The sequence below is a fragment of the Caballeronia sp. ATUFL_F1_KS39 genome, from assembly GCF_023630985.1.
GTDB classification, from domain to species: domain Bacteria; phylum Pseudomonadota; class Gammaproteobacteria; order Burkholderiales; family Burkholderiaceae; genus Caballeronia; species Caballeronia zhejiangensis.
This window is the reverse complement of sequence record NZ_JALQDZ010000039.1, coordinates 55,847-142,396: the sequence shown is the minus strand read 5'-3', so window position 1 is coordinate 142,396 and position 86,550 is coordinate 55,847. Positions and strand designations below refer to the sequence as shown.

At 64.1% G+C, this 86,550-nt stretch carries 79 protein-coding genes and 2 pseudogenes (1 of these 81 running past the window's edge); 42 read left to right on the top strand and 39 right to left on the bottom strand.

Translation table 11 applies throughout. The annotated features are described in order from the left end of the window. Positions 1 to 130 precede the first annotated feature (130 nt). Both NCR93_RS20245 and NCR93_RS20240 read right to left on the bottom strand, forming a co-directional pair. A complete protein-coding gene (locus tag NCR93_RS20245; RefSeq protein ID WP_175982373.1) occupies positions 131 to 1,108 on the bottom strand; it encodes a hypothetical protein in 978 nt (325 codons plus the stop codon). A 190-nt stretch (positions 1,109 to 1,298) separates the two neighbouring features. Next, the gene (locus tag NCR93_RS20240; RefSeq protein WP_008354188.1) at positions 1,299 to 1,982 is read right to left on the bottom strand and encodes an MgtC/SapB family protein; all 684 of its coding nucleotides are present in this window, start codon (positions 1,980 to 1,982) and stop codon (positions 1,299 to 1,301) included. A gap of 124 nt (positions 1,983 to 2,106) precedes the next feature. Here NCR93_RS20240 and NCR93_RS20235 point away from each other — a divergent pair, with 124 nt between their 5' ends. Then, positions 2,107 to 3,219: an AGE family epimerase/isomerase gene (locus tag NCR93_RS20235; protein ID WP_175982372.1), complete on the top strand. Its 1,113-nt coding sequence runs from the start codon at positions 2,107 to 2,109 to the stop codon at positions 3,217 to 3,219. Positions 3,220 to 3,225: 6 nt separating this feature from the next. Here the strand turns inward: NCR93_RS20235 and NCR93_RS20230 are convergent, their stop codons facing one another. Then, positions 3,226 to 4,767, bottom strand: coding sequence for a methyl-accepting chemotaxis protein (locus NCR93_RS20230; RefSeq protein WP_008354190.1), 1,542 nt, complete (start codon positions 4,765 to 4,767; stop codon positions 3,226 to 3,228). Between the two features lie 271 nt (positions 4,768 to 5,038). Here NCR93_RS20230 and NCR93_RS20225 point away from each other — a divergent pair, with 271 nt between their 5' ends. Beyond that, positions 5,039 to 5,479: a PaaI family thioesterase gene (locus NCR93_RS20225; protein WP_008354191.1), complete on the top strand. Its 441-nt coding sequence runs from the start codon at positions 5,039 to 5,041 to the stop codon at positions 5,477 to 5,479. 72 nt (positions 5,480 to 5,551) lie between these two features. On the opposite strand, the gene NCR93_RS20220 is transcribed toward NCR93_RS20225, so the two are convergent. The 6 genes from NCR93_RS20220 to NCR93_RS20195 are packed head-to-tail and all read right to left on the bottom strand — an operon-like array spanning position 5,552 to position 10,761. Continuing rightward, entirely contained in the window at positions 5,552 to 6,400 is an 849-nt protein-coding gene (locus tag NCR93_RS20220) for an ureidoglycolate lyase (RefSeq protein ID WP_175982371.1), read from the bottom strand. A 41-nt stretch (positions 6,401 to 6,441) separates the two neighbouring features. Continuing rightward, positions 6,442 to 7,185: an SDR family oxidoreductase gene (locus NCR93_RS20215; protein ID WP_008354193.1), complete on the bottom strand. Its 744-nt coding sequence runs from the start codon at positions 7,183 to 7,185 to the stop codon at positions 6,442 to 6,444. Between the two features lie 43 nt (positions 7,186 to 7,228). Further along, positions 7,229 to 8,074: an amidohydrolase family protein gene (locus NCR93_RS20210; RefSeq protein WP_175982390.1), complete on the bottom strand. Its 846-nt coding sequence runs from the start codon at positions 8,072 to 8,074 to the stop codon at positions 7,229 to 7,231. A gap of 8 nt (positions 8,075 to 8,082) precedes the next feature. Beyond that, positions 8,083 to 9,132, bottom strand: coding sequence for an aldo/keto reductase (locus tag NCR93_RS20205; RefSeq protein ID WP_175982370.1), 1,050 nt, complete (start codon positions 9,130 to 9,132; stop codon positions 8,083 to 8,085). A gap of 34 nt (positions 9,133 to 9,166) precedes the next feature. After that, positions 9,167 to 10,435 (bottom strand): UxaA family hydrolase, encoded by a 1,269-nt coding sequence (locus NCR93_RS20200; protein WP_175982369.1) that lies wholly within the window; start codon positions 10,433 to 10,435, stop codon positions 9,167 to 9,169. A gap of 8 nt (positions 10,436 to 10,443) precedes the next feature. Further along, a complete protein-coding gene (locus tag NCR93_RS20195) occupies positions 10,444 to 10,761 on the bottom strand; it encodes a UxaA family hydrolase (protein ID WP_175982368.1) in 318 nt (105 codons plus the stop codon). Positions 10,762 to 10,972: 211 nt separating this feature from the next. Between NCR93_RS20195 and NCR93_RS20190 the strand changes: the two genes are divergently transcribed. Both NCR93_RS20190 and NCR93_RS20185 read left to right on the top strand, forming a co-directional pair. Next, complete coding sequence (locus tag NCR93_RS20190) at positions 10,973 to 11,770, top strand: IclR family transcriptional regulator (protein WP_372492614.1); 798 nt, start codon at positions 10,973 to 10,975, stop codon at positions 11,768 to 11,770. 93 nt (positions 11,771 to 11,863) lie between these two features. Next, the gene (locus tag NCR93_RS20185) at positions 11,864 to 12,409 is read left to right on the top strand and encodes a hypothetical protein (RefSeq protein WP_008354201.1); all 546 of its coding nucleotides are present in this window, start codon (positions 11,864 to 11,866) and stop codon (positions 12,407 to 12,409) included. On the opposite strand, the gene NCR93_RS20180 is transcribed toward NCR93_RS20185, so the two are convergent. After that, positions 12,406 to 14,805 carry a GNAT family N-acetyltransferase gene (locus NCR93_RS20180; protein ID WP_239295341.1) on the bottom strand — a complete coding sequence of 800 codons (2,400 nt, stop codon included), beginning with the start codon at positions 14,803 to 14,805 and terminating at the stop codon, positions 12,406 to 12,408. The genes NCR93_RS20185 and NCR93_RS20180 overlap by 4 nt on opposite strands. 334 nt (positions 14,806 to 15,139) lie before the next feature. Between NCR93_RS20180 and parA the strand changes: the two genes are divergently transcribed. From parA to NCR93_RS20170, 3 genes and pseudogenes are all read left to right on the top strand, one after another. Further along, complete coding sequence (gene parA / locus NCR93_RS20175) at positions 15,140 to 15,802, top strand: ParA family partition ATPase (RefSeq protein WP_175982366.1); 663 nt, start codon at positions 15,140 to 15,142, stop codon at positions 15,800 to 15,802. Between the two features lie 24 nt (positions 15,803 to 15,826). After that, positions 15,827 to 15,932, top strand: a pseudogene (locus NCR93_RS32140) (ParB/RepB/Spo0J family partition protein); the annotation flags it as partial. 77 nt (positions 15,933 to 16,009) lie between these two features. Continuing rightward, positions 16,010 to 16,891: pseudogene (locus NCR93_RS20170) on the top strand (ParB/RepB/Spo0J family partition protein); the annotation flags it as partial. A 76-nt stretch (positions 16,892 to 16,967) separates the two neighbouring features. On the opposite strand, the gene NCR93_RS20165 reads toward NCR93_RS20170, so the two are convergent. Continuing rightward, positions 16,968 to 18,314: a replication initiation protein gene (locus NCR93_RS20165; protein ID WP_008354205.1), complete on the bottom strand. Its 1,347-nt coding sequence runs from the start codon at positions 18,312 to 18,314 to the stop codon at positions 16,968 to 16,970. 1,740 nt (positions 18,315 to 20,054) lie between these two features. Here NCR93_RS20165 and NCR93_RS20160 point away from each other — a divergent pair. Then, positions 20,055 to 21,254, top strand: a complete 1,200-nt coding sequence (locus NCR93_RS20160) for a DNA-binding protein (protein ID WP_175982364.1) — start codon at positions 20,055 to 20,057, stop codon at positions 21,252 to 21,254. 24 nt (positions 21,255 to 21,278) lie between these two features. Here the strand turns inward: NCR93_RS20160 and NCR93_RS20155 are convergent, their stop codons facing one another. After that, on the bottom strand, positions 21,279 to 22,307 hold the full coding sequence (locus NCR93_RS20155; RefSeq protein WP_008354208.1) for a tyrosine-type recombinase/integrase: 1,029 nt from the start codon (positions 22,305 to 22,307) through the stop codon (positions 21,279 to 21,281). A 186-nt stretch (positions 22,308 to 22,493) separates the two neighbouring features. Here NCR93_RS20155 and NCR93_RS20150 point away from each other — a divergent pair, with 186 nt between their 5' ends. Continuing rightward, positions 22,494 to 23,918 (top strand): DUF2252 domain-containing protein, encoded by a 1,425-nt coding sequence (locus NCR93_RS20150; RefSeq protein ID WP_175982363.1) that lies wholly within the window; start codon positions 22,494 to 22,496, stop codon positions 23,916 to 23,918. A gap of 65 nt (positions 23,919 to 23,983) precedes the next feature. On the opposite strand, the gene NCR93_RS20145 is transcribed toward NCR93_RS20150, so the two are convergent. Then, complete coding sequence (locus NCR93_RS20145) at positions 23,984 to 24,340, bottom strand: DUF2471 family protein (protein ID WP_175982362.1); 357 nt, start codon at positions 24,338 to 24,340, stop codon at positions 23,984 to 23,986. Between the two features lie 264 nt (positions 24,341 to 24,604). Between NCR93_RS20145 and NCR93_RS20140 the strand changes: the two genes are divergently transcribed. Continuing rightward, complete coding sequence (locus NCR93_RS20140; RefSeq protein WP_008354211.1) at positions 24,605 to 24,793, top strand: CsbD family protein; 189 nt, start codon at positions 24,605 to 24,607, stop codon at positions 24,791 to 24,793. Positions 24,794 to 24,923: 130 nt separating this feature from the next. Here the strand turns inward: NCR93_RS20140 and NCR93_RS20135 are convergent, their stop codons facing one another. Beyond that, entirely contained in the window at positions 24,924 to 25,526 is a 603-nt protein-coding gene (locus NCR93_RS20135; protein WP_175982389.1) for a helix-turn-helix domain-containing protein, read from the bottom strand. Between the two features lie 155 nt (positions 25,527 to 25,681). Between NCR93_RS20135 and NCR93_RS20130 the strand changes: the two genes are divergently transcribed. Both NCR93_RS20130 and tdh read left to right on the top strand, forming a co-directional pair. After that, positions 25,682 to 26,884, top strand: coding sequence for a glycine C-acetyltransferase (locus tag NCR93_RS20130; RefSeq protein WP_008354213.1), 1,203 nt, complete (start codon positions 25,682 to 25,684; stop codon positions 26,882 to 26,884). Positions 26,885 to 26,953: 69 nt separating this feature from the next. Then, positions 26,954 to 27,991: an L-threonine 3-dehydrogenase gene (gene tdh / locus NCR93_RS20125; RefSeq protein ID WP_008354214.1), complete on the top strand. Its 1,038-nt coding sequence runs from the start codon at positions 26,954 to 26,956 to the stop codon at positions 27,989 to 27,991. A gap of 10 nt (positions 27,992 to 28,001) precedes the next feature. Here tdh and NCR93_RS20120 read toward each other — a convergent pair whose 3' ends face one another. Further along, a complete protein-coding gene (locus tag NCR93_RS20120; RefSeq protein ID WP_034472270.1) occupies positions 28,002 to 28,640 on the bottom strand; it encodes a YceI family protein in 639 nt (212 codons plus the stop codon). A gap of 180 nt (positions 28,641 to 28,820) precedes the next feature. On the opposite strand from NCR93_RS20120, the gene NCR93_RS20115 reads away from it, so the two are divergent. Beyond that, a complete protein-coding gene (locus NCR93_RS20115) occupies positions 28,821 to 29,339 on the top strand; it encodes a hypothetical protein (protein ID WP_175982361.1) in 519 nt (172 codons plus the stop codon). A 344-nt stretch (positions 29,340 to 29,683) separates the two neighbouring features. Beyond that, positions 29,684 to 30,175 carry a phosphate-starvation-inducible PsiE family protein gene (locus NCR93_RS20110; protein ID WP_008354218.1) on the top strand — a complete coding sequence of 164 codons (492 nt, stop codon included), beginning with the start codon at positions 29,684 to 29,686 and terminating at the stop codon, positions 30,173 to 30,175. Between the two features lie 33 nt (positions 30,176 to 30,208). On the opposite strand, the gene NCR93_RS20105 is transcribed toward NCR93_RS20110, so the two are convergent. Both NCR93_RS20105 and NCR93_RS20100 read right to left on the bottom strand, forming a co-directional pair. After that, a complete protein-coding gene (locus tag NCR93_RS20105; protein WP_008354219.1) occupies positions 30,209 to 30,451 on the bottom strand; it encodes a hypothetical protein in 243 nt (80 codons plus the stop codon). Positions 30,452 to 30,665: 214 nt separating this feature from the next. Beyond that, the gene (locus NCR93_RS20100; RefSeq protein WP_033535848.1) at positions 30,666 to 31,559 is read right to left on the bottom strand and encodes a LysR substrate-binding domain-containing protein; all 894 of its coding nucleotides are present in this window, start codon (positions 31,557 to 31,559) and stop codon (positions 30,666 to 30,668) included. A 131-nt stretch (positions 31,560 to 31,690) separates the two neighbouring features. Between NCR93_RS20100 and NCR93_RS20095 the strand changes: the two genes are divergently transcribed. From NCR93_RS20095 to NCR93_RS20080, 4 genes are all read left to right on the top strand, one after another. Then, entirely contained in the window at positions 31,691 to 32,872 is a 1,182-nt protein-coding gene (locus NCR93_RS20095; protein WP_175982360.1) for a M20 aminoacylase family protein, read from the top strand. Positions 32,873 to 32,888: 16 nt separating this feature from the next. Then, on the top strand, positions 32,889 to 34,205 hold the full coding sequence (locus NCR93_RS20090) for an MFS transporter (RefSeq protein ID WP_175982359.1): 1,317 nt from the start codon (positions 32,889 to 32,891) through the stop codon (positions 34,203 to 34,205). A 142-nt stretch (positions 34,206 to 34,347) separates the two neighbouring features. Then, complete coding sequence (locus NCR93_RS20085) at positions 34,348 to 36,063, top strand: IlvD/Edd family dehydratase (RefSeq protein ID WP_008354222.1); 1,716 nt, start codon at positions 34,348 to 34,350, stop codon at positions 36,061 to 36,063. Between the two features lie 13 nt (positions 36,064 to 36,076). Continuing rightward, positions 36,077 to 36,997, top strand: coding sequence for a dihydrodipicolinate synthase family protein (locus NCR93_RS20080; RefSeq protein WP_008354223.1), 921 nt, complete (start codon positions 36,077 to 36,079; stop codon positions 36,995 to 36,997). Position 36,998: 1 nt separating this feature from the next. On the opposite strand, the gene NCR93_RS20075 is transcribed toward NCR93_RS20080, so the two are convergent. Together NCR93_RS20075 and NCR93_RS20070 are read right to left on the bottom strand one after the other, a co-directional pair. Further along, positions 36,999 to 37,985, bottom strand: coding sequence for a bifunctional helix-turn-helix transcriptional regulator/GNAT family N-acetyltransferase (locus NCR93_RS20075; protein WP_175982358.1), 987 nt, complete (start codon positions 37,983 to 37,985; stop codon positions 36,999 to 37,001). 351 nt (positions 37,986 to 38,336) lie between these two features. Then, positions 38,337 to 38,726: a hypothetical protein gene (locus tag NCR93_RS20070; RefSeq protein ID WP_175982357.1), complete on the bottom strand. Its 390-nt coding sequence runs from the start codon at positions 38,724 to 38,726 to the stop codon at positions 38,337 to 38,339. 198 nt (positions 38,727 to 38,924) lie between these two features. Here NCR93_RS20070 and NCR93_RS20065 point away from each other — a divergent pair, with 198 nt between their 5' ends. From NCR93_RS20065 to NCR93_RS20050, 4 genes are all read left to right on the top strand, one after another. Continuing rightward, a complete protein-coding gene (locus tag NCR93_RS20065) occupies positions 38,925 to 39,587 on the top strand; it encodes a response regulator (RefSeq protein WP_008354227.1) in 663 nt (220 codons plus the stop codon). After that, on the top strand, positions 39,584 to 40,963 hold the full coding sequence (locus tag NCR93_RS20060) for an ATP-binding protein (protein ID WP_008354229.1): 1,380 nt from the start codon (positions 39,584 to 39,586) through the stop codon (positions 40,961 to 40,963). Before NCR93_RS20065 ends, NCR93_RS20060 begins: the two co-directional genes overlap by 4 nt. A 78-nt stretch (positions 40,964 to 41,041) precedes the next feature. Then, positions 41,042 to 41,266: a hypothetical protein gene (locus NCR93_RS20055; protein ID WP_239295342.1), complete on the top strand. Its 225-nt coding sequence runs from the start codon at positions 41,042 to 41,044 to the stop codon at positions 41,264 to 41,266. 61 nt (positions 41,267 to 41,327) lie between these two features. Continuing rightward, positions 41,328 to 42,374 (top strand): Gfo/Idh/MocA family protein, encoded by a 1,047-nt coding sequence (locus NCR93_RS20050; protein WP_175982354.1) that lies wholly within the window; start codon positions 41,328 to 41,330, stop codon positions 42,372 to 42,374. A 21-nt stretch (positions 42,375 to 42,395) separates the two neighbouring features. Here the strand turns inward: NCR93_RS20050 and NCR93_RS20045 are convergent, their stop codons facing one another. Next, complete coding sequence (locus tag NCR93_RS20045; protein ID WP_175982353.1) at positions 42,396 to 43,250, bottom strand: class I SAM-dependent methyltransferase; 855 nt, start codon at positions 43,248 to 43,250, stop codon at positions 42,396 to 42,398. A 153-nt stretch (positions 43,251 to 43,403) separates the two neighbouring features. Here NCR93_RS20045 and NCR93_RS20040 point away from each other — a divergent pair, with 153 nt between their 5' ends. Continuing rightward, on the top strand, positions 43,404 to 44,417 hold the full coding sequence (locus NCR93_RS20040) for an AraC family transcriptional regulator (RefSeq protein WP_008354233.1): 1,014 nt from the start codon (positions 43,404 to 43,406) through the stop codon (positions 44,415 to 44,417). 36 nt (positions 44,418 to 44,453) lie between these two features. Beyond that, positions 44,454 to 45,338, top strand: coding sequence for a bifunctional helix-turn-helix transcriptional regulator/GNAT family N-acetyltransferase (locus NCR93_RS20035; protein ID WP_175982352.1), 885 nt, complete (start codon positions 44,454 to 44,456; stop codon positions 45,336 to 45,338). On the opposite strand, the gene NCR93_RS20030 is transcribed toward NCR93_RS20035, so the two are convergent. Both NCR93_RS20030 and NCR93_RS20025 read right to left on the bottom strand, forming a co-directional pair. Next, positions 45,289 to 46,248 carry a LysR family transcriptional regulator gene (locus NCR93_RS20030; RefSeq protein WP_008354235.1) on the bottom strand — a complete coding sequence of 320 codons (960 nt, stop codon included), beginning with the start codon at positions 46,246 to 46,248 and terminating at the stop codon, positions 45,289 to 45,291. The genes NCR93_RS20035 and NCR93_RS20030 overlap by 50 nt on opposite strands. A gap of 99 nt (positions 46,249 to 46,347) precedes the next feature. Beyond that, the gene (locus tag NCR93_RS20025; RefSeq protein ID WP_008354237.1) at positions 46,348 to 47,757 is read right to left on the bottom strand and encodes an MFS transporter; all 1,410 of its coding nucleotides are present in this window, start codon (positions 47,755 to 47,757) and stop codon (positions 46,348 to 46,350) included. Between the two features lie 267 nt (positions 47,758 to 48,024). On the opposite strand from NCR93_RS20025, the gene NCR93_RS20020 reads away from it, so the two are divergent. Then, positions 48,025 to 48,792 carry an IclR family transcriptional regulator domain-containing protein gene (locus tag NCR93_RS20020; RefSeq protein WP_008354238.1) on the top strand — a complete coding sequence of 256 codons (768 nt, stop codon included), beginning with the start codon at positions 48,025 to 48,027 and terminating at the stop codon, positions 48,790 to 48,792. Positions 48,793 to 49,184: 392 nt separating this feature from the next. On the opposite strand, the gene NCR93_RS20015 is transcribed toward NCR93_RS20020, so the two are convergent. Then, complete coding sequence (locus NCR93_RS20015) at positions 49,185 to 49,856, bottom strand: hypothetical protein (protein ID WP_008354239.1); 672 nt, start codon at positions 49,854 to 49,856, stop codon at positions 49,185 to 49,187. Next, positions 49,856 to 50,338, bottom strand: a complete 483-nt coding sequence (locus NCR93_RS20010) for a glycoside hydrolase family 108 protein (RefSeq protein ID WP_008354240.1) — start codon at positions 50,336 to 50,338, stop codon at positions 49,856 to 49,858. The genes NCR93_RS20015 and NCR93_RS20010 overlap by 1 nt, the downstream gene beginning before the upstream one ends. Positions 50,339 to 50,739: 401 nt before the next feature. Here NCR93_RS20010 and NCR93_RS20005 point away from each other — a divergent pair, with 401 nt between their 5' ends. From NCR93_RS20005 to NCR93_RS19995, 3 genes are read left to right on the top strand one after another with little or no spacing between them, the layout of a single operon-like run. Further along, positions 50,740 to 51,126 carry a tellurite resistance TerB family protein gene (locus tag NCR93_RS20005; protein WP_175982351.1) on the top strand — a complete coding sequence of 129 codons (387 nt, stop codon included), beginning with the start codon at positions 50,740 to 50,742 and terminating at the stop codon, positions 51,124 to 51,126. A gap of 30 nt (positions 51,127 to 51,156) precedes the next feature. After that, positions 51,157 to 51,744: a universal stress protein gene (locus NCR93_RS20000; protein WP_175982350.1), complete on the top strand. Its 588-nt coding sequence runs from the start codon at positions 51,157 to 51,159 to the stop codon at positions 51,742 to 51,744. Beyond that, positions 51,702 to 53,318 (top strand): alkaline phosphatase D family protein, encoded by a 1,617-nt coding sequence (locus NCR93_RS19995; RefSeq protein WP_175982349.1) that lies wholly within the window; start codon positions 51,702 to 51,704, stop codon positions 53,316 to 53,318. The genes NCR93_RS20000 and NCR93_RS19995 overlap by 43 nt, the downstream gene beginning before the upstream one ends. A gap of 7 nt (positions 53,319 to 53,325) precedes the next feature. Here the strand turns inward: NCR93_RS19995 and wrbA are convergent, their stop codons facing one another. Beyond that, the gene (gene wrbA / locus NCR93_RS19990; protein WP_008354244.1) at positions 53,326 to 53,928 is read right to left on the bottom strand and encodes an NAD(P)H:quinone oxidoreductase; all 603 of its coding nucleotides are present in this window, start codon (positions 53,926 to 53,928) and stop codon (positions 53,326 to 53,328) included. A 159-nt stretch (positions 53,929 to 54,087) separates the two neighbouring features. Here wrbA and NCR93_RS19985 point away from each other — a divergent pair, with 159 nt between their 5' ends. Continuing rightward, positions 54,088 to 54,726 (top strand): LysE family translocator, encoded by a 639-nt coding sequence (locus NCR93_RS19985; RefSeq protein ID WP_175982348.1) that lies wholly within the window; start codon positions 54,088 to 54,090, stop codon positions 54,724 to 54,726. A gap of 88 nt (positions 54,727 to 54,814) precedes the next feature. After that, a complete protein-coding gene (locus NCR93_RS19980; RefSeq protein ID WP_175982347.1) occupies positions 54,815 to 56,101 on the top strand; it encodes an FUSC family protein in 1,287 nt (428 codons plus the stop codon). Between the two features lies 1 nt (position 56,102). Here the strand turns inward: NCR93_RS19980 and zwf are convergent, their stop codons facing one another. From zwf to NCR93_RS19955, 5 genes are all read right to left on the bottom strand, one after another. Then, positions 56,103 to 57,578: a glucose-6-phosphate dehydrogenase gene (zwf, locus tag NCR93_RS19975; RefSeq protein WP_033535836.1), complete on the bottom strand. Its 1,476-nt coding sequence runs from the start codon at positions 57,576 to 57,578 to the stop codon at positions 56,103 to 56,105. A 174-nt stretch (positions 57,579 to 57,752) separates the two neighbouring features. Further along, on the bottom strand, positions 57,753 to 58,652 hold the full coding sequence (locus NCR93_RS19970) for a LysR family transcriptional regulator (protein ID WP_008354248.1): 900 nt from the start codon (positions 58,650 to 58,652) through the stop codon (positions 57,753 to 57,755). Between the two features lie 69 nt (positions 58,653 to 58,721). Beyond that, complete coding sequence (locus tag NCR93_RS19965) at positions 58,722 to 60,806, bottom strand: 2Fe-2S iron-sulfur cluster-binding protein (protein WP_175982346.1); 2,085 nt, start codon at positions 60,804 to 60,806, stop codon at positions 58,722 to 58,724. 61 nt (positions 60,807 to 60,867) lie between these two features. Next, positions 60,868 to 61,497: a glutathione S-transferase family protein gene (locus NCR93_RS19960; RefSeq protein ID WP_008354250.1), complete on the bottom strand. Its 630-nt coding sequence runs from the start codon at positions 61,495 to 61,497 to the stop codon at positions 60,868 to 60,870. Positions 61,498 to 61,653: 156 nt separating this feature from the next. Continuing rightward, entirely contained in the window at positions 61,654 to 61,956 is a 303-nt protein-coding gene (locus tag NCR93_RS19955) for a hypothetical protein (RefSeq protein ID WP_008354251.1), read from the bottom strand. A gap of 276 nt (positions 61,957 to 62,232) precedes the next feature. Between NCR93_RS19955 and NCR93_RS19950 the strand changes: the two genes are divergently transcribed. Next, positions 62,233 to 64,221 carry an AI-2E family transporter gene (locus NCR93_RS19950; RefSeq protein WP_175982345.1) on the top strand — a complete coding sequence of 663 codons (1,989 nt, stop codon included), beginning with the start codon at positions 62,233 to 62,235 and terminating at the stop codon, positions 64,219 to 64,221. Here the strand turns inward: NCR93_RS19950 and NCR93_RS19945 are convergent. The 4 genes from NCR93_RS19945 to NCR93_RS19930 all read right to left on the bottom strand — a co-directional run bounded on the left by NCR93_RS19945 (position 64,218) and on the right by NCR93_RS19930 (position 69,149). Then, a complete protein-coding gene (locus tag NCR93_RS19945; protein WP_008354254.1) occupies positions 64,218 to 64,451 on the bottom strand; it encodes a hypothetical protein in 234 nt (77 codons plus the stop codon). The two genes, NCR93_RS19950 and NCR93_RS19945, sit on opposite strands and share 4 nt — an antisense overlap. A 44-nt stretch (positions 64,452 to 64,495) precedes the next feature. Then, positions 64,496 to 66,055, bottom strand: coding sequence for a methyl-accepting chemotaxis protein (locus NCR93_RS19940; protein ID WP_175982344.1), 1,560 nt, complete (start codon positions 66,053 to 66,055; stop codon positions 64,496 to 64,498). Positions 66,056 to 66,208: 153 nt separating this feature from the next. Continuing rightward, complete coding sequence (locus NCR93_RS19935; protein WP_008354256.1) at positions 66,209 to 67,003, bottom strand: 3-hydroxybutyrate dehydrogenase; 795 nt, start codon at positions 67,001 to 67,003, stop codon at positions 66,209 to 66,211. Positions 67,004 to 67,748: 745 nt separating this feature from the next. Next, a complete protein-coding gene (locus tag NCR93_RS19930; protein ID WP_008354257.1) occupies positions 67,749 to 69,149 on the bottom strand; it encodes a GntP family permease in 1,401 nt (466 codons plus the stop codon). Between the two features lie 307 nt (positions 69,150 to 69,456). Between NCR93_RS19930 and NCR93_RS19925 the strand changes: the two genes are divergently transcribed. After that, positions 69,457 to 70,911, top strand: coding sequence for a sigma-54 interaction domain-containing protein (locus NCR93_RS19925; protein ID WP_008354258.1), 1,455 nt, complete (start codon positions 69,457 to 69,459; stop codon positions 70,909 to 70,911). A 93-nt stretch (positions 70,912 to 71,004) separates the two neighbouring features. Then, positions 71,005 to 71,271, top strand: coding sequence for a hypothetical protein (locus tag NCR93_RS19920; RefSeq protein WP_008354259.1), 267 nt, complete (start codon positions 71,005 to 71,007; stop codon positions 71,269 to 71,271). 4 nt (positions 71,272 to 71,275) lie between these two features. Here the strand turns inward: NCR93_RS19920 and NCR93_RS19915 are convergent, their stop codons facing one another. Together NCR93_RS19915 and NCR93_RS19910 are read right to left on the bottom strand one after the other, a co-directional pair. Next, a complete protein-coding gene (locus tag NCR93_RS19915) occupies positions 71,276 to 71,845 on the bottom strand; it encodes a lipocalin family protein (protein WP_008354260.1) in 570 nt (189 codons plus the stop codon). Between the two features lie 648 nt (positions 71,846 to 72,493). Further along, positions 72,494 to 72,733, bottom strand: coding sequence for a DUF4148 domain-containing protein (locus NCR93_RS19910; protein WP_008354261.1), 240 nt, complete (start codon positions 72,731 to 72,733; stop codon positions 72,494 to 72,496). A 499-nt stretch (positions 72,734 to 73,232) separates the two neighbouring features. Between NCR93_RS19910 and NCR93_RS19905 the strand changes: the two genes are divergently transcribed. Next, positions 73,233 to 73,784: an NADPH-dependent FMN reductase gene (locus NCR93_RS19905; protein ID WP_008354262.1), complete on the top strand. Its 552-nt coding sequence runs from the start codon at positions 73,233 to 73,235 to the stop codon at positions 73,782 to 73,784. Positions 73,785 to 73,849: 65 nt separating this feature from the next. Here the strand turns inward: NCR93_RS19905 and NCR93_RS19900 are convergent, their stop codons facing one another. Together NCR93_RS19900 and NCR93_RS19895 are read right to left on the bottom strand one after the other, a co-directional pair. After that, on the bottom strand, positions 73,850 to 75,199 hold the full coding sequence (locus NCR93_RS19900) for a hypothetical protein (protein ID WP_175982343.1): 1,350 nt from the start codon (positions 75,197 to 75,199) through the stop codon (positions 73,850 to 73,852). Between the two features lie 178 nt (positions 75,200 to 75,377). Beyond that, a complete protein-coding gene (locus tag NCR93_RS19895; protein WP_175982388.1) occupies positions 75,378 to 77,636 on the bottom strand; it encodes a hybrid sensor histidine kinase/response regulator family protein in 2,259 nt (752 codons plus the stop codon). Between the two features lie 785 nt (positions 77,637 to 78,421). Between NCR93_RS19895 and NCR93_RS19890 the strand changes: the two genes are divergently transcribed. The 8 genes from NCR93_RS19890 (at position 78,422) to NCR93_RS19855 (ending at position 85,986) form a co-directional block, all read left to right on the top strand. Further along, positions 78,422 to 78,790, top strand: a complete 369-nt coding sequence (locus tag NCR93_RS19890) for a response regulator (protein WP_008354266.1) — start codon at positions 78,422 to 78,424, stop codon at positions 78,788 to 78,790. Continuing rightward, positions 78,783 to 79,406: a chemotaxis protein CheC gene (locus NCR93_RS19885; protein WP_008354267.1), complete on the top strand. Its 624-nt coding sequence runs from the start codon at positions 78,783 to 78,785 to the stop codon at positions 79,404 to 79,406. The genes NCR93_RS19890 and NCR93_RS19885 overlap by 8 nt, the downstream gene beginning before the upstream one ends. 3 nt (positions 79,407 to 79,409) lie before the next feature. Next, positions 79,410 to 80,351: a sensor domain-containing diguanylate cyclase gene (locus NCR93_RS19880; protein ID WP_008354268.1), complete on the top strand. Its 942-nt coding sequence runs from the start codon at positions 79,410 to 79,412 to the stop codon at positions 80,349 to 80,351. 248 nt (positions 80,352 to 80,599) lie between these two features. Next, positions 80,600 to 81,448, top strand: coding sequence for a presqualene diphosphate synthase HpnD (gene hpnD / locus NCR93_RS19875; RefSeq protein WP_175982342.1), 849 nt, complete (start codon positions 80,600 to 80,602; stop codon positions 81,446 to 81,448). Further along, entirely contained in the window at positions 81,448 to 82,722 is a 1,275-nt protein-coding gene (hpnE, locus tag NCR93_RS19870; RefSeq protein ID WP_008354270.1) for a hydroxysqualene dehydroxylase HpnE, read from the top strand. The genes hpnD and hpnE overlap by 1 nt, the downstream gene beginning before the upstream one ends. Further along, a complete protein-coding gene (shc, locus tag NCR93_RS19865) occupies positions 82,722 to 84,701 on the top strand; it encodes a squalene--hopene cyclase (RefSeq protein WP_175982341.1) in 1,980 nt (659 codons plus the stop codon). Before hpnE ends, shc begins: the two co-directional genes overlap by 1 nt. Positions 84,702 to 84,727: 26 nt before the next feature. Beyond that, positions 84,728 to 85,384 carry a phosphorylase gene (locus NCR93_RS19860; RefSeq protein WP_239295351.1) on the top strand — a complete coding sequence of 219 codons (657 nt, stop codon included), beginning with the start codon at positions 84,728 to 84,730 and terminating at the stop codon, positions 85,382 to 85,384. A 128-nt stretch (positions 85,385 to 85,512) separates the two neighbouring features. After that, a complete protein-coding gene (locus NCR93_RS19855; protein WP_175982339.1) occupies positions 85,513 to 85,986 on the top strand; it encodes an acyl-CoA thioesterase in 474 nt (157 codons plus the stop codon). Positions 85,987 to 86,030: 44 nt separating this feature from the next. Here NCR93_RS19855 and NCR93_RS19850 read toward each other — a convergent pair whose 3' ends face one another. Further along, on the bottom strand, positions 86,031 to 86,550 hold the 3' portion of the coding sequence (locus NCR93_RS19850) for an MlaA family lipoprotein (RefSeq protein WP_175982338.1). 455 nt of this gene lie beyond the right edge of the window; only the last 520 of its 975 coding nucleotides appear in the window; its start codon lies beyond the right edge, outside the window; it ends in the stop codon at positions 86,031 to 86,033.

The window sequence follows — 86,550 nt, the reverse complement described above, 5'->3', positions numbered from 1 at the left end:
CGGGTTTTGCGGTTTTGTGGAACGGGGGACGTATGGGCCACGCCCGTACGCGGCCATGCCGACCCGGGGCCGCGGGGCGGCGCGACCCGCCGCCGCAGACGGGGGGGCCCCGCGAATCTGACAGCGGGAATCAGTGCGCCGAGGAAGTGGCGCGATGGTGCGCGTGACGCGTGTGCTTTTTCGGCGCGGGATCGGGCGTCGCGGCGCTGATCGGCCGAACCGGTGATGCGTCCGTCAGGTCGGGAGGACGGCGCACGCTGATATTGGCGGAATCGGTATCGAAGAGCGACGCGAGCGTCGCCTGCTGGTTGAGCATCAGTTGCTCGGTGCGGTCCTGCTGCAGCTTGCTATCGTGGTTCATGCGCAGCAGTACGGCCGTTTGCGCGATGCCCGTCGCCACCGTGACGAGCATCACGCAGACGATGATCGTCAGCATCGTCTTCATGCGGCGCGCGTGGGCGGCCGTCGAAGTGCGCTGCTCCGCGATCACCGCATAGAGCGCGTCGATGGTGTCCGCGAACGCCGTGGCGCGGGCGCGGTCGAGTTCGGGCGCGGCGGCATCGCGGATGCCGGGCTGCGCGAACGGCGCCGCTTCGTTGCGGTCGCCGCGAGCCCCGCAATCGCGGGCGATGAGCGCTGAAGCGAGCGCGGCGAGCGATGGCGCCGCATTCTCCGGCGCAACCGACGTGCTGATGCTCGCCGATCGCGTCGTCACCGCGGCCATCGCGCCGGTTTTCGCGGCTGGTTGGCTCGCGTCCGGCGGCGGCGCATCGATTTGAGGCAAATCGTCCCCGAAAAGGCCCTGCTCCGGCGCAACCGATGTCACGCCGCCACGCGCCGCCCGTTTCCCGACGACGGATTCCGGCGCGTTCCCGCCATTCGATTGCACGGCCGCGAGAAACACTTCTGGCAGTTCGAAACCTTCGAACGTGCCTTGGCGGATATCGGTGTTCATCGCCTGAAGTTGCGCGCGCTCGGCGTCTTCGGCGAACAGATCGAGCGTTTCGCCCGCACGCGCGCCTTCGCTCAGTTGTGCGAGACGCTGCGCGGAACGTGCGGCGCGAGCGAGTTTCTTTTCCGTGTCGGCGCTGGTCTGCGGCGCCCGCATCTCATGCTTTTGCGTTGCGCGCCGGCGGCGGGACGAGGCGTCGGCGTCTCTCTTTACTGCGGAATCTGACATAGGTTCGAAAGGCGGCTGCCCGAACCGGCGTGCAAGGCGCACCGGCGCATCGGCGATTATTTCGAGAGGCCGCATTGTCGCATGGCTGCGCGTGCAAACCCGCATCCCGAAGGCGATTTCAGGCGGCATCGTCCTCACGAAACTCGCGCACGACGTCGAGTTGACGCAAACGATCGCAAATCGCGCGATATTCCACCGCAGATGCACGCGACAGTTCGACTCGCACCTCGTCGAGATCGGGCGAATCATCGCTTTGCTGCACGACGAACTGCTTCACGCGCACGCTGCCGGGCCCGAGCGCCTCGTGCAGCGCATGAAAACTGAGCGCGCCGCGATCGACGAGCATCGTCAGTTGACGGCGCTGCTTCACGCTGATGAAGCGGCGTTCGAGCGGCTTGATCCCCGCCAGAATGATGAGGATGATCGCCGTCGCCGCGATCGACGCCGTATAGAGCCCGCCGCCGACCGCGAGGCCAATGGCCGCGACCGACCAGAGGCTCGCCGCGGTCGTCAGGCCGCGCACGATCTCGCCGCGCAGCAGAATCGAGCCCGCGCCGAGAAAGCCGATGCCCGACACGACCTGCGCCGCGACCCGCGACGGATCGAGCACGACGTGGTCGTACTTCAGCGCATCCTCGAAACCGTAAGCCGACACGATCATGATGAGCGCCGAGCCGACGCACACGAGCATGTGCGTGCGCAGTCCCGCCGCCCACGAAAGCCGCTCGCGCTCGAAGCCGATCACGCTGCCGAGCGCCGCGGCCATCATGAGCCGCGACACGAGTTCGATATTTCCTATCATGTTCTCGTCCTCCTCTCGGTGAGTCGCCCGCGAATGCGTCGCGCTGCGGGCCGGTTTTGCTATCCTTTCCCGTTGCGTAGGCGCCTCACGGCCGCGCATCCCCCGAAACAATAAGAGTCGTCCTATGCAGGATCAGCAACCAAACGCATCGCCGGCGATGCAATCGGCGAACCCGGAATCCGCCGCGCCATTGCGCGCGCATTACGCGAACATCGTGCTGCCCATCTGGCGCGGTCCGGGCTTCAACGCGGCGCTCGGCCTCGCCTATGAAGCCGTCGCGCCGGGGGATCACGCGCCGCTGGCGCCGAAGCGCTATCGGGCGATGGCCTGCGCGCGCCAGCTCTTCGTGTTCTCGGAAGCCGGCGATCTCGCGCACGCCGCGACGCTGTTCGAATCGCTACGTCACTATTTTCAGGACAAACGCAACGGCGGATGGTTCTACAGCGTGGACGCGAGCGGCGCGCCGCTGGAGCGTCAAAAGGATCTCTACACGCATGCGTTCGTCGTTTTCGCGTGCGCGCATTACGCGAAGAAAAGCGGTTCCGCCGATGCTTTCACGCTGCTCGATGAAACGTCGCGGCTCGTCGAGGCGCGCTTTTCGAGCGGCGGCGATCTGCTGAACGCGGTGCTTGCCGAGGATTTCGGCGCGACCATCGAGACGCCGCTGCAAAATCCGCTGATGCATCTCGCCGAAGCGTGGCTCGCGGCGCGCGAAGCGACCGGCGAGCCCGCCTACGACAAGCGTCTCGCGCAGCTCGCGAAATCCGTCGCGGATGCGTTCGTGCACGAGCCGAGCGGCTCGATCGCCGAATTGCCGATGGGCACGGCGGGCAACCGGCTGGAGCCGGGCCATCAGTTCGAGTGGTATTTTCTGGCGCTGGGCAGCGGTCACGCCGCATTCGAAGCGGCGGGGCTGAACGAACGGCTCGCGCGCGCGTTCGACTTCGCGCAGCGGCACGGCGTGGACGAGCAGACGGGCGGCGTTCATGCCGCCATCGACGAAACCGGGCGCGTGATCGACGGGACGCAGCGCATCTGGGCGCAGACGGAATATCTGCGCGCGCTGGCGACGCGCGGCGACGCCGTCGGTCCGCAAACCGAGCGGTTTCGCGCGCGCTTCCTGCACGAAACCGGCTGGGTGGAATGCCGCTCGGCGACGGGCGAGATCAGCCGCGCCGAGATGCCGTCGACGACGCCGTATCACCTCGCGACGTCGTACGCGGCCTTGCCTCTTTAAGCGAACTCAGACGAGCTGAAACACCGAAACCGCAGCCTTCAGTTGCCGCGTCTGCTCATGCAGCGACGACGCGGCAGCCGCAGCCTGCTCGACGAGCGCCGCGTTCTGCTGCGTCATCTCGTCCATCTGCGTGACCGCCTGATTCACTTGCTCGATGCCCACGCTCTGCTCGAGCGACGACGCACTGATCTCCGCCATCATCTGCGTGACGCGTGAAATCGACGCCGACACTTCGCGCATCGCCGTGCCCGCGCGCTCGACGAGCACCGAGCCGTCGCTCACTTGCGCGACCGACTCGCCAATCAGTTCCTTGATTTCCTTCGCCGATTGCGCCGAACGCTGCGCGAGACCGCGCACTTCGCCCGCGACGACCGCAAATCCACGGCCCTGCTCGCCCGCGCGCGCCGCTTCGACAGCCGCGTTCAACGCGAGGATGTTGGTCTGGAACGCGATGCCGTCGATGACCGAGATGATTTCCGCGATCTTGTCCGAGCTCGACGCAATGCCACGCATCTTCTCGACGACATCGTCGACCACGCTCGCGCCGCGCGACGTCGCGTTGAGCGCTTCGCCCGCGAGCGTGTTGGCCTCGCGCGCGTGCTCGGCGTTCTGGCGCACCGTCGCGGTCAGCTCTTCCATGCTCGATGCGGTTTCTTCGAGCGACGCCGCCTGATTCTCCGTGCGCGCGGACAAATCCGCGTTGCCACTCGCGATTTCATCGGCGCCGAGGTTGATCGAATCCGACGTTGCGCGCACCGTTTTCACCGTGTTCGCGACGCTTGCCTGCATCGTCGCGAGGCCCGCGAACAGACGGCCGATTTCGTTCGTGCCGCGATCTTCGATACGCTCGTCGAGACGGCCGTTCGCGATGCGCTCGAAATGGCGGCCCGCTTGTTCCAGCGGCTCGATCACGGCACGGCGCAGCGCGACGTGCACGAGCGCGATGCCCGCGACCAGCGTCACCAGAATCGCGATGCCGACCGCGCGGAACCACGCGTAGCGCGTGTCGATCGACGACAGATAGCCGCGGCCCGCTTCATCGCCGAAATCGACGAACTTCTGCTGTTCCGCGAGATAGCGATCCTGGAAGCCTTGCGTCGGCTGGTCGAGGAACGCCTGGAGATTGCCCGCGTCGAGATACTGCACGAGCTCGCTCAGCGCCTTCGAATACTCCGCGTATTTGGCCTGCAGCGCGCTCATGCGCGCCGTGTTTTCATCGCCGGTCTTCGGCGCGTTCAGGAACGCCGTGAACGACTTGTCCGCCGCCGCGATCTGCTCGCGCGCGTGCTGGACGATTTCCGTCGGCTCGCTTCCGCCGCGCACCATGCGCGTGCCCGCGCGCGACAGGTTGATGCGCGCATCCATCAGATGCTGGGTGGTCTTGTTGACCGCGTTGACCTGCTTGAGCGCGATGTTGGACAGACTGCCGACATCGTCATGCGTGCGCGACAGGGACCAGAAACCGAGCCCTTCGGTCACCAGTTGAAAGAGACAGAACACCACCAGAACGGCGAGCAAACCCGATGAAACCTTGATCTTTCCGAACATCACTAGCACCCACACTTTCCGAATTAAGGCCCGCCGATGCGGGGACACTGCGGGTTTACGGCAGTCGGGCGACAAAGCTTGAATCGTTTGCCGCAGCGGCTTGTCTATGCGAATGCAGGGAACGCGCCGCTTCGGCGAATCGTCATCGGAGAGCGCGCGTGCCGCCCGAAACGCACCATTGCACAATTTTTGCGTGACTTCCTTGCAGTGCGCGCGATCGCTTCCTATTGTCTTTGCAGGACGGCACCGAACCCACCCAAGGAGTGTCCGAATGGCCGAAATTGTCGATATCGCGCGCGGTGCGCTGAATGCGCAACCGTTCAGCGCCTTGCTCGGAACAAAACTGATGCAGGTCGATTCAGCGAGTCTCACGCTGTGTCTGACGATCAGGGACGAGCTAAGGCAACAACACGGCTTCGTACACGGCGGGGTGGTGAGCTATCTCGTGGACAACGCCCTGACCTTCGCGGGCGCGCTGCGGCTCGGGCCGAAGGTCGTCACCGGCGAATACAAGATCAACTATCTGCGCCCGGCCGTCTCCGGAACGCTGATGGCGCGTGCTCGCGTCGTCCATGCCGGCATGACGCAGGCAACCTGCCAGTGCGACGTGTTCGTCACCGATGGCGGCGCCGAGCGGCTCGTCGCGGTCGCGCAGGGCACGATCACGCGCATCTCCGAAGGCGTTGCGGCGGAACCCGTCTATCACGCCTGAACTTTTCCAATCCCGTCGTCCGAAACGAAAAACCTCGCCGCGGCGAGGTTTTTTGTCGTTGCTGCGGGCCGATTACTGCGCCGCGACGGTCTTCTGCGTCTGCTCGCCGAGACCCTGAATGCCGAGCTTCATCGTCTGGCCGGCCTTCAGGAAGACCGGGTTCGGCTTCACGCCCATGCCGACGCCCGGCGGCGTGCCCGTCGAGATGACATCGCCCGGCTGCAGGCTCATCACCTTCGACAGATACGCGACCAGTTGCGCGACCGTGAAGACCATGGTCTTCGTGTTGCCGTTCTGATAGCGTTTGCCGTCGACTTCGAGCCACAGATCGAGCTTCTGCGGATCGGCGACTTCGTCCTTCGTGACGAGCCACGGACCGATCGGGCCGAACGTGTCGAAGCCCTTGCCCTTGTCCCATTGCGTGCCGTGTTCGAGCTGCCATTCGCGCTCGGAAACGTCGTTGATCACGCAATAGCCCGCGACGTAATCGAGCGCGTTGGCTTCATCGACATACTTCGCTTCCTTGCCGATGACCACGCCGAGCTCGACTTCCCAATCGGTCTTCACCGAGTTGCGCGGGATTTCGACGTCGTCGTTCGGGCCGCAGATCGCGCTCGTCCATTTGTTGAAGATGACCGGCTCGGTCGGCACCGGCAGATTCGATTCGGCGGCGTGATCCGCGTAGTTCAGGCCGATGCACACGAACTTGCCGACGCGCCCCACGCACGGTCCGATGCGCGGATTGCCGTCGACGACCGGCAGCGTCGCCGGATCGGTCGCGCGCAATTTGGCCAGGCCCGCTTCGGTCAGCGTCGCGCCGGCGATGTCATCGACGACCTTCGACAAGTCGCGAATCTGGCCTTCGGCGTCCAAGAGACCCGGTTTTTCCTGACCCTTGGGGCCGTAACGAAGCAGCTTCATCTGATGTGATCCTCCTGGTTCCAAATAACGTGAGCGGTCGGTCAGTTCGACCAGCCGCCGTCGATGATGTGAATCTGTCCCGTCGTGAACGACGATTCGTCCGAGCCGAGATACAGCGCGAGCGCCGCGATTTCTTCGGCGCGGCCGACGCGTCCCATCGGCTGGCGCGCGACGAACGCGGCCTGCACCTGATCGACGCTCGCGCCCTGCGCCTTCGCCTGCTCCGCGATGCGGTCCTTGAGCGACGGCGATTCCACCGTGCCCGGACAGATCGCGTTGCAGCGAATGCCGCGCGTGACGAAATCGGCGGCGACGGATTTCGTGAGGCCGATCACCGCCGCCTTCGACGCGCCGTACACGAAGCGGTTCGGCACGCCCTTCACGCTCGATGCCGCCGACGACATGTTGATGATCGAGCCGCCGCCTTTTTCCAGCATCTTCGGCAGGAACGCGCGAATCGTCCGATACATCGCCTTCGCGTTCAGATCGAAGGCGAAGTCCCAGTCTTCCTCGCTCGCCTCCAGAATCGAGCCGGCGTGCACATAGCCCGCGCAGTTGAAGAGCACGTCGATCGCGCCGATCTCGCCGGCCAGCGCGTTGATCGCCTGCGGGTCGCGCACATCGAGCTTGCGCGCTTCGAAGGGCTTGCCTTCGAGCGATTCCGTGCGGATGTCGGTGGCGATCACGCGCGCGCCCTGTGCCGCGAACAGTTCGGCGGTCGCGAGCCCGATGCCTTGCCCCGCCGCCGTGATCAGCGCGGTCTTGCCTGCCAGTCTTTGTACCATCTACTGCTCCAGTCGGAAGTGTTTTTGAGACATGCCGGGTATATCAGCCGTTTCTGAGGCGATAGAAGGCGCGGGCGTTCGCGCCGAAAATCGCGTCCTGCTGCGCCTTTTCGAGATGTGACGTGAGATTGCGCGCCGTGTCGTGCCACGCCGCGTAGCTGCCGTTCATGTCGAGCACGGGCCAGTCGCTACCCCACATCAGCCGTGCATATCCGAAATGTTCGAGCAGATGCGCGACGTAGGGTTTCAGCGTTTCGTCGGTCCAGTTCGGGTTCGCTTCGGTCGCGAGTCCGGACAATTTGCAATGCAGCTTTTGCGGCAGTTTCGCGAGTTGCGCGATGCCATCGGCCCACGGTTGCCAGCCCACGTCGATGCCGTCGCGGATCGGCGGCTTCGCGCCATGATCGACGACGATTCTTAGTTCTGGATATCGCTCGACGAATTTCACGAGCGACGGCACATGCCGCGCGAAGATCAGCGCGTCGAAGGCGAGATCGAGATCGATCAGACGCTCGATCGCGTCCTTGCGCGGCGCGTGCTCGATCCACGTATCGTCGGGCAAGTCCTGAAGCATCGGGCGCACGGCCTTGAACTTCGGCTCGCGCGCGAGTTCGTCGATGATCGCCGCGGCATCGGCCGAATCGAGCGGCACCCAGCCGACGACGCCCGCGATCGAATCGTCGCTGCGCGCGAGATCGAGCAGATAGCGCGTTTCGTCGACCGTCGGCGCGGCCTGCACGACAACCGTTTTCTGAACGCCGGCCGCCTTGCGCAGCGGCGCGAGATCGTCGGGACCGAACACCCGATACAGTGGCTTCATGTCGGGCGTGAGCCAGCCATAGTCGCCGCGCGCGGGATCCCAATAGTGTTGATGCGCGTCGATGTTCACATTCGATGTCATCGCGGCACCGGTGCATTCGCATGAAGCAGACCTTCCGCGCGCAACGCGTCCCACAGCGCGGACGGAACCGGCGTCGCGAACGATGCAGCGTTCTCGCGCACTTCGTCCGGCGTGCGCGCGCCCATCAGAACCGTGGCCACAACTTTATGCGCATAAGGAAACTGGATGGCCGCCGTCGACAGCGCAACGCCATGCGCGCGACATACGCGTTCCAGCTTGCCGACGCGCTCGACGACGTCCTTCGGCGCATCGCCGTAATTGAACTTGAGATCGCCATGCGCGTTGGCATCGAGACCACGCGCGAGAATGCCCGAGTTGAACGCGCCACCCAGCAAAATACTCACGCCGCGCTTCTCGCATTCGGGCAATAAATCATCGAGCGTGTTTTGCTCGAGCAGTGTGTAGCGGCCGGCGAGCAGCGCACAGTCGATGTCGAATTCGGCCATCGCTTCCATCACTGCCGCGCCTTCGTTCACGCCGAGGCCGACCGCTTTCACGCCGCGCGATTGCTTCAATTCTTCGAGCGCGCGGAAGCCGCCTGCATCGGTCAGTTGCTTCCAGTAGTGCGCGTTCTTGTCGCCGTGCGTCACGCGGCCGATATCGTGGATCAGCACGATATCGATATCGGTCATGCCGAGCCGCATCTGACTGTCTTCGAATGAACGAAGAATGCCGTCGTAGGTGTAGTCGTAAATCGCCTGAAACGGCAGCGGCGCGGCCCAGCCTTCGCTGCCGTCGTCGGGCGTCGTGCGCGGCACGAAGCGGCGGCCGACTTTCGTCGACAGCACGAAATCGCCGCGCGGATAACGCCGCAATGCATCGCCGAGCCGATGCTCCGCTTTCGTGTGGCCGTAGTGCGGCGCCGTGTCGAAGAAGCGGATGCCCGTCTGCCACGCGGCATCGACGGTCGCGCGCGCCTCGTCTTCCGTCAGCTCGTGATACAGACCGCCGAGCGGCGCGGTGCCGAGCGACAACGCGGTGACTTCCAGCGACGTGCGGCCAATCCTGCGTCGACGTGAAACTGCCTCTTGCGCTTCTGCGGTCATCTGCAAACCCCGAATGATTTAGAGATGGCGAAACTCAAGCCGCCACAGTAACGCGTCGCGCGGCGCTCGGCAAACACGCGGGGCCGACCGGCTCGAAGGTTTTGTAAGTCAGGATGAACTCCTGATGCCCGAGCGCCTCCGACTTCGACGCCGCGCCCGCCGCCACCGCAACGGTCACGTCGACGATCTCGCGGCCCACCTCGTCGAGCGTCGCGCGGCCCTCGAGGATGCGGCCCGCGTCGACGTCCATGTCGCCGGACAGATTGCGATACGTCGACGGATTCGCGCAGACCTTGATGACGGGCGATATCGCCGAGCCGACGACCGAGCCGCGCCCCGTCGTGAAGAGAATGACGTGACAGCCGCACGCAATCAGCTCGCCGATCTCCGCGTTGTCGCTGATATTCGGAAAGCCGAAGCGCGGCTCGCCATCGGGCACGACATCGAGCAGATAGAGACCGCCGGTCGGCGGAATATCGCCCGGCTTGATGATGCCGACGATCGGCGACGCCCCGCTCTTCGAATATGCGCCGAGCGATTTCTCTTCCTGCGTCGTCAGTCCGCCGTCCGCGTTGCCGACCGAGAACGAGCCGTGGCCCATCGTCGTGTAATAGCGCGCGGCCTTTTGCACGCATTCGACGATGGCATCGCCCAGTTCGGCCCGCGCCGCGCGCCGCTTCATGTGGAATTCGCAGCCGACCAACTCGCCCGTTTCCTCGAAGATGCACGACGCGCCTTGATCGATGAAAGCATCGAACGCGCGCCCCACGGCCGGATTCGCCGTGATGCCGCTGGTGCCGTCCGAGCCGCCGCAGATCGTCCCGACGATCAGTTCGTCGAGCGCCATCGGCACTTTCTGTTGAGCCGCGAGCGTCGCGCGCGCCTCGCGCACCCAGTCGAGACCGTTCTGGATCGTGCTGCGCGTGCCGCCTTTTTCCTGAATCGTGAGCACGGCGGCGGGACGGCCGCTCGCGCGCACGACATCGGCGAGATAGTGCTTGTTCATGCTCTCGCAGCCGAGCGACACGAACAGCACCGCACCGACGTTCGGATGCGTGCAGATGCGCTCCAGCATCTTTTCGGCGTAGCTATTGGGATAGCAGCCCGGAAAGCCGATCAGATGCACGGGCGGTTCGACTTGCGGATCGAAGGAATCGAAATCATCGAACGATGGACGGAAGTGCGCGACGATCTCGCGCGCAACGTGATGCGCGCATTCGACGAGATACGCCACCGCGACGACATTGCGGATGCCTTTGCGGCCATCCGCCCGGAGATAGCCCTGCAGTGCGGAAGTGTCCATGGAAGTGTTCAGTGCTGCACGTAGGCGTGTGCGGCGTCGTGCGTGTAAGTGGGCAGGTAGTCGCTTTCCAGGTTGTGCGTATGCAGATGCTCGCCGCGCGCGACATCGACGCTTACGTGGCCGATGATCGCGCCATAACGCAGTACCTTTTCGTCCTTCGACAACGCGCGCCGCGCGATCTTGTGCGCAAGCTCGATGGTCGTCACGAGCGTGACAGACTCGCCTTCGATCATCAGCGTCTCGCCAGCGGGCAGGCGCGCGGCGGCGATCAGGCAGTTGTCTTCCGGACTGAGAAGAATCAGGCGCGGGTCGGTGGTTTCTTGCATCGTCGATCTCAGAAGGAGGATTGCGCCGAACGTCCAAAGCAAGTCGCCGCGGGAAAACGTGGATGCAACGATTCATCAGTGAACGTAATATTCATAGACGCACCAGTCGAAGTCAACACTGACGCAACCCGGATCGATCAGTGATTTCCCTAGCCGGCGCATGCGAATGGGATCGCGCTCCCTGACGGAAGGCTTAAACTCGCGCGAATTCATGAACCAACTCAGACAGCACATGGACGTGGAAGACAACGACGCCGATCGTTATCGCGCGCCCGCGCTCGATAAAGGGCTCGATATTCTCGAATTGCTTTCGGAACAGAAGTCGGGCCTCACGCGTGCGGAAATCACGAAGATGCTCGGGCGCAACGCGAGTGAGATGTATCGGATGCTGGAGCGGCTGGTCGCGCGGCAGTATGTCGTGCGCTCGCCCGAAGGCGATCGTTATTCGTTGAGCCTGAAGCTGTATGCGCTCGCGCATCGGCATCCGCCGATGAATCGGCTCATCGCCGAGGCGCTCCCGGCGATGCAGCGATTCGCAGATGCAGCCGAGCAATCCGTGCATCTCGTCGTCTACGATCGCGGAAATTTGCTCGTCATCGCGCAAGTGGACGGTCCCGGCACGTGGGGCATTTCAGTGCGGCTCGGCTCGCGCGTCGGGTTGATCGACACGGGCTCCGGCCGCGTCATGCTCGCGTTTCAGACCGACGAACAGCGCGAACACATGCTCGCCGAGCATACGAAGGTCAAAGGCGAACTCGCGGTCGATCGCGCCGTGCTCGACGCCGACTACCGGCAAGTTCGCGAACTCGGCTATTCGCAAAAGGATAGCCAGCAGACTTTCGGCGTGACGGACGTGACGTATCCGCTGCTCGGGCCGTCCGGCCAGGCGATCGCCGCCCTCACCTGCCCGTACCTGCGGCGCATCGACGATTACGTGGCGCCGTCGATCGAAGACGTCACGTCCTTGCTGAAAAATGCAGCCGCGTCGCTTTCGATGACGCACGACTGAATGGCGCACGCTTCGCGCGTTAGAATGGCGGCCCTCTCAAAAAGACGGCGCGCCGCGATGGCGTGCCGCCGTATCCAATCCGACGCATTCCCGATGGCGAAACTCCTTTCCGACTCCGAATTCCTCCGCTTCACCGAACTGCAGCAAAAACAGGCGAACTTCACGATCACATCCGAAGAAGCCGACGAACTGCGCGAGATTGTCGCCCGCGCGCAAAAGAAACGCGACGATCGCGCGGCCGCGATGCAGGCGATCGAAACGTATATCGCGCAGTTCGACATCACGCCCGACGAGCTTTTTTCGGCCGAGCAGATCGGCGATGCGGCACGGACATTCGGCCTGATTCCCGCCGCGAAGAAGGAGCGCACGCTGCCGCCGCAACTGACGTACAACGGCAAGCCGTATCAGTGGACGTCGCGCGCGCTGCCCGACGACATTCGCGTGCCGCTCTTCGATGCGTTCACGTCGGGGCAATCGGTGAAGCCGTTCATCGCGACGTTGAAGGACACGTCGCGCTGCGCGTTGACAATCGCGCGCCTCGAAAAGGAAACGGGCAGTTTGTACGCCGAAGCATTGCTCGACGAGCTTTCGCTGTCGCGCGCCCAGATCGACGACGCGCTCGCCAAATTCGCGGCTTAATCGCCGCGCGGCTGTGACGGCGCATCGCACAGCCGCATCCTGAAACCGACGACGCCCGGGTCGTCGGTCTTCGTCACTTCGAAGCCGGTGTTGCGTGCGAGCGCGATCATGCCGGCGTTCTCGCGCAACGCCTCGCCGACCATCCAGCGGGTGCCGCGCTGTCTCGCGTAGTCGATGATGCGCGACAGCAGCAGCGAGCCCAATCCCCTGCCCTTCATATCCGAGCGCGCGGCGACGGCGAATTCCGCGGTCTCGTTGTCAGGATCGGCGATCGCGCGCGCGACACCGAGCGTCTCGCCCGTGCCGTCACCGTTCGCTCGCGTGACGATCAGCGCCATTTCGCGGTCGTAGTCGATTTGCGTCATGCGCGCGAGTTGCGAATGATCGAAGTTACGGACAGCGCCAAAGAAGCGCAGGCGCAAATCCTCGGCGGTATTGGCCGCGACGAACGCCGCGTGCGCTTCTTCGTCTTCGGGACGAATCGGCCTCACGGTGACGCGCATGCCGCGCCAGTCGAGCGTCTCTTCGAGGCAGCGTGGATACGGCACGATCGCCAGCGGCTTGCGATGCGCGCCGAGCGTGAGTTGCGGTTCGTGAACGGCGACTGAATCGCGCGTCACGCGCAACGTGAGACGCAGCGCAACGATTTCTTCGATATAGCAAACGAGTTGCGATAACGCCGTCAGCGCATTGAGCAGCGACTCGGCGGGCAGTTCGCGCGAACGCGGCGAGCGCATGACGAGATCGCGCGAAAGCACGGGATTGAGCGGCGGCAACGCAAACTCGTGAAGTGCGTCGGCAAGGCCGAGCGCGCCTTCGGCCTTGAATTCGAATACCGGACCGAACACGCGATGGTTGAGCAGGCGCGTCTGAATTTCGACGGCATCGCTCGTAAGCGAGTCGGGCGGCCCCGGTTTCACCGAGATGCCGAAACGAGCGAATACGCGCGCCGCACGTTCGCCATTCAATTCGGCGATGCCGTTTGCGAGCGCCGTGCGAATCTCGTTGTGCGCGGCGTCGATGTCTTCGGGAATATTCGCGGGGAGGCCGTCGGGCGTTTGCATCAAGAGTTCGCGGCCCTGCCGGAAATCGACGAGCCGGGCAAAACCGCGCGCCAGCCGATGCGGCGTCGTGTGCACGGGAATGCCGTTCGCGTGCAACTCGTCGCGCGTGGCGGCATCGACACAGCCGAAAAAGCACGCGAGCAATCCGCGATATGCGTGACGTCGCTCGGCAATCAACGTGCGGGCGACTTCGGCGACGGGCGCGCTATGCGTCGGCGCATGCACGACGAACACTGTGCCGGTCTCGCGATGCGATGCGAGCGCTTCGAGCGCCGCGCCGAAATCCGCGGGCGTGGCGTCGTCGCCGAGAAGAAGAGGATTGCCCGCGCGAGCGCGAGGCAGCGCGGCGGCGACGGCGTCGCGCGCGGCGATCGGCCATTGCGCGAGGTCGTCGCCTGCTGCGCCAAAGGCGTCCTGGGCAAGTGCTGCGACGCCGCGGTCGCTTGTGATGACAGTTGCGACATCGCTTGTCGCGACGCGGCCGATGCCCAAGGTCTCAATCTCATCGAGCAGATCATCGAGCGAATCGACGCGGACGAGTCCGGCACGGCGGAAGGCCGCGCCGTAGAGGCGGTCGAAAGGGTCATCGCGACCCGTGCGCAGCACGAGCACCGGTTTGTTTCGCGCGGCGGCGCGCGCGGCGGACATGAATTTGCGCGCCGACCGAACCGTTTCGATGGCGAGCAGAATCGCACGCGTCGATGCATCGCTTGCAAGGAAATCGAGGATGTCGCCGGAATCGACGTCGGCTTCATCCCCGAGCGCGACGATTCGCGAGAAGCCGAGTCCGCGAGCACGCGCCCATCCCAGTACGCCGTTCGTCAGCGCGTTCGATCCCGACACCCACGCGACGCCGCCCGACTTGACACTGCATGCGGGGGCGCCGAGACATGCGCCGATTGCCGGCGTGACGACGCCGAGACTGGCAGGTCCGATCACGCGCACGAGAAAAGGCCGGGCGGCGGCGAGCGTACGAACGGTCCATTCGTCGGCGTCCGCTGCGGAAGACTCTCCGCGTTGCTTCGCTTCGCCGACGATCACGACGGCTTTCGTTCCGCGTCGGCCGAGGCGCTCGATGAGGTCCGGCCAAGTGTGCGGTCGCGTGCAAATCACGGCAACGTTCGGCGCTTCCGGTAACGCGTCGACGTCGCGGTACACGGTTTCGCCGGTCAGCGAGTCGTATTTTGGATTGACTGGCCAAAGAGAGCCTGTGAAGCCAGCGCATTGCACACGCGCCCAGACCATCTCGCCGATGCTGCCCGCACGCGAGGAAGCGCCCACGACAGCGATCGACTTCGGCGCGAACAGGGTGTCCAGGTTACGAACAGTCATGGAGGCTCCGGCGTAGGCGCAGTTGTGTCAGCGCCTAGGATAGGCGATTTCGTTTTGCAGGTGAGGACTGGCGTACAGGCGACCGAGGGAGTGCGACTTTATGCGCATAAAGGCGAGGCGGCGGTGCTTGTAAGACCCGCCTCGCCTAGGATGGCGGCGGCTTTATGCGCATAAAGTCGGGCACGGCCGACGCCGGCGCCGCCGGCCGGACAAGGGACCTTATGCGCATAAACCTCGGCCGAACGGCTAACGCGAGTCAGTTGTTGCGGAATATCACTGGAAAAACAACAACGACAATGTAGAATTCAACGGACTTCAAAATACGGAGTGGAACGTGGCGGCGGAAATCATAGCGATCACGCAACAAAAGGGCGGCGTCGGCAAAAGCACGATTGCGATGCATCTCGGTGCGGCCTTTCACGAAAAGAAGAAGCGTGTGCTCGTAGTCGACGCCGATGGTCAGAACACGCTGATCCATTGGTCAAGCGCCGCATCGGATGACGCAAGCGGCATCCCGTTTCCAGTCGTCAATCTCTCCGAGGCCGGCGGGCAGATTCATCGGGAAATCAAAAAGTTCGTCAACGACTACGACATCATCGTCGTGGATTGCCCGCCGTCGATCACCGAGAAGGTATCTGGCGTCGTGTTGCTGGCGGCGAGCGTCGCGGTGATTCCGACTTCGTCATCGCCGGCGGACTATTGGTCGAGCGTCGGCCTTGTCAAGCTCGTTCAGCAAGCGCAGGTGATGAACGAAGATCTGCGCGCCGTCTTTCTGCTCAACAAGACCGAAGAAAAGCGCATGCTCACGCGCGAACTCAAGGTTGCGCTCGAAGAGCTCGGCTTTCCCTTATTGAAAACGCAGATCCCAACGCGCGAGTGTTACAAGCAGGCGATGGCGCTTGGACAGACCGTGCTTCAAATGAGCGATCGCGGCTCGCGCCTCGCAGCGGCGGAAATCCGCTCGGTCGCGGACGAGATCCTCGACATGCTCTCCTGACTTTATGCGCATAAAGGACCCTGAATGAAACCGTCCCAATTTGCCAAGGGCTTCAAGGCTCGGCCCGACACGACGAGCAGCGAGAAGCGCACTGCGCTGGATCGTCTGAATGCGATCGATGGCATCGTCGACATTCAACATGTGGGGCAGGCCGCCGCGAACGGCCGATCGAGCGCCTTCGAGGCCGACGAGCCGGGCGACATCAACGCCGGACCTGAGTCCGATGAATATCGTGCGTGGCGCCGTGCAAACCGCTACACGGCCGGACAGATAATCGAGTTGCCGCTCAAGTCGATCAAGCCCAGCCCGTTCAACCCGCGCCATTTCTATCTGAAGACGTCAATCGCGGAATTGGCCGTCAATCTGGCGAAGCAGGGCCAGCAACAGGCGATTCACGTCATTCCCGATTACGAGAATCCGGGAACGTTCTTCGTCAGCGATGGCGGTCGGCGCGTGCGAGCACTGAAAGAGGCAAACAAGGAAACCGTGAAGGCAGTGGTCGTCGATCTGCCGATCGGCATTCAGAGCTACAAGCTCGGTTATGACCTGAACGTTCAGCGCGACTCGCAGACTGTTTTCGACAACGCCGTGGTCTGGCGACGCTTTCTCGACGAACAGCATTTCCAGAGCCAACGCGAACTGGCGGATCACCTCGGGCTGGACGAATCGACGATCGCCGTCGCTTTGTCGATCGCGAAGCTTCCTGAGAACGTCATGCACGAGATGGTTGCGCGGCCGGACCGATTCGGCTCGAACATGGCCTATCAGATCGTGCGCTATCACGCCGCGCGCGGCACCGACGCCACGCTGCGGCTGATCAACAAGATCACGTCGGATGACCTGAGCACGCGGCAGGTCGCCGATATCGTCAAGGGCCGCGCGAACGCTCAGGAAGCGCCGAAGACGCCTGGCCGGCAACGCTATGCGCAGCGCCTCGAAATCAAGCTGGAGGGCGTCGCAGTCGGCGATCTGAAGTCATACGGCGAAGATCGTCTCGAGTTGCGTTTGCGAGGCTTGTCGCGCGAGAAGCGCGATGAGCTACTGCATCAGATCGAACTGATGCTTCAGCCTGTCGAGACCAAGAAGTAAATGCACACGATGGCCGCCGAGATCATGGACCGGCGGCCATTTTCGAATTGGACGTTTTCGGTTGCGCGCGGAGACTTTAGCGCGATTGACTGAGCGTAAATGCCAGCAAGTCGCCATCGGTCGGCTCGCCCCACGTCTTTCGCGCCAGCCAGTCGAAGAAGGATGTTTCCGCCAGCTTCGAATCCAGTCCGCGCTTGCGCCAGTCGTCGCGCATGTGGGCACCGAGCCCCGGCAAAACGTCCTCCTCGAAGGATTGACGCGCGACCTCCCGTTCTTCCTCACCTTGCTCGTCGTACAGCACGCGCGCTTCCTTGCGGCGGTACGCCGAGAATTCGCTCAACAAGCGGGCTTTGAGATCGTCGGCGGCAGCCGGCGTGCGGGAGGCCGTACCGCTCGTTGCCGGAGGCAGCGCTTCTACCGGTGGCGCGTAGCCCTTTTTGAGCGCGTCCTTGAAAAGCGCCGCGCCGCTGCGAACCGGCGGCAAAGTCGTGCTGCGCATGCGCTGTTCGGTCATCTGCAACGCCGCGCGGATGCGGTTTTCCTCGCTGTCGGCATACAGCGTCTGCGCGTCCTTGAGCGGAATGCCAATCTTCACCATCCGATCCACCAACGTGCTGTCGAAGACGTTCGGATGTTCGTCCAGCGCGAGCATCGGCTGCTTTTGTTCGGTCACGCGGAACTGAATCTCAGCCACGCGGCGCCCTTCGCGGTGTTCCACCAGTTCGACGAAGATATTGGTCACCGCATTCACCTCGGCGATTGCGGGCCGCAGATAATCGCGTTTGAAGTATTTGTATTCGCGCTTGGCTTCGTCGCCGGCTTCGGTATCGGGCGTTCCTGAAAGAATAGGCCGCCACCATTCCCACGTCTCGCGCATCGTCAGATGGCTGGGATTCGTGAGATAGCGAACGCAAATTTCATAGAGTGCGAGGCCGGCGCTGCTGCGCAACTGACTCTGGAATTGCAGGCTCAGGCGCGCATACTGCACAGGATCCAGCAGCTTCTTTTTGATTTTCGGCGCGAATGAAAATTCGACCCAGACGCGGCGCGTCGTCGGATCTTCGAGGATTTCGGCATCGGCGATCAGCGTCGAGATGCCCCACTTGCGACCCGGCTTCTGACTCGATGTGCCGGTGCTCCATTCGACCTGCACCGACACCATGCGACGCAAATGCTCCTTCACGAGCGCAGTGTCGTTCGAGTCGAACGCCGAATTTGCGACGATATCCGACAGCAGCGCGCGATACGTGTCACCGGAGTCGTCGGCTTGTTGAGCAACGGCTAGCAGCACATTGAACAACTTTCTGGTGAGCAGCGTGATCTTGCCGCTTTTCGGCTGAATCGCAATGGCCTCGACTGCCTTGCGCAGTTCCGCCGAACTGGGGCTGACGACATCGGTTTTCTTTGCGCGCTTGGTGGCCATGAAATGGTCAAGATCAGTATTGCGAGCAAGGATACCGATTGGGGTGAAGCCCGTCTATAGGAACACCCTCACCACACAGGGGTGATTGCCAGACAGACAGCACGGCTCACTGCGGTGCGCTCCCGAAAACACTCACCGCTCACCGATCGAGGGTATCTTTTAGCTGTAGTGTCCACGCGGGTAAACGGATTGCGACAGTTTTTCGGCGCCTTCCGGGAGCTCAAGCAGTCTCCCGAATAGGCTCACCTTAAAAATTTTTTGGCTCGTTGAACGACGTGTGGCGCGGCAGAGACAGCCGAAAGTCCGTCCTCCTTCGCTTCGGCCGCGCATCGGTGCGGTGCAAAGTTATAACGGCGCGCACTCACTTCAAAAGATCGGCATCGACAGGTCCCGAAAAGTCTCACCTCATCGAGTTTTCTTCAACCCGATCGCCCCCGTTCAGCCCCGTTCTACGGGCTTCGCGCCGCCTATGGCCCCCGAAAACTATCACTTTTGACCTGCTGCACCTCATATCGCCTGTCCCGCAAATGCTCACCCTGCTGCGTCCTGCAAAGCCTCACCTTTTTTCCGTCGTCGCTCAAAAATGGTGCTCTCCCAGGCACTTATCTCGCTTTCGTCACAAAACGTGAAGAAGGTGGCTCCCGTAAATCCTCACCGACGGTTTCTTGGCACTGTCCCGCACCGACGTTCGTAGCTCCCGCATTCCCTCACCATACCGTGTTTCCGCTAAACGCAACGACAGACCATCCTGGTCTATCCACTTGTTTCTAATATGTTTTTTCATGCGCGCGATTTCTCATCTAGTGCAGCGACAGTTCTCGTACAGCGCGCGTGATCCCGGATTTCCTCACCATGCGAGGCGCATGACAGGGAAGATGGACTGAAAAAAGCAGGCGCAGACACTCCTGGAAAGGCTCACCTTAGACGCTCTCACCGGCCCTGCGAGCCCATCCAAGAAGAGACTACGGCTGCACCGAGACGTGCATCTTCCATTTCGCTCCCGGAAAAGCTCACCTCAGGCGTCGGCAGATGAAAATTTCAGCGAAAAGTAGCCTTCGCCCCCGAAAACGCTCACCTTTCTCTCGGGAATTACCCTGAAAACCCTCACCGATCGGTAAGCTTTACCCGAATCGACTCCAAAATAGTGCGATTCGCATGCTCCCGAAAATTCTCACCGAACGAAGCCGACAGACCAGGGGGGCGCCCTCGGAAATCAACGCGTTAGCGTGCGCGTGCCCCCGAATAAACTCACCCATCATTTTGGAGCCTCCCCGAACCCGCTCACGATTCTTCCCGAGAGCCCTCACCGATCATCCCGAAGCCCGTCACCGTTCGCTCCCGCAGAGCTTCACCATAGTTCCCGTACAATCTCACCTGACGTCCGGCAAAGCCTTATCCGATAAGGGTTCTGGCTGGCGTTAACGATGTTAACAAGGTTCAAAGGTGTTAACTTCTAATACTCTCTAGCGGTGCAGTGTTTTGCACGCAGTAATTAGAAAAACGAAAAGCTGCGTGAAACAGACACCCATGGCGCGTATGGGACTAAAATCCGCGACAAATCATCGACTTGCAGGGGTATCTTCAGGATGTTTCACGACGGGGGACATGTGTACCATGCCAAGTTGTCGAAAACGGCCTAAATGCTCTGTTATCGACGTTGGTGTCAATGATCGAACGAAAAACATAACGATCAACACGTAAAACGTTATGATCATCATGTTGAACTGCTAGATTTTCGCCATGGATCAATCTACTCGCGACACGCTGCGCCAAGAAATCGAAGCGATGCGCGCCACCGGCGCACGGCGGCAAGACCTCTCTCAACACGCCTGCAAGCGACTCTTCTTCGACCTGGGCGTTCGGCCCTCGGTTACGACTGTCCGCGAACTGACTCAAACCGGCAGCGCAAGCGACATCCCCAAGGACATCGAGGCGTTCTGGGCCGGTCTGCGTTCGACGTTGCGCGTTCGCATCGACGCTGGGGCGATGCCGGAATCATTGCAGGAACGTGCCGGCGAACTGCTGGCGGCTTTATATGACGAGGCTCAAACGGTCGCGCGTGCCGCCCTTAACGAGGAAAAGGCCCGTCTGGACATGGCCATCCAGGCCGCGCAAGCCCAGGCTCGCGATGCCGATATTCGTCGCGAGGCGATCGAGCGGGCTCAGCAGCGTGCCGAGGCGCGCGCCGAAGCAGGCGCTGCTCAGATCGCGGCGCTGGAAGCCGAATTGAAGACGCTGCGCAGTCAAGGCACAGACGCTCAGGCGGGCTTGCGCGAAGTCATCGCCCGATGGGAGAAGGAGAACGAGACGCTCTCGGCGCGTCTGCAGCACGAGCAGGACGCTGCGGCACGGCTGCGCGACCGCATCGACGAGCTTCAAAACGAGCTGCGCCACAGCACCGAGCACTACGCCCAGCAGATCAAGGACGCGGTCAAGGAGGCCGAACGGCGCGTGCATCCGATGCTCGTCGAACTCGACTCCCTGCGCGGCATGGCCGCCACCTATCAGACCAGCGCACGCGAAGCGAGTCAGAAGGAATTCGATTTTATTCAACAACTTAGCGCAGCCCGAAGCCGCGCCGACCGGCTCGAGTCGCAAGTGCGGGCGCAGTCCGACGAAATCGATGCGCTAGTTCTCGAGCGCGATGCACGGCGGGTTCAATCCGGTGCGAGCGCGGAAGTCGGCGCGTTGATCGCGTCGCTGGCGGCGCAGGGGCGCCTCACTTCCGCCGAGATCGCCCGCCTCGGCACGCAGATTGACGCGCACGTCGCCGCGCCAACTTCCTGTCCGGCGTGCGAGGCTGGCGAACCGGAACTGCAGCGCCACGAAGACGAATACGAGCTTTCCTGCCCGAACTGCGAGCGCACCTCCGGGGCCACGGCATCGAAGCTTGCGGCCGTCGACGAATTTATCCGGTCGGCGCGCGTCAGCACCTTGTAATCGCGCGTCGAGTGAGCGCCGGCGTCAAAGGTGAGGGTTTTCGGGATCGTCTACGGACATGTGCCGTTCCCCGTCGGCGCGCGCGTGAGCAATGTCACGCTCCCGTATTTGCTCACCCATCCATTCTTGCCAGGCACGATGCAGCCGGTGAACCGAGATCGTCTGCTGGAATCCGAGCCACTGGCCGACGCGATCGGGGTCCGTGCCATCCTCGAACAACTCCGCCGCGTACGTGTTGCGCAAGGTCTGCGGACTTGCGCGCGCGACGCGCGATGCCGCTATCCCGGATGCGGCCACGACGGCGTCGATCGCGCGCAGCATCGTCGCCTTGTGCATGGAGCGTCCCGTCGGTGCTGCCGGGAATAGCAATTCGCCTGCAAGGCCAGCCGTCTTGCGCTCGCTGATCCAGTTGTCGAGCAGTTCGACCGCGAACGGAGCGAGCCGCGCCTGCCGGATCAGCAGCGGATTCGACGCGTCGACGGTCACGTAAGGCGCGCCGGCCGCGTAGCAATCGACGGTCAATTGCGCCGCTTCGCCCGTTTTCACGCCTGCGCCGAGAAAGACGGCGACCAACGCCCGGTCGCGCCGCTCGCGCCAGCGCTGCCCGGCCGGCAAGGCGCCGATCGGAGAAAACAGATGCGCGACGAGCAGCGCGCGCTCATCGTGGGTGAGAAAGCCCGTCGGCTCGTTGTCGCGTGCCTTGCGCCATGCCGCGTCGCCGTCCTGAGCGATGAAGCGCGCCGGATTCGTCGCCGCCGATTCCACTTCCCGAACGTGATCCAGCACGCGCTCGATCAGCCGCAGATACCGCATGCGCTGCGGGCGTCGGATGTCCAGTTGCGCGACGAACTGTTCGATGACCGGACGTTGCACCGTATGCAGCGTCGCGCGTTTGGTGGCCAGCCACTCGAGAAAATTTCCCCATTGCGCGCGATACACATCGGCCGATGACGCCCTGAACGATTGCTGGGCGAGCCATGCATCGAACGCGGCGTGCGGGTCCGCCTGCCAGTCGGCGCGCTGTTGGTCGAAGAGATCGGAAGTGTTCGGCATATTGTTCGAAGGCGCGTTGCGCGCTGTATTGCACTGCGCACAGGGTCGGGCTTCGGGCGCGCGACGTCAAGCGCGTGTGTCCGCCAAAGTGTCGATAACTGTCTTGGCGGGCGTGCGTTTCGTCGACTACTGTCGTCTATACGGCTTCCTTCCATCCACGAACACAAGAGCAAAAAGGAGCGAGCGATGCCCCAGCAATCCTGGCAGGAACGTCGCGCGAATGGACGCGCCAGGCGCGAACGCACACCGCGGGCCGCGCAAGAGGCGATCGGCGATGTCGATCGCGATCCCATCGAGCTTTTGCGGACAAGCAGCAAAGGCCGCGTCGATGCGCTGATTCCCTTGCGTTACGGCCGCATGCTCGTTTCGCCGTTCACGTTTTATCGCGGCAGCGCGATCCTTCAGGCGCACGACCTGGCCGGCACACCGGACAGCGGCATCGCCATTCAGATCTGCGGCGACTGTCATCTTTCCAACTTTGGCGGCTTCGCAACGCCGGAGCGCGCGCTCATTTTCGATCTCAACGACTTCGACGAAACCGCGCCCGGTCCGTGGGAATGGGATTTGAAACGGTTGGTCGCGAGCTTCACGATCGCCGGCCGGCATCTCGGCCACGGCGATCTGGCTGCGGACGAGTTCGCGTTTGTCGCCGCGCGCAGCTATCAGACGCATCTGCGCGAGTACGCTGAAATGAGCGTGCTCGATCTCTGGTACGAGCGCATCACCTTCGATCGCATGTACCAGGCCGTGCAGAGCGAAGACGCGCGGCGGCGCATCAAGCGCGGCATCGAACGGGCTTCGCGCCGCACGCACGAAACGATGCTGCCGAAACTCGCCGACCGAACCGGCGACACGTGGCGCATTCGCGATGTGCCGCCTGCCGTGTTTCACATCCACGGCAAGAGCACGCTGATCGATAAGAACGACGGCTGGATGACGCTCAAAGCCAGTCGTGAAGATGCGCTCGCGACGCTCGTGCGCGATTATGTCGCGACGCTTACGCCGGAGCGCGCGAGATTGCTGTCGCAATTCAGCCTGCAGGATGTCGCGTTCAAGGTGGTCGGCGTGGGCAGCGTCGGCACGCGCTGCCTCGTTTTGCTGCTCACGGATCATCACGACAAGCCGCTTTTCCTGCAGATGAAGGAAGCATCGACGTCGGTCGTCGCGAGATTCACGAAACATGCGAAGCACGCCGACGATATCAAACACGACGGGCACCGCGTCGTTCACGGACAACGTCTGATGCAGGCCGCCACGGACCCGTTTCTCGGCTGGGCGACCGGACCGCTCGGGCGCACGCTCTACATCCGCCAGTTACGCGACATGAAAATTTCCGCAGAACTCGATACTTTCAGCGACGACGTCTTTCGCGAATACGCCGTGCTTTGCGGCTGGGCGCTTGCCCGCGCGCACGCGAAGTCCGGCGGATGCGCGCCGGAAATCTCGGGCTACCTGGGCAACAGCGATCGAATGGCCGAAGTTCTAGTGCGCTACGGTCGCGCCTACGCGGATCAGGTGGAAAAGGACTACGAGGTGTTTCGCGTTGCGTGCCGGGACGGCAAGCTCGAATCGCGTTCGGATGCGGACATCGCGGCGGAGTTCGCGCCGTGAAACGATCCGCTGCGCGATGACATGAACCGGGGCACGCGGGTTCAGTCGCGTGCCGCGGGGATGCGTCAATGCGCGGCGCTGACTGCTCGCGGCCGATTCTGTCGCGATGCGCGCTCGTAGGCGTCTACGGCGAAGGCGAAAACGGCGGGCAAGGCATCCGAGGATGCAACGTCGACGACGTCATCGGTTTCGGGGAAATGAAAGTGATCGGGACGCGCGAAAAGCTCGCGCAAGGCGGCTTCGTGTCGTCCCGCGAATCCGAGGTCCGCGACGGCCTCCGCCTCGATGGCATGCAACAGCCGCCAAGTCAGCGGCACTCCTTTATCGATGTAACGCCCCGCGATCTGACGCGTGATGCGCTCGAGGTCATGCACCGCGCGGGCGAACTGCCTTCTGCTCAGGTTTTCACCATTCGACTCCATGATCCACCCCTTCCGGCCGGTCTTATTGTACTGTACAAATATACAGTACTTGTTGCAATGAAAATAGCGTCGCGCTAGTCGAACCGGGTGTATGTGCGATTCCGCCTACGTGCGTTTCAGACATGCGCGGCTATGCGCGCCTGCCGACAAAGCGCATCGTTTAACCGTGCTTGGGAAACTCCTGAGCGGAACGCGCAGGCAGTTTCTGCGTTCGTTCGACGGCACCGCGCGGCCAACAGCGCTGCAAACCACGGGAGAACTGACATGAACAAGGATCAAGCCGAAGGCGTTGGCAAGCAGGTCAAGGGAAAGATCAACGAGGGCGTCGGCAAAATGACGGGGGACACGGCTCAGGAAGCCAAGGGCGACATGCAGCAAGCAGCCGGCAAGGTCCAGAAAGGCGTGGGCGATGCACGCGAGGATCTGAAGGACAGCGTGAAAAAGAACCCGTAAGACGGGCAACCGGCGCCGCGACTCCGGCGCCGCTTTGAGCGGGACGTGCTCGATGCGCGTCCCGTTTTTATTGGCGGGCGCACGGCGGCGCGCCGACTTTATGCGCAAAAAGTTCCGGACGCTCAGCGCATCAGCCGTGGATGACGACGAGCAACGCCTTGGCCTCCGCGCGCCCGACATTCCGGATCGCGTGCGCCTCGTCCGCGGCATACCGCGCGGTTTCCCCCGCCTTCAGACGACGCGTCGCACCCGACGCATCGACCTCAATGGAGCCGTTCAGCACCGTGAGATGCTCGCGCGTTAACGGTTCGTGTGCATTCGACGTGAGCGCGGCGCCCGATTGCAGCGTAAGTTCGTACCACTCGAACTTGCCGGCGAGTTCAATCGGTCCCCACACGCGCAACTGATAGCCGCCGTTGTCCCCACTCAGGGTCGGTATTTCATGCAGCCCCGAAACGCGGATCGCTTCGGCGGGCCTTTGCTGCGCGAACAATTGGTCGAGGCTGATGCCGAGCGCATTGGTCAGTCGCCACGCGACGGCGATCGTCGGATTGGCCTTGTCGCGCTCGATCTCCGACAGCATCGACTTCGACACGCCGGCCGCGCGCGACAGATCGTCGAGGGTCAGCTTCCGTTCGCTGCGCAAGCGTTGAATGATCTCTCCGACGCGCGGCGGTGTTGCGCCTGCGCCCGTCAGATCGGCTGCTTTTCCCTCTGAACCCGTGCTTGCCATGAATCGACCAATCCCGTAAAGTGTTCGGCATATCGGAAATGCGTTCGAAATATCGAACATGTCCGATGCGATGGATGCACTATAACAGGGCTAAGGACGGCGCGCGCGAGTCACGAGGCGCGGATTGCATTGGCAGGCCCAGAACAAGGATTGCGATGAAAGACCGATATCTCTCCCATTTGCGTTCGACGCTCGACGAAATTCGCGCTGCGGGGTTCTACAAGACGGAGCGCGTCATCGCGAGTCCGCAGTCGTCGGACATTCGGCTCGCGAACGGCGCGGCGGTGCTTAACTTCTGCGCGAACAACTACCTGGGTCTCGCGGACGATCGCCGGCTCATCGAGGCCGCGAAGGACGGACTGGACGCCGATGGTTTCGGCATGGCGTCCGTGCGTTTCATCTGCGGCACGCAGACCGTGCACAAGGAACTCGAACAGGCGATCGCGCGTTTTCTCGAAACGGACGACGCCATTCTTTATTCGAGTTGCTTCGATGCAAATGGCGGTCTCTTCGAAACGCTGCTGACCGAAGAAGACGCGATCATCAGCGACGAACTGAATCACGCCAGCATCATCGACGGCGTGCGGCTCTCGAAGGCCCGGCGTCTGCGCTATAAGAACAACGACCTCGCCGATCTGGAAGCGCGTCTTCAGGAAGCCGATGCAGCCGGCGCACGCTTCAAGCTGATCGCGACCGACGGGGTTTTTTCGATGGACGGCATCATCGCCAACCTTTCCGGCATCTGCGATCTCGCTGACCGTTACGGTGCGCTCGTCATGGTCGACGATTCGCACGCCGTCGGCTTCATCGGCGAGAACGGGCGCGGAACCCCGGAGCACTGCGGCGTGCTGGATCGCGTCGACATCATTACCGGCACGCTCGGCAAGGCGCTTGGCGGCGCGTCAGGCGGCTATGTCGCCGCGCATAAGGAAGTCATCGATTTGCTGCGTCAGCGCAGCCGGCCGTATCTTTTCTCGAACACGTTGGCACCGAACATCGCCGCGGCATCGCTGAAAGTGCTTGAACTGCTCGCGAGCGACGAAGGCGCGACGTTGCGCCGGCGCGTCCGCGAGAACGGGGCGCACTTCCGCAAGGCGATGTCCGCGCTCGGCTTCGATCTTGTCCCCGGTGAACATCCGATCATTCCGGTCATGCTGGGCGACGCTCAACTCGCGTCGAAGATGGCTGATGCGCTGCTCGACGAAGGCGTCTATGTGATTGGCTTCTCCTACCCTGTGGTGCCGAAAGGACGCGCGCGCATCCGGACGCAGATGAGCGCGGCACACACGCCGGAGCAGATCGATCGCGCAGTCGATGCGTTCGCTCGCGTCGGCCGATCCCTCGGCGTCATTGGCTGACTTTATGCGCATAAAGGCCCGCGACCTTCGAAGCAGCATCATCAAGACCAAACGCCAGGATCAAACGCAATGAAAGCCCTCGCCAAACTCGAACGCGCACCCGGCCTCACCCTGACGCGCGTGAAGCGACCCGAAGTCGGTCACAACGACGTCCTCATCCGCATCCGCAAGACGGCGATCTGCGGCACCGACATCCACATCTGGAAATGGGACGAATGGGCGCAGAAGACGATTCCGGTGCCGATGCATGTCGGTCACGAGTACGTCGGCGAGATCGTGGAGATGGGACAGGAAGTACGCGGCTTCGCCATCGGCGACCGCGTGTCGGGCGAAGGCCATATCACATGCGGTTTTTGTCGTAACTGCCGCGCGGGCCGTCGTCACCTGTGCCGCAACACGGTCGGCGTGGGCGTGAATCGTGAAGGCGCATTTGCGGAGTTTCTCGTGATCCCGGCGTTCAACGCGTTCAAGATTCCGCCTGACATTTCCGACGATCTCGCTGCGATCTTCGATCCGTTCGGCAACGCGACGCACACTGCCCTCTCGTTCAATCTCGTCGGCGAGGATGTGCTGATTACCGGCGCCGGGCCGATCGGCGTGATGGCTGCGGCGATCGCGCGGCACGTCGGCGCGCGCAACGTCGTCATCACCGACGTGAACGACTATCGGCTCGAACTTGCCCGCAAGATGGGCGCGACGCGCGCGGTCAACGTGGCGAACGAAAACCTGCGCGACGTGATGAGCGAACTCGGCATGACCGAAGGATTCGACGTGGGCCTTGAAATGTCCGGCGTGCCGAGCGCATTCACGGCGATGCTCGAATCGATGAATCACGGCGGCAAGGTCGCACTGCTCGGCATTCCGCCGGCGCAGACCGCCATCGACTGGAATCAGGTGATTTTCAAGGGACTCGAAATCAAGGGCATCTACGGACGCGAGATGTTCGAGACCTGGTACAAGATGGTCGCGATGCTGCAAAGCGGCCTCGATCTCTCCCCGATCCTCACGCACACGTTTCCCGTCGACGACTATCAGCGCGCATTCGACACGATGCTTTCCGGCAACAGCGGCAAGGTCGTGCTCGACTGGACCGCCGTCGCGGCCTGAGCGGCACGCATCACGGCGCGTTGTCCGCAGACGCCTTCGAAAATTCGGCCTGAATGGCGACGTGCACATCGTCGCCGACGGCCGGATACCACGTCGTCAGTCCGAACTGAGCGCGGCTGAAATGTCCGTCGGCGGAGAAGCCCAGCGTTTCCTGCTTCGTGAGCGGATTGACCGCGTGTCCGTTGAACGTCACGTTGAGCGTGACCGGCTTCGTCGTGCCGCGTATCGTCAGATCGCCCGTCAATATGCCCTTGTCTTCGCCGGTGCGTTGAAACGCCGTGCTGACGAAAACGATGTCCGGATAACGCGCGCCATCGAACATGTCCGGCCCTTTCAGCATGCGATCGAGCAGCGGCACATTGGTGTTGACGCTGGACGCGTCGATTCGCGCGCGTACCGAGCTTCCGGACATTCCGTCCGCGTTCCAGTCGAGTTGCGCCGTGGTCTTATCGAATCGGATGACGAAGCGCGAGTAGTGGAAATGATCGACGTCGAAACTCACGTTCCAGTGATGCGGATCGAGCTGATAACGTCCTGCCGGCACGCTCGATTCACTCGACGAAACGTGATGCGTCACGACCTGAAGCGGCGTGCACGCCGTCAATGCGATCGCCGCGAGAAAAAGAACGAGACGCTTATAAGCCTTCATCGCGCATTGCCTCGAAAACAAAAATAGAACGTCGACAAGTTTCGCCGAGATCATCCGAACGCGCGCAAGCCGTCACGGACTTTTCGTCAGCACACACGAAAATGTCGCGATCGGGTAGAGTTCGCCTCGACCTACATCTCAAAAAAGCGGCGCCACCGTACGCGCGTTGGCGGATAAAACATGTGCACATGGCTGTCCCGATTCCGAACGTTTCGCGCGCACTTGTCGGCGGTTGCCGCGCTCGTCGCGCTGGGCTGGACGCCCGCCGCGCACGCAAGCTGGTGCGGCGACGGTCTCTGGCTCGACGCGATGGTCGCTTCGCATCACTTTCACCCGGACAAGGACTTCGAGCAATTCAATCCGGGCATCGGCGTGGAATGCTGGGTCGCGCCGCAATGGGCGGTGACAGGCGGCTACTTTCGCAATTCGCTGTCGAAGCCGTCGTTCTACGGCGGCGGCGTGTGGGGACCGGACTTCCTTCACTGGAATTACATCAGGCTCGCAGTCATGGGCGGGCTCATCTCCGGCTACGACTACGGCAGCTACGGCCTCGGCCATAACCATACGGTCGGTCCGGTTGCCGCGCCGCTCATCATGCTGGAATACAAGCGCGTCGGCGCGAACATCATCCTGATTCCGCCGATCCCTTCGAGCGATCTTCCGTTCACGCTTGGGTTCATGCTCAGAATGCGATTCTGAACATCGTGCGGGCTTTGTGGTTTGTGACGTACTCCCGAGCTCCAGACGACTGAACGAGAATCCAGCTAACGCCTTCGCGGCCGAGGCAAACCGGCGACGCTGTCAGGCGCGCCGCGCATGCGTTCATTACACCAGCGTTGGCGGCCCAACGATTGCTGAGGGGTGCGATGTGACGCATCGTGCACAGCAGACAAGAGAAAAGAATCAGCACGTAGACGAAAGAAAACGCCGCACGCATGGCTCATCGTCATAGGCCCGGCTTTGGCTCGCTACGCGATGCCGGCGTCACTCCGTGCCCGAGTCTCTCTGCGACCCTATCCATGAGCAAGCCAACCCAGATTCGCATGAAGCTCGACGAATATCGGCTGCAATGGCGCGTGCTGACCTTCTACGAGCGCTTCGAGCAGATCATCGCCCACATCCTGAGCGTCGTGATCTCGGTGATCATCGTCGTATCGCTGTGGCAGTTGATTCGGGCGGTCATAGCGCTGACGCTGTCGGGGGCGCTCGATCCGCTGGATCATGCGATCTTTCAGGCGGTTTTCGGCATGGTGATGACGTTGTTGATCGCGATGGAATTCAAGCATTCGATCACTCGCGTCATGTTAAGACGCGATCACATCGTGCAGGTCAAGACAGTGCTTCTCGTGGCGATGCTCGCGATAGCGCGCAAGTTCATCATCCTTGATCCAGCCACGGACCCGGGCCGCATTGCCGCACTGGCGGCCGCGCTGATCGCGCTCGGCAGCGTCTACTGGCTAATGCGGCAACGCGACGATCCCGTCGATGCGGCGATTGCAGAGCGCGCCGCGCGGGATCGCGAAAAGCGCGATTGATATTCTGTTGGCGTGCTGCCGATGCTTTCAGCGTCAATCTGGCAGCACGAACTCGGTACGCATGTCTTCGATCACCTTCTCGACGTGATGTACATAGTCCGCACCGAGGTCGTTGAGCGGCACGATGTTCCAGTTGCGGCCGGATGCGTCGGGCGGATGCCGCTCTGGCAGCGGTATGCGCACGCGCAAGGCTCCCGGCGCGTCAGCGGAGATTTTGGCCATGCGGCTTTGCAGTTCGTCGCGAATCTGCTCAGGGGTTCGAACGGTTTTCGGCATGGGTCTGCCTCCTTCGCTTGCACGTCTGGATCGTGACTGGTTGGGCGCAGACGTTGGACGCATGCACCGACGCCTCTTTGAAGTTTAGTCGCTAATTCGGATAGGCATCGACTGATGCAATGATCGTCCAGAAAAAGTGAGTGCATTCCTCCTCACAGCCCCGATTCTCGCTGTCTATTCCACGAATCCGGAATCTCCTTGAAGCGCACCAGCCTCACTGTCCCCGCGCCGCGTGCCGCAAGCACTCCAGCATCAACGTCGCAGCGGGCGTCAGCGGACTGTCCCTGCGCGTCACGATTCGCACCGACACGGCAGGCAACGGATCAACGATAGGAAAGATCGCGAGCCCTTCGCCGACCCATGGATGTTCCAGCAACGCGGCGGGCATCGCGGCGAGCGCATCCGAGCCACGCAACAACCCGTGCGCGATGATGAAGCTCGGACATTCGATCACGCGTTTGGGCACCATCAGACCGCGCTCGGCGTACGAATCGAGCAGCGCCTGCGTCGAACTTTCCGGCGACGGATTCAGCAGCCACTCCGCATCCGACAACTCCGCGAGCGACGTGCAGTGCCGCAACGGATGATCCGCGCGCCCGACGATCGCCGAGCGGCTCTCGTACAGCTCGATGTGATCGAACTCCGGCGCGAGATGTTCGGGCACGACGACCGCCACGACGAAGTCCAGCGAACCATCGCGCAGACGCGGCATCGCGACGCCCGGAAAGCCTTCGATGAAACTCACGCGCGCGTCCGGCATCTGCTTGCGAAACGCCCGATACGCCTGCGGCAATATCGATAGCGCGGCAGTCGGCGTGACGGCCGCGCTCACGCTGCCCGCGCCGGCGCCTTTCATCTGCGCGATGTCGTCTTCCGCGCGGCGCATTTCGCTGACGATCAGATGCGCCCGCACGCGCAACTGCTGCCCGAACGCCGTCAGTTGCACGCCGCGCGCGGTGCGCAACACGAGCGGTACGCCCAGATCCTGTTCCAGTTCCTTGATCGCTTTAGTCAGCGCCGCTTGCGACAAATGAAGGCTGCGCGCGGCCGCGCGAATGCTGCCTTGCTCGGCGGTCGTCAGGAAAGCGCGCAACTGGTGATATTTCATGCTCATGGCCGACATCCTAGGGTTATCGCCGACAACCAATAGTCATCACGCAATAAATTTACCGTCTTTTGGTTTGCTTATCGGTTTATATGCTTGGCACACATCGAATCGCATCGAGCAAGGAGCGTCATATGTTGTCAGTCGAGCCCGTCATCCCCGGCATTGCCGCCATCGCATCGGAATTCGTCGATGTGCGCCGGCGCATTCACGCGCATCCGGAACTTGCGTATGAGGAAACGCAAACCAGCGATCTCGTCGCGGGATTGCTCGCGCAATGGGGCTACGAAGTGCATCGCGGGCTGGGCAAGACGGGCGTCGTCGGCGTGTTGACGGAAGGCGAGGGCGGCAAGCGCATCGCACTGCGCGCCGACATGGACGCGTTGCCGATCGAGGAAGCCACCGGCCTGCCGTATTCCAGCAAACACGCGCGCACGATGCACGCATGCGGCCACGACGGCCACACCGCGATGCTTCTGTGCGCCGCGCGCCATCTCGCCGAAAGCCGCCAGTTCTCGGGCACGCTGATCGTGATTTTCCAGCCCGCCGAGGAAGGCGAGGCGGGCGCGCGCGCGATGATCGAAGACGGTCTCTTCGAAAAATTCCCGTGCGACGCCGTGTTCGGCCTGCACAACATGCCCGGCCTGCCCGCGGGCGACATGTTCTTCACGCCGGGTCCGGGCATGGCGTCGTCGGATCGCGTGAACATCACCGTGCGCGGCGTCGGCGGACATGGCGCGATGCCGCACGTCGCATGCGATCCGATGCCCGCGGTCGCATCGATCATGCTCGGTCTCAACAGCATCGTCGCGCGCGAAGTGGATGCGCAGAAATCCGCGGTCGTCACCGTCGGCAGCGTGCAGGCGGGCGAGGCGTGCAACGTGATCCCCGAGACCGCGCTGATGAAGCTCTCCGTGCGCGCGCTCGACGCGGGCGTGCGCAAGCAGCTTCAGGAGCGCATCACCGCGCTCGTGAACGCGCAGGCATTGGCGTTCGGCTGCACGGCCGACATCGACTACGAACTCGGCTATCCGGTGCTCGTGAATCACGCGGAACCGACCGCCTTCGCCACCGATGTCGCGACGAAAATGCTCGGCGCGCAACGCGTCGATCCGGCCGCGCGTCCGCTGATGGGCAGCGAAGACTTCGCCTTCATGCTCGAAGCGTGCCCCGGCACGTATGCGTGGATCGGCAACGGCACCGGCTCGAAGGGCGGCTGCATGGTGCACAACCCCGGCTACGATTTCAACGACGACATCCTCGCGATCGGCGCGAGCTACTGGGTGCGCCTGGCCGAAGCCTGGCTCGCCGACTGATCCTTCGGAATCCATCATGAACGCACCTACCTTTGCCAGCGCGCCGGCGAATCCTTCGATGCAAACCAGCCGCGCGGCGCGCACGCGGCTCGTCCTGGCGGCGGCGGTCGGCAACGCGCTCGAGTTCTACGACTTCATCGTCTATGCGTTCTTCGCGCTGACCATCGGCAAGCTGTTCTTTCCGGTGGACGATCCGGTCGGCCAGTTGCTGCTTGCGGTGGCGAGCTTCGGCGTCGGGTTCTTCACGCGGCCGATCGGCGGCTTGCTGATCGGCATGTACGCCGATCGCGCCGGCCGCAAGAAGGCGATGCTCCTCACGCTCGGGCTGATGGCGCTCGGCACCGCGATGATCGCCGTCGCGCCGACTTACGCGCAAGCGGGCATCGCCGCGCCGATCATTCTCGTGATCGCACGGCTGATTCAAGGCTTCTCGGCGGGCGGCGAAGTCGGCGCATCGACGACGCTGTTGCTCGAACAGGCGCCCGCGAACCGGCGCGGCTTCTATGCATCGTGGCAGTTCTCGAGCCAGGGACTCTCGGCGCTCGCCGGCGCGTTGACCGGCGTCGCGCTCACGGCGACGCTCACGACCGCGCAACTCGAAAGCTGGGGCTGGCGCGTGCCGTTCTTCATCGGCACGGCGATCGTGCCCGTCGGCTGGTGGCTGCGTCGCACGATGGAAGAAGCGCCGCCGCAGCACGTCGCCGCCGCGCCCAAGGCACCGAAGATTCCGCTTGTCACCGTGCTGCGCGAACATGGCCGCGCGGTGCTCAACGGACTCGGCCTGACGATCGGCGGCACGTCGGCGCACTTCATCATCGTGTTCTATCTGTCGATCTACGGCGTGAAGACGCTCGGCCTGCCGAGCTGGACGTCGATGCTTTCGGGCTGCGTGTCGGGCGCGATTCTCTTTATCGTCGCGCCGATAGGTGGCTATCTGTCGGACCGCATCGGCCGCAACAAGCTCGCGCAGACGACGCGCATCCTGCTGATGCTCGCGATCTGGCCGGCCTTCGCGCTGCTGAACAAATCGCCGAACGCGACGACGCTGCTCGCGGTCGTCACCGTGCTCTCGATCGTGCATTCGCTCAACGTCGGTCCGACCGGCGCGATGCTCGGCGAGCTGTTCCCGCGTTCGGTGCGCGCGACGGGCGCGGCCATCGTCTACAGCATCGGCGTGGCGATCTTCGGCGGCTTCGCGCAGTTCTTCGTGACGTCGCTCATCGTCATTACGAAGAGCGTGATGGCGCCCGCGTGGTACGTGATCGGTTGCGGCGTGCTCTCCGTGATCGCGGTGGCGTGCATGCGCGAAAGGTCGCAGGAAATGCTCGACTGATCGTCAAATCTTGCGCTGCACGCGCGCCGGATGCGTATGCGAGGTGTATAACTCGACGTGTCCGGGTTTCTGAAAAGGCCGCCCGCGCGGCCTTTTTTACTGGATCCCACACTATGAAGAAAGCGCGATAAAGGGGACTTCCATGCGCAAGAAGCTACGCTCGCAAAGCTGGTTCGGCGGCAACGATAAAGACGCGTTCATCCATCGTTCGTGGATGAAGAACCAGGGCATACCTCACGATCAGTTCGATGGCCGGCCGGTCATCGGCATCTGCAATACATGGTCGGAACTCACGCCGTGCAACGCGCATTTTCGCGAGCTCGCGGAATACGTGAAGCGCGGCGTGCGCGAGGCAGGCGGCTTTCCGCTGGAGTTTCCGGTGATGTCGCTCGGCGAATCGAATCTGCGGCCAACAGCCATGTTGTTCCGCAATCTCGCGTCGATGGACGTCGAAGAATCCATACGCGGCAATCCGATCGATGGCGTCATTCTGCTCGTCGGCTGCGACAAGACCACGCCCGCCTTGCTGATGGGCGCGGCGTCGTGCAATCTGCCCGCGCTCGCGGTGTCGGGCGGACCGATGTTGAACGGCCGCTTTCGCGGCGGCACCATCGGCTCGGGCACGGGCGTCTGGCAGATGTCGGAGGAAGTGCGCGCGGGCACGATGACGCAGGAAGAATTCGTCGAAGCCGAATCGTGCATGAACCGGTCGCGCGGCCATTGCATGACGATGGGCACCGCATCCACGATGGCCTCGATGGTCGAATCGCTCGGCATGGGCTTGCCGCACAATGCCGCGATTCCCGCCGTCGATGCGCGCCGTCAGGTGCTCGCGCACATGGCCGGCCGACGCATCGTCGATATGGTCAAGGACGATCTCACGATGGACAAGATCCTCACGCGCGAAGCCTTCGAGAACGCGATCCGCACGAACGCGGCGATCGGCGGATCGACGAATGCGGTCGTGCATCTGATCGCGCTGGCGAAGCGTATCGGCGTGGAGCTCACGCTCGAAGACTGGGAACTCGGCAGCAAGGTGCCTTGCCTCGTGAATCTGCAGCCATCGGGCGAGTATCTGATGGAAGACTTCTATTACGCGGGCGGCTTGCCCGCGGTGTTGCGTCAGCTCGGCGAGCAAGGCTTGCTGCATCGCGATGCGCTCACGGTGAACGGCCGCACGATTTGGGACAACGTCAGCGACGCGCAGAACTACGACGAGAAGGTCATCACGCGGTTCGAGAAGCCGTTCAAGCCGCACGCGGGCATCGCGGTGCTGAAGGGCAATCTCGCACCGAACGGCGCGGTCATCAAGCCATCGGCGGCGACGCAATCGTTGCTGAAGCATCGCGGGCGCGCGGTCGTATTCGAAAACGTCGAAGAGTTGCACGCGAAGGTCGACGACGATTCGCTCGATATCGACGAGCACTGCATCATGGTCCTGAAGGGCGCGGGGCCGAAGGGTTATCCCGGCTTCGCGGAAGTCGGCAACATGCCGCTGCCGAAAAAGGTGCTGCAAAAAGGCATCACCGATATGGTCCGCATCTCCGATGGCCGCATGAGCGGCACCGCCTACGGCGCGGTCGTGCTGCATGTGTCGCCGGAAGCGGCGGCGGGCGGTCCGCTCGCGCTCGTGCAGACCGGCGACATGATCGAACTGGACGTCGAAGCGCGGCGTCTGCATCTCGAAGTATCGGACGAAGAACTGGCGAAGCGCCGCGCCGCATGGCAGGCGCCCGAATTGCCGAAGCGCGGTTATTACCGCTTGTATGTCGAGCATGTCTTGCAGGCGGATCAGGGCGCGGACCTGGACTTTCTCGTCGGTTCGAGCGGCGCGCCCGTGCCGCGCGATTCGCATTGAGCGGAGGCAATCGATGACGAACCTGCAAACGCCGCCGCCCGGCATGTGGCCGGTGCTGTACGCCTATTTCGATGCGCTGAACCGCCTCGACCACGACGCCACGCGCAAGCAGATCGACGCGACCCTCGCGGCGGGCGCGCCGGCGATCGTCACGCTCGGTCTCGCGACGGAAGTGCATCGCCTGTCGGAAGACGAGAAGCGCACGATGATCGACGTATGCGCCGCGCATATCGCCGGTCGCGTGCCGCTCGCGGTCACGATCACCGGCGACAGCGTCGATGCACAAGTCGCGCTCGCAAGCCATGCGCTCGAACGCGGCGCGTCGTGGTTGATCCTTCAACCGCCGTCCAAACGCGGCGAGCCGGAAGCGTTCTACTACGACTTCTTCGCGTCGGTGCTCGAACGGACCGGCGCGAATGCGGGCATTCAGAACGCGCCGGAATATCTGGGCGTGGGTTTGTCGGCGGAATCGATTGCCGCGCTCGCTGCCGAGCGGCCGAACTTCCGTTTGCTGAAGGGCGAGGGCCCGGCCGTGACGATCCGCGCCACCATCGAACGATTGCGCGCGCTCGAACAGACGCTCGCGGTGTTCAACGGGCGCGGTGGCCAGGAACTCGTGGACAACTTGCGTGCGGGCTGCGATGGCCTGATCGTCGCGCCCGACGCGTTCGATCGTCAGGCCGCCATTTACGACGCGTTCGCCGAAGGCCGCGAGGACGATGCCGAATCGCTGTATGCGGAGACGCTGCCGGAAATCGTCTTCGTGATGCAGTCCCTGGAAACGCTCACCTGTTACGGCAAGCGCATCGCGGCGTGGCGCATGGGCTTCGACGTGCAGCACGATCGCGGCGCGCGTCCGACGCCGTTCGGCATCGAATGCGCGCGCCGTTTCGCGCAACGACTAGGGCCGACATCGCGCGTCTTGCGCCGATGAATCAGCGCGCCGCGTGCCGCGTGAAGCGCTGCTCGATCACGGATGTGCCCCATTGCGTGCCTTCGGCTTCATCGCTCAACGTGAATCCGAACGATTCGTACAAGTGGCGCGCGGCGTCCAGGCTCTTGAAGGTCCAGAGATACGTTTCGTCGTAGTGCGCGTCGACGAAGCTCATCGCGCGCGCCATCAATTGCCTGCCTATGCCGCTGCCCCGCAACGAATCGTCGACGATGAACCAGCGCAGATGCGCGACGCGCGTGGTGAGATCGCCATCGATCGCGAGCGAGCCGAGCGTGCGCTCGCCTTCCATCACGAGCCACAACGCGCGGCCTTCGACCGGCAGACTTTCCGCGAATGCGGCCAATTCCGTCGCGACCCTGCGCTCGAAGAACACGCCGAAGCCCGCGTGATGCGCGTAGAAACGCGCGTGCAGGCTCGCCACATCGCCGATGCAGCCGGGCCGGTATCCCTCGACGATGCGCGCGCTTTCCGTATGCGCGGCATGCGGCGTCCTGTGATCGATCTTGTGTTCGTGACCGTGGGCGAGCGCATCGGCGTAGAGCGCGAGCGAGCGCACGAGCGTCTGCTGATCTTCGGGCACCATGCGGCGCAGCGCGTCGGAAACCTGATCGGTCGCGAACTTGTCGATCTTTCTGCGCAGCTTCTGTCCGTTCGCCGTGAGATACAGCTCGGACGAACGCGCGTCTTCGCTCGATGTCTGCCGCGTGACAAGCCCCGCCGCTTCGAGCCGCGCGATCTGCCGGCTGGCGTTGGATTTGTCGAGCCGCAGAATTTGCGCGATGTCGCGCGCCTGAATGCCGGGCGTCGCCCCGATCTCGATGATCGCGTGAACCGCCGAAGGCGCGAGTCCGCTGTCGGCCAGCGTGTTGCGCATGAAGCCCAGTTCGCGCACGAGCTTGCGCGAGAATTCGCGCAGTTCGAGAATGGTTTTGTCGCGCGATTGAACGGGTGTGTCGATGAAGTCCATGTCCTCTCCATCGGTTGCGAGGCGCAACCAAATGCCTCTAATTTAGTTGCGATCTGCAACTTTCGCAAGAAAAATCGCGCTCCCGAAAAGCCTCACCTTTAGCCGCGATCGCGCGCCAATTCGCTCGCGCGCCGCGGTTCCGCCACGCGCAGCAACACGATTGCGATGCCGCCCCACGCGAACTCGCGCACGCGCCGCGCACGATACAGACGGGGATGCTTAGGTAAGCGAACGAACGGACATTGAAATGCGAGCGAAAGCAATGTGTAGTGCGAGACGCGGTAAATATTCGCGGACAAAAAAAACCCGGCTCATGAGCCGGGTCGAAGGAGGTCGGGCGCGATTCCGAGGTCACGCCCGACCGCGTGGCACTCTGCTGGACGCCGCTGCGTGGGGACACGCGTGCGCGGCGCTCGACCGTGAGCCGTCGGGATGAAGCTCCACATGGAGCTGCACGAGCCAGGCGCCGGGACAGGTTCCGTCGATGACGAATCTGTCGGTGGTCCAGGCGATGCGCCTTGCGGCTCTGGCCGCATCGAATTCGAGCTTGGCGATGCGTCGCACGATGAAGACGATGCCTGCCGCGCTCCCGAGCGTCGCGAGACGCATCGTCGTGGTTTCGAGCGCATGCACATGGCCCGTGCAACCGCAGACCGCGAGCCACGCCGCATCCGATGCCGCGACGCACAATGCGATCAGCACGGCGTTCGCACGCAGGGAAACGACAGTGGACGCTCGCATCGGCATCTCCGGGGCCGCACGGCCGCGAATCGGCGCGCTCGACGTATAGTGCGTGGACAAACCTTATGCGATGCTTAAGCCGCCGGCGCCGCAAGGCGTTATCGGGGACATAATGTGCGGCTGCGCGCAAAGCTTAAGTGGCGCTTAAGCATGCAAGCCGGACAATCGGCGGCGACCTGTTGAGCCTGGAGAAAGCGCATGCGCCTGTTATTGGTGGAGGACGACGAGATGATCGCGGAGACCGTGCTCGCCGCGTTGCGCCGCGCCGGTTACACGGTGGATTGGGCGCAGGACGGACGGGCCGCGGAGCTGTCGCTCGGCAATGGCGTGTACGACCTCGTGCTGCTGGACCTGAACCTGCCCAAGCGCGACGGCCTCGACGTGCTCGCCACGTATCGCAAGAACGGCGGCGACGCGCCCGTGATGATCCTGACCGCGCGCGATGCCGTCGATGACCGCATCCGCGGCCTCGACGCCGGCGCGGACGACTATCTGATGAAGCCCTTCGATCTCGACGAGCTCGCGGCTCGCGTCCGCGCATTGTTGAGACGCCGCACCGGGCACAAGCATCCGGTGTACTCGCACGGCGAGCTGACGCTCAATCCGGCCGCGCACGAGGCGACCAAGGGCGGCGTCGCGCTCAATCTGGTGCCGCGCGAGTTCGCGCTGCTGCAGGCGCTGATCGAAGAGCCGTCGCGCGTATTTCGCCGCCCCGAGCTCGAAGAAAAACTGTACGGCTGGGGCGAGGAAGTGGGCAGCAACGCGATCGAAGTCCACGTTCACAGCTTGCGGCGCAAGATCGGCGCGGATGAGATCGTGACGGTGCGCGGCGTCGGTTATCGATTGAAGAGGATCGGATGACAACGATCCGCCGATGGCTGCTCGGCTGGCTCATCTGCAGCCTTGGCATCGCGTGCCTGATTGCGGGCGTCGGCATATTCGACGCCGCGCGCCTCGAAGCCGGCGAACTCTTCGACTACGAACTGCGCACCGTCGCGCTCTCGCTGCCGCATAACATCACCGCCGACGACGTTGCAGAGGGCCGCAATCCCGAACTGCACGGCATCGCGGACGACCGGCTCGTCATCGACATCTGGGATCGGACGGGCCGCCTCATCTATCACTCGCCGCGCGAGCCCGCGTTGCCGCGTTTCGGCGACGGTTTCGAATCGGCGGAGCGGGAAGGGTATCGCTGGCGCGCGTTCGGCGTCGCGCAGCCGGATCGCTTCGTGCAGGTCGCGCAGCCTTATTTCATCCGCGACGATCTGGCCATGGCGCTCGCATTGCGCACGATCTGGCCGCTCGCATTGCTGATTCCGGTGATCGTCGTGATCGTGCTTCTCGTCGTCGCGCGCGGGCTTTCGCCGGTGCGCTGGCTGTCGCAATCGCTCGTCGCGCGCTCGCCGGAATCGCTCGAGCCCGTCGTCTTCCACAAGCCGATGCCCGACGAGCTGCGTCCTCTCGTCGATGCGTTGAATGGCCTGCTCGCGCGTCTCTCGGAGGCATCGCAGGCGCAGCGCACGTTCGTCGCCGATGCCGCGCACGAACTGCGCACGCCGCTCACCGCGCTCAAGCTGCAAATCCAGGGCGCAATCGGCGATGGCTCGCTTCAGGTCGATGCCGCGACGCTCGCGAAGATCGACGGCCGGTTGAATCGCCTCATCCATCTCGCGCAGCAGCTACTCAGCATGGCGCGCGAAGACGCCGCGCGCGAAGCGGCCATCGCGCCGATGAGCCTGCGCACGCTCTGCGAACTCCGCGTGAGCGATTTCTCGTTGCTGGCCGAAGCACGATCGATCGACCTCGGCCTGGAACTCGAACATGCGCTGGACGATCACGATCCGTTCACGATCATGGGCGACACGCACGCGCTCGCCGTCCTCGTGAACAACCTGCTCGATAACGCGATCCGTCACACGCCGCACGGTGGGCGCGTCGACGTGACCTTGCGGCGCCAAGCGGATGGCATCGCGCTCACCGTGCTGGACTCCGGCCCCGGCATTCCGCCGGACGAGATCGATCGCGTATGCGACCGCTTTTATCGTTGCGTCGGGACGTCGGGACACGGCAGCGGGCTCGGTCTCGCGATCGCGCTGCGCGTCGCGCAACGGCATCACGCGACGCTCGACGTCAGGAACCGCGATGACGCGAGCGGTCTGATCGTCGCGGTGCGCGGCTTGTGTCCGGTTGCGTCGGCGGCGCGCGCGAAGGATGTCGTCAGCGGAATGCATGCCTGAATGAAACCGCAAGAAGCGGGGCGTCGTGCGCTCGCCGCGCGGCGAAGCTGCTCGTTTCATCTTTCATGGCGGTCTGTCATGAAGACACTCGTTCTTCTATGCGCTTGTCTCGCGTGGACCGGCGCCGCGCTTGCAACGGACGCAGCGGAAGCGCCCGTTGCGGCTTCGTCCGCCGCACCGGAACCGAAGACCTTGAAGGAACGTCTCGGCGACAAGGCCAGCGACGATCAACGCGTGGACAATTGCCACGTCCCGGCGGACCGGCGCGGCACGAAAGTTCGTCCCGACAAGTGCATGCCTTGAAGCACGCGATTGTGTTACCTTTGACGTGGTGAACCATTTGGTACAAATTCAGGAGCCCGCCTTGTCATCCACTCAAGCATCGTCCGTCCTGCGCCTCGGCATTCTCGGTGGCGCGAACATCGCCAGACAATTCACGCGTGACGTGAGACCGAGCGAGCGCGTGCGCGTCGTCGCGGTCGCGAGCCGCAGCGACGAGAATGCGCAAGCCTTCGCGCAAGCAAACGGCATCGAAAAATGGTTCGGCAGCTACGACGCGCTGCTTGCGAGCCCGGACATCGACGCGGTTTACATTCCGCTGCCGAACAGCCTGCATGCCGAATGGGCGATCAAGGCCGCGGATCACGGCAAGCACATCCTGTGCGAGAAGCCGCTCGCGCTGGATCGCGACGAAGCCGCGCGCATGTTCGAGGCCGCCGATCGCAACGGCGTGCTGCTGCTCGAAGCGTTCCCATACTATTTCCAGCCGCAGACCGCGACGATGATGGCGCTAATCGGCGAAGGCGCGATCGGCGACGTGCGCGCGATTCAGGCGAACTTCGGCTTCACCGTCGGCAATCCCGGCGCAAACATCCGCATGAAGCCCGAGCTCGGCGGCGGCGCGCTGCTCGATGCGGGGAGTTATCCGCTGAGCCTCATTCGTCTCGTGATGGGCAGCGCGCCGCAACGCGTCGATGCAATCGCGACATGGGCCGACAGCAACGTCGACATCAGCCTCATGGCGACGCTCATCTACGCCGATGGCCGCCGCGCGCAAGTCTCGTGCTCGATGGATGCGGCGAATCATCGGCACGCGACGATCATCGGCACGCAGGGCACGATCGACACCGAATATCTGAATCACACGAGCGCGCAGACGGCGGGCGATCAATACGGCTATCTGCCGAGCCAGATGCGCGTGCGTCGCGGCATTCCGAATTCGGTGCCGTTCGAGACGGTCGAGTCGGACACCGGAAGCGGCTTCTTCTTCGCGGCGGAAAGCTTCGCGCGCATGGTCGCAACGCACGATGCCGCCGCCATCGAGTACTACGCGCAAGTGAGTCTCGACAATGCCGCGACGCTCGCCGCGATCATCGCAAGCGCGCGCAGCGGCAAGCCCGTCACGCTGTGATTCGCGCGCGAGCGCATCTCGTCAACGCCTGACGATCACCACTTCCATGTATTCGCTCGGCACGACGAGCGAAGACGGTCCCGCAACATTGCAGCGTTCGAGCAGGCCGCCGATCTCGCGTTCGAGATCGGCCTGCTTCGCTGCATCGAGCGCCGCGAACGCGCGATGCACGGGCCCGTAGAAATCGCGGAACACCTGTATCCAGTGCGCCGGCGATTCATAGCGCATGTTGAAGTACTTGCGTACGCAACGAATATCGGCTGCCTCGGCGCCGAAGAGCGCGACGAGATGCGGCTCGGTGCCCCAAAGCGCGGGCGATTGCAGCCCCGCGGGCGGCGGCACGTAAGCGCCGATGGTCTTGAACAACTGGCCGATGAAACCCTCGGGCGTCCAGTTCGCCATGCCGATGCGTCCGCCGCTTTTCGCCACGCGCAGCATTTCGCTCGCCGAGCGCCTGTGATCCGGCGTGAACATCGCGCCGAATGTCGACAGCACCACATCGAAGCTGCCGTCGTCGAAGGGCAGGTTCTCGGCATCGGCGACCTCGAAGTCGATCGCGAGTCCTTCGGCTTGCGCGCGCGCACGGCCTTTTTCGAGCAGCGCCGGAACGTAATCGGTCGATGTCACGCGAGCAAAACGTCGCGCGGCGGCGAGCGTCGCATTGCCGTTGCCGGCGGCCATATCGAGCACGCGCTCGCTGGCGCGCACATCGATCGATTCGGCAAGCATCTCGCCGACGATCTGCAATGTCGTGCCGATCACCGCGAAGTCGCCACTCGCCCAGGTGGCTTGCTGGCGGGCCTTTATCGCGGCGAAATCGGGTTGCTGTGATTTGGCCGGCTCGTCGCAGACCGCGGATGTATTCAACGCATGCATGGTTCGTTCTCCAGTTCCGGATGATGTGTCGAGCGTCGCCCTGATAGCGGGCAGATGCAGTATCCCGTTACCATCGCTTCGACGCCTGTCCGCAAGTCGCCGCGAATTGTCCGTTCGTCCGCTTTGCGATGCTTACGATCACCGGGAGACGCCATGAGTCTCGACATCCTGTCCGACGTGCTGCGCACCGTGCGCTTGCGCGGCGCGCTGTTCTTTCACGTGAGCGGCAATCGAAGCTGGGCGGCCGAAGCGCCGCCCGCGCGCGACATCGCGAGCATCGTCATGCCGGATTGCGAGCATGTGATGGAGTATCACGTCGTGACGCACGGCAACTGCTGGGGCGCGCTCGTCGGCGAAGCGCCGGTGCGTCTTGCGAGCGGCGACATCATCGTGTTTCCGCACGGCGACGCGCATGTGATTTCGAGCGCGCCGGGCATTCGCGCCGAAGCGGATATCGATCCGTTCTCGATGAAGATCGATCAGCTGCCCTTCACGCTGACCTACGACGCGGTCGAGGCGCGCAACAATCGACGCCCCGACGACGCGTATGAAACGATGCTCGTATGCGGCTTTCTCGGCTGCGATCTGCGTCCGTTCAATCCGCTGATCGCGACGTTGCCGCGCCTCTTGCATCTGAAGGAATCGGGCGCGCAGGGCTGGATTAATCACTTCATGCAGCAGGCCGTCGTCGAATCGCGTCACAAGCGGCCGGGCGGCGAAGCGATGCTGGAACGCATGAGCGAGATGATGTTCGTCGATGCCGTGCGCCGTTACGTCGATGTACTGCCCGATGAAAGCCGCGGCTGGCTCGCGGGCCTGCGCGACCGATTCGTCGGGCGCGCGCTCGCCGTCATGCACGATGCGCCCGCGCACGAGTGGACCGTCGAAGAACTGGGCGAGCGCGTGGGCCTCTCGCGTTCGGCGTTGCACGAGCGCTTCAGCGAGATCATCGGCTTGCCGCCGATGCAGTACCTCGTCAACTGGCGCATGCAGGTCGCGGCCGGACTGCTGCGCAACACGAACGCGACGATCGCAGCGGTCGCGCAGGACGTCGGCTATGCATCCGAAGCGGCGTTCATTCGTGCGTTCAAGCGCCTCGTCGGCAAGCCGCCCGCGACGTGGCGCCGGGAGAAAACGCGCGTGGAAGCCGAGGCGCAAGCACATTGATTGACGCCGGGCGATTCTCTGACTAGAGTCAGAGATATGAACCCGACCGACATCAGCCAGATTCGCAGCTTCAATCGCACCGTTGCCGAGGGCATCGGTGCGCTCAACGAGCATTTTCTCGGGCGCGGCCGTCCGATGGGCGAATCACGGCTCATCTGGGAAATCGGTGCGCAGGGCGTCGATCTTCGCGTGTTGCGCGAGCGTCTCGGTCTCGATTCGGGTTACGTGAGCCGCACGCTCGCCGCGCTGCAGCGACAAGGTCTCGTCGCGGTCGAGTCTCGTCCCGATGACCGCCGCGTGCGCCGCGCGAGCCTCACCGATGCGGGCTGCGCCGAACGTGAAGAACTCGAAAGGTTATCGGACGCGGTCGCGGGGGGCATGCTCGCGCCGTTGAACGATGCGCAGCGCAAGCGGCTGATCGCGGCGATGGCCGAAGTCGAGCGCTTGCTGCAACCTTCGCTGATGCGCTTCGCGATCGAAGACCCGACGAGCGAGGATGCGCAATGGTGCATCGACCAATACTTCGCGGAGTTGAACGCGCGCTTCGAAGCGGGCTTCGATCCGTCCGTCAGCCTGTCCGCCGATGCGCGCGAATTGACGGCGCCGCAGGGCGCGCTGATCGTTGCGAGGCTGCGCGGCGCGGCGATAGGCTGCGTCGCGCTCAAGTTCCACGGCGCGTCGCCGGCCGAGTTGAAGCGCATGTGGGTGAGCGCCGGCGCACGCGGACTCGGCGTCGGACGTCGGCTGCTCGAAGAGGCCGAACGGCTCGCGTCGCAGAACGGAGCGAAAGCCGTGCGTCTGGAGACGAACAAGGCGCTCGGGGAAGCGATCGGCCTGTATCGGCGATCCGGCTATGTCGAGGTCGCGCCGTTCAGCGACGAGGCTTACGCGCATCACTGGTTCGAGAAGAGTTTGCGTTGACGCCTCCCGTCAGCGCGATGACGAGATCGAGAAACGCGCGCGTCTTCGCCGGCGGATGATGCCGCGACGGATAAAACGCATACAGCGGAAAGCGCTCGTCGGGCCAGTCGGGGAAGAGGTCGATGAGCTTGGCATCGGCGATCAGATGTTCGTGACCCAGCAGCAGAATCTGCGCGACGCCATAGCCTGAGAGCAGCGTGCTCAGCATCGTGCCGGGATCGTTGAGCGTGAGACGGCCGTGCGTTTCCACCGTGATGCGCTTCTTCTTGCGATGAAACTCCCACGCGAACGGCCGTCCCGTTTCGGGATCGCGAAACTCGATGCACGTATGCGTGCCGTCTGCGAGCGCCTGCGGGGTAGCGGGCGTGCCGCATCGCTTGATATACGACGGCGCGGCGACGGTCCGCACCGGCGTATCGAGCAGCTTGCGCGCGACGAGACTCGAATCGCGCGGCTCGCCGAAGCGCACGGCGAGATCGAAACCATCCGCGATCATGTCGCCGAGACGGTCGCTCGTGATGAGTTCGAGTTGCAGATCGGGATGCGCCTTCAGAAACGCGTCGAGCTTCGGGCCGAGCAGAAGCCGCGAGAAGATCGGATCGACGTTCACGCGCAAGCGGCCGCGCACCGCCGTCGCGCCTTCGGATGCCGTGGCCGCCGCTTCCTCCAGTCCCGCGAGATGCGGCATGACGTGCTCGAAGAAGCGCCGGCCATCGTCGGTGAGCGAAACGCTGCGCGTCGTGCGATCGAAAAGACGAATCTTCAGACGCGCTTCGAGACGCGCGATCGCGCGGCTCACGCCGGGTTGCGACATGCCGAGCCGATCGCTCGCCGCGGCGAACGTGCCTGCATCGACGATCGCAGCGAACACGCTGATGCCGTTGAGGATGCGTTCGTTGAAGCCGGCCATTCATGCCTCCGCGTCATGGATGAGAACGCATTCATGTTATCGCGTCACGCAAAAAAACGGGCCCCGAAGGGCCCGGAAGATCACTCCAACACGGTCAACTCATGCGTGGTGCGCTTTCGCGACCTTGTCCACGGAGATCGAATCGGCGCGCAGGCGCTCGTATTCTTGCTGGCTCATCGGCACGGCGTCCTTCTTGCCGAGATCGCTCAGGCGGATGCGATACGTCTCACGCGCCGAGTAAGCCGCGATCGCCGCGATGATCGTCACGCCGAAGGCAATGGCGCCGACCGTCAGCGGAATGTTGTCCGACCCCGGCGGCGCAACGGCCGCGAAGAGTGCGGGCAACAGCGCGGTGATCGTCGTGCCGATGTTCTGCGAGATCGCCATCGCCGAAACGCGCGAACGGGTCGGGAAGAGTTCCGGATAGAAGCTCGGGAAGATCGCGTTATAGCCTTGATACACGACACCCCACATCAGCAGCGACATCAGGAACGCGAGCGGCACGCTATGGATGCTGATCGCGTAGAGATACGCGAAGGCCAGCAGACCGGAGATGAGCGAGCCGCCGATCATCATCGGGCGACGGCCGATCTTGTCCGACAGATTGCCGACGAACGGAATCACCAGCACCGCGACGATGTTGCCGACGACCGGAATCCACAGATACACGCTCTTGTGGAAGCCGATGCCGTAGGAAGACTGCACCGCATACGCCGCACCGAAGATCGTCGCGACCACGGGAATCACGTTCATCAGCGCCATGCAGACGACGCGGATCATGTCGGGCGTGCTGTTGGCGAACGCTTCCTTGATCGGCGACTTCGGCACACCGCCATGCGATTCCTCGGACGTGAACGCGGGCGTTTCATGCACTTCCTTACGGATGATGTAGCCCGCGACCAGCACGAAGGCCGACAGCAGGAACGGCACACGCCAGCCCCACGAGTTGAACATGTCTTCCGGCATGAACGTGGCGAGCGGCAGGAACACGGCGGCCGCGAGAATCTGGCCGGCCTGCACGCCTTGCAGCGTGAAGCTCGCGTAGTAGCCGCGTCGGCCGAACGGCGCGTGCTCGAGAATCATCGAGCTCGCACCGGAGATTTCACCGGCCACCGCGAAGCCTTGAAGCAGGCGCAACACGACGAGCAGCGCGGGCGCGGCCATGCCGATCTGGTGATACGTCGGCAGCAGGCCGACAGCCATCGTCGAGATACCCATCAGGAACATGCAGACGAGCAGCACGTTCTTGCGGCCGTGCGTATCGCCCAGATGACCGAGCACGAATGCGCCGATGGGACGCGCCACGTAGCCGACGCCGTAGGTCGCGAGCGACGCGATGATCGCCACCTTCGGATTGCCCGACGGGAAGAACAACTGCGGGAAAATGAGTGCAGCAGCCTGGGCGTAAATGAAGAAGTCGTAATACTCCAGCGCCGAGCCGATCCAGCCGCTCGCGGTCGCTTTTTTCGCCTGGCGGCCGCCGTGCGCGTCTTCCTTAGGGCTAGCCATAGAGATGTCTCCGAACAATGGGTTTATGGAGTTGAGCCTGGAATCTGGCCGAGCGGCGGAGCGTTTTGGTTTGTCGCAATACGCGCGCTCTGAAAGTGATTGGAGAATAAAAGCGCAACCCCTTTCGATCAACGATTTATGATAAATTTTGCGCGATTATCGCACGCGCGTGTCCGATAATCGATCACTTTGGGGGTTAGCACTAGCAATTGACTTTGATGGAGCGCCGAAACATCGGCCCATCCATAACTAAACAAGCATACAAGCATGACTAAACCGGAACTCGACAAGCGCGACTGGATCGCCGGACTGGAGAAGGGACTGGCGATCCTCGAAGCCTTCGACGATCAGCACGCGCGCATGACGCCGACGCAAGCCGCGGCGCGCACCGGCCTCACGCGCACGGCGGCGCGGCGTTATCTGCTGACGCTTGCGCATCTCGGTTACGTGCAGACCGACGGCAAGCTCTTCAATCTCACGCCGCGCGTGCTGCGCATGGGCTGGTCGTATTTCGAGTCGGCGCGGCTGCCGCGGATTGTGCAGCCTTATCTGCAGCAATTGAGCGCGCTGATTCACGAGTCGGTGTATGTCAGCGTGCTCGATGACTGGGACCTCGTGATCATCGCGCGCAATGGTTCGACGCGCGTGATGACGACCGGCTTCGTGCTCGGCGCGCGCGTGCCGGCCGCGCTGATGTCGGGCGGCATCGCAATGCTCGCGTATATGGACGAGGCATCGGTGCGCGGCTGGCTCGAAGCGACCGAGTTCAAGCCCTTCACGCCGCTCACGATCACGAACAAGGAAAAGCTATACGAGAAGATCAGGCAGGCGCGCGTGGATGGCTACGTCGCGATCGAGCAGCAATTGCAGATGGGCGTGCGCGGCATCGCGGTGCCGATGAAGAACCGGCACGGCGAAGTGGTCGCGGCGTTGTCGGCGAACATGCCGATCGGAAAGGAAACCGCCGAGGCAGCGCTTGCCCGCGTGCTGCCGCCGTTGCAGGAGACGGCGTTGTCGATGTTGAACGTGATCTGACCGCGGCGAGATCGCGCAAAGGTGAGGGTTTTCGGGAATGCGTGTCGAATGGCGCTCGCAGCCCTTGTTTAAAGGTAATTTCTGAATCGCCTATGACGCAAAGGTGAGCGTTTTCGGGATCAGACCGCATCATCCTCACTTTTACCTAATTCCCCAGCTCCACATTCCCCCCACGGTTGCAGCGACCAGCGTTCGCAACGCCAAGCGGATATCGACACAAGGAAAGGGGAATCGACATGACTCAGTTCGACGCGAAACGGCTTCTCAGTCTGTCGGCAGCAACGGTCGTCACCGCGCTTTCACTCGGAGTCGGCTCAGCGCCCGGTTTATGCGCAGACATCGCCGGTCAACATGCGCGTTGCACGACCAACTGAGCTCTGACACGATGACGCTCACGACGCGCCCGTGAAGATCGGGCCTTGCCCGCCCGGCACGAATGCGCGATGCGCGCTATCGCCGTTCGCGCCCGACGCGGGCGCCGGATCGCGCAACGTCACCGCCGTTTCGGGCGTGATCGGCACGCTCGGTTGCGCGAGCAGTTCGGTCTTGCGCATCGAGCCCGCCGACGTCCCGAAGTAATACCCGATGATGCTGATCCACGCGGTCCCGAGCGCGCCGACCACGACGTTCACGAGATCGCGATTCGCCTCGGGCAACGCGCGCAACGCCATCAGCAGCAGAATGCCGAAGAAGCCGCCGGTCACGGCCATCGCGAGGAACTTGGGCACCCAGTCCCTGTTCGCGATGCCCATTGCGCGCGCATCGGCGCGGTCGCCCGCCGAGATGCGCGCCATGTCCGCTTCGAACGACAGACGCGCCTGCGCCGCCGCCACCACGAGTTGTTGCAACTGCAACGAGTTCGCGTTTTCGGCCTGGCTGATCTTGTCGAGCGCGGCGGGATCGTTGAGCGCGGTCGCGACGATATCCGGATCGTTAGGCGTCCCGAGCGCATGGGAGATGATCGCGGCCGCCGTGCTGACGCCAAGCCCGACGGGCCCGCCGATGAGACCCGCGAGAAGAGGCGCCTTCGCGCCGATGGTTGCCGCCACTTTCGACCAGTCCATCATGCTGCTCCCAAAAGAAGATTCGTCGCCATGCGCTCGGTCCAGCCGCGGCTGAACGTCGGCCATGCATGCAGGCCCTTCAGATAACGCAATCGATACGCAATGAAGCGCAGGACGAAGCGCATCGGATCGGCGGCTTTCACGGCATCGACGGTATCGGGGCCGAACTTGCCGTCTTCCTTTGCGCCCGATGCCTTCTGCATCCACAGCACGACGAGCCCGCCGTTGTAGTTGGCATCGAAGATCTGGAACGCGACGCGCGGATCGAATTCGTCGAGATGCAGCGGGTCCCAGTACTTCTGCTTCGCGATGCGCTTCGCGAGATCGAGCGGCAAGTCCTTCATCGCGCCCGCATAGCCATAGCCGCGTGCGACGCGCGCCGTCACGCCCCACATCGTTTCGCCGCCCGGGTCCGCCGGATGGAATGAGTAGCCGCCTTCGCTGCCGATCAGCGCTTCGAAGGCGTCGTCGAAGCTGTTCATGTCGATCTCCTTGGCGCCTGCGTGTGCCGCCGGAACCATCGTCGCGGCGCCGGAAGAAACGGGCCGGCGCGCGAGGCGTCGGCCCGGTCGCGTCAAACAGTGGCAGGCAGTCATGACGCGACGGCAGGCCTTATGCATCCGCCATGCCAGTCGGTGCATCGCGCGTGCGAAAGCCTTGTGTGGCAAGGCGCACAGAACGGGAGTAGCAGGCGCGCGGAGATGCGAACTGTCGTGCCAAGGCCAACGCTTTTTCGGCGCCGCTGTGCGGCTCGCGCAGACATCGCACGCTCATTCGACGCTCATTGTCCGCGCCTACGATGCAAGGCATCCGGGCGGCGCGGTCCTGAACGAAACCATCGCACTGCCTTTCATTGACGACGTTTCATCGAAGGAGAAATGCCATGCGCCACTATCCATCGGACAGTCCTCGCGCGGCCGCGCGCATCGTCGTGATGTCGCTGATCGCGGACGGGCATATCGGCAGCGCGGAAATCGAAGCGCTCGAACGGCGCGGCTTCTATGCGCGGCTCGGGCTTCATGCGGGCGAGTTGCACGAAGTCGTGCGCGAGGTTTGCGAGGATCTCACGCGATGCTCGTATCTGACATGGGACGACGTGTGCCGCGTCGACCCGCATGTCGTGCATCAGCTCGCGCAGGACGTATCCGACGAGCGCGTGCGACGCGATGTGCTCACGCTGTGCGAATCGGCGGTGGTCGCGGATGGCGTCATGAGTTGCACGGAAGCCGCCGTGATCGATGCAGTGAAGCGCGCGTGGCGCATGCACTGAACCGCGCGAAACTCAACCGGAGACGACATCATGCAACAACACGTTCTCGTCGCAGTGGGACCGGATGGCAGGCATGCAGCGCTTGCGCTCGGCATCGCGCGGGCCCGCGAATGTAACGCGCGCCTCACGGCGCTTCATGTCGTGGACCGCGCGCCGTTCTGGGCGATATCGTCCGCGCAATACGACTTCGGCGCGGCGCTCGCGCAGGTCGACGAACTCGCGCGCGAAGTCGAGAAGCGCACGCTTCAGGCGATACGCGCATCGAGCATCAACGGCATGTGCGTGACGATGGACCTGCCGGGCGGCACGACGCTCGCGCGCACGATCGCGCAGGCGGCGCGCGAGTTCGACGCGGATCTCATCGTGATAGGCCGCACGAAAGCCACGCACTGGCGTTTCTGGGAAGAACGCGTGGCCGATGCCGTGAGCCGCCACAGCAATCGCCGCGTGCTGATCGCATCGAACCGCGCGGGTAATGAAGCGAGCGTTGAAACAAAAGCGACACCGTTAAGCTTTACCATCGTCGATTCGACGCAGCGCACAACCCCATCATTCAGTTCGAGAGGAAGCTCGCCATGCCGGATCGCATCATCAAACCGTCCCGACGCACCTTGCTGAAGGGCCTCGTTTCCGGCACGGGCCTCGCCCTGACAGGCGCGGGTCTCGCCGATGCCCTCGCGCAAGGCGTCGCGCCCGCCGTCGTCACCGCCGACAAGTTGCGTCCGCAACTACCCAGCGGCGTGATGAGCGGCGACGTCACCGCGACGAGCGGCATCGTCTGGAGCCGCACGGACCGGCCCGCGCGCATGATCGTCGAGTATTCGACGAGCGAAAGCTTCAGGACGATTCAACGGCGCATCGGACCGGCCGCGCTCGAAAGCAGCGGTTTCACGGCGCGCGTCGATCTGACCGGCCTGCCGCCCGGCGCCGATGTGTTCTATCGCGTGCGCTTCGCCGATCTCGTCGATGGCAACGCCTACAGCGAGCCGGTGACGGGACGTCTGCGCACGGCATCGATCGAAGCGGAGAAGCCGATCTGCTTCGTATTTTCCGGCGATGAAGCGGGGCAGGGCTGGGGCATCAACGAGCGCTTCGGCGGCTATCGCATCTATGAAGCGATGCGTCGCGAAGCGCCGGATTTCTTCATCCATCAGGGCGATCAGATCTATGCGGACAGCGTGATCGAACCGGAAGTGAAGTTGCCCGACGGCACGATGTGGACGAACATCGTGACCGAAGGGAAGTCGCATGTCGCGCAGACGCTCGACGACTATCGCGCGGCGTTCGCCTATAACCAGCTCGATAAAAACAAGCGCCGCTTCGCAGCCGAAGTGCCGTTCCTCGTGCAATGGGACGATCACGAAGTGCGCAACAACTGGTATCCGGGACAAGTGATCGGCGAAGCGGAGAAGCGTTATCAGACGCGTTCGATCAACCTGCTCGAAGCGCGCGCGAAGCAGGCGATGTTCGAGTACAACCCGTATCGCATCAATCAGCTCGATCCGGAACAGGTGTATCGCGGCTTTCAGTTCGGGCCGCTGCTCGATGTGTTCATGCTCGACGAGCGTTCGTATCGCGGCGCGAACTCGCCGAACACGCAAACGCGTCTCGACGCGGATTCGGCATTTCTCGGCTCGCAGCAGACCGCGTGGCTGAAGGCATCGCTCAAGGCATCGCGCGCGACGTGGAAGGTGATTGCGAGCGACATGCCGATCTCGCTCATCGTGCCCGATGCGAACCCCGATGTGCCCAAAGGCACCTTCGAGGCATGGGCCAACGCGGACAACGGCGCGCCGTCCGGCCGCGAACTGGAGCTTGCCGACATCCTGCGCTTCATCAAGCAGGAAGACATCAGGAACGTCGTGTGGATTACGGCGGACGTGCACTACGCGCAGGCGACGCACTACGATCCGTCGCGTGCGAAGTTCACCGAGTTCAAGCCGTTCTGGGAATTCGTCGGCGGGCCGATCAACGCGGGCACGTTCGGCCCGAACGATCTCGACATGACGTTCGGTCCCGAACTGCGCTATGTCAGCGTGCCGAAGGACAATCCGCAGAACCGTTCGCCCGCGGCCATGCAGCAGTTCTATGGCCGAGCGAAGATCGATCCCGCGAGCCGCGCGCTGACGGTCTCGCTGCACGACCTCAACGGCAAGTCGCTGTACGAAGTGAAGCTCGACGTCGAGGCGTGAGCGTCGCTTAAGCGGCGAGCTTCGCGGCCAGCTCGGCGACGTGCTTGCCCTGATAACGCGCGATATCGAGTTCGTTCTGCGATGGCTGACGGCTGCCGTCGGACGAAGCGAGCGTCGTCGCGCCGTAGGGCGTGCCGCCGGACACCTCGCTCATGTTCGTGAGTCCCGCGCACGCATACGGCACGCCGACGATCACCATGCCGTGATGCAGCAGCGTCGTATGGAACGATGTGATCGTGGTTTCCTGTCCGCCGTGTTGCGAAGCCGTCGATGAAAACACGCTGCCGATCTTGCCGACGAGCGCGCCTTTCACCCAGAGCCCGCCCGTCTGATCGAGAAACGTGCGCATCTGGCCGGCCATGTTGCCGAAGCGCGTCGGCGTGCCGAAGATGATCGCGTCGTAGTCGGCGAGTTCGTCGACGGTCGCGACCGGCGCCTGCTGATCGAGCTTCACGCCGATCTTCGCGGCCTGATCGGCGGGAATCGTTTCGGGCACGCGTTTGAGCGTGACTTCCGTGCCCGCGACGCCGCGCGCGCCTTCGGCTATCGCTTGCGCCATCGTTTCCACGTGGCCGTACATCGAATAATAGAGAACCAGTACTTTCGCCATGATGTGTCCTTGTGAGAGGGGCTTGTGCGCATTCAAAGATAGCACCGGCGAGTGCGTGCGCAAGGAACTGGCCTGCCCGCAAAAATGCGAAGCGTTCATGGACGCGCGCGTCTGCCTTCGACGACACTGCCCGAAACCCGAACCGGAGACGCACACGCCATGAACGGCCACGCCTTGCTCAGCGCGAATCTGCTCATCGCTTATTCGGCGTATTTCGTCGGCACCGCGAGTCCCGGGCCGAGCAATCTCGCGATCATGTCGATCGCGAGCACGTCCGGGCGGCGCGCGGCCTTCGCGTTCGCGGCGGGCGTGATGTCCGGCTCCTTCTTCTGGGCGATGCTCGCCGCGCTCGGCCTCTCCGCCGCGCTGACGGCGTACTCGGGCTTTCTCGTCGGCGTGAAGATCTGCGGCGGGCTGTATCTGTTGTGGCTCGCGTTCAAGTCGGGACGCGCGGCGTTGAAGCCGCCGCTGCGCGCTTCGTCGGCGGATGCGCAAGGGCAGAGCGCGCGCAGGCTCTACGCGCGCGGCGCACTACTGCATCTCACGAATCCGAAAGCGATTCTCGTGTGGATGTCCGTGGCGGCGCTCGGATCGTCGGCGGGGGAAGGGCCGGGACACATGCTCGTCGTCGTCGCGGGGTGCCTCTGCATCGGCGTATGCGTGTTCGGCGGCTATGCCGCGCTCTTCTCGATGGCCTCCGCGCGGCGCATGTACAAACGCATCCAGCGCGGCCTCGATGCATGTCTCGCGCTCGTGTTCGGCGCGGCGGGCCTGCGTCTGCTCACTTCGCGCGTGTAGCGGATTTGCCGCACTTTCGCGGTTCGGCTTTGCATCCGGACGATCGGCGGCTACGCTCAAGCCAGACGTCCGAACAATCGCGAGAACGATGCCGACCGACGATTCTTCCCGAAGCGCCCGCCCGATCCCGCACGAAACCGCCGCAGCCGCGTTCGTCCACATCGTCCGCGACGCCTTCGCCGCGCTCGGGCGCGAACTCGTCGCGATCAGGCCGACGCCCGCCCGTGCGCTCTTCGCCACGCAGGCGATGCTTTCCGTCGGACTTGCCGTCGCGCTCGCCTACGCTTTCCATTTGAGCAACATCTGGTGGGCCGCGATCAGCGGCTTCGCGGTGATGCAGTCGAAATTCTCGGCGTGCGCGCAACGCGGCGTGCATCGCGTGGTCGGGACGATCGCCGGCGCGCTGATCGGCGCGGTCGCCGGGCCGATCATCGGCGACGTGCCGTGGCTCTTCGTGCCGCTGCTCGGGGCGATCGTCGGGATGTCGGTGTATCGGGCGCTCGTTTCCGATGCGGGCTACGCGTGGGTGCTCGGCGGCGTGACCTCGCTCATGGTCACGTTCGAGGCGCATCGGCTCGAATCCGCGGCGGCGACGGCGTCGTTTGCGCTCTTGCGCGTCGCCGAAGTGATGGTCGGGACGGCCGCGTGCGTGGCCGTGTCGGCGCTTGTGCATGCGGGCGTGCAGCACTATCGCAAGTCGCGCGGCGCGCCGCCGGTGCCGCGCGCGCAGGCGGCATCCACCGTGGATCGCGTCGATGGCGTCAACGCGCAAACCGTCACCGTCATTCCTTCCGATGCCGCCCGCGCCGTGCAGGCGCTCGACGCGACGCACCTCGCGCGCGCCGAGCAGACCGCGCTCGCGATGCGCAAGCGGCTCGCGTGGCAAGGCGCATGGTCGGTGATGATCCTCGCGGCGATCGCGTATGCGTGGAATCTGCCCGGCTTCGCGCAGGCGATGGTGACGGCGGTTGCCGTGCTGATCTTGCCGACATCGGCGCTCGGCAAGCCGACGCGAAAGCCGATCGCCGAGCGCATGATTCAGCGTTTCATCGGCTGTCTGCTGGCGGGCGCGGCGAGTCTCGCGCTGTTGCCGCTACTCGGCGACAACGCGTTCGCCTGCATGATCGCGCTATGCGTGGGCGTGTGGATCGGCTGTCATGTGCAGACGGGCACGCAGGGCGCGAGCTATGTCGGACGGCAGTTCAGCATCGCGTTCATCATGGTGTTCGTGCAGGACCACCATTGGTCGTCGGACCCGATGCCCGCGCTGATGCGGCTCGAAGGCATTCTCGCGGGCATCGTGGTGTTGTCCGCGGTGATGGCCGCGGGCGCGGCGTGGGCCTCGAAACGGGGGCCGCACGCCGCGATGCGGTGAATCAGGCTTCTTCCGCCCAGGCGAGATTCTCGCGCGCCATCAACGCGCTCGAAGCGGCCGGGCCGAACGTTCCCGCCGTATAACCGCGCGGACGGTCGCCGAGTTCCTTCCAGCCGTTGAGAATCGGCTCCACCCAGGTCCATGCGGCTTCCAGTTCGTCGCGCCGCATGAAGTGCGTGAGGCGGCCGCGAATCACGTCGATGAGCAAGCGCTCGTACGCTTCCGCGCGCCGCTGCGTCATGGCCTGCTGCAGGTCGAGATTGAGCGTGACGGGCTGCATGTGCATGCCGCTGCCGGGTTCCTTCGCCATCATCTGGAGCTGGATCGATTCTTCCGGCTGCAGCGTGATCGTCAGGCGGTTGCCGTAATGACGCGGGCCTTCGGGGATGATCGAGAACGGCAGGTCCGCGAAGTCGATGACGATTTCCGAGCGGCGATTCTGCATGCGCTTGCCCGTGCGCAGGAAGAACGGCACGTTGGCCCAGCGCCAGTTGTTGATATGCGCGCGCAGCGCCACGAAGGTTTCCGCGCGGCTGTCGGCGGGCACGTTCTGCTCTTCGAGATAACCCTTCACCGCCTCGCCGCCGACCGCGCCCGCCGTGTACTGGCCCCGCACGGTGTCGCGTGCGATATCGGCGACGGTCATCGGCCGCAGCGACTTCAGCACCTTCAGCTTTTCGTCGCGCACGGCGTCCGGATCGAGCGAGACGGGCGGCTCCATCGCGACAATGCAAAGCAGTTGCAGCAAGTGGTTCTGCACCATGTCGCGCAATGCGCCGGTGTGATCGTAGAAGCCCGCGCGGCTGCCGACGCCCACCGTCTCCGACACCGTGATCTGCACGCTCTTGATGTACGGCGCCTGCCACAGCGGGCCGAAGATCGCGTTGCCGAAGCGCAGCACCATCAGGTTCTGCACGGTTTCCTTGCCGAGATAATGGTCGATGCGATAGATCTGCTCTTCCTTGAAGTGCTTGCCGACCGCATCGTTGATCGCGCGCGCCGATGCGAGATCGTGGCCGAGCGGCTTTTCAAGCACGACGCGGGCGTTTTCGTCGAGAATGCCGGCGTTATCGAGGTTGGTGCAGATCGTCACGAACAGTTCCGGCGACGTCGACAGATACAGCACGCGCTGCGAGCCAGGACGCACGGCCTGTGCGAGACGCTCGAAATCGCCGGGATTCTCGACGTCGATGCGCACGTAATCGAAGAGCGCGAGAAATTTGTCCCACGACTGGGCATCGAAAACCTTGGAATCGATGAAAGGGCGCGCCTGCTCTTCCATGAAATTCTTGAGGTAATCCTCGCGCGTCCAGTCCTTGCGGCCGATGGCGAGAATGCGCGTGTCCGCGGGCAGGTTGCAGTGCGTGTGCGCCATGTAGAGCGCCGGCAGCAGCTTGCGCGCCGCCAGGTCTCCGCCGCCGCCGAAGATGATCATGTCGAGCGGGCGTTCATTCACGGGAGAAGTTGGATTCGTCATGGTGCGTGAGCCGGTAAGGGTTCAGATAAGCCGAAAGCGCGGCGATCGGAGCGATCGTTCGAGACAGCTATGTTGCATGTTTTGCCGGCATTTTGCACGGCAGTCGTGCTAACGGCCGTTCGATTCGGCGAGCGATGGACGATTTGTCACCGAAGACGTGTTTGTTTAACGCGCTCAGCGCAACGATTCGTTCGCGCGCAGCGTCGTCACGGCGAGGTCGAGAAATGCGCGGACCTTCTGCGTGACGTGACGCCCTTCGCGATGCACGAGATGGATCGGCAGGGGCGGCGTCTCGAACTCCGGCAGCACGATTGCGAGACGCCCGTCGGCAACGTGTTGCGCGATCTGATACGACAGGAGCCGCGCGATGCCGAAATCCGCGAGCGCGGCGGCGATGGCCGAGTCGTTGGTGGTCGTCGTCAGGCGAGGATGCGAGCGCACGAGAAACTGCCGCTCGCCGTCGGAGAGACGCCATTCCGGGGGCGTCGACGAACCCGTCGACGCAATCACGACATGCTCTGCGAGATCGTCCGGATGACGTGGCGTGCCGTGCTTCGCGAGATAAGCGGGCGAGGCGCACAGCACGCGCCGCACGCGCCCGACGTTGATCGCCTGCAACGACGAGTCCGGCAATTGCGCGATCCGCACCGCCACGTCGATGCCTTCATCGACGAGATTCACCACGCGATCGACGAACCAGCAGCTTGCGTCCGCTTCGGGATAACGGCCCAGATAATCGAGGACGATCGGCGTGACGTGCAGGCGGCCGAACATCACCGGCGCGGTGATCGAAAGCAGTCCGCGCGGCGAGGAATGCGTGCCGGTCGCGGAAAGTTCGGCGTTATCGATTTCGCCGAGAATGCGGCGGCAGTCCTCGAAATAGCCGCTGCCGGCGTCGGTGAGACGCACGACGCGTGTGGTGCGCGTGAGCAGGCGCACGCCGAGATGTTCTTCGAGTTCCGTCACGACGCGGCTCACGACCGACGGCGACACGTCGAGCTTGCGCGCCGCCGATGCGAAGCCGCCGGTTTCGACCACCGTGACGAAGGTCGTCATTGCCTGTAAACGGTCCATGGGAAAGCACGAGACATGCAGGCTTGAGATGCCGTGCATTCTCACGGATATGCGCGCGGGGCACAATCGTTACAGATCTAGTTCGAGCGTGTCTCCTTCGGCGGCGGGCATCGCGCAGCAGATCAGCGCTTCGTCATCGCCGACATGAAACGCCGGCTCGCTTTCATACGACACCGCGCCTTTCGCGATGCGCGTCCGGCATGTGCCGCAAGTGCCGCCGCGGCAGTTGAACTCGGGCGACAGACCGCTCGCTTCGGCGAGTTCCAGCAAGGTGCCGCTGCCCGGCTGCCATTGCGCGCTCGCGCCCGACTTCAGGAATTCGATCTTCACGGACTCGGTCGCGGCGGGACGCATCGGCTTGACGTCGGCGCCGCGATCCGCCGTGCGCTTGAGCGCCGATGGACCGAACGCTTCCGCATGCACGCGCGCATCGGCGACATTGAGCGCGCGCAGGCCATCGTAGATCGACTGCATGAACGCGCCCGGCCCGCACAGATAGAAGTCGTAGTCGTTGAAGGGCAGACGGCTCGTCAGCAGATCGATGTCGATGCGCCCGGACACGTCGTAATCGCGGTCCATTTGCGCGCCGTTCGTGTCGCTGAGCACGCGGATCACGGTCACCGCGCCGCCCGCGCTCTGCGCGAGCGCATCGATTTCGCGCGAGAACGCGCGGCTCGCGAGCGAATGCGCCGACACGATCATCCACACCGGCCGCACGCGGCGCTTCCTCAAGCCTTCGTAGACGATGTGCCGCAACATCGCGAGCATCGGCGTGATGCCGACGCCCGCCGCCATCAGCACGGCGGGACGCTGCTCGAACGGATCGATCGTGAAGTCTCCGGCGGGCGCGCGCGCCTCGATGACGTCGCCCGCTTTCAGCGTGTCGTGCAGATGTGCCGACACGCGCCCGTCGCGCTTCACGCTGATGCGATACACGCCGTCCGACGGCGCGACCGACAGCGTGTACGTGCGAATCTGCGGTTTCGCCTCGCCCGGCAGCGTCACGCGCATCGGCAGATGCTGACCGGCCTTGTGCGGAACGATGCCCGCGCCATCGGCGGGTTCGAGATGGAACGAGCGGATCGCATCGCTCTCATCGACGATTCTGCTCACGCGAAACGCGCGCCACACGTTCGCGAGCGTGGACGCCTTCAGGCGCTCGGCCACTTGCGTCCAGTCGCCGGTCATCAGCGAATTGGGCGATGCGCCGTCGCTGCGCGCTTTCCATCGCAAGGGCAGCGCCTCGGCGCGATACACGATGCGGCGCGGCGTGAAGCGCCACAGCCGTTCCGCGCCCTGAAATGCGGCGGTTTCGGGCGAGTCGAGCAGCACTTCCGCGTCGCCCGCGAGCTGCAGCATGTCGCCGGTTTCGAAGTCCGCGAACACGAGTCCCGCGCGAGCGTTCACGAGAATGTTGCCGAGCGTGTTGAAGAAGAGATTGCCGGCGAAATCCGGAATCGTGAGCGAGCCGTCGTCCGACAGACGCACGAAACCCGGTTTGCCGCCGCGATGCGATACGTCCACTTGCCGATGCCCGTCCTCGCGATCGAAATACGACGCGACGAAGAACGTATCCGCGTTCGCGATCATCGCTTTTGCGCGCGGCGAAAGGGCGTCGGATTCGAGCGGCTCGACCGGCGACGGCAAGGAAGGATCGCGCACGAACTCGAAATCGCGCAACTGGATGTACTGCGGGCAATTGCCGAAGCTCTGTTCGACGGCCACGTCGAACGCGAGGTTCGCGCCATCGCGATGAATCACGCCGTTCATGCGATTGCGGCGGCGCGTGTGCATTTCGATGCCGAGCAGGCCGATCGACGCGCCATCGTGCATGCCGGCGTCGGCGGGATCGAGCGGATCGCGGGCGGGGCTCATCGACAGCGTTTTGGCATCGGTCGCGTGCATGAAGCCGGGATGCCCGGCGAGCAGCGTCGCCCACGGATCGCCGCGTTCATCGACGGAACCGGCCACGATGAACGGCAGTTGCCCGAAGAACTGGCGATGCTGATCCGGCATGTAATCGCGCACGACGCGCCGGCCGACGCCGTCCATGCGCTCGTCGACGCCGAAAGCCTTCTGAATGGCGAGTTCGCCGCGATGCCACGGCGAGGGCGTGGCGACCTGTTTGACATTGCCAAGCGCGGAAGCGGACATGATCGTATGCCTCTTCGATTCGGGCGCGGCGGCACGGCGCGAGCCGGCCGCCGCGCTCACTTTACGCCGCGAGACCCGCGGCCGTCTTTTGGAACGGAACGAAACCCTTCAGCGCTTCGACGCGCTTCAGCCACGCGTTCACGTTCGCGTAGGCGGAAAGGTCGACGTTGCCTTCGGGCGCACTCGAGATATAGCTGTAGAGCGCGACATCCGCGATGGTCGGGTGCGCGGCGGCGGTCTCGTCGATATCGGCGATCCAATCTCGATTCGCCAGTTCCGCGTCGAGCACCTTGAGGACGTTGTGCGCGCGGGCGATGACTTCGTTCGCGTCGAACTTCGCGCCGAACACGGTGATGAGACGCGCGGCGGCGGGACCGAACGCGATCTGCCCGGCCGCGACGGAGAGCCAGCGCTGCACGGCGGCGGCTTCGGCGGGCGTTTCGGGCAGCCACTTCGTGTTGCCGGCTTTTTTCGCGAGATAGACGAGGATTGCGTTCGAATCGGCGATAACCGTGTCGCCATCGACGAGCACGGGAATCTGGCCGAAGCGGTTCAGCTTCAGATAGTCGGGCGTCTTGTGCGCGGCGGCGGCGAGATCGACGAACGCTTCTTCGTGTTCGACGCCCAGCAGATTCAGGAAGAGACGCGCGCGGTGCGAGTGCCCGGACAGCGGATGGTGATAGATCTTCACGGCAGATTCCCTGATTCGGTTGATGGCCGGGAGACGTCCCGTCCTGTGAATCGAGTATCGGTTCTTGCCGCGATGAGGAGAATCCCGTCGATTTTCAAATCACCATTCTCGAAACGAGAATGGTGAGCGCGCTATCGGTGCGCGGACCCACGTCATTTATTCGCCGCGCGGCACGTTCGCCTTGTTGCCGGCGAGCGGCGAACCGTATCCGCCGCTGTTGGCGTTGTTCGGCAGGCCGTTGACGAGCTGCGCGCGCGGATCGCTCGGATTGAGATTGAGCTCGCCGGCCTGCGCGTTGCCGTGCGTCGGGTATTGACTGCCGAGCGGCGCGTTCGGCATGAGCTTGGTGCTGTTTTGCGGCGCGTACATGTCGGTTTCGGCGCTCGGATGAAGCTGCGCGAACGCCGATGTGACGGCGAATGCCGATATGACTACGACTGAAGCGCGGATCGCGTTCATGGCGGACTCCAATGCAGAGCGTGATTCAGTGTAGTCCGCGCGCCGGTGCATTGGCCGATCACCCTTCTTACAACCAGACCAGCGTTTGTTCCGGCGCGCTCGCTCCCGTATTGCCTCACCATTGAACCGATCGCAGCCGAATTTGAATCCCGGAGGCGCTCACCTTATTCGCGGCGAACGGCTTATCGACGGCACGCGTCTTGCATAATGCAACGTTGCTCCGGCCTGCGCACTGGCCGTTCCACGCCGACCACACACTAAAAGCGAGCCGTTTCCATGCCGCAAGCACCCGGGCCGCGCCGGCCACCCGCGAAGATCCTGCCGCCGGAAGCGCCCGGCGTGCGCGCGCTGGCGTCGCTCGTGACAGGCGTCATCGTCATTTGCGCGCTGTACTTCGGCCGCGCGGTGATGATCCCGATCATCCTCGCGATTCTGCTGAGCTTTCTGCTCGCGCCGTTCGTCGATTTCCTGCGGCGGCTGCGCTTCGGGCAAGTGCCTTCTGTGATCGTCGCCGTAGTGGTCGCGCTGTCGGTGCTGACGGCGGTCGGCGCGCTGATCGGCGCTCAGGTCGCGCAGCTCGCGGGCGATCTGCCGAAGTATCAGGTCGCCGTCGAGCGCAAGATCGATTCCGTGCAGAAGGTGACTGTCGGCCGCGCCGATGAGTTTCTCGGCCGCGCATCGCGCGCGCTGAAGCGGATTTCGCCCGCGCGCGAGCAGGAGCCGAAGAACGAGGACAATCCGGCCGCTTCGCCGATCGACCAGCCGATGCCCGTCGAAGTGCACGAGCCCACGCCGACGCCGCTGGAACTCGCGCAGCGCTTTCTGTCGCCGATCATCAGTCCGCTGGAAACCACCGGCATCGTGCTCGTGGTCGCGGTGTTCATCCTGCTTCAGCGCGAAGATCTGCGCGACCGGCTGATACGGCTTTTCGGCTCGCGCGACCTGCATCGGGCGACCACCGCGATGGACGAAGCCGCGCGGCGCCTGTCGCGCTACTTCCTCGCGCAGCTCGGCATCAACGTGGGCGTGGGCATCGTCATTTCGATCGGGCTCGCGATCATCGGCGTGCCGGGCGCGCTGCTCTTCGGCGTGATGACCGCGCTTCTGCGCTTCGTACCGTATGTTGGAACGTGGATCGCGGCGATCGTCGCGGTCGTGTTCGCGGCGGCCGTCGGTCCCGGCTGGGCGATGCTCGTGTGGACCATCGTGCTCTTCGGCGTGACGGACATCGTCGCGGGTCAAGTCGTCGAGCCGCTGCTGTACGGGCATAGCACGGGCCTGTCGCCGTTCGCGGTGATCGTCGCGGCGATTTTCTGGAGCTGGATCTGGGGGCCGATCGGCCTCGTGCTCTCGACGCCGCTCACGCTCTGCCTCGTGATTCTCGGCCGCCATGTCGATCGCCTCGAATTTCTCGACGTGCTGTTCGGCGACCGGCCCGCGCTCACGCCCGCCGAGAACTTCTATCAGCGCCTGCTCGCGAACGATCCCGACGAGGCGCTCGTGCAGGCCGAGACGTTGCTCAAGGAACGCTCTCTGATCGCGTACTACGACGATGTCGCGCTCGAAGGCTTGCGCTACGCGCATAACGACGTGTTGCGCGGCGTCGTCACGGCGGATCAGTTGCGGCGCATCAACGAGTCGGCGCTCGACATCATCGAAGGGCTGGAGGATGCGGAGGACACGGCCGTCACCGTCGCGCCGAAAGAGGACTTGCCCGCGAGTTTCGAATCGCCCGACGACGGGCCGCGCATCGCGCCCGAGACGCCGCCCGCGCGCTTCGATGCGCAGAAGGAAGGCCACACGGCGTCGGTGCTCTGCATCGCGGGGAGAAGCGAGCTCGACGATCTCGCGGCGACCATCGCCGTGCAGCTGTTTCGCAAGCACGGCCTGTACGCGGACCTCGCGGGCTACGAGCGCTTTTCGCGCGGACGCTTCGGCGAGGTCGATCTCGCCGGCGTGACGATCATCTGCGTCGTGTCGTTCGATGCCGCCGAGTCGCCGCCGTATCTGCGCAACCTGCTGCGGCGTCTGCATCAGCGCGCGCCGTCGGCGGAACTGATCGTCGGCTTGATCTTCCCCGAAAGTTCGCTGCAAGGCGAAGTGCTCGTGCGTACGAGTTCGGCGGCGGTGTCGTTCAGGGAGCTGGTCGAAGCGTGCGTGGCCGCCGCGCGCCGCCAGTCCGCCGACGGCGTGCCGTGGGCGGGCCTCAACGACGCCGGCGATGAAACCGCGCTGAACGGCCCGCGCGAGAACGTGGCGATTTAGCGGTTGCCGTCGAACAGATCGTTGAGCATGGTGTCGAAGGCGGCTTGCGCGTCTTCGAGTTCCTGAAGCGCGGCGTCGAAGGTCTGCAGCGCCATCTGCGAAGGCCGGCCGTCGCCTTCGGGCGGAAACTGCTTTTGCAGCGCCAGGAAAGCGGACTGAACCTGGCGCGTCGCGTTGACGATACGTTCCATCGCTCGCGCTTCTTCCGTGCGATTGTTCTCAGCGGTCATCGGAGACACTCCTCGTGGGCAATGTCCGATAGTACCAAGCGATCCTAAGCCTTCGCCACGGTAAAGAGGCGCACGGCTTCGTCGAGCACGACCGCGCGTTCCGCGAGGCGCTGCGCGGTGGCCGCAGCCTGCTCGACGAGCGCGGCGTTCTGCTGGGTCGAATCGTCGAGATGCGCGACCGCCTGATTCACCTGCGCGATGCCCTCGGCCTGCTCGCCGCTCGCCTTCGCGACTTCCATGATGATCGCCGATACGCGGTTCACCGCTTCGTCGATGGCGCGCATCTGGCTCGTCGTGCGCGCGACGAGGCTCGTGCCTTCCGCGATCTGCGCGACGCTCGTCGCGACGACGCCTTCGATTTCCTTCGCCGATGCCGCGCAGCGCTGCGCCAGATTGCGCACTTCGGTCGCGACGACAGCGAACGAGCGGCCCGCTTCGCCCGCGCGCGCCGCCTCGACGGCCGCGTTGAGCGCGAGGATGTTGGTCTGGAACGCGATGCCGTCGATGACATCGGTGATGTCCGCGATGCGCCGCGACGCCGCCGTGATGCCTGCCATCGTCTGCTCGACCTGGCTCGCGATGCGCCCGCCGTCGTCCGCCGCGGCCTGCGCTTCCTTGACGACTTCCAGCGCGCGCACGGTGGCGTCGGCGTTGCCTTGCACGGTCGTCGTGAGCTGATCCATCGTCGCGGCCGTCTGTTCGAGCGATGCCGCCTGCATCTCCGTGCGGCGCGACAAGTCCGTGTTGCCGCTCGAAATCTCGTTGGCGGCCTCGAGCATGCCGCCGATCTGGCCGCGCACGTCGAAGACGATCGCCGCGAGATTCGCCTTCAACTGCCCGAGCGCGCGCTGCACGTCGCCGAGATCGTCGTGACGCGCATCGGGCATGTCGGCGGTCAGATCGCCCGCGGCCATGCGCGCCGCGAAACCGGACATCGTGCGGACGGGCGCATCGACCTGACGCGAAAGCGCGAGCCAGCCCACGAAGCTCGCAACGGAACTCACGCCGAGCGCGATCCAGAAGGGCAGCGGCGGCGCGCCGCGCCATCCTGCCAGCGCCGCGACCAGCATGCTGACGGGCACGGCGGCGAAAGCCGTGGCGAGACGCGAACTCACCGGCAGGTTCGCGAGCGCCGCGAGCTTGCCCGCGATGCCGTTCTTCACGAGCGCGCCGCGCACGAGGCGTCGCGACGCGTTGCCGGCCTTGATCTGCGCGTAGAGCGCGGTGGCGTCGCGGACTTCATCGCGCGTCGGCTTCACGCGCACGGAGAGATAGCCGACGACCTTGCCGTGGTCCATCACCGGCGTGACGTTCGCGCGCACCCAGTAGTGATCGCCGTTCTTGCGGCGATTCTTGACGAGCGCGGTCCACGAGCGGCCGGCGCGCACGGTCGACCAGAGATCGGCGAACGCTTCGCGCGGCATGTCGGGATGCCGGATGAGGTTGTGCGGCTGGCCGATCAGCTCGTCGCGCGAGAAGCCCGACACCGACACGAAAGCCGGATTGCAGTACTGGATGTTGCCGGAAAGGTCGGTGGCGGAGACGAGCATCGCCGAGGCGGGGAATTCGAACTCTTGCTGGGTTACGGGCTGATTATTGCGCATGGTGTCCTTGATTCTTCTTCGCGTCGCGCGCCGCTTTTCGAAGGCGGCGCGCGTCTCATTACAAGGACATAACGGCGATTGGCCCCACAATCTTTAGGGGAATCCGACTGAAACGCTCAAGTGTGGCGATTTGTCGCCGATAGGGCGCGTTAGTTACTGCGCGCTCCATCCGCCGTCGATTTGCAGCGCCGAGCCGCGCATTTCGCTGGCGGCATCGGAGCAGAGGAACACGGCCATATCGCCGATCTGCTGCGCCGTCACGAATTGCGCGGACGGCTGTTTGTCGCCGAGCAGCTTGGCGCGGGCCGCGTCCGGCGTGAGCGAGTCGCGGGCGGCGAGATCGTCGATCTGTTTCTGCACGAGCGGCGTGAGCACGAAGCCTGGGCAGATTGCGTTGACGGTCACGCCGGTGCGGGCGTTTTCGAGCGCGGCGACTTTGGTCAGGCCGAGAATGCCGTGTTTCGCGGCGACGTACGCCGATTTGCCCGCCGAGCCGACGAGCCCGTGCACCGACGCGATATTGATGACGCGGCCCCAGTTGCGCGCGCGCATTTGCGGCAGCGCGACGCGCATCGTGTGGAACGCCGAGCTGAGGTTAATCGCGATGATCGCGTCCCAGCGATCGACCGGGAATTCGTCGATGGTCGCGACGTGCTGGATGCCGGCGTTGTTGACGAGGACATCGACGGCGCCGAATTGCTCGTTTGCGAAGGCGATCATCGCTTCGATTTCTTCGGGCTTCGTCATGTCGGCGGGATGGTGGACCGCTTTCACGCCGGTGGCTTCGATCTGCTTCAGCGCGCCTTCGATATCGCCGAAACCGTTGAGCACGAGATTCGCGCCTGCCTGTGCGAGTGCCGTCGCGATGCCGAGGCCGATGCCGCTCGTCGAGCCGGTGACCAATGCCGTCTTGCCGGCGAGCGCTTTGTTCAATGCGGTTTGGGTCATATGCGGGTTTTTTCCTTCTTTCCGGAGTTTTGATCGGGTTCTGCGGAGTTTGGTGTGTTGGCTTGCTGTGCGTAAATTAGGGTTTTTTCTTTTTTTTCGCCGGATCCCGTGATCGTGTCGGTCTATTAGCACTGCCCCTGTGCGGGGCGGCACTCACTTTCTTTGCTGCTGCAAAGAAAGTAAGCAAAGAAAGCAGCTACTGATACGCCCGCGGTCACACGCAATTTGGGTAGTCCTCTCGTCCATCGTGGGCTGCCTAAAGAGTGCCCTCAAACACCTAATCGGGCTTGGCTCGCGCACGGTCTGTAACATCGCACCACATAACAAACTGGTTCAGCACGAAATAGCTCCAGCCCGCTTCGCGGCCGACCGGTCAAGCGGGGATGCATGCGCTTCTTCACTAACGCCTCCATCTCACTGCACTTGCCTCACGTTGGTTTCCCTTGCGGACCCGGCGGCAGCGCGTAGCGCTGTGCCGAAGCCATTTCGTGCTGAACCAGCGTTCTCAACGGTTTCGGGCGGCAGACCGTGCGCGAGCCAAGCCCGGTTAGTCCTTCGAGGGCACTCTTTAGGCGAGTGCCGCCTAGGACGAGAGGACTACCCAAATTGCGTGTGACCGCGGGCTTGAAAAGCTGCTTTCTTTGCCTACTTTCTTTGCAGCAGCAAAGAAAGTAGGTGCCGCCCCGCACAGGGGCAACGCTAATAGACCACTAAGAAAACGGGATCCGGCATAAACCGAAAAAAATCAAACAATGCCGGTCGCGTAATAAACCGCGATAACAAAGAACACAGCCAAAGTCTTGATGATGGTCACAGCGAAAATATCGCGATAAGACTCGCGATGCGTGAGCCCGGTCACGGCCAGAAGAGTAATAACAGCACCGTTATGCGGCAGCGTATCCATACCACCGGAGGCCATAGCCACAACGCGATGCAGCACTTCCAAAGGAATATGTGCAGCTTGAGCGCCAGCGATAAACGTATCCGACATGGCAGCAAGCGCGATACTCATCCCGCCGGAAGCAGACCCCGTAATCCCCGCGAGTGACGAAACGGAGATAGCCGCATTGACGAGCGGATTGGGAATGCTCTTGAGCGCATCGCTGACCACGAGAAACCCTGGCAAAGCCGCGATCACACCACCGAAGCCATATTCGGAAGCCGTGTTCATCGCCGCGAGGAGCGCCCCCGCAACGGCCGCCCGCGTCCCCACCGCGAACCGCTCCTTCACGCGCGAAAACGCGGTCAGCAGAACGAGCACGATGCCAAGCAGCAACGCACCTTCCACCGCCCAGATCGCGACGACGGTTTTGACAGCCGTCGTGACAGGCGCATGCACGCCCGGCAGCACTTCCGGCGGCACGGTATAGCTCGCGCCATACCACGTCGGAATCCACTTCGTCAGCGCGAAGTTGGCAACGCCGACGAGAATCAGCGGCGCGATCGCGAGCATCGGATTCGGCAGCGACGTCGATTCCACACGCTCCGGCTCATTCACGAGCGACGTGCCGTAGCCTTCGCCCTTGGCCATCGCCGAGCGCCGGCGCCATTCGAGAAACGCCAGGCCGACGACGATAATGAACAGCGAACCGATCACGCCGAGCCACGGCGCGGCCCAGCCAGTCGTCTTGAAGAACGTCGTCGGGATGATGTTCTGAATCTGCGGCGTGCCCGGCAGCGAATCCATCGTGAACGAGAACGCGCCCAGCGCAATCGCGCCCGGCATCAGACGCTTCGGAATATTGCTCTGCCGATACATCTCAGCCGCGAACGGATACACCGCGAACACGACGACGAACAGCGACACGCCGCCATAGGTGAGCAACGCGCACACCGCGACGATCACCGCATTCACGCGCGACTTGCCGATGTATCGAATGGCTGCGGCGACGATCGACTCCGAGAATCCCGACAGCTCGATGACCTTGCCGAACACCGCGCCGAGCAGAAACACAGGAAAGTAGAGCTTCACGAAGCCGACCATCTTCTCCATGAAGATGCCGGAGAAAACGGGCGCGACGGCAGCGGGATCGGTGAGGAGGACGGCCGCGAGCGCGGCGATCGGCGCAAAAAGAATGACGCTGTAGCCGCGATAGGCGGCGAGCATCAGGAACGCCAGGGCGGCGAGCACGATGATGAACGACATTGAGTCTCCGTGATGGTTGTTCTTTGAAACTGTCAGCGCGCCTCTTCTGGAAGCGCTGCCGGCGCATGGATAACGCACCGCGCGTGCAAAATGCACTTTCCGTGCCAGTGTGCTGAAACTCAGGCGCGACAGGCATCAGGGGAAGATGACATCGCAAGGTTTCAGGAAAATGTCTCCGAACGGAGACATCCTCGTCTATCGAAACAGCTGCATACAGCATTGAGAACTAGTGCAGATGCGGATAGCGGGCGCGTCTCCGGATTGAGATAGTCGTCTCGATATGGAGAAAACGGAGACTTTGGGCGCCATGCGCAACGACTGGATCAACGTGCCGGCGGACTACAGCGACGTGATGCGCCGCGCGATGGAGTCGCTTTTCAAGACCTTCGAGAATCTGAGCGAAGGCACCTTCATCGTCGACGCGGACGCGCGCGTCGTGTGGATCAACAAGCGCTACGCGGCGCGCTTCGGCTTCGACGATCCGCTCGACGCGATCGGACTCGACTGCGAAGCGGTGATTCCGAACAGCCTGATGCGCGAGGTCGTCGCGACCGGCAAGCCGATTCTGCTCGACGTGCTGGAAACGGATCGCGAGCCGCTCGTCGTCACGCGTCTGCCGCTAAAGGACGACTCGGGCGCGACGGTCGGCGCGATCGGCTTCGCGCTCTTCGACGAGATGAAGGCGCTCACGCCGCTGTTCGCGCATTACTCGCGCGTGCAGCAGGAACTGATCGCGACGCGCCAGTCGCTCGCGCAGGCGAGGCGCGCGAAGTATACGTTTTCGAGCTTCGTCGGCACGAGCCCGGTCAGTCTCGAAGTGAAACGTCAGGCGCGGCGCGCGGCGCTCGTCGATTCGCCCGTGCTTCTGCTCGGCGAAACCGGCACCGGCAAGGAACTGCTCGCGCATTCGATCCACGGCGCGTCGACGCGCGCGGGTAAGCCGCTCGTGACCGTCAACGTCGCGGCGATCCCCGACACGCTGCTCGAAGTCGAGTTCTTCGGCGCGGCGGCGGGCGCGTACACGGGCGCGGAGCGGAAAGGGCGCGTCGGCAAGTTCGAACTCGCCGATGGCGGCACGCTTTTCCTCGACGAAATCGGCGATATGCCGCTGCCGCTTCAGGGCAAGCTGCTGCGCGTGCTGCAGGACAAGGAGTTCGAGCCGCTCGGCTCGAATCGCATCGTGCGCGCGGATGTCCGCATCATCGCGGCGACCTCCGCCGATCTGCCCGCGCTCGTCGCGGCGGGACGCTTTCGCGCGGACCTGTTCTATCGGCTGAACGTGCTGACGATCCACGCGCCGCCGTTGCGCGACCGGCTCGCCGATATCGAAGCGCTCGCTTACGCGATCCTCGAAGACCTGTCCGCCGATACGCGGCCGGGGCACGTCGGCCATTTCGTGCTGCATAAAGATGGCCTCCAACTGCTCGAGGCGTATTCCTGGCCCGGCAATGTCCGCGAACTGCGCAACACGCTCGAACGCGCGTTGATGCTGTCCGAAACCGAGCACATCGACGCCCGCGCGCTCTCCGCGTTCATCGATGCGGGGCGAGTGGCGATCGCGGCGCAGGCCGAACCCGTCGCCCAGGAAGGCGACGAGCCGCCGAACGTGTCGTACGCCGACGCGATGGCCGATTTCGAGCGGCGCTTTCTCTCGGATGCGTTGCGCGCGAGCGGCGGTCGGGTCGCGGATGCGGCGGAGAAAATCGGCATCGGACGGGCGACGTTGTACAAGAAGATCGCGGCGCTCGGCATCGCCGTCTGACGCACTTTTGCGAACAGGCGAATTGTCGCGAAAGCTTCGCGTGGCATACTCCCGAAATCGAAAAATAACGACCAAGAATCAAAGGGGTAGCGGATGAAAAGCGCGACGGAACTCGGCAGAAAACTCGGCCTTTCGATCATGCTGGCGGGCAGCGCGTGGGCGCTCGCCGGATGCAGCAGCGCGCCGCCGCTTTTCTCCGCCGACGGACGTCCGACGCAACAGATTCAATGCCCCGCCTACGGCGGATGGCGCAATTGCACGGACAACGCGAAGGCGCTCTGTCCGAACGGCTACGACGTGCTTGGCCAGTCGACCGAGAACAATCAGAACTCGCTGCTCGTCGCTTGCAAGGCAAGCTGAAAAGTCAGCCTTGCTGCGTTTCGCGCAGCATCGTGACGTCGTAACCGAGCGCGCGCGTGCGCTCGATCAGCGTGCGACGCAACTCCGCCGAAGGCTTCGCCTCGCGCGTCAAAATCCACAGATAACGCCCGGTCGGTTCGCCGACGATGGACCACGTGTAATCGTCGGCGTGATCCAGAATCCAGTAGTCGCCGACATAGAACGGACCGAAGAACGACACCTTCAGCTTCGTCCCATTCGATCCGGGGACGATCTTCGCGCGTCCTTCGGCCGACCGGTACGGACCGCTCAGCCCGCCTTGCCTGCACGCGTTGACGACGGATACGAGCCCGTCCTCGCGACGCGCGTAGTTCGCCGTGACGGCTTCGCAATTGCGCTCGAAGCGATTTTCGTAACGCGCGAACTCGTGCCAGTGACCGAGATAGCGATCGATGTCGACGGCCTTCGACGGTTCGGGCACGTTGTCGTTGCCGCTTGGGCGCGCCCCGTTCGACGCGCATGCAGCCAGCGTCGCGACGCCGCCGATCAGAGCCAGCGCCGCAGCGCCGTATGCCCAAGGTCTTTTGATGGTCATGTTGCCGGGGTGGGTGAGAAGTACGAGGGCTGACAGAGCAGCAAGTGCCGTTCCGTCCGCCGAGTGGCTCCCGAATTTCCTCACCTCAAGGCGTATCCATGACGCGGGTAAATAACCGCGGGAAGCGCAAGTAGCTGTGCCGACTGGGTTTTATTCCTGGGCCGCGGCCTGGCGACAAGGCCTTTTCCTGACTCCCGAATCTGCTCACCTTTAGCGGAGCGCGTCGCGTAGCCGAAGCCGGCGCGTTTCGAAACGATGACCGGGCGGCTCGAAGTACATGCCGCGCCGCATCGTGGTCAGGCAAGTCGAATGCGTTAAAGAACAACGGCTTGGGTGGTCCACTTAAGAATGTGACTGAGCTGCCGAAATTGCTTCGCGATCCCGATGATCCGGCTATAAGTGAGGCGCGGCTGTATCGGCTGGCTCACCGTGGGGAGGCTCCCGAAACGTCTCACCTTTTTCCCTCGGAGCTCACCATCATGCTGCCGGTCTTCGGTCTCATCATCGCGGGCTACGCGTACTGAACGCGGCTTTGCTCTGACCGCGAAAAAAAGCCCGGCGCGGGGGCACCGGGCGAACCACCTTCATTCCGACGGTGGAGGAGGGCCAGTTCAGACTGCTTCCTCTGATTATCGAAATCGCTGCTGTTCAGTGCGCGCTGGAGCCGTCGCGCACGCCGGCCTGAAGCTGTGCGTGCCGTTCCTGATAAGGACGCAATTGCGGATAGCTCAGCGCGTTGACCGCATCCAGATCGCCCGCGCGACGCGCGCTCTGTAGCTCCGCTTTCACTTCGGCGCGGGTCTTGCCCACAGGCGTCGATTGCGCAAAAGCGGGCGCGGTGGCGAGAAGCGCCGACAAAACGAGACCGCCGATCAATGAGCTTTTCATTTGAATCTCCTGGATGCGTGTGCGTCGGGGCCGACGCTTGAGAGGCAGTCTAGGAGGATTCCTATTGGACAAAAATACTGATTGAGCCAACACATTGTTGTTCAGAGTGGATGAATGCGGGCCCGCGATGGCAAGTAATCGCTCACTTAATGCGGAGATTTTTACGCGATCAGCAAGGATGCGTTCCGATTCGTACGACCTTTTTGCGCGACTTGGGGCGCTTTGTTTCGTGGTTGAATCAGAAAATTATCGGAATGAAAGTTACTCTCGACTTATCCACAGAAACTGTGGATAACCATGGGGATAGCTCACTGTGAACCGCGTAGTGGCGCGGCGCGAGGTACATTGCTCGATTCATCGCAAAAATAGTCCCGATTGACTGCGCGCATGAAGACGGCCGACCCGCGATGCGCCTATCATGTGCACGCGCGTCGTCGCGAGGACGGCGTTGTCCGGAACGCTTCATCCGCCTTTTCATACCTTTGACGGGGAAGATCTCATGGCCTTAAAGATCGCGGTGGTCGTCGGCAGTCTGCGACAGGGTTCGTTCAACAAGCAGCTCGCGCATGCGCTGGTGTCGCTCGCGCCGGGCGATTTCTCGTTCGAGTTTCTCGACATCGGCAGCCTGCCGTTGTACAGCCAGGACTACGACAGCGACTTTCCCGAAGCCGCGCGCACGTTCAAGCAGAAGATCGCCGAAGCAAACGGCCTCTTGATCGTCACGCCGGAATACAACCGCTCGATTCCCGGTGTGCTGAAGAACGCGCTCGACTGGGGCTCGCGTCCGTGGGGACAAAGCGCGTGGGGCGGCAAGCCGGGCGCGATCATCGGGACGTCGGTCGGGGCGATCGGCACGGCGATCGCGCAGTCGCATCTGCGCGGCGTGTGCGCGTACCTCGACATCGTGCTGATGAATCAGCCGGAGATGTACATCAAGCACGACGAAAAGCGCATCGACGAAAACGGCAATATCGTGAGCGAAGACACGCGCAAATATCTGCAGACGTTCATGGACAAGTACGTCGCATGGGTGCGGGATCGGGCGGCCTGAGCGCTCACCGTTCACACGAAAAAACGGCCCGCGCAAGCGGGCCGTTGTCGTGAGCGGCTCGGAACTCAGACGTGATGATGTCCCGTCACACGATCCCAGCCGTGACGAATCGCCGCCTTGAAGCGTTCCCACGTATCGCCTTCGGGGTGCTTGCTCTCCCAGTCGCGGCGCGTTTCGTATTCCATCTGATCGTCCCAGGTGCGGCTGCGGAATCGATCGTCGTTGCCGAGCGTCGCGCCGTAGCGATACGCGCCCTGATAGTCCTCGTAAGGCTCGCCCGTCGCCGAATACTTCGATGCGTAATCGGCGCGGAAGTCGTCTTCGTACTCCATGAATTCATTGGGCACGTTTTGCGGATTTCCGATGGGTCCGACCGGACCGCCCGCCTGCGTTCCCGCCGAAGCGACAACCGGATCGGGCGACGATCCCGCCGCGCGCGCCGCGCCCGCCTGAGACGGCGTCGCGGGTTCGTCGAGCGGGCTCAGCGGTTCGACGGAGCGCCATTCGGACGCCGTGTCGGTACGCACGCCGGGCAACGGAGCGCGCTCGGGCGGCACCGCGCCGGTCGTGCGCAGCGGATCGCGGCCCGCGATGGCGTCGCGCTCCGATAGCGAATCGCCCGCGAGTTCGGTGCGCGCCGCGAGCGGATCGGCGGGCGTCCCGGCGAGCGGATCGGCGCCGGTCGTCGCGTGCGGATCCCGGCCCGTGACCGGGTCGCGACCGGCGAGCGGATCGCGGGCGGTGCGTTCGGCGTCGCTCGTCATCGACTGGGATTGGGACTGCGATTGCGACATGCCGCCGCGCGGCATCAGCGGATCGTCGGCGGGATCGCTGACGTAATCGCGCGGCGTCAGCGCGGCCGGATCGCCGACATCGGCGTGCGGATAAGCCCGCGCACGCGACGGCGTCTGGTCGGGATCGTTCACCGGCTCGCGTCCCGGCACCGCGCTGCCGCGTCCGAGGCCCAGTTCGTCGAGCACCGAATGATCGCGGTCATCGGCGGCCGCCGCGGACGTGCCGTGTTCGAGCGTCGTCCAGCTTGCCGCGCGTTCATCGATATCGATCGCGCCCTGATCGGACAGCGTCGCGCGCGCGATGTCGGCCTGCTCGACGCTCGGCGTTTCGACGGCGACGAGGATCGCACCGCGCCGCACGGCCTCGGAATAGTGCGCGACTTCCGGCGGCTGATCGCGTCCGCCGAAGAGCATGCTGAAGAAGCGCTCGATGTTGGCGAGCACGCCCGGCTCCTGATGCGTGACGGCATCGGGCATGTCGGACGGCGCGGCTGCATCGTCGCGCTTGGGATTGGCCTGCAGTTCGATATCCGCGCGCAGGAAGCCGGCGGCGATCAGGGCCGAGCGCGCGTCCTCGGCCTGTGCATAGGTGTCGAAAACTCCGATGACGGTGTGTCGCATGTACGCCTCCTGCGGATGGGCGAATTCCGAAAATCGGCGACGTCGGTCGCCGCGCATGTCGGCATTCACGCAACTCGCGTGCCGGATGCGCGTGAACCGGCGCGAGCGGCACGGCGCGGGAAAAGGAGCCGGCGCTTTTACAAACGCGCGTGCAAAAGTCGATTGCAGCGCGGGCGGTTCAGCGATCGACCGAACGCGCCGCGCGCAGATCGGAAGGCGTCGCGCCGTCGCGGATCGCGCGCAGGAGCGCGTCGAGCAGCGCGATGTCGAATGGCTTCGACAGCACGCGCGCGCCGACCTGCCGCGCGCGGTCGAGCTCTTCCGCGTAACCCGTGACGAGGATCACCGGAATGCGCGGGTGAAAGCGCTGCATCATTTCGGCGAGATCGATGCCGTTCATCTGCCCCGGCATGTGAATGTCGGAGAGCACGACATCGAACGGAAAACCGGCCGATGCGTCGGCGCGCGCGGCTTCGAGCATCGTCGCGGCGGCATCGGCGTTGAAGAGGTAGGTGACGTGGTGGCCCATCATCGTGAGCAGCGCTTCGGTGCCGGCGGCGACTTCCTCGTTGTCCTCGACGAGCAGCACGCGCAAGCCGTCCGCTTCCTGCGACGCCGCTTGTTCGTGCTTCGCGGCCGCGCCGGGCGCCGCCGCCGTCGCGCGCGGCAGGTACAGACGCACGGCGGTGCCCGCGCCGATCGCGCTGTCGATGGTCGCGAGCCCGCCCGCGCGCTCGCAGAACGCGAACACCTGCGGCAGGCCGAGGCCCGTGCCCATGCCTTTCGGCTTGGTCGTGAAAAGCGGTTCGAACGCGCGCCCGAGCACTTCGGCGCTCATGCCGAAGCCGTTGTCTTCGAGCGTGATCTGCACGAATTCGCCGGTGATCGGAAAGCCGTCCTCGTGGCGAAAGCGCACGTTGCCGGCGCGCACGGTGAAGGTGCCGCCGTTGGGCATCGCGTCGCGCGCGTTCACCGCGACGTTGATGAGCGCGAGCTCCAGTTCCGCCGGATCGACGCGGATCGCCCACACCTCCGGCGCGACTTCGACGCTGAGCGCCACCTTCGCGCCGAGCGATGCGCGCAGCAACTCGCGCCCCGCCGGCACCCATTTGCCGATCGCGATGATCTCGCTGCGCAACGGCTGCTTGCGCGCGACGCCGAGCAGTTGCCGCGTGAGCGACTGGCCGCTTTTCAGCGCGCGTTCCATCGCCGTGAGTTCGCGATCGAGGCCGGGCGCGCCGCGCCGCCGCGCGATCTGCACGTTGGTCGAGACGATCATCAGCAGATTGTTGAAGTCGTGCGCGACGCTGCCGACGAGATTGCCGAGCGCCTCCATCTTGCGCGCCTGCCGATACGCCGATTCGATCGAGCGGCGCATCGACGCTTCGGCCTGCCAGCGCTCCCATGCTTCCTCTTCGGTCGCGAGGCGCCGCAACGACTGCGCGATTACGCCCCACAGCACGACGCACGGCGCGAAGATCGAGAGCGCGAGCACGCTCAGATGCTTCCACCATGCCGACCAGATCGTCGCGATCGGATAGCCGCTCGATACATAGGCCGGATACCCGCCGACGCGCCGGAACGCGACGATCTTCAGCTGATCGTCCAGCCCCGAAACCATCCTGACGACGCCGCTTCGGCCGCCCGCGCGGTACGCCTCGCGCAGCGGCGAGCTGGCCGCGAGCGCCATGCGATCGGCCGGGCGCGGCGGATACCACGCGAGCACTTCGCCGTCCGCGCGCGTCAGACCGAGCGACACGCTCGGGTTATCGCCGATCAGCTCGCGATAGAACGCGCTGAAATACGATGGGCGCAGCGCGATCGTCACCATGCCGTCGAACGCGCCCGCCGGCGTGCGCCGCGCGATCGCCGTGTTGAACACCTGCTCGCCGGCGACGCGGCCGACCATCACGCGCGAAATCCGCTGGCTCTGGCCGGCGCGCAGGCCGCCGAAATCGTCGCGCTCGGCAACGGAGATGTCGGGCGTCGGCCAGATGCGGCTCGTCGCGAGCAGCTTGCCGTCGGCGCCGAACACGGATGCCGCCGCAACTTGCTGATAGGAGCCGCTGATCGCCTTGAGGCGCTGATGGATCGTGGCGCTTTCTCGCCGGATCGCGGCGGCGTCGAGGCCGTCGAGCAGATCGACGATGCGCTCGTTGAGCGTCACGTTCAGATCGAAGACTTTCAGCGCGTGTTCTTCCGCGACTCGGGCGTTGCGCGCGACCAGATCGGAGGCGTCGGCGACGCGCGCGTGGTAATCGGTGTATGCGGTGATGGCGACGTACACGCACGGCAGCACGACCGCCGCGACCAGCAACGCGTAGAGCGTGAGCCGCTGCGCGGCGAAGTTGCGCTCGGGCACCACCGGAAAAGGCGGTTCCTCCTGCCACGACTGCGCGGCGGGAACGGCGTCGGACTCCTCACGTTGCAGCGTCATTTTTGGCAGCGAATTGGAAAACTTACTCATGGCCCGTACCTTTCGTACGCGGTAGCGGGCGTGGACGGTGCAACCGCAACTAGGACGCACGAAGCATGCCGGATCGGCGCGACTCAGCCTTCCCGGCCGTCGAACGAAGCTTGCACGCGGCGCGCAGTTAGCGAGATTCTTGGAAGCGCAAACGTACACAAAAGCATGGACTGACAGCGCATCGGAACACATCGAGCAGAATTCACCCGTATCGAACCTTATTTCATCATATTAATTCTCGCTTGGCGCCTCATCGAGTTGCTTTGACATTCTGATAATCAGACAATGCAATCCTCCGATCCGAAACGCCGCTGAGAGCGTCGGCCGGGGAATACAAGCAGCCTCCCGGCGCGCGTCGGGGCGAAGTACCGCTTGCCCGGCAGACGCGGGCAGGCAGCGCGACCGAGCGAGGAGAAAAAGGCCAAGGTCCGGGATCTCCGGATCACGCACGGGGCAGGCAACATGACGCCGATCGAGAGCCAGCATCCATCGCGCACTGGGCGCGCGCTGATTACACAGCGCCCGCCCGCCGCGTGGCGCGCCGACGTCGACAGGCGACGCGCCTGGCTCATCGCCGCCGACCTGCATCACCGACAGCGCCCGCATTCCCGCCGGGCCCAAGGGCTCACGCCGGTTCTTCCGTGAACATCGCTATAAAGATCGCTGCGCGGATGCCGTAATCCATACGAGAGCCCGCCGTGTCCGTCGACACGACCGTTCTCCGCCCGAAAACAGCCTAAAAGATCCTGCCGACCATGCCGTTGCCGATTGTCATTGCCGATGATTCACTGCTCGCGCGCAAGGTGCTGACGCGCGCGCTGCCCCCGGACTGGGACGTCGAGATCTCCTACGCGACCAACGGGCGCGAGGCGCTCGAGCACTATCGGGCCGGCCGCGCCTCGGTGATGTTCCTCGATCTGACGATGCCCGACATGACGGGCTATCAGGTTCTCGACGCCTTGCAGCACGAAGATCTGAATACGTTCGTGATCGTCGTATCCGCCGATGTGCAGCCGATGGCCCAGGAACGCGTACGCGCGCTCGGCGCGATCGCCTTCCTGCCGAAGCCGGTGACGCCCGAAGCGCTGCGCCCCGTATTGAAGGAGTACGGTCTCCATGCTTGAAACCGCCCTCAACGAAGATCAGCGCGACGCGCTGCAGGAAGTGGCCAACATGGCGATGGGCCAGGCCGCGACGCGTCTTTCGAAGCTGCTCGGCACCTTCATCGAGCTGTCGGTGCCGCGCGTGCGCGTCGTGAGCGTGGCGGAGGCATCCGCGGCGCTTTCGGAGATGACCGGCATCACCGATACCGTCACCGCCGTGCGCCAGGGCTTCCGCTCGGACATCAAGGGCGAGGCGATCGTGCTCTGCAAGAGCGGCAGCGTCGATCAGCTGTGCGCGCTCGTCGACGATCCCTACACGAAGTCCACGTACACGACGACGACGCGCACCGAGCTCGTCTTCGATATCGCGACGGTGCTGATGGGCGCGTGCGTGTCGTGCATTCTCGACCGCCTCGGCCGTTCGCCGATTTTTTCGCCGCCCGGCATGCTCGGCTCGGACATCGGGCTCGACGAGGTCTTTCAGCCCGCGATGCTCGCGTGGAAGACGGCGCTCCTGCTCGAAGTGAATTTCGCGCTCGAAGACCACAGTTTTCGCGCGCATCTCGTGATGCTGATGGCCGAGGACGCGATCGCGCATCTGAGCGAAGCGCTCGATGCGCTGCTGTCGAGCCTCTGACGAATGGAAGACCTGCGCCATCTGCTGAGCGAGCTGGTGATCGAGCGTGTCGGATTCGGCATCTTCGTGCTCGATCGCGACCTCAACGTGCTGATGTGGAACCGCTTCATGCAGGACCACAGCGGCAAGACGGCCGAGCAAGTGATCGGCAAATCGATTTTCGCGAGCTTTCCGGAACTGCCGCGCGTGTGGTTCACGCGCAAGGTCGAAAGCGTGTTCCAGCTCGGCAGCTTCGCGTTCAGTTCGTGGGAGCAGCGCCCGTATCTCTTCAAGTTCGACCACGACCGGCCGATCACCGGCGGCGTCGATTACATGCAGCAGGACTGCACGTTCATGCCGCTCACGCTGGAGGGCGACGTGCGCGCCGTCTGCGTGACGATTTCCGACGTGACGCACGCGAGCATGATGCAGCGCGCCCGGGACGAAGCCGTCGCGAAACTGCAGGAATTCGCGGACCGCGACGGCTTGACCGGCATCGCGAACCGGCGCTATTTCGAGCTGCGATTGCGCGACGAATTCCAGCGCTGGCATCGCTACGGCGGCGAACTGTCGATGCTGCTCTTCGATCTCGACCATTTCAAACGCATCAACGACGATCGCGGCCACCTCGTCGGCGATACGGTCCTGCGCGTGATGGCCGAGCGCGTCGCCAAGGCCGTGCGCGTGCAGGACGTGTTCGGGCGTTTTGGCGGCGAGGAATTCGCGCTGCTCTTGCCGTGCACGAATTTCGACGACGCGATGATCGTCGCGGAGAAAGTGCGGAGGGAGATCGGCGAGACGCCCGTCGACGTGCAGAACGCGCGCGTGCCCGTGACGGCGAGCGTCGGCGTGGCGCGTGCGCGCACCGGCGTGACGTCGTCGTACGAAGCGCTCATCAACGAGGCGGATGCGGCGCTTTACACGGCCAAGCGCGAAGGGCGCAATCGCTCGGTGGGATTTGCCTGAAAACGCGCCTGAATCCGCCCCTGAAACCGCGCCCGATGCGCCGCGCCATGTCCCGCGCGGCTCCGGCGCAATCGGGCAAAGTATTGATATACTCTTTGCCGCTTCCGGCGCAGTCGCAGCCGGCTCGCGCCGGCTTTCTTCCTTGATCGTCCCGCTCAGCGCCAGGTGGTTCCGCGCGCGCCGGGCCGCGTCGGGTCCGGCGCCCGATCTCTTAATTTGCCCGTGGGGGCGCCACAGCGGAGTTCGTCTTGGCCGTTTCCAACATCATCGCTGACGATCCTGCCCCCGACGCCGCGAAAACGTCGTCGGGAAGCTCGTTTTATCTCGCGATGCGTATCCTTCCGGCTGCGCAGCGCGACGCGATGTACCAGATTTACGCGTTCTGCCGCGCGGTCGACGACATCGCCGACGAAGGCACGCTGCCGCGCCGCGAGCGCGCGCTCGCGCTCGACCAGTGGCGCGAGGACATCGATGCGTGCTACGCCGGCGCGCCGAAGAAAACGCTCGAAGCGCTCACGCAGCACATCCAGGCTTTCCGGCTTTCCCGCGACGACTTCCACGCCGTGATCGACGGCATGGCGATGGACGCCGCCGGCGATATCGTCGCACCCGACGAAGCCACGCTCGACCTCTATTGCGACCGCGTGGCGAGCGCCGTCGGCCGGCTGTCGGTGAGGATCTTCGGGATGCACGAGGACGCCGGCCGGCGGCTCGCGCATCATCTCGGGCGCGCGCTGCAACTCACCAACATCCTGCGCGACATCGACGAAGACGCCGAAATCGGCCGCGTGTATCTGCCGCGCGAGTTGCTCGCGCGCGAAGGCATTTCGACGAGCGATCCGGCGAGCATCGTCGGCGACGCACGCCTGCCGCGCGTGTGCGCCGTGCTGGCCGAGCGCGCGAAGGGCCACTACGCGCAGTCCGACGCGATCATGGCGGCTTCGCCGCGATCGCAGGTGCGCGCGCCGCGCATCATGTCGGCGGCGTATCGCACCGTGCTCGACGCCAATCTCAAACGCGGTTTCGACCTGCCGCGCACGCGCGTGCGGACGCCGCGCTCGCGCCTGCTGTGGATCGTGGCGCGCAATCTGATCTGATGTCCCGGCGGGTTTTCGTCGTCGGAGCGGGCATCGCCGGTCTAGCCGCCGCGGTCGAGGCGCAACGGCGCGGCGCGCGCGTCGTGCTGCTCGACGCCGCGCCTCACGCGGGCGGACGCTGCCGCTCTTTCTTCGATACGAAGCTCGGCGTCACGCTCGACAACGGCAATCATCTGCTGCTTTCGGGCTACCAATCGACGATGGCGTACCTGCGCGCGATCGGCGCAACCGATACGCTGATCGGCCCGACGCAGCCCGACTATCCTTTTTTCGATGTCGCGAGCGGCGACGCGTGGACGATCCGCATGTCGTCCGGACGCCTGCCGCGCTGGATCTTCGATGCCGACGCGCGCGTGCCCGGCACGCAGCCGGCCGACTACCTGCCGTTTCTGCCGCTCCTGTGGGCGAAACCGGGCCGCACGGTCGAAGAATGCGTGCGGCGCAAGGATCGCGTATGGAACCTGCTCGCGCGCCCGCTCTTGCGCGCGATGCTCAACGCCGATCCGTCCGAGGCGAGCGCGGAACTCGCGGCCGGCCTGCTGCGCGAAACCGTCGCGCAAGGCGGCCAGGCGTGCCGTCCGCTCATCGCGAGAAGCGGGTTGTCGCACGCGTTCGTCGAGCCCGCGCTGCGGCTCTTGCAGTACGGCGGCGCGGAGATCCGGCTCGGCTCGCGCGTCGCGGCCGTCGGGGTATCCGGCACGGATTCGACGGAGCGTGTAAGCTCGCTCGCTTTCGACGGCGCAGACCCGCTGACGCTCGCGCCCGGCGACGGCGTGGTGCTCGCCGTGCCGCCCGATGCGGCCCGGCGCCTCGTGCCGGGGTTGAGCGCGCCGGACGCATCGCGCGCGATCGTCACCGTGCATTTTGCCGTCGATGCACCCGTGGGCTTCGAGCCGCTGACGTGTCTCGTCAACGGCATGTCGGACCGGCTTTTCGCGGCCGACGGACGGCTCTCGGTCACGCTGTCGAGCGCCGGCCAATGGCTCGCGACGCCGCACGAAGAGCTCGCGCAGGCGGTCTGGCGCGAAGCGGCGAAGGCCGTGCGGATGCCCGCCGTGCCGACGCCGCCCTGGCAAGTCGTCGTCGATGAACATGCGACGTTTGCCGCCGTGCCGGCGCAGGAAGGCTTGCGGGCCGCCACGCGCACCCGCTGGCGCAATTTCACGCTCGCGGGCGACTGGACGGCGACCGGCCTGCCCGCGACGATCGAAGGCGCGATCCGCTCCGGCCAGAAGGCCGCGGATGCGCTGTTGAATCAATCGATGGAACGCTGATGAACGATTTATCCCTTTCGGCCGTGGGCGCGCAGGTTTCGGGCGCGCCGCTCGACGCCGCCGTCAACCACGCCACCGATGCGCTGCTCGCGGCGCAACATCCGGAAGGCTACTGGCTCTACGAACTCGAAGCGGACGCAACGATTCCCGCCGAATACGTGCTGCTCGTCCACTATCTCGGCGAGACCGCCGACGAAAAGCTCGAAGCGAAGATCGGCCGCTATCTGCGCCGCATTCAGCGCGAGGACGGCGGCTGGCCGCTTTTCACCGACGGCGCGATGGATGTCTCCGCGACCGTGAAGGCGTATTTCGCGCTGAAGATGATCGGCGATTCGCCCGACGCACCGCACATGGAGCGCGCCCGCGCAGCAATCCTCGCCGCGGGCGGCGCGGAGAAAGTGAACGTGTTCACGCGTATCCTGCTCGCGCTGTTCGGCGTCGTGTCGTGGCGCGCGGTGCCGATGATGCCCGTCGAGATCATGCGTCTGCCGATGTGGTTCCCGTTCCATCTGTCGAAGGTGTCGTACTGGGCGCGCACGGTGATCGTGCCGATGCTCGTGCTCAACGCCAAGCGCCCGCGCGCCCGCAATCCGCGCGGCGTGCGTATCGACGAAGTGTTCACGAACCCGCCGGTCAATACCGGGATGCCGTCGCGCGCCGGGCACCAGAGCCGCGGCTGGTTCGCCTTTTTCCGCGTGGTCGATTCGATTCTGCGCGTCGCCGATCCGCTTCTGCCGAAAGCCGGCCGCGAACGCGCGATCGATGAAGCCGTGCGTTTCGTCGACGAGCGGCTGAACGGCGAGGACGGCCTCGGCGCGATTTTCCCGGCGATGGCCAACTCGGTGATGATGTACGACGTGCTCGGCTATCCGCCCGAGCATCCGAACCGCGCGATCGCGCGCAAGTCGCTCGACAAGCTGCTCGTCATCGACCCGGCCGACGACGGCGAAGCGTATTGCCAGCCGTGTCTGTCGCCGGTGTGGGACACGTCGCTCGCGGCGCACGCGCTGCTCGAAACCGGCGTGCCGAAGGCGCGCGCGGCGGTCCGGCGCGGCCTCGACTGGCTGGTGCCGCTGCAGATTCTCGACGTGCGCGGCGACTGGATTTCGCGCCGCCCGGACGTGCGGCCCGGCGGCTGGGCGTTCCAGTTCGCGAACCCGCACTATCCGGATGTCGACGACACCGCCGTCGTCGCGATGGCGATGGAACGCGCCGATCGCGAAAACGGCACGGCGCTGTACGGCGAGTCGATTGCGCGCGCGCGCGAATGGGTCGTCGGCATGCAGAGCAGCGACGGCGGCTGGGGCGCGTTCGAGCCCGAAAACACGCAGTTTTACCTGAACAACATCCCGTTCTCGGATCACGGCGCGCTGCTCGATCCGCCGACCGTCGACGTTTCCGCGCGCTGCCTGTCGATGCTCGCGCAACTCGGCGAGACGTCGTTGAACAGCGAGCCGGCGCGTCGCGCGTTCGAGTACATCGTGCGAGATCAGGAGCGCGACGGAAGCTGGTACGGGCGCTGGGGCATGAATTTCATCTACGGCACCTGGTCGGCGATGTCCGCGCTGAACGCGGCGGGCGTCGCGCCGACGGACACGCGCATGAAGCGCGCGGCGGACTGGCTCATCGGCATCCAGAACGACGACGGCGGCTGGGGCGAGGACGGCGACAGCTACAAGCTCGACTATCGCGGTTATGAGCAGGCGCCGAGCACCGCGTCGCAGACGGCGTGGGCGCTGCTCGGGCTGATGGCGGCCGGTCTCGTCGAGCATCCGGCGGTCGCGCGCGGCGTCGGCTATCTGCTGAAGACGCAGCAAAAGCACGGCCTGTGGGATGAAACGCGCTTCACCGCGACCGGTTTTCCGCGCGTGTTCTATCTGCGATACCACGGCTATCGCAAGTTCTTCCCGCTGTGGGCGCTCGCGCGCTATCGCAATCTGACGCGCAACGGGCTCACGCGCGTGACGGCGGCGATGTGAACGCGCCCGTCGTCGCCGTGACCGGCATGGCGTTCGAGGCGAAGATCGTGCGCGGACGCGGCGTCGATGTCGTATTCGCGGCGCGCGCCGATCTGCTCGAGCGCGCGCTGTCCGATGCGCTCACGCGCGGCTGTTCGGGAATCGTCAGCTTCGGCACGGCGGGCGGGCTCGCACCGGATCTGAAGCCGGGCGCGCTGATCGTCGCCGACAGCGTGTGCGGTCCTTTCGGCGAGCTGCATACCGATGCGGCGTGGTCGGCGCGCATCGTCGATGCGTTCGCGGGCACGCCCGTCGAGCGCGTCACGCGGCGCGGCAAGACGGCTGGCGTCACGGCGCCCGTCAAGACCGAGGCGGAAAAGCGCTCGCTGCATTCGTCGACGGGCGCGCTGGCCGTCGATATGGAATCGCATATCGCCGGGGCCATCGCGACGGCGCGCGGCTTGCCGTTCGCAGTGTGCCGCGCCGTGGTCGATCCCGCGTGGCGAACGTTGCCGACCGCCGCGACGGCCGGTTTGCGCGATGACGGCACGACGGCGATCGGTCCGATTTTGCGCGAATTGGTCCGCGATCCGGCGCAGTTGGGCGCGCTTCTGCGCCTTGCATCCGATGCCCGCGCCGCCCGCGCGACGCTCGTGCAGGCGCGGCACGCGATGGAATCGGCGCGGGCGTTGGTGGTGGCATAGCGCTTCGGTCTCATCCCTTGCTTTCTGCGGGTTAACCCTCATCTCGGTATAATCAGGGAAAACCCTGATCGAGCGCGCGTCTACAGGAACTCCGCGACGCGCGCAGCAATGAAAGCGAGGTACCGCAAATGAATTTCCACACCCGTAAATGGGTCAAGCCCGAAGACCTGAACCCGAACGGCACGCTCTTCGGCGGCAGCCTGTTGCGCTGGATCGACGAAGAAGCCGCGATCTACGCCATCTCGCAGCTGGGCAATCAGCGCGTCGTGACCAAGTTCATGTCGGAAATCAACTTCGTGAGCTCGGCGCGGCAGGGCGACATCATCGAACTCGGCATCACCGCGACGCAATTCGGCCGCACGTCGATCACACTGCGCGCCGAAGTGCGCAACAAGATCACGCGAAAAAGCATTCTGACCGTCGAGAAGATGGTGTTCGTCAATCTGAACGAACAGGGCGAGCCCGCGCCGCACGGCCGGACGCAAATTCGCTACGCGGATGAATTGTTCGAAGCCTATCGCCGCGATCAGGGCGTCGTCGAAGCGCCGAAAGTGTCGGGCGACGACTTGCTCGAAGAAGTCGCGGAAGAAGCCGCACACTAAAGAGAAAACGGGCGCCGAAGCGCCCGTTTCGTTTTACGAGCTCGTCACTTCGCAGGCTGCGCTGCGGGATCGTCGTACTGCGGCAATCCCTGCGCCTTGCTCGAACTCGGCGACGGCTGAGTCTTCGGCGCATTCTCTTCCGGCGCAGGCGATTTCCCGCCGACGCCACCGGCCGGCGATGCCGCCGCGCCCGGATCCACATACGTCGGCAAGCCTTGCTCCGTGCTGCCGCCGCCGGTTTCGCCCGGCGCGCTCGCGCCTTCGGGCGCCGATGCGCCTTCGTCGCCGTAGTCGGGCAGCGAGCTCGCGCCGCCGCCCGTCAGCAGATACTGACGCCGCTGCGTATACGCGTCGCGCACGAACGCGTATTTGTCGAGGGCGGCAGCGGAAAGCAGATCGGTCGCGCCGATCAGGTCGGCCCGCGCGCTCACGAAGTTCAGGCCGAAGAGCGGCCAGCGAATCTCCGCATCGGAATAGCTCAACGGATTCACGCGCCAGTCGACGAGCCACGTCGTCGAGTCGCGGAACGAGCTCGGGCCGAGCAGCGGCAGCACCAAATACGGT

Coding starts and splice junctions, on each gene's coding strand:
- NCR93_RS20245 (WP_175982373.1), bottom strand. CDS start 1,108: ATGCGGGCGCCGCAGACCAGCGCCGACACGGAAAAGAAACTCGCTCGC.
- NCR93_RS20240 (WP_008354188.1), bottom strand. CDS start 1,982: ATGATAGGAAATATCGAACTCGTGTCGCGGCTCATGATGGCCGCGGCG.
- NCR93_RS20235 (WP_175982372.1), top strand. CDS start 2,107: ATGCAGGATCAGCAACCAAACGCATCGCCGGCGATGCAATCGGCGAAC.
- NCR93_RS20230 (WP_008354190.1), bottom strand. CDS start 4,767: ATGTTCGGAAAGATCAAGGTTTCATCGGGTTTGCTCGCCGTTCTGGTG.
- NCR93_RS20225 (WP_008354191.1), top strand. CDS start 5,039: ATGGCCGAAATTGTCGATATCGCGCGCGGTGCGCTGAATGCGCAACCG.
- NCR93_RS20220 (WP_175982371.1), bottom strand. CDS start 6,400: ATGAAGCTGCTTCGTTACGGCCCCAAGGGTCAGGAAAAACCGGGTCTC.
- NCR93_RS20215 (WP_008354193.1), bottom strand. CDS start 7,185: ATGGTACAAAGACTGGCAGGCAAGACCGCGCTGATCACGGCGGCGGGG.
- NCR93_RS20205 (WP_175982370.1), bottom strand. CDS start 9,132: ATGACCGCAGAAGCGCAAGAGGCAGTTTCACGTCGACGCAGGATTGGC.
- NCR93_RS20200 (WP_175982369.1), bottom strand. CDS start 10,435: ATGGACACTTCCGCACTGCAGGGCTATCTCCGGGCGGATGGCCGCAAA.
- NCR93_RS20195 (WP_175982368.1), bottom strand. CDS start 10,761: ATGCAAGAAACCACCGACCCGCGCCTGATTCTTCTCAGTCCGGAAGAC.
- NCR93_RS20190 (WP_372492614.1), top strand. CDS start 10,973: ATGAACCAACTCAGACAGCACATGGACGTGGAAGACAACGACGCCGAT.
- NCR93_RS20185 (WP_008354201.1), top strand. CDS start 11,864: ATGGCGAAACTCCTTTCCGACTCCGAATTCCTCCGCTTCACCGAACTG.
- NCR93_RS20180 (WP_239295341.1), bottom strand. CDS start 14,805: ATGACTGTTCGTAACCTGGACACCCTGTTCGCGCCGAAGTCGATCGCT.
- NCR93_RS20165 (WP_008354205.1), bottom strand. CDS start 18,314: ATGGCCACCAAGCGCGCAAAGAAAACCGATGTCGTCAGCCCCAGTTCG.
- NCR93_RS20160 (WP_175982364.1), top strand. CDS start 20,055: ATGGATCAATCTACTCGCGACACGCTGCGCCAAGAAATCGAAGCGATG.
- NCR93_RS20155 (WP_008354208.1), bottom strand. CDS start 22,307: ATGCCGAACACTTCCGATCTCTTCGACCAACAGCGCGCCGACTGGCAG.
- NCR93_RS20150 (WP_175982363.1), top strand. CDS start 22,494: ATGCCCCAGCAATCCTGGCAGGAACGTCGCGCGAATGGACGCGCCAGG.
- NCR93_RS20145 (WP_175982362.1), bottom strand. CDS start 24,340: ATGGAGTCGAATGGTGAAAACCTGAGCAGAAGGCAGTTCGCCCGCGCG.
- NCR93_RS20140 (WP_008354211.1), top strand. CDS start 24,605: ATGAACAAGGATCAAGCCGAAGGCGTTGGCAAGCAGGTCAAGGGAAAG.
- NCR93_RS20135 (WP_175982389.1), bottom strand. CDS start 25,526: ATGGCAAGCACGGGTTCAGAGGGAAAAGCAGCCGATCTGACGGGCGCA.
- NCR93_RS20130 (WP_008354213.1), top strand. CDS start 25,682: ATGAAAGACCGATATCTCTCCCATTTGCGTTCGACGCTCGACGAAATT.
- tdh (WP_008354214.1), top strand. CDS start 26,954: ATGAAAGCCCTCGCCAAACTCGAACGCGCACCCGGCCTCACCCTGACG.
- NCR93_RS20120 (WP_034472270.1), bottom strand. CDS start 28,640: ATGAAGGCTTATAAGCGTCTCGTTCTTTTTCTCGCGGCGATCGCATTG.
- NCR93_RS20115 (WP_175982361.1), top strand. CDS start 28,821: ATGTGCACATGGCTGTCCCGATTCCGAACGTTTCGCGCGCACTTGTCG.
- NCR93_RS20110 (WP_008354218.1), top strand. CDS start 29,684: ATGAAGCTCGACGAATATCGGCTGCAATGGCGCGTGCTGACCTTCTAC.
- NCR93_RS20105 (WP_008354219.1), bottom strand. CDS start 30,451: ATGCCGAAAACCGTTCGAACCCCTGAGCAGATTCGCGACGAACTGCAA.
- NCR93_RS20100 (WP_033535848.1), bottom strand. CDS start 31,559: ATGAAATATCACCAGTTGCGCGCTTTCCTGACGACCGCCGAGCAAGGC.
- NCR93_RS20095 (WP_175982360.1), top strand. CDS start 31,691: ATGTTGTCAGTCGAGCCCGTCATCCCCGGCATTGCCGCCATCGCATCG.
- NCR93_RS20090 (WP_175982359.1), top strand. CDS start 32,889: ATGAACGCACCTACCTTTGCCAGCGCGCCGGCGAATCCTTCGATGCAA.
- NCR93_RS20085 (WP_008354222.1), top strand. CDS start 34,348: ATGCGCAAGAAGCTACGCTCGCAAAGCTGGTTCGGCGGCAACGATAAA.
- NCR93_RS20080 (WP_008354223.1), top strand. CDS start 36,077: ATGACGAACCTGCAAACGCCGCCGCCCGGCATGTGGCCGGTGCTGTAC.
- NCR93_RS20075 (WP_175982358.1), bottom strand. CDS start 37,985: ATGGACTTCATCGACACACCCGTTCAATCGCGCGACAAAACCATTCTC.
- NCR93_RS20070 (WP_175982357.1), bottom strand. CDS start 38,726: ATGCGAGCGTCCACTGTCGTTTCCCTGCGTGCGAACGCCGTGCTGATC.
- NCR93_RS20065 (WP_008354227.1), top strand. CDS start 38,925: ATGCGCCTGTTATTGGTGGAGGACGACGAGATGATCGCGGAGACCGTG.
- NCR93_RS20060 (WP_008354229.1), top strand. CDS start 39,584: ATGACAACGATCCGCCGATGGCTGCTCGGCTGGCTCATCTGCAGCCTT.
- NCR93_RS20055 (WP_239295342.1), top strand. CDS start 41,042: ATGAAGACACTCGTTCTTCTATGCGCTTGTCTCGCGTGGACCGGCGCC.
- NCR93_RS20045 (WP_175982353.1), bottom strand. CDS start 43,250: ATGCATGCGTTGAATACATCCGCGGTCTGCGACGAGCCGGCCAAATCA.
- NCR93_RS20040 (WP_008354233.1), top strand. CDS start 43,404: ATGAGTCTCGACATCCTGTCCGACGTGCTGCGCACCGTGCGCTTGCGC.
- NCR93_RS20035 (WP_175982352.1), top strand. CDS start 44,454: ATGAACCCGACCGACATCAGCCAGATTCGCAGCTTCAATCGCACCGTT.
- NCR93_RS20030 (WP_008354235.1), bottom strand. CDS start 46,248: ATGGCCGGCTTCAACGAACGCATCCTCAACGGCATCAGCGTGTTCGCT.
- NCR93_RS20025 (WP_008354237.1), bottom strand. CDS start 47,757: ATGGCTAGCCCTAAGGAAGACGCGCACGGCGGCCGCCAGGCGAAAAAA.
- NCR93_RS20020 (WP_008354238.1), top strand. CDS start 48,025: ATGACTAAACCGGAACTCGACAAGCGCGACTGGATCGCCGGACTGGAG.
- NCR93_RS20015 (WP_008354239.1), bottom strand. CDS start 49,856: ATGGACTGGTCGAAAGTGGCGGCAACCATCGGCGCGAAGGCGCCTCTT.
- NCR93_RS20010 (WP_008354240.1), bottom strand. CDS start 50,338: ATGAACAGCTTCGACGACGCCTTCGAAGCGCTGATCGGCAGCGAAGGC.
- NCR93_RS20005 (WP_175982351.1), top strand. CDS start 50,740: ATGCGCCACTATCCATCGGACAGTCCTCGCGCGGCCGCGCGCATCGTC.
- NCR93_RS20000 (WP_175982350.1), top strand. CDS start 51,157: ATGCAACAACACGTTCTCGTCGCAGTGGGACCGGATGGCAGGCATGCA.
- NCR93_RS19995 (WP_175982349.1), top strand. CDS start 51,702: ATGCCGGATCGCATCATCAAACCGTCCCGACGCACCTTGCTGAAGGGC.
- wrbA (WP_008354244.1), bottom strand. CDS start 53,928: ATGGCGAAAGTACTGGTTCTCTATTATTCGATGTACGGCCACGTGGAA.
- NCR93_RS19985 (WP_175982348.1), top strand. CDS start 54,088: ATGAACGGCCACGCCTTGCTCAGCGCGAATCTGCTCATCGCTTATTCG.
- NCR93_RS19980 (WP_175982347.1), top strand. CDS start 54,815: ATGCCGACCGACGATTCTTCCCGAAGCGCCCGCCCGATCCCGCACGAA.
- zwf (WP_033535836.1), bottom strand. CDS start 57,578: ATGACGAATCCAACTTCTCCCGTGAATGAACGCCCGCTCGACATGATC.
- NCR93_RS19970 (WP_008354248.1), bottom strand. CDS start 58,652: ATGGACCGTTTACAGGCAATGACGACCTTCGTCACGGTGGTCGAAACC.
- NCR93_RS19965 (WP_175982346.1), bottom strand. CDS start 60,806: ATGTCCGCTTCCGCGCTTGGCAATGTCAAACAGGTCGCCACGCCCTCG.
- NCR93_RS19955 (WP_008354251.1), bottom strand. CDS start 61,956: ATGAACGCGATCCGCGCTTCAGTCGTAGTCATATCGGCATTCGCCGTC.
- NCR93_RS19950 (WP_175982345.1), top strand. CDS start 62,233: ATGCCGCAAGCACCCGGGCCGCGCCGGCCACCCGCGAAGATCCTGCCG.
- NCR93_RS19945 (WP_008354254.1), bottom strand. CDS start 64,451: ATGACCGCTGAGAACAATCGCACGGAAGAAGCGCGAGCGATGGAACGT.
- NCR93_RS19940 (WP_175982344.1), bottom strand. CDS start 66,055: ATGCGCAATAATCAGCCCGTAACCCAGCAAGAGTTCGAATTCCCCGCC.
- NCR93_RS19935 (WP_008354256.1), bottom strand. CDS start 67,003: ATGACCCAAACCGCATTGAACAAAGCGCTCGCCGGCAAGACGGCATTG.
- NCR93_RS19930 (WP_008354257.1), bottom strand. CDS start 69,149: ATGTCGTTCATCATCGTGCTCGCCGCCCTGGCGTTCCTGATGCTCGCC.
- NCR93_RS19925 (WP_008354258.1), top strand. CDS start 69,457: ATGCGCAACGACTGGATCAACGTGCCGGCGGACTACAGCGACGTGATG.
- NCR93_RS19920 (WP_008354259.1), top strand. CDS start 71,005: ATGAAAAGCGCGACGGAACTCGGCAGAAAACTCGGCCTTTCGATCATG.
- NCR93_RS19915 (WP_008354260.1), bottom strand. CDS start 71,845: ATGACCATCAAAAGACCTTGGGCATACGGCGCTGCGGCGCTGGCTCTG.
- NCR93_RS19910 (WP_008354261.1), bottom strand. CDS start 72,733: ATGAAAAGCTCATTGATCGGCGGTCTCGTTTTGTCGGCGCTTCTCGCC.
- NCR93_RS19905 (WP_008354262.1), top strand. CDS start 73,233: ATGGCCTTAAAGATCGCGGTGGTCGTCGGCAGTCTGCGACAGGGTTCG.
- NCR93_RS19900 (WP_175982343.1), bottom strand. CDS start 75,199: ATGCGACACACCGTCATCGGAGTTTTCGACACCTATGCACAGGCCGAG.
- NCR93_RS19895 (WP_175982388.1), bottom strand. CDS start 77,636: ATGACGCTGCAACGTGAGGAGTCCGACGCCGTTCCCGCCGCGCAGTCG.
- NCR93_RS19890 (WP_008354266.1), top strand. CDS start 78,422: ATGCCGTTGCCGATTGTCATTGCCGATGATTCACTGCTCGCGCGCAAG.
- NCR93_RS19885 (WP_008354267.1), top strand. CDS start 78,783: ATGCTTGAAACCGCCCTCAACGAAGATCAGCGCGACGCGCTGCAGGAA.
- NCR93_RS19880 (WP_008354268.1), top strand. CDS start 79,410: ATGGAAGACCTGCGCCATCTGCTGAGCGAGCTGGTGATCGAGCGTGTC.
- hpnE (WP_008354270.1), top strand. CDS start 81,448: ATGTCCCGGCGGGTTTTCGTCGTCGGAGCGGGCATCGCCGGTCTAGCC.
- shc (WP_175982341.1), top strand. CDS start 82,722: ATGAACGATTTATCCCTTTCGGCCGTGGGCGCGCAGGTTTCGGGCGCG.
- NCR93_RS19860 (WP_239295351.1), top strand. CDS start 84,728: ATGGCGTTCGAGGCGAAGATCGTGCGCGGACGCGGCGTCGATGTCGTA.
- NCR93_RS19855 (WP_175982339.1), top strand. CDS start 85,513: ATGAATTTCCACACCCGTAAATGGGTCAAGCCCGAAGACCTGAACCCG.